The sequence below is a fragment of the Dyella sp. S184 genome (assembly GCF_009766065.1).
In the GTDB taxonomy this organism is placed as follows: domain Bacteria; phylum Pseudomonadota; class Gammaproteobacteria; order Xanthomonadales; family Rhodanobacteraceae; genus Rhodanobacter.
In genome coordinates this window covers 4,812-120,154 of sequence record NZ_LMUE01000009.1, presented here as the reverse complement: position 1 = coordinate 120,154, position 115,343 = coordinate 4,812, and the positions used below count along the sequence as shown (strand labels likewise).

Here is a 115,343-nt window from a genome sequence, read left to right as displayed (position 1 = left end):
ATGCAAGCTCTGAGGGTTTCACTGGTACAGGGCGCTACCCGCTGGCATGACGCACCTGCCAATCGCGACTACTACGGCGCGCTGGTGCGGCAGGCAAAAGGCAGCGACCTGATCCTGCTGCCGGAGACCTTCCTGTCTGGCTTCAGCAACGACACCCGCGCCAGTGCCGAGAGCATGGACGGTGAGGGCGTTGCCTGGTTGCGCGCGCTGGCGATCGAGGTTGGCGCGGTGATCTGCGGCAGCCTGGCGATCCGCGAGAACGACACTGTCTATAACCGCTTGCTGTGGGTCAAGCCCGACGGCAGCTTCGCGCAATACGACAAACGCCACCTGTTCCGCATGGCTGGCGAGCACACCCGCTATGGCGGAGGCAACGAACGCCTGATCGTCGAATTGAACGGCTGGCGGATCCTGCCGCAGGTCTGCTACGACCTGCGCTTCCCGGTCTGGCTGCGCAATCGCCGGCTTGCCTCCGCCAGCGGTGGCATGGAGTACGACCTCGCATTGTTTGTGGCGAACTGGCCGGCACCGCGTCGGCAGCCGTGGCGCACGTTGCTGCGTGCGCGCGCAATCGAGAACCTCAGCTACGTGATCGGCGTAAACCGGGTCGGCGTGGATGGCAATGAGTTGCCATATGCCGGTGACAGCGCGGTGATCGACCCGGTCGGCGAGCCGTTAGTTGAGCTGGGTACGCAAGAGCAGGTGGTAACGGTCACACTTGATCCGGCGCCACTGCTCGCGCATCGCGAACGGTTCCCGGCTTGGATGGATGCCGACACCTTCACCCTCGATCCAGGGTGATCTGCATCGGTCGTCGGATATAGACCAGCCGAAGAATATCGGCAGCCAAATCGCAACTCTATGATTCACCGTGAACAGCAGGCTGGCGGCGGGCGCCCCTGCATCACGGAGAATGCCATGAAGCCGATTCTTAACCTTGGTTGTGCACTCGGTCTATGCCTGCTTTCGGGTGCAGTGGTGGCGCAGTCAGGTCGTCCTACGATCGCGGTATCGGAGTTCACCAATCAGACTAGCACCGCGAATTGGTGGAATGGTGATGTGGGCAACCAGCTGTCGGATGCGCTTAGCAATGAGCTCAGCTCATCCGGTGATTTCAACGTGGTCGAACGGCAGAAGCTGGGCGCCGTGATCGGCGAGCAGGACCTGGCCAGTTCGGGGCGGGTGCGTCAAGGCAGCGGTCCACGCACGGGCAATATAACGGGTGCGCGCTATCTCGTTACTGGCACCGTTACTGCGTATACCGAAGACACCAGCAATACCGGGGGCGGACTGAGCTTTCACGGTTTATCGTTCGGCGGAGGCAAAAGCCAGGCGTATGTCGCGATCGACCTGCGCGTGATCGATTCGGAAACGAGTGAAGTGGTGTACTCGCGTACGGTCGAAGGAAATACCACAAACACGCAGGTGGGCGTGGGTGGTTACCTGCGCGATGGTCTCGGTGGCACCTTCAGCCAGAAGAAGAACACGCCGGCCGGCAAGGCCGTGCGCGGTGCACTGGTGGAAGCCTCCGACTACCTGGACTGCGTGATGGTCAAGCGTGACAGCTGCATGGCCAGTTTCAACCAGAAGGAACAGCGCCGCCGTGACAGCGATCGCCAGGCGCTCGATCTGCAGTGATCACTTCTGTCGCCATGCGCTGAAGCGCGCCTCGCAGCAGATGCGCGTCATGCTGTGGTTCAGAGTATCGCCAGCACCGCTTCCGGCGGCCGTCCGATGACGGCGTTGCCGTTGGCGACCACGATCGGGCGCTCGATCAGTTTGGGGTGCGCCACCATGGCAGCAATCAACGCCGTCTCGCTCAGCGCGTGATCATTCAGTCCGAGTGACTGGTATTCCGCTTCGCCAGTGCGCAGCAACTGGCGCGCCGTCATGCCGAGTTGGCCCAGCAGCACACCCAATTCAATCGCACTTGGCGGCGTATCGAGGTAATTGATCACCTCGCATACGCCGACATGCTCTTCCAGCAACGCCAGCGTGGCGCGCGATTTGGAGCAGCGGGTGTTGTGATAGATGCGCACCATCGCTCAGCTTCCCCGCGTGGTCATGTCTAGCTCTGGCTCAGCGATTGCCCGAACGATTGCCGCCGCGACCTGGCGGGCGACCACCCGCAGGGCCACCGTGGCCTTGCGGCCGGGCACCAGTGTGCGAACGATTGCCACCCTGGCCCTGCGGCCGACCAGCACCTTGCGGACGATTGCCACCCTGGCCTTGCGGCCTAGCGCCGCCCTGACCTTGCGGGCGCGCGTTGCCGTGGGCCTGATTGCCGTAGGACTGATTGCCATGTGCCTGGTTACCGTGAGCCTGGTTGCCTTGGCCTTGCGGGCGCCCACCCTGCGCGGGTCGACCACCAGGCGCGCGGTTGCCACCACCGGTGCCACGCGACTCGCCGCCGAAACCACCGTACGGACTGCCGGCGCCGCGGTTCTCACCGCCACCGCCAGCACGTGCACCAAACGGCTTGCCGCCAGCAGGACGACGATTGCCGGCTGCCGCACCACCCGCGGCATTGCCGCGCGGAGCTCCGGGACGGCCAGCGCTGCCCGCGCGGCTTTCACCGGCAAACCAGCTGCGTACCGACGGCAGCTCCTGGCCTGGCGCCACGCGACGACCCTTGCCGCCACCTGCACCGCGCTCGGGACGGGCGACGTTGCCGTTGACTTCCTTGCCATCGCGACGTGGCGGTTTGCGACCGCGTGACGGTTCTTCGCGGATACGGTCGTAGGCACGCAGTTCGCGTGCCTCATCCTGGCCACCGGTCCAGGCTTTGCTGCTACCGCTCTCGGGGCGATATTCGGTGACGCTGCGATTGGCACGGCGCTGGTGCAGCACCGGGCTCAGCGTCAGCACCGGTTGCGGCGCACCGAGGCCGGTGGCATGGCGCAGCTGCTTGACGGCTTCCGCGTCGAGCGCTTCGCATTCGCCGCGGCGCAGATTGCGTGGCAGTTCGATCTTGCCATAGCGGATGCGCTTGAGACGACTGACCAGGAAACCCTGCGAGTCCCACAGGCGGCGTACTTCGCGGTTGCGGCCTTCGCGGATCACCACGCGGAACCAGCTGTGGCTGCCGCCACGGCTGATCACGGCGATCTCGTCAAAGCGGGCAGGACCATCGTCCAGTTCCACACCGGCTTTGAGTCTTTCGATGATCTCGTCCGGCACTTCGCCGTGCACGCGGCACAGGTATTCGCGCTCGAGGCCGCTCTTCGGGTGCATCAGTGTGTTGGCCAGCTCACCGTCGGTGGTCAGCAGCAGCAGGCCGGTGGTATTGATATCCAGCCGGCCCACGGCGACCCAGCGCGCACCCTTCAGGCGCGGCAGCTGTTCGAACACGGTGGGGCGACCTTCCGGATCGTCGCGGGTGGTCAGCACGCCTTCGGGCTTGTGGTAGATCAGCACCTCGGTCTCGTCGCGGCTATCGGTGGCGACGACGAATTGCTTGCCGTCAATAACCACGCGGTCGCCGGCGTGCACGCTGGCGCCGATGCCGGCCGGGCTGCCATTGAGCTCGACTTCGCCGGATTGGATGCGCACCTCGAGCATGCGACGCGAGCCGAGGCCAGCATTGGCCAGCACCTTGTGCAGGCGCTCCTCGATCTGGGTGGCAGTGGCGTCGTTGCGCGGTTCGCGCTTCAGGGAAAGAACGGATTTCTGCGGCGCAGTCATGCGCGGTACTCCTCGGTATCTTGCTCGGCGGTGTCGGGTTCGACGTCCGCGGCGGGGTTCGCTGCCTCATCGGCAGTGCTAGTCGGGATCTCGGCGGATGGGCTCAGGTCGGAGCCATGTCCGTCGGACTCGGGAGATGTGGACGACGCCGGAGCGTCGGCCGTGATGTGGTGGGTGTCGTCGTCGGCTGGTTCCGCATCGATCGCGGTTTCCTCGTCGGGATCGATCGGCAGGTCGCGCACGATGCGCGCAGGCAGTGGTTCCTGCTCGAAGCGCAGTTGTGGGTCTTCCATATCGCGGATTTCCGACAGCGGTGGCAGCTGATCCAGCGATTTCAGGTTGAAGTAGTCGAGAAACATGCGGGTGGTGCCGAACAGTGCCGGCTTGCCGGGCACGTCGCGATAACCAACCACGCGGATCCACTCGCGCTCTTCCATCGTCTTGATGATGTTGGAGGACACCACCACACCACGAATCTGCTCGATCTCGGGGCGGGTGATCGGTTGGCGGTAAGCGATCAGCGCCAGGGTTTCCAGCAGCGCACGCGAATAGCGGCTGGGCTTTTCGGACCACATCCGCGAAATCCACGGATGCACGTCCTGGCGTACCTGGTAGCGGAAGCCGGAGGCCACTTCCTTGAGCTCGATGCCGCGTCCGTTGCAATCACCGGCCAGCGTTTCCAGTGCCTTGGCGATCTGTGCGTGACTGACGTCGTCAGCCTCGTTGAACAGGTCGCCCAGCTGATGAACCGTCATCGGCTGGCTGGAGGCCAGCAGGGCGGCCTCGATAATCGGTTTGAGTTGCTCGATCTGCATAGCCTTGGGTCGGATGCCGATTCAGTGGTTGTCGTTCATTCGTTGGACGATTCGATCAGTGCCGATTCGCCTGCTTGTGCGTCGTCCGCCTCTATTTCGGCGAATGTCTCGGAGTGGCTTGCCTTTGCCTTTACATAGATCGCTGCCAGCGGGGCTTCCTGGACGATTTCCACCAGCATTTCCTTGGCCAGCTCCAGCATTGCCAGGAAGGTCACCACCACGCCGAGTCGCCCTTCGCTGGCATCGAACAGACTCTCGAAACGGTGAAAGCTGTTGTCGTCCAGCCGGCTCAGCAGTTCGCCCATGCGCTGGCGCACGCTGAGTGCCTCGCGCTTGATCGCGTGATGGCCGAACAACTCGGCCCGGTGCATCACGTCCTTCAGCGCAAGCAGCAGCTCGGTCAGCTCCAGCGGCGGCGGCAACTTGATCACGTTGCGTTCGCCTACCTCGGCATGCACCACCGCGGTATCGCGTTCCAGCCGGGGCAGGGTTTCGATATCCTCGGCCGCCCGCTTGAACCGCTCGTACTCTTGCAACCGACGGACCAGCTCGGCGCGGGGGTCATCCTCCAGCCCTTCCTCGGCTGGCGGCCGCGGCAGCAGCAGCCGCGACTTGATCTCGGCCAGGATCGCGGCCATCAAAAGGTATTCAGCGGCCAGCTCCAGCCGCATCACATCGCGCATCAGCTCGATGTAGGTCATGTACTGCCGGGTGATCTCGGCCACCGGGATATCCAGAATGTCCAGGTTCTGCCGGCGGATCAGGTACAGCAGCAGGTCCAGTGGTCCCTCGAAGGCCTCCAGGATGACCTCGAGCGCGTCCGGTGGGATGTACAGGTCCTGCGGCATCTGCAGCAGCGGTTGGCCGCGCACGATGGCCAGAGGCATTTCCTGCTGCTGCGGTACCGACGCAAACGCATCCTGTGGTGCGGTGACCAGGCTCTCGGGCTCGACTGGCTCAGTGCTCATCAATACATGTCGTTGGGCCGCCTTCAGCGGCTGGCAGTGCGTTCAACACGTTCGGAGCCATTCCATGCATGGGCGTGACCATGGAATGTCCGTGCTCGGAATGCGGCGGTGAAGCGGCGTTCCAGGGTACTGCTGTCTTACATAATCTTCCGCCGAGGCGCGTCGGGCGCCACCGTTGCGACGGGCATGATGAAGCCACGCTTTTGGTGGTTCGGTCAGGCAGGTCGCTAACGATCACCGTGCGTCGGTTCCGGGTTGTCAGCCACGGCAAAGGCGCAAGTCACAAATGGCGAACAACGACGCCACTGACTATTTATCGATCGGTTCGAGAGCATCGGATGGAAACCATGGGCCGCCGGAAGTGACTGGCAAGCGCTATTCATGGGGCCACACGTGGAACAAAGAGTAGCGGCTAGCTGGCGACAAGTCCAGTTAGGTCTCGCGGGCCGAATTTTCCTTGGACAGACAGCCATTTTCTATTCGCGCCGAGAGATATCGGCGCCTGCCGATTTCATGACTGCACCGACCATAGGCACAATGGGCGATTGGAGTGCGCCCATTTCCTGACTGACGTCGCGCTCCACCCGCATGCTTCGTCGGTGCGGGGCGGCATGTGACCTAATGCGTCGGTCCGCAGTTCGGTAGACGGTTTCATCTTGCTGGTTCGGCATGCGGTGCTTACGAATTGAACCGGTCGGGTTTATCGTGACTCGATGATCGTTTGCCGGAAATGCCGGCAATGCGTACGGTGCAACATGAATTTGTGTGATGGCTATCACGGACGGAACGCCAGGATGGTGATTGCCAGGCAGCCAAACAAAGGAAATTATCGGTGTGTAGGTATTGTCCGGTGAGCTGGCATGTTGATTGCTTGGATACACCGTAACCAGCTCGATCGGAGCGCGTTCAGGGCCAATGGAATCGCCGGGTGGTAGAGCAGAACAATTTCAGGATGTGCGGAATGATGTCCCCACCAGTGGGAGGCGCAAGCGCAAATGAACGGTATGACGATGACGACTGACAAAAATAAAAAGGGTGGCAATGGGCCGGAACAGTTGCGTCCGGCACGCATGCAGATCGCGACGACGGTCCTGATGAGCCGTAATGGAGAGTCGCATCCGACTGAGCTGGTCGATATCTCGGCGACCGGTGCCTTGCTGCGACGCCCGCTTGGCTGGGCGGGTGAAGCGGGGCAGAGCTGGGTGCTCGACATGATCTTCGGCCACAATCTGCACATCCACCTCGAGGCGGCGGTCGCGCGCGTTTCCGATCACCACATCGGCTTTTCCTATAGCCGCATTCCCGAGGACAAGCAGGTCCCGCTGTGGAACCTGCTGGGTGGTTACGCCGATATTCTGGAATACTGGAAGGACAGCTGAGCAGAAGCCGTCATTGAATTGAAAACGCCCGCCTGAAGCGGGCGTTTTCAATTCTGGAGGAGCAACCTCAAGCCGGGATCTTTTTCTCGTCGCGCAGCTCGCGGCGGAGGATTTTGCCCACGTTGCTCTTGGGCAGCTCATCACGGAACTCGATGAACTTGGGTCGCTTGTAGCCGGTAAGGTTCTCGCGGCAGAACTGCCTGAGAGCTTCCTCGGTGAGGTTCGGGTCCTTGCGCACCACGAACAGCTTCACCACTTCGCCGGAATGCTCGTCCGGAACACCTACGGCGGCCACTTCGAGCACGCCGGGGTGCTGCATGACTGCATCCTCGACCTCGTTCGGATACACGTTGAAACCAGACACCAGGATCATGTCCTTCTTGCGATCGACGATGTAGAAGTAGCCGTTCTCGTCCATCTTCGCGATGTCGCCAGTGTGCAGCCAGCCATCGGCGCCGAGCACCTTGGCAGTCTCGTCATCACGCTGCCAGTAACCCTTCATGACCTGTGGGCCACGCACCATCAGTTCGCCGACTTCGCCGGTCGGCAACGGCTGGCCTTCCTCCGACCAGATGGCCACGTCAGTGGATGACACCGGTAGCCCGATCGAACCGTTGTATTCCTTGAGATCCAGCGGATTGATGCATACCGCTGGCGAGGTCTCGGTGAGGCCATAGGCCTCGGCGAGGGTGCAGCCGGTGACCTTCTTCCAGCGTTCGGCGACGGCGCGCTGCACGGCCATGCCACCACCCAGGGTCAGGTGCAACTTCGAGAAATCCAGTTCGGCAAAACCCGGGGTATTGAGCAAGCCGTTGAACAGAGTATTGACGCCAGTCAACGAGGTGAAGCCGGACTGCTTCAGCTCCTTGACGAAGCCGGGCATGTCACGTGGATTGGTGATCAGCCAGTTCAGGCCGCCCAGACGGGTGAACACAAGTCCGTTCGCGCACAGCGAAAAGATGTGATAAAGCGGCAGCGCGGTGATGATCACTTCTTCACCGGGCTTGGCGTTTGTGCCGACCCAGGCACCGGCCTGCAGCATGTTCGCGATCATGTTGCCGTGGGTGAGCATCGCGCCCTTGGCCACACCCGTAGTGCCGCCGGTGTATTGCAGGAAGGCGATGTCGTCGTGGCCCAGGCTTACCGGTTGCAGCGGATGCGGTGCGCCACGGGACAGCGCATCGCGGAAGCGCACGGCTTGCGGCAGATCGAATGCCGGCACCATCTTCTTGACATGCTTGAGTGCAAAATTGATCAGTACACCCTTCGGGCCCAGCAGGTCGCCGATACCGGTGGTGATGATGTGCTGCACATGGGTTTCGGCAACGATCTGCTGCAGCGTCGCGGCGAAGTTGTCCAATACCACGATCGCCTTGGCACCCGCGTCTTCCAGCTGATGCTTGAGTTCGCGCGCGGTGTACATCGGATTGGTGTTGACCACGATCAATCCGGCGCGCAGTGCACCGAACAGCGCAATCGGATACTGCAGCACGTTCGGCATCATGATCGCGATGCGATCGCCCTTGCCGAGCTTGAGTTCGCCAGTGAGGTAACCGGCGAACTGACGGCTCATCTCGTCGATCTGCCCGTAGGTCAGCTTATGGCCGAAATTCGCAAAGGCCGGTCTTTCACGAAAATGCCCGAACGCTTCCTCGAAGACAGCTGGTACCGAGGCATAGGTATTGACGTCAATCTGGCTGGGTACGCCTGCCGGGTAGTGATCCAGCCACGGACGTTCGTTGCTCATGCTCGGGTTCCCTGTTCGTGTCGATGACCGCGCGTCGACGATGGCTTTAGGATGACGCCAGCATCCATCATGCGCCACGCGAATGGTTCATTGGAGCATACGCCTGCGTACAGCGGCAAGCCGCACTGCATCGAGATTCCGCCGATGATCCGATTGAGAAAAGCTGCCTGCCTGCTGAGCGTCCTCGTGCTGTGCACGGCGGCGTTGTCGGGTTGCCGACACACGCCGGATGAGGTGCAAGTGCGCGAGGCGATTGCCTCGATCGCCCACGCGGCCGAAACGAATGCGGCGAGCGACGTGACCGCACCACTCAGTGACGATTTCGATGGCAATGCCGGTGAACTGGATCGCCGCGCGCTGGGCAATATGGTCAGATTCTTCGCGCTGCGTGGTGAGCATATCGGTGTGACGATGGGGCCGATTGCCATCGATCACCGAGGCGAGCGGATGGTGGCGACGTTCACGGTCACCCTGACCAGCGGCAGTCATCTTTTCCCTGACCAATTAGGCGTCTACGAGGTCGAGTCGGCGTGGCGCAAGGATGATGGCAAGTGGCGTTGCTATACGGCGAGCTGGAAGCATTCGATCTAGTGCGGCGCTGATCGAAGTGATTGCAAAAGTGCCCCGGAACCCGGGGCACTAATGTTTGCGGCTACCTCGAAATTCAGGCGGCTTTCTTGCCGGCCAGCTGACGCAGCACGTACTGCAGGATGCCGCCGTGACGGAAGAACTCGCGTTCCTTCGGGGTCAGCAGCATCACCTGCACGGTGAACTGCTTCTTGCTACCGTCGGCGGCGGTAGCGGTCACCGTGGCTTCCTTCGACTTGCCATCATCCAGACCGGTGATGTCGAAGGTTTCCTTGCCGGTCAGGCCCAGCGACTGCGCGTTCTCGCCGTTCTTGAACGTGCATGGCAGCACGCCCATGCCGACCAGGTTGGAACGGTGGATGCGCTCGAAGCTCTCGGCGATCACCGCCTTGACGCCCAGCAGCAAGGTGCCCTTGGCCGCCCAGTCACGCGACGAACCGGTGCCGTATTCCTTGCCGGCGAATACCACCAGCGGGGTCTTGTTCGCCTTGTACTTCATCGCGGCGTCATAGATCGCCAGCTGTTCGCCACTCGGCACATACAGTGTGTAACCGCCTTCGACACCGTCGAGCATCAGGTTCTTGATGCGGATGTTGGCGAACGTGCCGCGCACCATCACGTCATCGTTGCCGCGGCGCGAACCGTAGGAGTTGAAGTCCTTCGGCTCGACACCCTTGCTGATCAGGAAGCGGCCCGCGGGGCTGTCCTTCTTGATCGAGCCGGCCGGCGAGATGTGGTCGGTGGTGATCGAGTCGCCGAACAGGCCGAGCACGCTGGCGCCGTGGATGTCCTCGATCGTGCCGGCTTCCTTGCTCATGCCGTCGAAGTACGGCGGGTTCTTGATGTAGGTGGAGTCGTCCCACTTGAACAGCGCGCCATCCGGCGAGGCGATCTGGTTCCAGCGGCTGTCACCCTTGAACACGTCGGCGTAGTTCTTCTCGAACATCGCTGGGTTGATCGCGCCGGCAATCGTGTCGGAGATTTCCTGATTGCTCGGCCAGATGTCCTTCAGATAGACCGGCTTTCCGTCGCTGCCGGTACCGAGCGCGTCCTTGGTCAGGTCGATGTCCAGCGTGCCGGCCAGTGCATAGGCGACCACCAGCGGCGGCGAGGCCAGGTAGTTCATCTTCACTTCCGGATGCACGCGGCCTTCAAAGTTGCGGTTGCCTGACAGCACCGAGGCCACGGCCAGGTCGCCTTCGCCGATGGCATGACTGATCTCGGTCGGCAGCGGGCCCGAATTGCCGATGCAGGTCGTGCAGCCGTAGCCGACGATATAGAAGCCGATCTTCTCCAGCTCCTTCAGCAGGCCGGTCTTTTCGAGGTAGTCGCTGACCACCAGCGAGCCCGGGCCGATCGAGGTCTTCACCCACGGTTGCGCCTTGAGGCCCCTGGCCGCAGCCTTCTTCGCCAGCAGGCCAGCTGCCAGCATCACCGCCGGGTTGGAGGTGTTGGTGCATGAAGTGATCGCGGCGATCACCACCGAGCCGTCGCCGACCCTGAAGCTCTGGCCGTCCTTCTCGACGCGCACACCACCGTTGGTAATCGCGTTGGCCGGGTTGCCGATGGCGGTGGCGCCACCTTCACTGGCGAAGTCCTCGGTGGCTTGGCTTTTCGATTTGCGATTGGCGGTGAGCGAGCCGATCACATCATGGAAACTCTTCTGCACGGCTTCCAGCAGCACGCGATCCTGCGGGCGCTTCGGGCCGGCCATCGACGGGCGCACGTCGGCTAGGTTCAGCTCCAGCGTGGTGGTGAACGTCGGTTCGACCGCGTTCTCGTCATGCCACATGCCTTGTGCCTTGGCATACGCCTCGACCAGCTTGATCTGCGCGGCGCTGCGGCCGGACAGCTGCATGTAGTTCAGCGCTTCCTGATCGATCGGGAAGATGCCGCAGGTCGCGCCGTATTCCGGTGCCATGTTGGCAATCGTCGCGCGGTCGGCCAGCGGCAGGTGCTTCAGGCCATTGCCGAAGAATTCGACGAACTTGCCCACCACGCCCAGCTTGCGCAGCATCTGAGTGACGGTGAGCACCAGGTCGGTGGCGGTGACGCCTTCGGGCAGCTTGCCGGTCAGCCTGAAGCCAACCACCTGCGGGATCAGCATGGAGGAGGGCTGGCCGAGCATCGCGGCCTCGGCCTCGATACCGCCGACGCCCCAGCCGAGCACGCCCAGGCCGTTGATCATGGTGGTGTGCGAATCAGTGCCGAACACGGTATCCGGATAGGCCCAGCTCTCGCCGTCGATGTCGGCGGTGAACACCACGCGGGCCAGGTGCTCCAGGTTCACCTGGTGCACGATGCCGGTACGCGGCGGCACCACCTTGAAGTTATTGAATGCCTTCTGGCCCCAGCGCAGGAACGAGTAGCGCTCCTGGTTGCGCTCGAACTCGATCGCAACGTTCTGTTCCAGCGCGCTATCGGAGCCGTACACGTCGACCTGCACCGAATGGTCGATGACCAGCTCGGCCGGTGCCAGCGGATTGATCTGGGTGGCATCACCGCCGAGTTTCACCACGGCGTCGCGCATCGCGGCCAGGTCGACCACGCAGGGCACGCCGGTGAAGTCCTGCAGCACCACGCGTGCCGGCATGAAGGCGATTTCGGTAGCCGGCTCGGCCTTGGCATCCCACTTGGCGATCGCCTCGATTTCCTTCGAGGTCACATCCACGCCATCCTCGTGACGCAGCAGATTCTCCAGCAGGATCTTCAGCGAGTACGGCAGCCGCTTCAGGTCGAAATGCTCGCCGAGCTTGGTGAGGCTGGCGAACACATGGCGCTGGCCATTGACCTCGAGGGTGTCGCGTACGGAAAAGGTATCTTTCATGGGAGTGCTCCTGGCTGATCCTGCGGCTGGGATGACTGAACGATGGCGATGGGGTGGTCGCCAACCCGGCAAAAACGCAATTATCGCCCAAACGCTGCATGGCGGCGAACCATTCCGCCACTATGGCCGCGGTAAGCGTGAGTCGTGGGGCGCCTGCATGACGGGTATGGCGAGTAAACTGCGCCAACGCACGTGGCTGCTTTCGCCGCACAGGATGAGCCCGATGACCACCGCACACAAACGCCTTTGATGACATGCAGCATTCGATGATTTCGATGGCCCTTGCTGCGGTCTCGCTGCGCGATCTGGCACTGGTGCAAGCCGTGCACCGTCACGGCAGTTTCAACAGCGCCGCGCGGGCCATGCACATCAGTCCGTCAGGGCTGTCGCATCAGGTGCAGAAAGTGGAGCAGGCGCTGGGTGCGCCGTTGTTCGAGCGTGGTGGCCGTCGCATCGTGCCGACGGCTGGTGGCCAGCGACTACTGCTGCAGATCGATGCCGTAATCGCGGCTGGCGAACACCTGCAGCAGGTCGCCCGTGCCGGTGCGGTGGCATTCGGCGGCGAGCTGCGCCTGGGCGTGCCAGCTTCACTGGGGCCGTACTTGCTGCCGCATCTGATCGAGCCGTTCCCGCAGCATTTTCCGGGCGCGCGGCTAGGCATTTCCGAAGGCAAGCCACGTGGCTTGTTGCGCCGGCTACATGAGGGCGAACTCGATGCGGTGCTTGCACCACCGGTGCCGGCGGTCAGCGGCATCGCGATGCGGCCGCTGTTTGCCGAACCATGGGAGCTGATGCTGCGTGCTGATCATCCCTTGGCTGGCCAGAGCAGTATTGCGCTGGACCAGCTCGATCCGGCCGAGGCGACCTTGATGGCCGAGAGTCATGCCGATGGCCTCGACAGTGACGGCAGTGAGCATGGCCACGTGCAGGATGTCAGCCTGGAAAGTCTCGCTGCACTGGTCAGTCTGCGCGGTGGCTACGCGCTGGTACCGGCGCTGGCACACGAACGGCTGGCTTCGATGCCGAACATCGTGCTGGCGAAACTCAAGGGGCAGGCGCCAGGTCGCGAGATCGCGCTGTACTGGCGCGATGCCTCGCCTTGGCATGACGACCTGCAGAGCTTCGCCGAACTGCTACGCAAGTTGGCCCGGCAGCGGCCCGGTTTGCGCGTGATGGGTGCGAAGGCAAAAATGACTTCGCCATGACCACACGACAGAAGGCCGCCTTGCGGCGGCCTTCTGTTCAATCACATGAGGCGATGGCTCAACCGCGCGAAGACTTCTTGCGGTCGCTCTCGGTGAGGTGCTTCTTGCGCAGGCGGATTTCCTTCGGGGTGACCTCGACCAGTTCGTCGTCGTCGATGAAGTCCAGCGCCTGTTCCAGCGTGAACTTGGTCGCCGGGGTCAGCTGGATCGCATCGTCCTTGCCCGAGGCGCGCATGTTGGTCAGCGGCTTGGGTTTGATCACGTTGACGGTGAGGTCGTTGTCCTTGGCGTGGATGCCGACCAGCTGGCCCTCATACACGTTATCGCCTTCGGCTGCGAACAGCTTGCCGCGATCCTGCAGCGGTCCGAGCGAGTAGGCCGGGGTGGTGCCGCCGGCGTTGGCGATCATCACGCCATTGAGGCGCTTGGCGATCTGGCCGTCTTCCTTCGGACCGTAATGGTCGAACACGTGGAACAGCAGGCCCGAGCCCTGGGTCAGGGTCTTGAACTGGTTCTGGAAGCCGATCAGGCCACGCGCCGGGATCTCGTAATCCAGACGCACGCGTCCCTTGCCATCGGACTCCATGTTCTTCAGCTGACCCTTGCGCACGCCGAGCCTTTCCATCACGGCACCCTGGTGCACTTCCTCAACGTCGACCACCAGTTGCTCGATTGGCTCCATCTTCTGGCCGTCGATCTCCTTGATGATCACTTCCGCACGCGATACGGCCAGCTCGTAGCCTTCACGACGCATGTTTTCGATCAGCACCGACAGATGCAGCTCGCCGCGGCCGGAGACCAGGAACTTGTCGGCGTCGGAACCTTCCTCGACCTTCAGCGCCACGTTGTGCACCTGCTCACGATCCAGACGCTCGCGCAGCTGGCGGCTGGTCAGGAACTTGCCGCCGGACAGATCCTTGTTGCCGGCGAACGGCGAGTTGTTGACCTGGAAGGTCATCGAGATGGTCGGTTCGTCCACGGTCAGCGCGGGCAACGCCTCAGGCGTATCCAGCGCGCAGACGGTGTCGGAGATGGTCAGGTCGGCGATACCCGAGATCGCGACGATGTCGCCGGCCTCGGCGCTGTCCTGCTCGATCCGCTCCAGGCCGAGGAAGCCCAGCACCTGCATCACCTTGCCTTGGCGCTTCTTGCCATGGCGATCGATCACGGCGACCGGCATGCCCTTCTTCAAGATGCCGCGTTGAATGCGTCCGATACCGATCACGCCGACGAAGTTGTTGTAGTCGAGCTGGCTGATGCGCATCTGGAACGGGCCATCCGGATCCACGTCCGGCTTGCTGACGTGCTGCATGATCGCTTCGTACAGCGGGGTCATGTCGCCTTCGCGCACGTCGTCGTTGAGACCGGCGTAGCCGTTCAGCGCCGACGCGTAGACGATCGGGAAGTCCATCTGCTCCGGCGTGGCGCCCAGACGATCGAACAGATCCCACACCTGCTCGACCACCCACTCCGGGCGTGCCCCCGGACGGTCGACCTTGTTGATCACCACGATCGGCTTGAAGCCCATCGCGAACGCCTTCTGCGTCACGAAGCGGGTCTGCGGCATCGGGCCGTCCATCGCGTCGACCAGGATCAGCACCGAGTCGACCATCGACAGCACGCGCTCCACTTCGCCACCGAAGTCAGCATGTCCCGGCGTGTCGACGATGTTGATGCGGTTACCCTGCCAGGTGATGGCCGTGTTCTTGGCCAGGATGGTGATGCCGCGTTCCTTTTCCTGGTCGTTCGAGTCCATCACGCGCTCGGCCAGCACGGTGCGCTCATTGAGCGTGCCGGACTGCTTCAGCAGGCAATCGACGAGAGTGGTCTTGCCGTGATCGACGTGGGCGACGATGGCGATATTGCGCAGTTTTTCGATAGACATGGGATCGACTCGGGCGGCGCGGTGGCCGTCACGCAGGATTCTTGAAGGGTGAATCGACCAATTATACGGACTTATGTGACAACTTGCCCGCAATTTCGATTATCTGTTCATCCACCTGCCTGTCCGGCATATCCGCCTGCGCTGCGGCCTGATCACACCACGCCGGTGAGGTAGTAGGTGGCGATCACCACCAGCACCGCCAGCGTCTTGATCACGGTAATCGCGAAGATGTCCCTGTAGGACTGCCGATGGGTCAGTCCGGTCACCGCGAGCAGGGTGATCACGGCACCGTTGTGCGGCAGTGTGTCCATGCCGCCGGAGGCCATCGCAGCCACCCGGTGCATCACTTCCAGCGGGATGCCGGCCGCATGCGCGTTGGCGATGAAGGTGTCGGCCATCGCCGCCAGCGCGATGCCCATGCCGCCGGAGGCCGAGCCCGTGATGCCGGCGAGCGCGGTCACAGTGACCGCCTCGTTCACCAGCGGGTTCGGGATGGTGTGCAGTGCATCGGCGACCACCTTGAAACCGGGCAGGGCGGCGACCACGGCGCCGAAGCCGTATTCCGAGGCGGTATTCATCGAGGCCAGCAGCGCCCCACCGACCGCTGCCTTGCTGCCATCGGCAAACTGCCGGATCACCGGCTGCCAGGCAAACGCCAGCACGCACAGGATGCCGACCAGCAGTGCGCCTTCCACCGCCCAGATCGCGGCGATCTTGGACACTTCCTGCACCACCGGTTTGGCGTCGCCCACCACGCTGGGCAGGAACGACTGCGTTTCGCCGTAGACACGCGGAATGAGATCGGTGAACAGCTTGTTGCAGACGCCGACCAGCATCAGCGGCAGCAACGCGACCAAGGGGTGCGCCAGCCTGGCATACTCGAACGGCGCCGGTTCGTTGACGAGATTGCCGCCATAGCCTTCGCCCGCGGCAGCAGCCTTGCGCCGGCGTGATTCCAGATAGGCCAGGCCCACGATCAGGATGAATACCGCGCCGATCGTGCCCAGCCAGGGTGCCGCCCATGCCGTGGTACCAAAGAACGCGGTGGGGATGATGTTCTGGATCTGCGGCGTGCCCGGCAGCGAATCCATGGTGAAGGTGAACGCGCCCAGCGCGATGGTGCCGGGAATCAGCCGCTTCGGGATATTGCTGGCGCGGAAAAGTTCGGCGGCAAACGGATACACCGCGAACACCACCACGAACAACGACACGCCGCCGTAGGTGAGCAACGCGCACACCAGCACGATCGACAGGATCGCGCGGCTGCGTCCGACCAGGCCGATGGTGGCGGCGACGATGGCCTTGGAGAACCCTGACAATTCGATCAGCTTGCCGAATACCGCGCCAAGCATGAACACCGGAAAGTACAGCTTGAGGAAGCCGACCATCTTGTCCATGAACAGGCCGGTGAACATCGGCGCAACCAGTGCGGGCTCGGTCAGCAACACTGCGCCCAGTGCAGCGATCGGCGCGAACAGGATCACGCTGTAGCCACGGTAGGCCGCAAACATCAGGAAACACAGCGCGGCCAGCACGATCAGGAAAGCCATCCTTGCGGATCCTCGGGCGACAAGGTCGGAGTCGACGAGGGCCGAGTATCGGCGCGTGCCGGCCGCGCAGGCACTGTACGAAGGTACGAGTGTCGTGCCGACGCCGACTGCCTACTCTCCGTCGCATCAGCATCCATCGTCGATGGTTGCGTCAACAGCCTGCATCCATCTGCGATGGATGCGCCTAGTCGAAAGGGGAAGTCATGAAGCGCACGTATCTGAGTCTGGCGATTGGTCTGGCGACGACCGGCCTGCTGTTTGCCGTGCCGCTGTATGCGCAACAGAGCAGCGACAACAGCGCCCCGGTTGATCAGGCCAAGCCGGCCAATGCCAAACAGCTCGGTGAAGTGAAAGTCACCGCGCGCAAGCGCGAGGAAACCCTGCAGGACGTGCCGATCGCTGTCAGCGCGTTCACCGCCCAGGCGCTGTTCAACCAGAACGTGCAGAACCTCGCCGACCTGCAGGGCAAGGTACCGTCGCTGCAGATCTACGCCGCCCGCGGCTCGAACACCACGCTGACCGCTTACATTCGCGGCGTCGGCCAGGCTGACCCCACCTGGGGTTTCGATCCGGCGGTCGGCATCTATCTGGACGATGTCTATCTGGCACGCCCGCAGGGCACCATGCTGGATGTATTCGACGTGGAACGCATCGAGGTGTTGCGCGGCCCCCAGGGCACCCTCTATGGCAAGAACACCATCGGCGGCGCCATCAAGTACGTGTCCAACCCACTGCCCACCAAGACCGAGGGTTCGGTAGAGACGACCGTCGGCACGCATGGCGAGAAGGACGTGAAGGGTAGCCTGGGCGGCGCCAGTGCCGATGGTGTGTGGCGCGCCCGTGTCGCCTACGCCACCGAACACAACAATGGTTTCGGTACCGACCTGGTCAACGGCAGCCGCAACGGCGACAAGAACACCAATGCCGCGCGCGCGACGCTCGGTTTCTTTCCTACGTCCACGTTCAACGCACAATTGTCAGTCGACGGACTGCGCGACAATTCCAATCCGCGCGGCGCGAAAATGCTCACCGCCAATTCGTTTGACCCGACCTACGCGCCGTTGTCGAGCGACTACGACACGCGCAGCGGCATGGCGCAGTTGAACCACACCAAACTGTGGGGAACGGCGCTCACGATGAACTGGATCGCAAGCCCGGCCTGGAGCCTGAAATCGGTCACCGCGTATCGCGGCTCGTCCACCGACACCAATATCGATTTCGACACGTTGCCACAGCAGATCGCCGACGTCGGTGCGGTCTACAAGGATCATCAGTTCACCGAGGAGCTGCAGGCCAATTACGATTCCGGCGGCACCGTGCATGGCGTGCTCGGCGTGTACTACTTCAATGGAACCGCCGACGGCCAGATCCAGAACATCTTCCTGGGCTCGCCCCCCTACAGCACGTTGGGCTACTCGCAGTACGGCAGCACCGGAGGCAGCATCGGTACCAAAAGCTATGCCGGTTATGGCGACTTCACCTGGGACATCAGTCCCGCCTGGAGCCTTGACGTGGGCATGCGGCTGACCGACGAGACCAAGACCGCGCTGATCCAGAACTACGGCTACGCCAATGCAAGCTTCACCAATCCGATTGCCACGCTGGCCGACTTCACCGGTTCGCACGATTCGCACAACGTGTCACCGAAGGCATCGCTGAGCTGGACCGCGAACGACCATGTCATGCTCTATGGCAGCTATAGCGAGGGTTTCCACTCGGGCGGTTACAACATCCGTGCGAACTGTGAGGCGATTCCCGAGTCGTGCCGTCCGATCCAGGACGAGAATGTGAAGTCGTACGAACTGGGTAGCAAGATGACCTTCTTCGACGACAGCCTGCTGCTGAACACGGCGCTTTACCACAACATCTATTCCAACATCCAACTGTCGGTGTTTACCTCGTACACGCTGCCGAACGACAGCCAGGGCTTCTTCGGCGACTTCACCAACGCCGGCAAGGGCCATATCGACGGCCTGGAAGAGGAATTCGCCTGGAAACCGGCGGAGAACTGGACGGTCAGCGGCAACTTCGCCTACCTGCATACCAAGTACACGCAGTTCATCAGCGCCGGCGTGAACATCGCCGACACGCAGACCTTCACCAATGCGCCGAAATGGTCCGGTGCGCTGAACCTCGAGCGCACTTTCCCGCTCTCCGACGGTGGCAGCATTACCGGTCGTATCAACTACACCTACCAGACCAGCGTCTTCCCGGAGACGACTCTGTCGCCGCTGATCGAACAGCCGGCCTACGGACTGTGGAATGCCGGCCTGATCTGGAAGATCAACCAGCCGTGGACGCTTAGCCTGCAAGGCTCGAACCTCGCCAACAAGGCGTATCGCACCACCGGCTACAACATTGCCGCCCTTGGTATCGTCACCGGCTTCTATGGTGCGCCCCGGATGGTGACGTTGACTGCGCGCTACACGTTCTAAGCTTTGTGACGATCGCTCGTGTGCCGCCCCCATGGCTGCGCATGATCGGTCGCGAATTCTGCGTATGCGGTTGTCGAATTACGGAGATCGTCCATGTCATTGAGAGCCTGGATCCGCCTGTGCGGTTTGTCGTTATTGCTCGGCAGTGGCAGTGCCTGCGCGGCCCAGCCGGCAGGTTCCCTGCCAAAACTGAAGCTTGATCCATCGAGGGTGGCTGTGGTCGGACTTTCGTCCGGCGCTTACATGGCGACCCAGGCGCAGCTCGCCTATCCGGAGCTGTTCCCGAACGCGGCGCTGGTCGCTGGTGGTCCTTATGGCTGCGCCGGCGGCAAGCTTGATGTTGCCCTTGGCAGCTGCATGAAAGGCGTGCCGGCACTGGATGTCGGCACACTGGTGGCGAGTGCCACGAAGCGTGCAGCTGCCGGCGAGATCGGTCCCCTGAAGGATCTAGCGCATGCCCACGTCTACCTGCTGCACGGCAGCGCCGATGTGCTTGTGGCACCGGCGGTGGCTGAGGCCGGGGCGCATTTCTACGAGCAACTGCGTGACAACACGCCTGGCCTGAGCGGCATGCAGGTGCATGATGATGGCCAGCGCGCATTCGCCCACAATCTGCCAGTGGCCGCCAGCGGTGGCGATTGCGACAAGTCGGTGTCGCCGTATCTGGGCCATTGCGGTTTCGATGCGGCTGGCGAGATCTTCGCGCAGATGTTCGGCAAGCCTATGCATGCGGCAGCGCAGGCACTCGGCGAGCTACGCACGTTCGACCAGGACACACTGCGCCCGGATGGCGCCGATGCGTTGCTGGCCAAGACTGGCTATGTCTACCTGCCGCCCGATTGCCTCGCTGGCAAACCGTGTGGCCTGGTGGTCGCGTTTCACGGCTGCAAGCAGAACGCCGAGGCGGTGGGCGATGCATTCGTGAAAGATGCCGGCTTCAACCGCTGGGCCGACGTCTATGACGTGGCAGTGCTATATCCTCAGACTCGCGCAAGTTTCGCGCCCTTGAATCCGCAAGCATGCTGGGACTGGTGGGGATATTCCGGAGCCGACTACGACAGCCGCCACGGCGTGCAGCTGCGCTGGCTGGTGAACGCGGTACACGCACTGGGGCTGCAACCCGCACATTGATCGGTTGCGCACGGAGCCGACAATGCTGAGCGCTGGCCTGATCGCCATCGCAGCGCTGTGCTGGCTGGGCCTGCTGTTCGGCGTGGCCTTGCTCGGCGAACGCCGCCCGCATCTGTTCGAGAAGCGCTGGGCGATCATCTACGCCTTGTCGCTGGCGATCCACTGCACCTCGTGGACGTTCTACGGCACCGTCACCCAGGCCAGCCGCTCCGGCTGGTGGCTGCCGCCGACGTTTGTCGGTGCGATCCTGATGTATCTGTTCGCGCTGAAATTCCTGCGCCGAATGGTGCAGCTTGTGCGCGAGTACAACGCCGGCTCGCTGGCCGACCTGATCGCGGTGCGGCTGGGGCGACATTCGGGGCTGGCCGCGCTGGTCACCGCGGTGGTGGTGATTGGCATCGTGCCGTACATCGCGTTGCAGCTGAAAGCGGTGGCGATGAGTTACGGCATCCTAAGCCAGGGGCAGCTGGCCGAATCCGTGCCATGGCAGGACAGCGCGTTGTATGTCGCGCTGCTGATGGCGCTGTTCGCGATGCTGTTCGGTACGCGGCGTGCCTCGACCATGGCACACAACCGCGGGCTGGTGCTGGCGATGGCGTTCGAGTCGCTGTTCAAGCTCGGCGCGATGCTGGCACTGGGTACCTTGTTGTTCACTGCGTTGCCGGCTGGCATGCCAGTCAACGTGCCACCACCGCCGGACAGCAGCGGCTTCCCGGCGCTGATCCTGCTCGGTGCGCTGGCGATGTTCACCATGCCGCATCAATTCTATGCAGGCATCGTGGAGTGCCGGAACGACGGTCATCTGCGCAGTGCGCGCTGGCTGTTTCCGCTGTACCTGCTGCTGATCTCACTGCCGATCCTGCCACTGGCGCGGTTGGGCGATACCTTGCTTGGGCCGAGCGGCGTGTCGTCGGACATGTACGTGCTGGCGCTGCCGATGGCGCGCGGCGAGCACGGGCTGGCCCTGATCGCGTTTCTCGGCGGCCTCAGCGCTGCCACCAGCATGGTGGTGATCGCTACGCTGTCGCTGAGCCTGATGGTGGTCAATCACTTCATCGCACCACTGCGGGTGAAGGCCGGCTGGGGTCGCGACGAGCACGGCGATCTGCGCGGCGAGTTGTTGAATCACCGACGAGTGGCGATCCTGCTGGTGCTGTTGCTGGCCTGGGCATACAGCCGGGTGCTGGCGCGCAACGAGGTCTTGGCCGATATCGGCGCGATCTCGTTTTCCGCACTGGCTGGGCTGACGCCGGCGTTGCTGGCGGCGGTATACCGTCCGCAGCTGGGGTCGCGTGCGGTGATGGCCGGACTGGCAGTCGGCACCCTGGTCTGGCTGTATGCGGTCTCGCCGGCGTTGTTGCCGTCCACCTTGCCGTGGCTGCACGTGGGTCCGTTCGGTCTGCACTGGCTGTCGCCGGATGACCTGTTCGGGCTGGGCGACTGGAACCGGCTGGGCCGCGCGGTAGTGGTGAGCCTGGCGGCGAACGGTGCGGTGATGCTGGCAGTGGCCGGATCGCGTTATGGCCGTAACGCACGTGCGGTCAGCGTAGGCGATGTCGGTGTGACCGAGCTACGCGCGTTGGCAGCGCGCTTCCTGCCGGCCGAGCGTGTCGAACACCTGTTCCATAACGCACCGTTGACCGGATCGTCCGGCAGCACTCGAGTCGCTGAGGTGGAACATGAGTTGGCTGCAGTGATTGGCGCCGCCTCGGCGCGGCTGCTGCTGGAAGTGGTGCATCGGCAGGGACGCGATGATCTGGATACTGTCGTCGCCATCGTCGGCGAGGCGGCACAGGATCTGCGCTTCAACCAGCGCGTGCTGGAGGCGGCGCTGCAGAACATGAGCCAGGGTATCTGCGTGGTCGATGCCGAGTTGCGACTGGTGGCATGGAACAGCCGCTACGCCAGCCTGTTCGGCTATCCCGACGAACTGCTGCAGGTAGGCCGCCCGGTCGCCGACCTGACCCGTCACAACGTCGAGGCCGGCATGCTCGGCCCCGGTGAAGTCGAGCGCCGTGTGCAGCGCCGGCTCACCCACATGCGTGCCGGCACTCGGCATCTGTCCGAGCGGCGTTTTCCCGATGGCATCGTGGTCGAGATCCGCGGCAACCCGATGCCGGGAGGCGGCTTTGTTGCCACCTTCACCGACGTCACCGCATTCCGCCAGGCCGAAGGCTCGCTCAAGCGCGTCAACGAGACGCTCGAACTGCGAGTGGAGGAACGCACCCGCGCGTTGGCCGCGGCATCGGCGGAAGCACAGGGCGCGAACGAGGCGAAGAGCCGCTTCCTCACCGCGGTAACCCACGACCTGATGCAGCCGCTGCATGCCGCGCAGCTGTTTGCTCACTCTTTGACCGAGCGCGGTGCCGATGCCACGACTGCACGTCACCTCAACGGTGCGCTTTCTGCTACGGAAGGTCTGCTCGCTGGCCTGCTCGATATCGCGCGTCTGGAAGGTGGCCGTCTGCATCCCCAGCCGCGCGCATTCCCGCTGGCCGACGTACTCGATCCGTTGGCTGCCGAATTCCGGGCCATTGCGTTGGATCGCGGCGTGCAGTTCGACGTGGTCGGCACGCGTGCATGGGTGCGCTCCGATCCACAGCTGCTACGCCGCGTGTTGCAGAACTTCCTGTCGAATGCGTTGCGTTATGCGGAATACGGCCGCGTGTTGCTTGGTGTGCGCCGACACGGCGAGCAGTTGCGCGTGGAAGTCTGGGATACCGGCCCCGGCATCGCGCCGGGCGAGCAGCAACTGATCTTCCAGGAGTTTCGTCGCGGAAGTGCTGCAGGCGGGCAGGGACTCGGGCTGGGTTTGTCCATCGCGCAACGCATGGCTGGGTTGCTCGACCATCCGCTCGGTCTACGCTCATGGCCCGGCAGGGGCAGCGTGTTTGACCTCAGCATGCCGATGGCACGTGCCGCGATACGATTGCCACCCATCGCTGATGCACAGCACTCACTGCCCGCTGGTCGTGCGCTGGTGCTGGATAACGAGCCCGCTGCACTCGCCGCGCTCAGCAGCCTGCTGACCAGCTGGGGCTGGCATGTGCACGCTGCGCGCAATGCCAAGCAGGCGCTGGCTGCGCCGTGGCGACCGGACCTGCATATCCTTGATTTCCACCTCGATGGCGGCGATACAGGATTCGATGTGTGGCATCGGCTGCGTGAACTGCATGCTGATGTGCCAACTGTGATGCTTACGGCCGACCGTGACGGCGAGCTGCGCCAGCGATTGCTCGATGCAGGGCTGGGCGTGTTGTACAAGCCCTTGAAGCCGTTGGCATTGAGGCAGGTGTTGCAACGGATAACGGCGGGTGCCGGGTGGGCCTAAGGCAGGTTGGCCCGGGATCCGGCGTAACGCCTGGATCGGCTTGGCCGACACGACACCGCGACAGCCGCATAGCCCTATCGTCCAATTCAACTCATTACCACCTTGTGCTCTCTTGGCGAGGCGAATGAGTGCCCTTTTCCAAACTCCGTGGTCACTTCTCGCTTTGCGATCTCCATTGCGGCGACCGCATTAGGGCTTTGGCGACGGTGCTGATGGGGGCATATCGGGCGGCATCGATAACACACTCACGTGACGATGGAGGACTCTTCGATGTTTTCGAAACACTTCAGATTCTTGGTTATGGCGGTGTTGTTCAGCGCTATCACGATCGCTTCTCCGTTTGCGAGGGCACAAGCGGCGCTCGGCTCGTACAACATCACACCTAGCTCCGTAACGGTGGCAGGCATTTCATCAGGCGGTTATATGGCCACACAGCTGCAAGTAGCCTATTCAAAAGCGATCTACGGGACCGCCGTGATGGCCGGCGGTACGTACTACTGCGCGCAGGATAATGACGCGCTCTGGGGCGAGGCCTGCGCTACCGGCGTCAGCGTGCCGGTGTCGTCGCTGGTCAGCTATACCAATAAAGAAGCCTCGGCAGGCGCGATCGATCCGGTCAGCAATATCGTCGGCAAGCCGATTTACATGTTCAGTGGCACGCTGGATACGGTGGATTATCAGGCAACGATGAACGACCTGTATCAGTACTACCAAAGTTTCACATCGGGCAGTGAGATCACCTACAACAACCACACCGCGGCAGAGCATTCCTGGGTGTCGCCGGACGCACTCACCGCCTGCCTGTATCTTGCACTGCCGTACATCAATAACTGCGGCATCGATCCGGAACAGACATTCTTGACGATGTTTTACGGCACGCTCCAGGCGCGCAATTCAGGTGCTTTGGGTGGCAGCTTCATCCAGTTCAATCAGAATCCGTTTTGCGCAAATGGAAACTGCGCGGCCATCTCGATGGATAGCACGGGCTGGGTCTTCGTGCCCAAGAATTGCGCAGCGGGACAGGCCTGTCGCCTGGTCGTGGCGTTGCATGGATGCTCGCAAAATCAGGAAACGGTAGGCACAACCTTCGTGCATGACAGCGGCATCAACGAATGGGCTGACACGAACAATATCATCGTGCTCTATCCACAGACGATCGATGCCTATGCTCCTTACAACCCCTATGGATGCTGGGATTGGTGGGGCTACACCAATAATCACTATGCGCTCAAATCCGCCCCGCAGATGACGGCCATCATGGCGGAAGTCAATAAACTGGCCGGCGGTTCGTTGCAGCTCTGAATGCCGCGTCGCTACATTGCGAAGCCGCACCGTGAGCCGGTGCGGCTTCAATCTCCGTTTTGGTGGCGGCCTTGCGAGCCACCTTCGGTATCCGTCTTCGGGTGAAAGCTTCTGTCACATCACCCGCGCTGGCTCCCCCAGATCCAACGACCGCAGCAACATCCCCGCCTGCGTGCGATTCCTCACTCTGAGCTTCTCGAAGATCGCCGTGACATGCGCCTTCACCGTGCGCTCCTGGATCGCCAGCCGGTCGGCGATCTGCTTGTTGAGCAGGCCTTCGGCGAGCAGGGTGAGGACCCGGGATTGCTGTTCGGTGAGGCGGGCGAGGCGGCTGGCGAGATCAGTGTCGGCCGGATTGGCGGGCAGGGCGGCGATGGCGTCGGCGAGGCCGGGTGGCAACCAGGTGCCACAGTCGAGCACGCTGCGAATCGCCTCACCGATATCGGCGGGGCTGGCGCTTTTGGGGATGAAGCCGGCGGCGCCGTGATCGAGCACGCGGCGCACGATGCGCGGTTCGTCGTGGGCGGAGACCACCAGCACGGCCACGCCGGGATGCTGGCCGCGCAGCATGGCGAGGCCTGACAGCCCTTGGCTGCCGGGCATGTGCAGGTCGAGCAGGACGAGGTCGGTGTCTGGTTCGGTAGCCAGGGCAGCCAATACGCTGGCGAGGTCGGCGGCTTCGCGCATGTGGCAACCGGGCAGGCCTTCGCTGGCTGCCAGGCGCAGCGCGGCGCGGAACAACGGGTGGTCGTCAGCGATCAGCAGGCTCGTCATGTCGTTGACGTTAGCGGGCCGCAGCGCGGCCGTCGAGGTCCAAGGGTCACTGGTGTGATGCTGGACTTTCGTACGATGGCGTGTGCGTGCATGCTTGATATGGTGGCGGGATGAAAAAATCCGCCTGTGTGTCCTCCCTGTTGATCTTGCTCGTGCTGTCGGCCTGCGCCGGCAACCCGGTGCCGAAGGAATCCGCAATGCGTGATGTTGACTACGGCGAAGTGCGGGTTACCGATCATCGCGGCCAGGATGATCTGTTGAGCGCCGGGTTGGGGCTGGCTGGTCTGGCCAGCACACCACGGCCGTTTGCCGACGCGTTGAACCCGACGGCGGAGGAACTGCGCCAGCGGGCCATCCAGACCAGCTGGAAAGGTATCGCCGATCTCGGCCCGCTGGGCGGCTACGGCACGGTGTATGGCGGCGTACCGGACGTGCCGGGACGCGAATACCAGGCGTTCGCGCGCATTCCTGGTGCTCGCGCGCCGCATCGCGTGCTGCTGCAGGTGCCCGATCACTTCGATCGGCAGAAGCGCTGCCTGGTGGTGACCGCCTCGTCCGGCTCGCGCGGCATCTATGGCGCGATCGCGCTGGCTGGTGCGTGGGGCCTGCCGCATGGTTGCGCGGTGGCCTATACCGACAAGGGTACCGGCGCCGGCTATTTCGACTATGCCGACAATAGCGGTGTGGCACTGGACGGTCGACGCGCGAAACGCGGTGAGGCGGAGCTGGAGTTTCAGCCTACGCCAGCGCCCCAGAGCGCGGGCATCGCGGTGAAGCAGATGAACTCCGGTGACAACCCGGAGGCCGATTGGGGCCGGCATGTGATCCAGGCGGCGCAGTTCGGCCTGGCCATGCTCGACCGCGCGTTTCCCGCCGAGGCACCGTTCACGCCGCAGAACACGAAGATCATCGCCACCGGCCTGTCCAACGGCGGCGGCGCGGTGTTGCAGGCAGCCGGTCTCGATCATGAGCATTTCTTCGCCGGCGTGGTGGCGCTGGAGCCGAACGTGTACGTCCCCGTGCATGGTCGCGCGATGTACGACTACGCCACCGAGGCGGCGATCTGGCTGCCATGTGCGCTGAGCGCGGAGCATTTCGCCAAGGTGCCACTGGCACGCGGGCCCAAGGGTGTGCCGATACCGGCATGGCCGCTGCGCTGTTCCAGCCTGCGTGCGCAGGGCAAGTTGAGTGGCAACACCGCGGCCGAACAGGCGGAGCAGGCCCGTCAATATCTGCATGCCCGTGGCTGGACCGACGAAGCGATGAGCACCGCTGCCAGCACCACCGCGTTCGACTTGTGGCGGGTGATTGCCGCGGGTTATGCCTCGTCCTACCTGCGCCGTGGCGCGGGCGACATGCCGTGTGGCTTCCACTACGCGGCAATCGATGCCAAGGGTTTGCCGGCCGTGGCCGATCCCGCCACACGGGCGGCATGGTGGGCGGATGGTTCAGGCATTCCACCCGGCAACGGTGTCGGTCTGCTGGGTGGCACCAGTGTCTCGACTGATCCCACCTTGATCGGCAATGAATGCCTGCGTGGGCTGTGGACCGGCGACGATCACGAGTCACAGGCCTTGCACGCATCCATTGCCGCAACGGCCGCCCGGTTGCCGCGCAGTGACCTGCCGCTGTGGGTGGTGCACGGCGCCAGCGACGGCTTGCTGCCAACCGCGTTCAGCTCCGAGCCGTATGTGGCATGGCTGCGCGACGAGGGCCGTCAGCCGATCTACTGGAAGGTGCCGCACGCGCAACATTTCGATGCGTTCCTGGTGCTGCCCGGTTTCGGTGATCAGCACGTGCCGCTGCTGCCTTACGGTTATGCGGCGCTGGATCGGCTGTGGGCGCACCTGTATGACGGGGCCGCCTGGCCGGCCGAGGTGCCGACACCGGCAGCGCAGCCACGCGGTGCCGGCGCACTCGAACGCAGTACGCTGGGTCTGCCCTGAGCGCAGTCGCGCCTGAATCGACGGATGGCAACCCTGCTGCACCGACCTTGGCTTGGGTTATTCTTGGCGACCCTCGTGCCCGTGCCGTCGCGCGGTGCAGCTTTCGAACTCAAGGATTTTGCGATGACCATCAATGTCACCTTCACCACCAACCGCGGCCCGATCCACCTGCGTCTGCATGAGGACAAGGCCCCGGTCACGGTCGCCAACTTCGTCAACCTGGCCAAGCGCGGCTATTACGACGGGCTGTCGTTCCATCGCGTGATCGCCGACTTCATGGTCCAGGGCGGTTGCCCCGAAGGTAGCGGTCGCGGCGGCCCGGGCTACAAGTTCGAGGACGAGTTCAACGCATCGCTGCGCCACGACAAGCCGGGTGTGTTGTCGATGGCCAATGCTGGCCCGCGTACCAACGGCAGCCAGTTCTTCATCACCCATGGCGCCACGCCCTGGCTGGACGGCAAGCACAGTGTGTTCGGCGAAGTGGTCGATGCGGCTGACATGAATGTGGTCAACGCGATCCAGCAGGGTGACGTGATCGAGAAGGTCACCGTGGACGGCGACGTCGACGCGCTGCTGGCGGCGCAGTCGGATCGTCTGAAGGAATGGAACGCGGTGCTCGACCAGCGCGGTTGAGTTTTTGTTAAAGGATGCAAAAGAAACCGCCGGCCCATGGCCGGCGGTTTCTTTTGTGCGCGAACGTCATGACAAATGCGGTTTTGCGCGCCTATGATCGGCAGGCTACACACCCATTCACTTACTAACTAACTAAGGAGAACGACCATGTCATTCCTCGATAGTTTGCTTGGGGGGCAGGGACAGCAGGCTGGTGCAGGTTCGATGATTGGTGTGGCGGGCCAGCTGCTGCAGCAGGCCGGCGGCGTGCAGGGTCTCACCAGCATGCTGCAACAGCATGGGCTGGGCGATGCCGTGCAGTCGTGGGTCGGTACGGGGGCCAATCAGGCGGTATCGAGCGACCAGCTCGGCCAGGCGCTGCAGAACGGAGGCATGGGTTCGATAGTGCAGGAGGCCGCCAGCAAGATGGGTGTCGATCCTAGCGTGGTGCTCAACGGTCTTTCGCAAGTGCTGCCGCACGCGGTCGATCATCTGACCCCCGACGGTCAGGCTCCGGCGGCTGGGCAGGGCGGCGGTTTCAATTTCGGCATGCTTGAAGGCCTCGCCGGCAAGCTGATGGGCGGCCAGGCCTGATAACGGTTGTGATTTCATGAAAAGAAATCGGCGGGGGTTACCCGCCGATTTCTTTTGTGCTGCCTGCAAATGTAGATGCCGATGCTTCGGCCGGTGGCAGGGATTACTTGAAGACGAACTGCACAACCAGCAGCAGGATGATGGCGCCGAGGATTGACATCAGGAAGCCGGCCGTATGGAACTTGGAGTCGGGTGGCGGTGTGCTGATCATCCTGCCGATCAGACCACCGATCACCGAACCCACGATGCCGACGATGGCTGTCAGCCAGAAGCCGAGGTGTATGTTCGCGTGGAAAACGTGATCGAGGACGAATTTGCCAATCAGACCAACGAAGAAGCCAACGATGATGGACCATATCAGGTGGAACATGGACGCCTACCTCCCTGGATTGCTGTTGAGTTGACCAATTCCACCAGCGACCGTGTGCACATGGTGCGGCGGCGTCCGCATCATGCAACTAGTCGGCTGGATACCACCATAGGAATTTGACCGCGCAAGCTTTTGCGATCCTGCCGAATGCCGCGTCGCCGCATGCTAAAATTCGCGGGTTTGCTGACCTCATCCCCTGACGTCGAGGAACCCATGCCCCAGCTTGCCCAGCGTGTCGGCCGCGCCAAACCCAGCGCAATCATGGTGATAGCCGAGAAGGCGAAGCAGCTCAAGGCTGCCGGCCGCGACATCATCAGTTTCTCCATTGGCGTACCGAACTTCCTGCCCGGCGACCATGTGTATGCTGCGGCGCGCGAGGCGTTGTCGCATGACTCCGGCCAGTACGGCAGCAACCGTGGTGCCGAACCGTTGTTGGATGCGTTCCTGAAACATATCGAGGCGCTCGGCTTCAGTGGCTACGGCCGCATGAACCTCTCCATCGGCATCGGTGCCAAACAGGTGCTGTACAACCTGGCCGAGGCCATGCTCGACGAAGGCGACGAGATCTGCTTCGCGGCCCCGTACTGGACCACCTATCGCGACATCGCAGACATCGTGGGCGCCAAAGTCAATGTGATGCCGTGTGGTACTGAGCAGAACTACAAGCTCACCCCGATGCAGCTTGAGGCGGCGCTGGCGCGCAAGCCGAAAGTGTTTCTGTTCAACAATCCGTCCAATCCCACCGGCATGGTCTACACGGGCGAGGAAATCGCTGCGCTGGCCGACGTGCTGGCGAAGTATCCGGATACCTGGATTGTCACCGACGACATCTACAACTCGATGGTGTTCGACGGCATCGGTTACCACAATTTCGTGTTCGCCAGGCCCGAGCTGCGAGAACGGCTGGTCTTCGTCGACTCGGTCTCCAAGACCTACGGCATGCCGGGCTGGCGCGTTGGCCTGATCGCCGGACCGGAGTCGGTGGCCAAGGCCGTGACCACGCTCAATTCCAACCACATCACCAGCATTCCCGAAGTGATCACGGCGGCTGCGGTGGCAGCGTTTTCTGGTCCGCAGGACATCCCGCAGGCGAAATGCGCCGAGTTCGCCGGCAAGCGCGACACCGTGGTCGCTGCGCTCAGTGCGATCCCCGGCGTGATCTGCCCGCGACCGCAGGGTGCGTTCTATGCGTTCCCGGATATCTCGGTGGCATTCGGCAAGAGCCACAACGGTACGAAGATCAGCAGCGATGTGGATTTCTGTGCCGCCTTGCTGGAAGCCAAGGGCGTCGCCTGTGTGCCGGGTTCGGCATTCGGCGAGCCACGCGCGATGCGAATTTCGTATACCTGCCCAACGGCACAACTCGCGCCGGGCCTCGCCCGCATCGCCGAGTTCTTTGCCGAGTTGAGTTGACCGATCAGTTCCAGCCCGCATCGCTGGATGCGGGTGTTGCCTTATTCTCCCAAGGAGTTGCCACGATGAAAGCCCCCGTTCGAGTTGCCGTTACCGGTGCCGCTGGCCAGATCGGCTATGCGCTGCTGTTCCGCATTGCTGCAGGTGACATGCTGGGTCCTGACCAGCCGGTGATCCTGCACCTTCTGGAAATCACCCCGGCGCTGCCTGCGCTGCAGGGCGTGGTGATGGAACTCAACGACTGCGCGTTCCCGACGCTGGCTGGCGTGGTGGCCACTGATGACCTCAACGTCGCCTTCAAGGACGTCGACTACGCGCTGCTGGTCGGCGCGCGTCCGCGCGGCCCGGGCATGGAGCGCAAGGATCTGCTGGAAGCCAACGGCGCCATCTTCGGCCCGCAGGGCAAGGCACTGAACGATCACGCCAAGCGTGACGTGCGCGTGCTGGTGGTCGGCAACCCGGCCAACACCAACTCGCTGATCGCCCAGCAGAACGCACCGGACCTGGATCCGAAGTGCTTCACCGCGATGGTTCGCCTCGACCACAACCGCGCCTTGAGCCAGCTCGCCGAGAAAACCGGCAAGCACAACACCGACATCAAGAAGATGACGATCTGGGGCAACCACAGCTCCACCCAGTACCCGGATCTGCACCACGCCACGGTGGACGGCAAGGCGGCGTTGTCACTGGTCGACCAGGCCTGGTACGAGAGCGATTTCATCCCGACCGTGCAGCAGCGCGGTGCGGCGATCATCAAGGCGCGCGGCGCTTCCTCAGCTGCTTCGGCCGCTTCGGCCGCGGTCGACCACATGCGCTCCTGGGCGCTGGGTACGGCCGAGGGCGACTGGGTCTCGATGGGCATCCCGTCCGATGGCTCGTATGGCATCGCGCCGGGCGTGATCTACGGCTACCCGGTGACCGTGAAGGACGGCAAGTACACGATCGTGCAAGGCCTGGCGATCAACGACTTCTCGCGTGCCCGCATGGACGCCACCGACAAGGAACTGCGCGAAGAGCGCGCCGGCGTCGAGCATTTGTTCGCGAAGAAGTGAAGTCAGGATGACTTCATCCCGTGCAGGCCATGGATGGCTGGTGACACGGGATCCAGCGACTCGTAACGGGCCGGCTCATGCCGACCCGTTGTCGTTTCCGCAGTGACGAAAGTCGGGTGCATTGCTGCGCTGCGTCTGTTCTGGCCTTGGACGCTCTACGGCGGGGCGCCGATCCAGGTGACCTGTCGACACTGGATGATCCGCAGGTGCTGGAGGAAATCCGTCGTGCGCTCGAACAGGGCCTGGAGCAGTGGAGCTAGATGCAATGCCTCGAAGGTCATGGGGCACGGGCATGGCTCCGGTGCGCTAAAATGGATGTTTTCCGTGGAGCAGCCCATGACGAAGATCGCATCTCCTGGAGCGCGTTTTCGCGCTGCCTTGGTGGAGGAACAGCCGCTGCAGGTGATCGGCGCGATCAACGCGAACCATGCGCTGCTCGCCAAGCGCGCCGGTTATCGTGCGATTTACCTTTCCGGCGGTGGCGTGGCGGCCGGTTCACTGGGTTTGCCGGATCTGGGCATCAATACGCTGGATGACGTGCTCACCGATGTGCGCCGCATCACCGACGTCTGTGACCTGCCGTTGATGGTGGATATCGATACCGGCTTCGGCCCCAGCGCATTCAATATCGCCCGCACGGTGAAGAGCCTGATCAAGTTCGGTGCAGCCGCGTGCCACATCGAGGATCAGGTCGGCGCCAAGCGCTGTGGGCACCGGCCAGGCAAGGAGATCGTATCCGCCGATGAAATGGCTGACCGCGTGAAGGCTGCAGCAGACGCGAGGACCGACCCGGATTTCTTCCTGATTGCACGGACCGACGCGATTGCCGTCGATGGTGTGGATGCCGCGATCGAGCGCGCGGTCGCCTGCGTCGAGGCGGGTGCTGACGGCATCTTCGCCGAGGCCGCCTACGACCTGCCGACCTATCGCCGCTTCGTCGACGCCGTGAGGGTGCCGGTGCTGGCGAACATCACCGAGTTCGGCAGCACGCCACTCTTCAGCGTGGACGAATTGCGCACGGCCGGCGTTGGCATCGTGCTGTATCCGTTGTCGGCTTTCCGCGCGATGAACAAGGCAGCCGAGAACGTCTACACGGCGATTCGCCGCGATGGCCACCAGCGCAATGTGATCGACACCATGCAGACGCGCGAGGAGCTTTACGAGCGCATCGGCTATCACGATTTCGAGAACAGGCTCGACGCGCTGTTCGCCAGCAAGAAGGCCTGAACGCGCCATTCTTTTCGTATGCGCGATGCCCATCGCATCGCCATGTATCAGCAAGTCTCAGGAGAGTTATCGATGAGCGAGCAAACCCTGCCCAAGGCCAAGAAATCTGTCGCGCTGTCCGGTGTGGCGGCGGGCAATACCGCGCTGTGCACGGTCGGTCGTAGCGGCAATGACCTGCATTACCGTGGCTACGACATCCACGATCTGGCGGCCAAGGGCTGCTTCGAGGAGGTGGCGTACCTGCTGGTGCACGGCGTGCTGCCGAACTGGACCGAGCTGAACAACTACCGCGCGCGCCTGAAGCGCCTGCGCGGCTTGCCCGCGCCGGTGAAAGCTGCGCTGGAGCTGCTGCCGGCTGCTACCCATCCAATGGACGTGATGCGCACGGGCTGCTCGGTACTCGGCACCGTGCTGCCGGAAAAGGACGACCACAACGTCACCGGTGCGCGCGAGATCGCCGACCGCCTGATGGCCAGCTTCGGCTCGATGCTGCTGTATTGGTACCACTTCAGCCACAACGGCAAGCGCATCGAGACACAGACCGATGACGACTCGATCGCGGCGCACTTCCTGCACCTTCTGCACGGCAAGAAGCCGAGCGACCTGCATGCTCATGCGCTGGACAAGTCGCTGGTGCTGTATGCCGAGCACGAGTTCAATGCCTCGACGTTCGCCGCGCGCGTGATTGCCGGTACCGGTTCGGACATGTACTCGGCGTTGACCGGTGCGATCGGTGCGTTGCGTGGCCCGAAGCATGGTGGTGCGAACGAAGTGGCGATGGAAATCATCGCGCGCTACCGCAGTGCCAATGATGCGGAGGCCGATATCCGCGCACGCGTCGAGCGCAAGGAAATCATCATCGGCTTCGGCCACCCGGTGTACACGGTGTCCGATCCGCGCAACGAGATCATCAAGGAGATCTCGCGCAAGCTGTGCACCGACGGCGGCAACCCGACCCTGTTCGAGGTATCCGAACGCATCGAGAAGGTGATGGGCGACGTCAAGAAGATGTTTCCCAACCTCGACTGGTTCTCGGCCAGCGCATACCACATGATGGGCGTGCCGACCGCGATGTTCACGCCGTTGTTCGTGATTGCGCGCACCTCCGGTTGGAGCGCGCATGTGATCGAGCAGCGCGAGGACGGCAAGATCATTCGTCCCAGCGCGAACTACACCGGTCCGGAAGACCAGGCCTACGTGCCGATCGACAAGCGCTGATCCGAAGGGAGCGACAATCAAAAAGAAAGGGGCCGCAAGGCCCCTTTCTTTTTGTTGGGTTAATGGCGATGGGCTACGGTCGCTAGTGCGACGCATTGGTGATTGATGTAACACGAGTGATACAACCTCAGAATAATTGTAGATTTTTAATTTAAGCCCATGATCTTTGGAGAAATGTTTTTGAACGACATGTCGTATGAGAGGAGTTTGACGAAAAAAGGATGTAACACGAATGCTTCACCTTGCTCGCCGATGCGCTTGATCCTGTCGAAATTTGCCGGACAAGAATGAAGCTAAGTGCTTGATGTTGCAGAAATCGTGCGTGAAATCATAAGCGCGCCCCTGATGGCACGCAGTTTGCGGGGCGTAGCTGCTGTACATGCAAGGCCAAAGATGTACATGCAAAGCAAAGCAGGGGGTCATCGCGGTAGTCCGGGAGGAATCTCCTTATGCGCAAGACTCTTCTTTTCACGGCACTGATGCTTGGTTTGGGACTTGCTCTCCCGGCCATGGCCGACAACAACCACAACAACAATTCGAATCAGGGCAACACGAATTCGAGTACGCATACCAACTCGAGTACGAATACCAAGACCGTTACCAAGAATGTAAGCCTGAGCGATGTGCAGAGCTCCGGCTTGGGAACCGCCGCGGCCGACAACGGTGCGACCGCCAACGCCACAGTCAGCGATTCATTCAACAAGACCGTCGCAGTAGCCAATAGCGATCTCGAAGGTTCGGTCAGCGATGTCTCGGTGTGGGGCATTGGCAACAGCGCCGTGAATAACGGCAACGCGAATGGAGCACGTGGCGGCAGGGGCGGTAGCGGCAACGGCGGCAATGGCCCTGGTGGCAAGGGCGGCAGCGGCGGTAGCGGCGGTGACGCGTTCGCCAAGAGCGGTCGTGCCGGCGGGTCGGGTGCCAGCAGCGGCGATGCTGGCGCAGCCAGTGTTGCGGCGGGCGCGGGTGCCTACGGTAGCGACGGTGGTGATGCCTGGGCCAATGCCAGCCATCATGCTGGTACGGGTGGAGCTACGGGCGGTGCCGGTGGTAGCAGCACGGGCGGCAGCAATACGGCTGGAAGCGCGAGCGCTACCAGCGGCAATTCCTCTGCGACGGGCGGTACCAGCGGTGAAGTCGCCAGCGAAGGTGGTGCTGGTGGTGCTGGCGGGGCCGGAGGCGCAGGCATGGGCGGTGCGGGAACCGGTGCTTCTGGCGGTAACGGCGGTAACGGCGGAACCGCGGCAGCCGATGCTGGCAGCTTCGACATGTCCAACACCATGGACAGCACGGCGGCCGCGGCCGCAGGCATCACGACGATTGCCCAGAACAGTGGCGCAGCTGCTCTTATCCAGCAGGGCGTGACTGTCCAAGCCAATCTGACTCTGGGTGGCCATTGAGTGAGTGACGGCTGATCAGCAGGGTGGAGCACGCATCGCCCCACTTTGCTGTGCGTATCGACCGGCCACTGTACGCGACCGGTCGATACGCAGTCGTTTTTGATGCGCCAAACGCAATCGGAGAGGTGTCATGTCCTTCATGAGGCCCGTGATGAGGGTGATGGTGCTGTGCTTCGCTGGGGTGCCCGCGTGGGCGGTTGCTTCGAACCCACCCGGGAGCGCCAGCGCCACGCAGCATGTGGTTGGTCAGCAACAGCAGGTGGCTGTTACTGCCCCTGCACATCCGATGTATGTCGATGGCTTGGGGCTGGCAGTGAGCGCCGATACCCTGGGTCAATACAGCGGCGGCACGAACATCCATAACAACCAGAACATCACCGGTGCAGTGACAGGCAACAGTGCGACGCAGGTGGTGACCGGCGCGAATGCGATCAGCGCGGATTCTTTCAGTGGCGCGGCGGGGTTGTCGACGGTCATCCAGAATACCGGCAACAACGTGCTGATCCAGAACGGCGTGATCGTCAACGTGCAGTTCAAGCAATGAAAAAACTGCTGCCATCGCTTGCGATCATGTTTGCGTTGGCATCCCCCGGCGGCCTGCTGGCCGCCACGGTAGTGATCAACAATGGGGTAGGGCAGAACTACAGCTTGCACCTTACTACCCTGAAAGAAGCCAAATTCAGGAACACCATCCGGCAGAAATACGACTTCAGCTGCGGCTCGGCGGCGGTGGCCACCTTGCTGACCTACCAATACGGCTATCCGCTCAGCGAGCAGACGGCGTTCGCGCAGATGTATGCGCACGGCAACCGCGCGAAGATCAACAAGGAAGGATTCTCGCTGCTGGATATCAAGCAGTTTCTGCAGGCCAATGGATTCGAGGCCGACGGATTCCGCGTCCCGCTGGAGAAGCTCGCACAGGAGCACCTGCCAGCGATCGCGCTGATCGAAGACAAGGGCTACCACCATTTCGTGGTGATCAAGGGCTTGCTCTACGGCCGCGTGCTGATCGGCGATCCCGCCCTGGGCACGCGTTCGATCCCGCGTGACCGCTTCGACAAGCTGTGGAAGGATAAATTGCTGTTCGTGATCCACGACCGGCGCGATCTCGCGCGCTTCAACACGGTGAGTGACTGGCGTGCGGCACCGTTCGCGCCAATGAGCGCAGGTGTTGACCGACGCTTGATGGACTACCTCACCATGCCGAAGTTCGGGCCTGGGCAGTATTGAGATGATGAAATGCAAAACAAATTGATAAGTGGTTTCCGTATTGTCCTGCCACTCTGCCTGCTCGGGAGTGCCGGTGTCGTGCATGCCGTGCCTGGAGAGGGAGCGAGTGAGGCGGGGGGACAGGCCTTGTCGCTTCCAGCCGGCGTAGCGGCAGATGGGAGTGTGGCTGTCGCCCATGCGCAGCCGGACATCGCCGGCCTGGGGCAGCCGGTCAGTTATGCCAGGCTTGATGAAGTGCGTGGTGGCTTTGACTTCGGCGATGGCCTGGTGGCATCGCTCGGCATCCAGGAATTGGCGTACATCAACGGCAATCTGGTGACGTCCACCAGCATCAATATCCCGAATATCGGGCAAATCACCGCCCAGCAAGCGACCGCATTGGCATCGGTGCTCAGCACCGTGAACTTCGTGCAGAACGGGCCGGGCAACCCCACCGCTTCATCTTCACCGATCCAGAACGCCGGCTTGGCGACGGTCATCCAGAACTCGTTGAATAACCAGTCCATCAGCACCCTCACCACACTCAACATTTCGGTGAACACGCTGGAAGTACTCCATGAGCTGAACCTGCAGAGCACCTTGCAGGCAGCACAACAACTATCGCTGTCGCTTGGGCATTGAGCATGCCTGTGCCGTTGCCTGCGCGGGCCATGTCAGCGCCAAAGATTTCATTCACCTCGGTTTGGCAAGGGGAACTGTAGTGGAGCGCAAACGCTGGCGGTGGATGTACTCGGCGGGCTGTGCTGGGTTGATCATGTTCGGCGGTTGGGCGGGTGCGCAGGAGGAACCCACGCCAGCGCCGTCGTCGGGGTCCGATGGCACGGCATCTTCTACAACACCTTCTGCGGCGTCTTCTACGCTGATCCGCAAGCAACTGCAGGCGCAGGACGCGCGGATCGATGCGATGCGCAGTCAGATTGATGCGCAGGTGGCACAACTCGACGCGATGCGGAAGCAGCTCGCCCAGCAGGAAGCCGACTACAAGAGCTTGCGCCATGCGGTGGGGATGGATGTACTCGCCCAGGAGCGTGGCGGCAATCTGAATACCGGCAGCGCCAGTGCATCGACACTGCCGATGCCGGATGCCGATGCCACGCAGCAAGTCAGTGCCACGAATTCACCGCCGGTCGGGGTAGCGCCGCCGACGGATACCCGTCCCCCCGAGGTCGCACCGATCACCAATCAGCCGGGCGTACTGACCCCCAAGGGCCACATCGTGATCGAGCCGTCGTATCAGTTCGGCTACTCCTCCGCCGATCAGGTCGACCTGATCGGCTACACCATCATTCCTGCCATCCTGATCGGTCTGATCGATATCCGCACGGTGCGGACCACCACCCAGACCACCACGCTTACCGCGCGCTACGGAATCACCAATCGCCTTGAGGTCGAGGTGCGCGTGCCTTATGTATGGGACGGGAGCAACATCGTCAGCCGCGAGGTCTTCACCGGTGCGGCCACGAACAATGTATTGAGTTCCAGCGGCAGCGGCCTCGGCGACATCGAGGCGACCGCGCGCTACCAGTTCAATGACGGCGGTGCGGACAAGCCGTACTACGTCGGTTGGTTCCGTTTCAAATCACGCACGGGAACCGATCCTTTCCAGGTGACAACCGACTGTCAGCAGCGTTGTGTGGAAGACGTCACCGGCACGGGTCTTCCACTGGAATTGCCTACCGGCTCCGGTTTCTACTCCTTGCAACCAGGTTTGACCTGGCTGCTTCCTTCCGATCCGGTGGTGTTCTTCGGCAACATCAGCTACCTGTACAACGTCGAACGACACGGGGTATGGGAAAACCTGGTGTTGGGCAAGCAGTACCTCGGCAATGTGAGTATCGGCAATGTCGCCGATGTGAGCATTGGCATGGGCTTTGCCCTGAACGACAAGGCCTCGCTGAGCATCGGCTATGACCAGAGTTTTATTGGCGTCACCAAAGAGATGGGCCAAACCGTACCCGGTTCGACCAAGGTCTGGCTGGGCCAACTGCTGATCGGCGGTTCCTATCGTTTGAATCCCAAGCGGACGATCAATTTCACACTCGGTGCCGGCGTCACCCGCGATACGCCCGATGTGCTCGTGACGGTGCGGGTGCCGACGCTGTACTGATGAGCCGGCCAGACGGGGCATGCGACTGGCTTGCCGCGAAGGTTGCCCACCTTGGCCTATAGCCCTTCGGCCTGCATGGCGGCCCTGACGCCGGTATCGGCATGCATGCGATGGACAAAGCGCTCGAGGTGATCGAGACCGTGCAGGTCGACTGCCTTCGCCCTGGCCCAGCGGTGCACCACGAACAGATAGGGATCGGCGATCGAACGTGTACCGACCAGCCAGTCCTGGTTTGCCAGCTGTGCATTCAGTCGTTCGAAATAGTTGCGCAACTTCGACCGTGCCGTGTCTTGCAACTCGGCGTGCTGGGCCGTATCGGCAATGAAGCGCTCCGGTCGGAACAGCGGTTTGAACGCCGGGTGCACGTCGGAGTTGAGGAAGCCGAGCCAGCGATTGACCTCGGCGCGACCACGCGGTGAACCGTCGCCGCCGAGCCCTGCCGCAGGGAAGCGATCGGCAAGGTAATTGAGGATCGCGATATTCTCGGTCAGTACCCAGCCATCGTCATCGACCAGCACGGGCACCACTCCATCGGGATTGAGTTTCAGGTATTCCGGTGAACGCAACTCGGTGCGTGGCACTTCCTTGATCTGGTAAGGCTCGCCGATCCATTCCAGCACGATGTGGTCGGCCAGCGAACAGACGCCGGGCATGTAGTAAAGCTTCATGGAAACTCCGGATGAGGGCATGTACGGCGCCAGTGCCGAGCGCGCTTGTTGTTGGGTTCAGGGCGCTGAGTCTGCCGGATGGTAATGCATTGGCTTGGTTGACTTCAGTTCGTCGATGGCAACGATGCGCGGCGCCGCCGCTGCTTCAGCCAGCCGCCGCCGCAGATGCCCAGTACCAGCATTACATCGACTATGCAGTTCAGCCAGCCGTGTACCTCGAACCAGCCATTCAGCAGGTGATCGTGCGTGATCATCCGGCTGGCCGTGAACGCAATCGCACCAGCACCGAGGTACATGATGATCGGGTAACGGCCAATCAGTTTCAGGATCAGCGTTGAGCCCCAGACCACCAACGGCACGCTGATCAGCAGGCCGAGGATGACCAGTCCGAGCTGCCCACTCGACGCGCCAGCGATCGCCAGCACGTTGTCCAGGCCCATCAAGGCGTCGGCGGCGATGATCGTGCGCAGTGCGCTCCCGAACGTGGTGGTGGCACTTATCGCCGGATTACCGTCGCTGTCGTGGCGCAGCAGTTTCCAGGCGATCGGCAGCAGCAGAAGGCCACCAACCAGCATCAGTCCCGGCAGCTTGAGCAGGTAGACCACCACGGTAGTCAGTGAGAAACGAACGGCGACAGCGCCGAAGGTGCCCCAGAACACCGCTTTTCTCTGCAGCGCCTGGGGCAGGCGACTGGCTGCCATGGCAATAACGATGGCATTGTCGCCGGCCAGCACCAGGTCGAGCAGGATGATGGTCAGCAGGTCGGAGAAAAAATCAGTAGTGAGGAAGTTCATGCGGAGTCCATGCGCGTAAGACAATGCAGCAGACGCGGGCGCGCGTGGCCCGTGACTACCGCAAAAGTCTCGTTCGCAGCATGACTGCCGTGGTGACCGGAGCGAAGCGTCGCTCGTGTTGACGATCACCACACCGATGCAAGCGAGCCTGCGTCGGGAACTACTCCCTTTTGGGAATCAGTATTCGTGCATTCTCGATGCCGTCATGCATACCAGTCAAGCCAAACCCCCTTGAGGAAAGGCCTTCTTCGACTACAACGTGTCGGGAACACGTACCGTCTGTCGCCTTCCACAATTTCCTGTTTTCAACAAAATTATCGGCGGTCGAGTGGCGAGCGCGTACCTCGCTGACACGGTTAAGGCACTCGACTGTGGTGACACCGGGCCAAGCATGAGCGTGCCCCTTTGCCTCGGCTCCGTCGCCGGTTGCCACGCCTCTTGCCTGGCACCATGTTCCTGCCGTACGGCCTGACCAAGCTTTTGATGAGCACGCCCGATGGAACCACGAAGAGGCGCGAATCACGGCCCTGGATTTGGGGCGCGAATGCAGGCCCAGGCTGGGTCACGCCAGGGAGGGTGCGTTACAATGACGAGCTAGCTAGTGCAATTTCTCGATCGTGCCTTTGTCACGGGTGAAACTACGCCTTGGTCGTCGGCACGGGTACTCCAGCTGTTGGACGCGCGCGGGCGCCACTTCCATCCGCCCGGGCGTGCGCGGCCATGGCCCACGAAACTGGCCACACGTGCCGATCGAACAGTGGCGCGCGCGCCGAGTGTCGGCCTGAGGTCAGCCGGGCGTTTATCTCTAAGGTTCTTGATATTTATGAATACTGTCTACCGCCAACCCCTCCTCGGCACGTCGCTGGATTATTTCGATGCGCATGCCGCCGTGGAGGCGATCCAGCCGGGCGCCTATGACGCGCTGCCATATACCTCGCGCGTGCTCGCCGAGAATCTGGTGCGCCGTTGCGATCCAGCAATCCTCACCGAGTCGCTCAAGCAGCTCATTGAGCGCAAGCGCGATCGCGATTTTCCCTGGTTCCCGGCGCGTGTGGTGTGCCATGACATCCTCGGCCAAACGGCGCTGGTGGACCTGGCCGGCCTGCGCGATGCGATTGCCGAACGCGGCGGCGACCCGGCCAAGGTGAACCCGGTGGTGCCGGTGCAGTTGATCGTCGATCACTCGCTGGCGGTGGAGTGCGGCGGTTTCGACCCGAACGCGTTCGCGAAGAACCGTGCGATCGAGGATCGCCGCAACGAGGACCGCTTCCACTTCATCAACTGGACCAAGAAGGCGTTCGAGAACGTCGACGTGATCCCGCCGGGCAACGGCATCATGCACCAGATCAACCTGGAGAAGATGTCGCCAGTGATCCAGGTGCAACACGATGATCAAGGCAGGGGCGTGGCCTTTCCGGACACCTGCGTGGGCACCGACAGCCATACGCCGCACGTGGACGCGCTCGGCGTGATCGCCATCGGCGTCGGTGGTCTGGAGGCGGAGAGCGTGATGCTCGGCCGTGCCTCGTGGATGCGCCTGCCCGACATCGTGGGCGTGGAGCTCACCGGCAAGCGGCAGCCCGGCATCACCGCCACCGACATCGTGCTTGAACTCACCGAGTTCCTGCGCAAGGAAAAGGTGGTCGGCGCGTACCTGGAGTTCCACGGCGAAGGCGCGGGCAGCCTCACGCTCGGCGATCGCGCGACCATCTCCAACATGGCGCCCGAATACGGTGCCACCGCCGCGATGTTCTTCATCGACGGCCAGACCATCGACTACCTGCGCCTCACCGGCCGCAGCGACGAACAGGTCAAGCTGGTGGAAACCTACGCCAAGGTCGCGGGCCTGTGGGCCGACACGCTTACCGCCGTGCACTACGAGCGCACTCTGACATTCGATCTGTCTTCGGTGGTGCGCAACATGGCTGGCCCGTCCAACCCGCACAAGCGCCTGCCCACGTCTGATCTCGCTGCGCGCGGCATCGCCGGTGAGTGGACGGAACAGCCGGGCCAGATGCCCGATGGCGCGGTGATCATCGCCGCCATCACCAGCTGCACCAATACCAGCAATCCGCGCAACGTGATCGCGGCGGCCCTGCTGGCGCGCAACGCGAACGCGCGCGGTCTCACCCGCAAGTCGTGGGTGAAGAGCTCGCTCGCCCCCGGCTCCAAAGCGGTGGAGATGTACCTGAAAGAGGCGAACCTGTTGTCCGAGCTGGAGCAGCTCGGCTTCGGCATCGTCGCGTTCGCGTGTACCACCTGCAACGGCATGTCCGGCGCACTCGATCCGGCGATCCAGCAGGAAATCATCGATCGCGACCTGTACGCCACCGCCGTGCTGTCCGGCAACCGCAACTTCGACGGTCGCATCCATCCGTATGCCAAGCAGGCCTTCCTGGCCTCGCCGCCGCTGGTGGTGGCCTACGCCATCGCCGGCACCATCCGCTTCGACATCGAGAAGGACGTGCTTGGCATCGACGCCAACGGTCGGTCGGTGACGCTCAAGGACATCTGGCCGAGCGACGAAGAGATTGACGCGATCGTATCCTCCAGCGTGAAGCCCGAGCAGTTCCGCAAGGTCTACGACCCGATGTTCGCGCGCACGGGGAGCACCGGCACGAGCGCCGCGCCGCTGTATGACTGGCGCGCGCAGAGCACCTACATCCGCCGTCCGCCGTACTGGGAAGGTGCCCTTGCGGGCGAGCGCACACTCAAGGGCATGCGTCCACTAGCGGTGCTCGGCGACAACATCACCACCGACCACCTGTCGCCGTCCAACGCGATCATGCTCAACAGCGCCGCGGGCGAGTACCTCGCCAAGATGGGCCTCCCGGAAGAGGACTTCAATTCGTACGCGACCCATCGCGGCGACCACCTGACCGCGCAGCGTGCCACCTTCGCCAACCCCACGCTGGTCAACGAAATGGCCGTAGTCGATGGCGAAGTGAAGAAGGGTTCGCTGGCCCGTGTGGAGCCGGAAGGCAAGGTCATGCGCATGTGGGAAGCGATCGAGACCTACATGGAGCGCAAGCAGCCGTTGATCGTGATCGCCGGCGCCGACTATGGCCAGGGCTCCTCGCGCGACTGGGCGGCGAAGGGCGTGCGCCTGGCGGGCGTGGAAGCGATCGCGGCCGAAGGCTTCGAGCGCATCCACCGCACCAACCTGGTCGGCATGGGCGTGCTGCCGCTGGAGTTCAAGCCCGGCACCAGCCGCAAGACGCTGGGCATCGACGGCAGCGAGACCTTCGACGTGGTCGGTGCGCGCACGCCGTGCGCAGATCTCACACTAGTCATCCATCGCAAGAACGGCGAACGCGTCGAGGTGCCGGTGATCTGCCGCCTCGATACCGCCGAGGAAGTGTTGATCTACGAGGCGGGCGGCGTGCTGCAGCGCTTCGCGCAGGACTTCCTCGAGGCCTCGCAGGCGGCCTGACCGCTTGCAGATCCGCGGGCGATGCCACGCGGCTGCGCTTGCATGAATGCGGGTGCTGCCTAGTCACTACAGGACCATATCTACATGGCACAGCTTCCTCAGATCCGCGTTCCCGCTACCTACCTTCGCGGCGGCACCAGCAAGGGCGTGTTCTTCCGCCTTGAGGACCTGCCCGAGCTGGCGCGGATGCCGGGTCCCGCACGTGATGCGTTGCTGCAGCGCGTGATCGGTAGTCCCGATCCCTACGGCAAGCAGATCGACGGCATGGGTGGCGCCACCTCCAGCACCAGCAAGACGGTGATCGTGTCCAGGAGCAGTCGCCCGGACCATGACGTGGATTACCTGTTCGGTCAGGTGGCCATCGACCAGGCCTTCGTCGATTGGAGCGGCAACTGCGGCAACCTGTCGGCGGCGGTCGGCCCGTTCGCCATCGCGGGTGGCCTGATCGATCCGGCGCGCCTGCCGCGCGACGGCATTGCCACCGTGCGCATCTGGCAGGCCAACATCGGCAAGACCATCATTGCCCATGTGCCGATGACCGGCGGCGCGGTGCAGGAAACCGGTGATTTCGAGCTGGACGGTGTGACTTTCCCGGCAGCCGAAGTGCAACTGGAGTTCATGGATCCGGCTGCCGAGGAAGAGGGCGCGGGTGGGGCGATGTTCCCCACCGGAAATCTGGTCGACGACCTGGAGGTGCCGGGTGTCGGCACGCTCAAGGCGACCATGATCAACGCCGGCATTCCCACGATCTTCGTCGAGGCCTCTGCGATCGGCTACACCGGCACCGAGCTGCAGGACGCCATTAACAGCGATGCCAAGGCGCTGGCGATGTTGGAGACCATTCGCGCGCACGGCGCGTTGCGCATGGGCCTGATCGGTTCGCTCGACGAGATCGCCACTCGCCAGCACACGCCCAAGGTGGCCTTCGTCGCCAGGCCGGCCGATTACGTCGCCTCGAGTGGCAAGCCGGTGACGGCGGGCGACGTCGACCTGCTCGTGCGTGCGATGTCGATGGGCAAGCTGCATCACGCCATGATGGGTACTGCGGCGGTGGCTATCGGCACCGCAGCGGCCATTCCAGGCACGCTGGTAAATATGGCGGCAGGCGGTGGTGAGCGCCAGGCGGTGTGCTTTGGCCATCCGTCGGGGACGTTGCGGGTGGGCGCTGAGGCGGCGCTGGTTGACGGTACATGGACCGTTACCAAGGCGATCATGAGCCGAAGCGCGCGCGTGCTGATGGAAGGCTGGGTACGCGTGCCAGCGGGGTGAGCCCGCAAGGGTCGGAGGGACTAACTTCTGTCACGCGACATGGTTGGGCAACTTCGACAAGCTTTGCGTCACGCGATAGGTTGGAACCATCAGACACTATGATGGTTTCCCTGTTGCCAGGAGACGAGCACTCATGAGTGCGCATGATATCCGCTCCGCCAAACGTCCCGATCCCGACCAGCCGATGGTCGACATCGCCAACTATGTGGCCGATTACCGGATCGATTCGAAGGAAGCCTACGCCACCGCGCGCTACATGCTGCTGGACTCGCTGGCCACGGCCATGATGGCCATGAAATTTCCCGAGTGCGTCAAGCACCTCGGCCCGGTCGTTCCGGGCGCGAACCTGCCAGGTGGCGCTCGCGTGCCGGGTACCAGCCATGAGCTGGATCCGGTGCAGGCGGCATTTGCGATCGGCACGCAGGTCCGCTGGCTCGATTTCAACGACACTTGGCTGGCGGCGGAGTGGGGCCATCCGTCGGACAACCTCGGTGCGATCCTCGCCGTGGCCGATTACCTCAGCCGCAAGGCGGAACGCGAAGGTGGCACCCCGCTGACCGTCCGTGACGTGCTGGGCTACGCCATCAAGGCACACGAAATCCAGGGCTGCTACGCCTTGTTGAACAGCTTCAACCGGGTCGGTCAGGACCATGTGATCCTGGTGCGCCTCGCATCCACCGCGGTCGCTACCGCGATGCTCGGTGGCGACAAAGAGCAGATCACTACCGCTGTGTCGCACAGCTGGATCGACAACGGTGCGTTGCGCACCTACCGCCATGCGCCGAACACTGGTCCGCGCAAGAGCTGGGCCGCTGGCGATGCCTGCCGTCGCGCAGTCACCCATGCGATCAATGCGGTTTATCGCGGCGTGGTCGGCTATCCGTCGGCGCTGAGCGCGAAGACCTGGGGTTTCTACGACGTTGCGTTCAAGGGCAAGTCGTTCGAGTTCGAACGCCCGTTCGGCAGCTACGTGATGGAGAACGTCCTCTTCAAGATCAGCTTCCCGGCCGAGTTCCACGCGCAGACTGCAGTGGAATGCGCCATGCAGCTGCATACCCAGGTGGCAGGCAAGCTCGATCAGATCGAGAAAATCGTCATCGAGACCCAGGAGGCCGGTTGCCGCATCATCGACAAAACCGGCCCGCTGGCGAACTACGCCGATCGCGATCATTGCATCCAGTACATGGTTGCCGTGCCACTGATCTTCGGTCGTCTGGTGGCCAGTGACTATAACGATAATGTGGCCGCCGATCCGCGTATCGATGCGCTGCGCGACAAAATGACCGTCGTCGAGAATCCGCAGTTCACCAAGGATTATTTCGACCCGGCCAAGCGTTACATTGGCAATTCATTGCGAGTGTTTTTCAAGGATGGGAGCAGCACGGACAAGGTTTCGATCGATTTTCCGATCGGCCATCGCAAGCGTCGTGCCGAGGGTATCCCGTTGTTGCTGAAGAAGTTCGAGGCTGCCATGCAGGGCCATCTGCCGGCGCACCAGGTCAAGGCAATCCTGGCGGCGACGCAGGACCCGGCGAAGCTCGATGCGATGCCGGTGCAGGAGTTCCTGGGTCTCTTCACGTTGTAAAGACGATGTGAGTGGAACATTAAGGCAGGGCGAGGGCGGCGGTTGGCACCGAACTTGTCACGAAACTCCGCCACTTCCGTAAATTCATGAAAATCGGATATCGTAAGTTGTAGATCGCAACCAGAACCGCACGTTAGAGTTGAGCCGCCAGATTTTGATTGCCAGAGGGCTTTCCTGAACAAACGCTCACTGGGGTCTGGTAGTCAATATGTTAAAGTGTCATTGACTTAACGATTTTGCTACACTCCCCTTCGCTTGTCGCATGAACGCCAAGCAGGGGCTTTAAAAGCTCTGAATGACGTATTCAGTTCTGACGCGCGATTTCCGGTTGGGATTGAACGGACGCGAAAAAATCTAATAAATGAGGAGACACCTGATGAAACGTAAGGGCTTGTATTTTCTGATCGCGCTGGCCCTGGGCGGCGTAGGTGCCGTTCATGCGCAGGACGCCACGGCTCCGGCCAGCACCACCACTACTACCACCACCACAACCGATACGATGACCTCGACCTTTGATGGTCGTTGGTACATTGCGCCGACCATCGGCGGTTACTACAACGACGACAAGCGCGACACCAACAGCCGTCAGTTCTATTACGGCCTGGGCTTTGGTCGTTTCTTCACTCCAAACATCTCGATCGACGCGTTCGTTGACCGCACCAAGCGGAAGATCGACAACGTTGTTGTTGAGGGTGCCGGTCCTGGCGTAAGCGGTCACAGCCAGGATTCGTGGGCCAGCACCAACGTCGGTGCAGCCGCCCGCTTCTATGCTGGCGACTGGAACGCTTGGCGTCCATACCTGCTGGCTGGCGTGATGGGTAGCCATCACCAGAGCATCTATGCGAGCGGCTGGTCACCGGCTGCCGAACTGGGTGTTGGTGTATCGAAGTCGGTCACCGACAGCACGGATATCCGTGTGGAAGCCGGCTACCGCTACGACTGGGACGACAAGACCAACCCGGCCCGCAACGGCTATGGTGATCAGTTCCTCGGCCTGAGCATCGTTTCGCGCTTTGGTGCCCCGGCAGCAGCTCCGGTTGCCCCGGCTCCGGCCCCGGCTGCTCCTGACTGCTCGAAGACCATCGTCAACGGCGTGAACCTCTGCGACAACAAGTGCCCGAACCTGCCGGAAGGCACGGTCGTGGGTCCGGACGGCTGCCCGCAGAAGGTTGTGATCGACCTGCGCGGCGTGAACTTCAAGTTCGACCGCCCGAAGAAGGGTGAGACGAACATCGTGAAGTCGCTGGCTGAGCCGACCAAGGACTCGCTGTCGGTTCTGGATCAGGCCGTCGACACCCTGCAGCGTTACCCGCAGGTGCACGTGACGGTTGCTGGTTACACCGACTCGAAGGGTACCGATGCGTACAACCAGAGCCTGTCGGAGCGCCGTGCACAGATCGTGTATAGCTACCTGACCAGCCATGGTATCGACGCCAGCCGTCTGGAAGGACCGATCGGTCACGGCAAGAACGATCCGATTGGCGACAACGCCACGGATGCCGGTCGCGCCCAGAACCGTCGTACGGAGCTGCAGGTTCAGCAGTAATCGAACCTGAGTAACGCAGTATGAAAAAACCCGGCTTCGGCCGGGTTTTTTTTGGCTGTCATTCCGAATGCGGCATATCCGCTACTCGACACTGATCCATGACGCGCAACATCACGGAATCCTTGTCGCTGCAGGCGTCCGGCTTATACCCTAGCCGGATGTCTCGCCCACCTATCCGTTCTGCACGCACGACAGCATCCACGACTCATGCACCGCGGCATGGCTTGGCAAGAGTTTTATCCAAGCTGGGGGCATGTTCGCGCAGCCAGGCCGAGCAATGGGTACGCGAGGGCAGGGTAAGTCTGGACGGGCGGGTGATACGTGATCCCTACCACCCGACGCAATTGGATCGACAGCGGATTGCCGTCGATGGCAACGTGGTGAAATCAGCCGAACGCGTCTATGTGATGTTCAACAAACCACGCGGACTGGTCGTCAGTGCGGCCGATGAGCATGGCCGCGAGACGGTCTATACCGCGCTGGCCGCCGCCGGGCTGCCCTGGCTGGGACCGGTGGGCCGCCTGGACAAGGCCAGCGAGGGATTATTGCTGCTCAGCAACGACACCCTCTGGGCGGCTGGCATCACCGATCCTGTCACCCATCTGGACAAGACCTATCACGTGCAGGTGGCTGGCCAGCCGGACGCTGCCGTTCTGGCGAAGATGCAAGCCGGGGTCGACGATGCCGGTGATTTTCTGAAAGCCACGCGGGCGACGCTACTGCGCGTAGGCGAGAAAAATGCGTGGCTCGAAGTGGTATTGGACGAAGGCCGCAACCGACATATCCGCCGTTTGCTGGCCGCATTGGGTTTCGACGTGCTGCGTTTGATCCGGGTGGCGATCGGGCCGCAGGTGTTGGGCGAACTGGCGAAAGGGCAGTGGCGTCAGCTCACTGCAGATGAAGTTCGGGCGCTCGATACGCGCAGCAAGAGCGCAGCTTGATCGTCCTGTTCTATGGAAGCGGCTTCAGCCGCTTCCATAGGGTGGCTTGAACGGTTACGCGCCAATCACGCCCAGCTGGCGACCAACCTTGGTGAATGCGGCAATCGCGTGATCCAGATGCTTGCGTGTATGCGCGGCGCTCATCTGGGTGCGGATGCGCGCCTGACCCTGCGGCACCACCGGATAGAAAAAGCCGGTGACGTAGATGCCTTCTTCCAGCAGTCCGGCAGCCATCGCCTGAGCCTTCTTCGCGTCATAGACCATCACCGGCACGATCGGATGCACGCCCGGCTTGATGTCGAAGCCGGCGTTGCTCATCTCTTCGCGGAAATAACGGGTGTTTTCCTTGAGCATGTTGCGCAAGTCGCCCGCACTGGCAAGCATGTCGAAGACCTTGATCGCTGCCGCGACCACGTGCGGTGGCAGCGAATTGGAAAAAAGGTACGGGCGTGAACGCTGACGCAGCATCTCGATCACTTCCTTGCGGCCGGTGGTGAAGCCGCCAAGCGCGCCGCCCAGCGCCTTGCCCAGTGTGCCGGTGAAGATGTCGATCTTGTCCATCACGCCGTGTACTTCGGCAGCGCCACGGCCGGTGTCGCCGAGGAAGCCGGTGCAGTGGCATTCGTCGATGTGCACCAGCGCGTTGTATTTCGCGGCCAGTGCGGTGATCTGATCCAGCGGTGCGATGAAGCCGTCCATCGAGAACGTGCCATCCGAGGTGATCAGCTTGGTGCGCGCACCGGCGGCGTCAGCAGCCTTGAGCTGGGCTTCCAGGTCGGCCATGTCGCTGTTGGCATAGCGAAAACGCTTGGCCTTGCACAGGCGAATGCCATCGATGATCGAGGCGTGGTTCAGCGCGTCGGAGATGACCGCGTCCTCCTCGCCCAGCAACGGTTCGAACAGGCCGCCGTTGGCGTCGAAGCAGGCGGCGTAGAGGATGGTGTCCTCGGTGCCGAAGAAGTCGGCGATCTTCGCCTCCAGCTGCTTGTGCAGATCTTGGGTGCCGCAGATGAAGCGCACGCTGGCCATGCCGAAGCCGTGCGTATCAAGCGCGTCTTTCGCGGCCTGGATCACTTCCGCGTTGTCGGCCAGGCCGAGGTAGTTGTTGGCGCAGAAGTTCAGCACCTTGCGACCGCCTTCCAGCTCAATCTCGGCGGACTGCGGCGAGGTGATGATGCGCTCGGCCTTGAACAGGCCCTGCTCGCGTATGGATTCGAGTTCGCTGGTGTAACGCGTCTGGCCGGGGTAGCTCATGGTGGGTTCCGCATGCGGGGAAAGCGCCCATTGTGAGCCTTTCGCCGGCAGCGGAAAACCATTGACAGCACCGCGAGGGCTGTTGGGCCTCCGATATGGTCAGTGCAAGCCGAAATCGGCGCGCGTGGTCTTGCCCTTGTCGTCGATACCCTTGGCATCCAGCTTGGGTGCCGAGACGAACACGCGCTTGTCGTCGACCTTGCCGCGCAGCCATTGGCGAACTGCGTCGGCACGACGTTCGGCAAGATGACGCAAGGCATCCTGGTCGACCGTCACATTAGCCTGCAACAGTTTTTCCATCACGTCCGGCGGCTGCGACTTGGTCAGGCCGATCAGGTCGCGCGGCTTGGAAAACTTGGCATGCTTGTAAGCCTTGCTGAGGTATTTGTTGTAGTCATCAGGACTGAGCTTGGACAGGACGGAAACATCGCTCTCGTCACCACCCTGGTCCTTGGCCAGCTCGTGCGTGATCAGCTGCTGCATCATGACTTTGCGCAAGCCGTTCTCGTCGAACTGGGGGTCTGCCCGGCCAATGATGTCGAGGCTCAGCGATGGCTTCTCGGTGAGGATCTTGGCGATCTGGGTCAGCCGTTCCTGCGCCTGGGCATCGAGCACGTTCGAGCCCGGCGCGAACTCCACATAACCGAGATCCTGATGGTTGCCGCCCATCGCCGAGGCGATCAGCCGGAATGGCGAGGTGACTGCACGCCCGATCAGGTTCACGAAGGCGTGCCAGATCAGGCTGCCGAAACTGAAGTGCGGATCGCTCAGCGAACCGGTCACCGGAATATCGACATCGATATTGCCTTGCGAGTCCTTGAGCAGGGCCACCGCCAGCTTCACCGGCAGATGGCTGATGCCGTTGCCCTCGACGCGATCGCCGAAGGTCAGCTGGCTCAGGAAAATATGGTTGTCCGCATTCAACTTGCCCTGGTCGAGCGCGTAATGCACGTCCATGGTGAGGCGACCCTTGATGATCGGGTAGCCGGTGTACTTGCTCGAATAGGGCGTCAGGTGCGTCAGCTCGACTCCATCGGCTTTCCCTTTCACATCCAGGAACGTCACTGGCGTCAGCGGGTTGATCGTGCCGTCAATATTAACCGGTGCATTGTCATCGAGCTGGCCCTGCAACGTGAGCGGCGCCGGCGGTCCGCCGCTTGCCGTGCCGAAGGCGCCGATCTTGCCCGCGAGCTGGGTGATGTTGGCGGTGTAATTGGGCTTGATGAAGTTGTCGGTGTAGTTGAGGTTGCCGCGTGCAAGGATGATCTGACCAATATGGATGACTGCTGGCGGGGTGGCGCTGCTGGCAGCTGAGCTGGGTACGGCGGCGGTGCCGGAGGCGGCCGGATTGGTAGCGGCCACCTGCGCTGCATTGGACGCAGCAGGCGCGTTGTTGGCCTGTGTCACCGAAACCGGCGCTGTCTGCGGACTGGCCACCACATCCTGCAGGTTCAAGCGGCCGTTGCTGTTGACGATCACGCGGGCATAGAAATTATCGAGCGCCAACCCTCCAACCGATACTTGCGCTGCACCCTCGCCGGTGCGTACGTTGACGCCGGTGGCTGCCAGTGAATTCCAGCGCAGAAAATCGTCATTGGTGAGATTGTCCAGCACGTTCACGCGGCCCAGCGTGAGCTGACCCTGATAGCTCAGCAGAGCTTCCGGCTTGTGGTCGCGATAGCGCACCCGTCCCTTCAGGCTCAGCAGTGCGCTGTCGACGTGCACGTTGAGCGGTACCTTAACCATGGATTGCAGCGGCGCCACGTTCAAACGGGTTGCGGTGACGCGCAGGTCGGCATTGAGCGGTTCCGGCCGCACGGAGCCGGTGACGCGGTACTTGCCCTGATCGATACCGCCGGCCAGGTCCAGCTTCAGCGGCTTATGCATGTCGTCGGACAGGTCATTGATGCTGAACTTGTCGGCATTCACCGTGATGCGGCCAGCCTTGCCTGCAACCGCCATGTCCTTATAGGCAAAGCTGCTGCCATCGATGCCGAGATGCGCAATGCTCCAGTGCCATGCCGGCGCCACGGCTTTTTTGCCTGCGGCATGATGCGATGGTGGTGACTTGACCAGGTCGGTGAGATCGATGCGCCCATTGCGATAACGCTGGGCATCGATCTTCAAGCCCTGCAGGTTGAGGTTGCCCAGGCTCGCCTGGCTGCTGGCCAGGTCCAGATGGGTGATATCGGCATTCAGGGCTTTCCAGGCCACGGGCGTGCGGTTCTTCTGCTGCAGAGAAAAGTCGTTCACCGCGAGCTTGCTCGCATCCAGTTGCAGGTTGAACGCGTTGCTCCAGTCGGCCACGAGCTGTCCACTCGCATCCAGGCTGCCGTGGCTGACCTGCGCATTCAACATCGATGGCGCCATCGCAACGAGTGGTGGCAGGCCAACGCCATTCAATGCCGCCTGGCCGATGAAACGGCTCTCGCTCAGGTGCAGGGCGCCGCCGAGATGCAGCGTGCCGCCAGCAAGCCCTGAACTCAAATCGATGTTGGCTGGCGCTGCGCCCAGGGTCGCGAGCCCGCGGATCGTGCCATGCAGATTATCCAGCGACAGCCGTGCCGGAGTGGGGCCGCTCAGGTCGGCATAGTCGATCTGGCTATTCTGCAGGGTCAACGTGGCAATCCGCGCATCGGCGGCAGGCGATGCCGGCTTGGTTGGCGTCTTGTCGGCACCAGTCAAAGCATCAAGGCTGCTATGACCGCCAGCCAGGCTGGTGTAATGCAAGGTAGTCTTGTCGAGTGCGATGGCATCGAAGTAGTAGCGCGACACCAGCGGCTCGACATCTGCCAGCGTGGCACTGGCATGACCCAGCTCGACGATCGGCGAGCCGTCATGATTGCTGATGGCGAAATTGTCCAGCTGCAGGTTGCCGCTCAGTTTCAGTTGCTGGGTCGCATTCCGATCGATGAAATCCAGCTTGAGCTGGCCGGACAGCTGGCCGCTGGGAATCGCTACCGGCAACGGTGTCGGCACATAGCTCAGGTAGCGGGGCAGATCCAGGTGATCGATCTTGAAGTCGATCGCTGACTCGCGGCTGTCGGCAAACGGCTTGGTTTGTCCGCCGATGTGCAGCGGGCTGCCGTCCACCTGCATTGCCAGCAAAGGCTGCACGAATACGTCCGTGTCATGCGGCAGGTTGGCGATAAACGGGATGCCGAGTTCAAGCTGGTCGATCCGGTGACTGGTGCTCAACACCTTGTCGTCGAAGCTGATGTCGCCGTTGTGCACGCTGATGTTGGACAGCGAGAAGCGTGCAGGCGGGGCATTCGGTTGCGCCGGTTTGCCGGCGAAGCGTTCGATCAGGTCGGAGAAATTGAACTGCTGTGCCGCCGTGCGCGTGATGTGCAACTGCGGATGCTGCACGGTCAGCTCATCGAGCACTGGCGCCATGCGGAACAGGGACGCCCATGAGGCGTTGACGACGACCTGGTCGATATCGACGAATGGCGTCTTGCCGTCGTGTTCGCCGATATGCAGTCGATCGAGTCCCAGCTTCAGGCTGAACGGGTTGAGGTGCACGTCACCCACCGTGACGGGGCGATCAAGCATGGCACCGAGACGACTCTGCAGCTGGCTCTTGATCAGCGGTGGCGCAGCGAAGAAACCGAGCAGGCCGAAGATCAGCAGCAAGATGCCGAAGATCAGCAGGCTCTTGCGCAGTCGATGGGAGCGGTAGAGGGCGCCAGCGCGCTCACGCCCCGCGGCAAGCAATTCACTGTGCGATGGACTGCGACCTGCCATGCCGTCGGCGCTCCTGTGGCAACAAGAACCGTCGGTGCCCGACTCGATCAGCTGGGCACTCCCAAAGCCAACAATAGCTTAGTCGGCCTGTCGGTACTTCAGTGTAGCGTGTGGACGGCCAGACGCACTGCGACTCAGTTCCAGGAACACACGACCTTGCCGCAGGTGCCGGCATCCATCAGGTCGAAGCCTTTCTGGAAATCGTCGATGTGGATCTGGTGGGTCAACACCTTCTGCAGCGGGAAGCCGGTCAGCACCATCTGGGTCATCTTGTACCAGGTCTCGTACATGCGACGGCCGTAGATGCCCTGCAGGGTGAGGCCCTTGAAGATTACCTTGTCCCAGTCGATGCCGGCGCCGCGCGGCATGATGCCGAGCATCGCGATCTTGCCGCCGTGGTACATGCAGTCGAGCATGTCGGCGAACGCACGCGGGTTGCCACTCATCTCCAGGCCCACGTCGAAGCCTTCGATGTGCAGGTCCTTCACGGTGTCCTTGAGCGACTGCTTGGACACGTTCACCACCCGCGTCGCGCCCATGTCGGCGGCGAGCTTCAGACGGTAGTCGTTGATGTCGGTGACCACCACATTGCGCGCGCCGATGTGCTTGCAGATACCGGCAGCGATGATGCCGATCGGACCGGCGCCGGTGATCAGCACGTCCTCGCCGATCAGGTCGAATTCCAGCGCGCAATGCGCGGCGTTGCCGTACGGGTCGAAGAACGCGGCCAGCTCGGATGGGATCTGATCCGGGATCGGCCACAGGTTCGAGGCCGGCATCGTCATGTATTCGGCGAACGCGCCATTGCGGTTCACGCCGATGCCGATTGTGTTCGGGCACAGGTGCTGGCGACCGGCGCGGCAGTTGCGGCAGTGGCCGCAGACGATATGGCCTTCGGCGGAGACGCGATCGCCGATCTTGTAGCCGGTCACGCCCGGGCCGATCTCGACGATGCGGCCGACGAACTCATGGCCAATGGTGAGGCCCGGCTTGATCGTGCGCTGGCTCCACTCGTCCCACTTGTAGATGTGCAGGTCGGTACCGCAGATAGCGGTCTTCTCCATCTTGATCAGCACCTCGTTCGGGCCGACCACGGGCATCGGTACCTCTTCCATCCAGATACCTTGTTCGGCGTGGCGCTTGACCAGGGCTTTCATCGTCTGCTGCATGGGGAATCCAGGGCGGGGAGGGGAATCAATCCGTAATTATAGATCGCCCGGTGCATAGCATGCTTTGTCGCACTGCGGCATCGCCCAGCCGCCCGTGCTGATATTCAGATATCAAGCCGGTCGTAACTGCGCTTGAACACGATCGGCTGTTGCACCGCTGGCGTGGTCCACGTCTCGGTGACAGTCAGATGATGACCATCCGGTGACTTCACCCAGGTCTGTTGCAGCCGGACATCGCCAGTGAATTGCATGGAGATCTGCATGCCTTCGGCGGTGATATGGGTCTGCACCATCGCGTTGCCGCTGAGTGACTGGCGGGTGTTTCCATCAAGCTGGCTGTCCAGTTGGTCCTTGTCGTCAAGCACCACCCGGATGCCCTTGGCATCCTGCTGCACATTCATCAAAGAATCGTTGTCGAGGAGCGGCGGTGGCTGGTCGGGGGGAGCTGTGCCGCTGTCAGTGGCCGAGGCCTTGTCTTGCCCTCGACCACCACCGTGGCCATGACCGCCGCCGCCCATTCCACCGCCGCCCGCACCGTGGCCACCGCCATGGCTGCCGGACGTCTTGCTTGCTGACGGTGTACCGGTCGAGGAGGCGCCGGCCGGCTGCTGTACGGGCTCCTCGCGCTTTCTTTCCGCGCGCAGACGTGCAGCGATATCGGCAGGACTGTCGCTCTGCTGATCGTTTAGCCGCCATATCCCACTGAAGTCCGCTGCCGACGAACTGGCTGCATGGGCAAGGTTGGCGACTGCCAGCGAAGACATGGCCAACACCAGCGCCAACGGCAGGCAAAGCGATTTCGTGAACGTCATGAGGATGGGCTTCTGTTGATCAATAGAGACCGCGTTTGCGGTTGGATGGATCTGGGGCGCAACGCCGCACCAGCTGGAAACGCACCGCTCGCCGCAGCGGTTGACGCCCGGCATCGAATGACGACGCGCCCGTTACAATGGCCGGATGCCTGCCGACCAGCGCCCCCTCGCCATTTTCCTGATGGGTCCGACTGCCTCGGGCAAGACGGCGCTGGCGTGCGAGCTGAGCGACCGCTTCCCGCTGGATCTGGTCAGCGTGGATTCGGCGCTGGTCTATCGCGGCATGGATATCGGTACGGCCAAGCCCGACGCGGCGATGCTGGCGCGCTATCCGCATGCCTTGATCGATATCCGCGACCCCGGCCAACCGTATTCGGCGGCGGATTTTCGTGCCGACGTGCTGCCGGTGATGCAGCAGATCAGCGCGCAGGACAGGGTGCCACTACTGGTCGGCGGCACTGGCCTGTATTTCCGAGCCCTGCAACAGGGGCTTTCCGATCTGCCCGAAGCCGATCCCGCGATTCGGGAGCAGCTTTCCAAGGAAGCGGAACAGCTTGGCTGGCCCGCGATGCACGCGCGGTTGGCGCAAGTCGATCCCACGGCGGCCAGCCGCATCGGCTGCAACGACGCTCAGCGCGTGCAGCGCGCGCTTGAAGTGATCGAGCTGACCGGTCGCCCGCTGTCCGAACTGCAGCGCGGCGGCAGCGATGCGCTGTTCCCGTGGCGTGTACTCAAGCTGGCCTTGCTGCCGGCGGAGCGCCATCTGCTGCACGAGCGCATCGCCCAGCGCTTCGACGCCATGCTGGCGGTCGGTTTCCTCGACGAAGTGCGTACCCTGCGCGCCCGTGGCGACCTGCATGCCGAGCTGCCGGCGATTCGCGCGGTCGGTTATCGGCAGGCATGGGAGCATCTGGATGGCGATTCGACGCCCGGCGAGTTCCGCGATCGCGGCATCTTTGCCACCCGCCAGCTGGCCAAACGGCAGATCACCTGGCTGCGCAGCGACGTCGGCGCGCGCCTGTTCGATCCGGATCGCCCCGATCTGCTGGCTCGTGCGGCCGATGCCGTACAGCTGTTTCTGGGTGCTTCCGGCGAATCGGCGCACAACATCGCGCCGGCAGCGTGATCCAGTGCGCCCACAACGCGTAAAAATCCCCTTTCATCAAGCGTTTGAAAACAGCTAACATCCCAGCTGAGTTGGGCCGGGGCGCCTTCGGCGTTTTTTCCCGGGCCTGTCCGTTGCAAGGGGAGAACAAGAAATGTCCAAGGGACAATCGTTGCAGGATCCGTTTTTGAATGCGCTTCGGCGCGAACGTGTGCCGGTCGCCATCTATCTGGTCAACGGCATCAAGCTGCAGGGTACGGTCGAGTCGTTCGACCAGTTTGTGGTGCTGCTGCGCAACCAGGTGAGCCAGATGGTCTACAAGCACGCCATCTCCACCGTGGTGCCCAGCCGCAATGTGCGTATCGGCAATGGCCATGACGGTCCCGAGGGCCATGACAGCCATGCCGGTGGTTCGGAAGCCTCGAACGACACGGACGCTTGATTGACGGGCAATCAGCCCGCATGAAGTGGGTCTGGCCCTGAAGGATCACACCCATCCGTGTTTGACAGAGAAAAGAAAGGCGATCGCGCCGTACTCGTCCTGCCGCATTCCCGCGGCGAAGGCGATACGGCGCGTCGTGGCGCGGAATTCGCCGAACTGGTGAAATCCGCCGGTGCCGAAGTGATCGGCACGATTGCTGCCCGTGTCGAGGGTGCCAACCCGCGTTTCTACATCGGCAGCGGCAAGGCCGACGAAGTCGCCGAGGCGGTACGGGCGCTGGAGGCCGACCTGGTCCTGGTCGACCACGTACTGACCCCGGTGCAAGAGCGCAACCTCGAGAAGCACTTGGGCGTGCGGGTGGTCGATCGCGCCGGCCTGATCCTGGACATCTTCGCTCTGCGTGCGCGTTCGCACGAAGGCAAGCTGGAAGTCGAACTGGCCCAGCTCAAGCACATTGCCACCCGGCTGGTGCGGGGCTGGACCCATCTGGACGCCCAGCGCGGCGGCATGATCGGCAACCGTGGCCCGGGTGAAACCCAGCTCGAGTTGGATCGCCGCCTGCTCGCCGAGCGCGTCAAGATGCTCACCAAGCGACTGGAAAAGGTGCAGACTCAGCGCGGTCAGCAGCGTCGCGCGCGGTTGCGCAATACGGTGCCGCGCGTGGCCCTGGTCGGCTACACCAATGCCGGCAAATCGACCCTGTTCAATGCATTGACCACCGGCGACGTCTACGCCGCCGATCTGCTGTTCGCCACACTCGATCCCACCGTGCGCAAGCTGGAGGACCTGAGCTGCGGACCGGCCGTGTTGGCCGATACCGTCGGCTTCATCCGCGAGCTGCCGCACGACCTGGTCGCCGCGTTCCGCGCCACCCTGGCCGAGGCACGCGATGCCGACCTGCTGCTGCATGTCAGCGATGCGGCTGACGAGGAGCGCGAGCACCTGCACCGCGTGGTCGACAACGTGCTGGAAGAGATCGACGCCGGCGACGTGCCGCAGCTGCACATCATGAACAAGATCGACCTGGCCGGCACCGAACCACGCATCGATCGCGATGGCGCCGGCAAGCCCGTGCGGGTCTGGCTGTCTGCCGCCACCGGCGTGGGCGTCGACCTGCTGCGCCAGGCGCTGGGTGAGTTGCTCGGCGGCGAACGGGTGCAATCTGCCCTGCAACTGCCGCTGTCGGCCGGCCGGCTGCATGCGCGGCTGAAGGCAGCCGGTGCGATCACCGGAGAAACGGTGGACGAACATGGCTGGCAGCTGCGCATCGACGCGCCGCGCAGCGTGATCGCGCCGCTGAGTGGCGGCAATGCGGCCGAAACCCTGCTGCTGCGCGAACTGCTGGCTCCGGCGGAGTAGTGCTGTTGCACAGCGGACGACGCCATCCGGCTCTGCTAGAATATCCAGTGTTTGTGCGGCTCATCCGTGGGCTGCGCACCGCCTCGACAGCTTTGGCTGAATCTCATGTGTAACCCGGTTCAACGCGTGTTCCGGCCGTGGTTGCCGGCCTCCCGACGGCCTCAAGGAGACTGACAGTGGCATGGAATGAACCCGGCAAGAACGGGCAGAACGATCCGTGGAACAGGAAGCGCCAGTCCGGCAAGTCGCCGCTGGACGATGCGCTCAACAGGCTGAAATCCCTCCTCGGCAAGCTCGGGCATGGCCCCGGCAGCATCCTCACCGGCGTGCTGGTGTTGCTGGCGGTTGGCCTGGTGCTCAGCTGCTACACCATCATCGGAGCGCGCCAGACCGGCGTGGTGCTGCGTTTCGGCGAGTACTCGCGCACGCTGGCGCCGGGCTTTCACCTGAAGCTGCCGCAGCCGATCGAGTCGGTCACCAAGGTCGAGGCCACGCGGATCCGCTCGGTCAGCGACAAGGTGTCGATGCTGACCAAGGATGAGAACATCATCACGATCGACTTCACCGTGCAGTACCAGGTGGACGATTCGCGCAAATACCTGTTCTCGCTGGACGATCCGGACGGCACCATCGGCGCCGCGGCCGAGGCCGCCGTGCGTTCGGTGATCGGCAGCAGCGACATGGACCAGATCCTGTCCGCCGCCGGCGCCAGCCTGGTCAGCGAGGCCCAGGTGGCCTTGCAGAAGACACTGGACGGCTACGACTCCGGCCTGCGCGTCACCGAGGTCAGCTTCCAGAACGTGTCCCCGCCGAACGAGGTGAAGGACGCCTTCGACGACGTCAACAACGCCCGCGAGGACAAACAGAGCATCGAGAACGGTGCCCTGGCCTATGCCAGCAAGGTGGTGCCGGTGGCCCGTGGCGACGCCGCGCGCATCGCGGCCGAGGCAGCTGGTTACAAGGCGGCGCGGATCGCCCGCGCGCAAGGCGACACGACCGGCTTCGACCTGATCCTGACCCAGTACAAGGCAGCCCCCGACGTGACCCGCAAGCGCCTGTGGCTGGAAACCGTGGAACAGGTGATGGCCGACAATCCCAAGGTGATCGACGGTTCCGACGGTCGCAACATCATCAACCTGCCGGCGCTGCAGGGCGCCGCGGCTGCGCCGGATACCAGCTCGGCCACGGTTGGCGCGATCGTGCCGGTGACGGCACCGGCACCTGCCAGCAGCAATGCGGCTGACAAGGGGACGCAGCCATGATGAAGCTCACCACCGCCATCGTCGCGGCCATCGTCATCCTGCTCGGCCTCAACAGCATGTTCGTGGTCAGCGAAGGGCACAGCGCGTTGCTGCTGCAGTTCGGCCGCATCGTGCATACCGATTACCAGCCGGGACTGCACTTCAAGCTGCCGGTGATCCAGCAGGTGATGGATTTCGACAAACGCATCCTCTCGCTGGATGCGCCGCCCGAGCGCTATTTCACCTCCGAGAAGAAGAGCGTCAACGTCGACTTCTACGTGAAGTGGCGCGTGGTCGACAACGCCGCGTATTACCGTGCCACCGGCGGCGACCAGCTGATGGCGGCGCAGCGGCTGACCCCGATCGTCAAGGACGCGCTGCGCTTCGAATTCAATGCACGCACCCTGCCTGACCTGATCTCCGGTGGCCGCAAGGACATCACCGAACGGGTTCGTGCGCAGACCGATGCCGCCGCACGCAAGAACCTCGGCATCGCCGTGGTCGACGTGCGCATCAAGCGCATCGACCTGCCCAACGAGGTCAGCGAATCGGTCTACAAGCGCATGCGTGCCGAGCGCCTGCAACTGGCCAACGAACTGCGGTACACCGGCCAGGAATCGGCTGAGACGATCCAGGCCGATGCCGATCGCCAGGGCCAGGTGCTGCGCGCCGATGCCCAGCGCGATGCGGCCAAGGTACGTGGTGATGGCGACGCGCAGGCGGCGGCGATCTACGCCCAGGCGTATAACCAGGATCCGGAGTTCTTCGCGTTCTACCGCAGCCTGCAGGCGTACAAGAAATCGTTCGAGGACGGCAAGGGTGTGTTGATCCTGAAACCCGATTCGGAGTTCATGCGCTACTTCAACCAGCCGGCTGCCCCGAAGCGCTAAGGCGCGCGAGGCGCTGAAACATCCGCCGCGTACCTTGCATGTGTACGGTGCCGGCGTGATGGTGGTCGGGCCGCGGCTGTTGCAACTGTTTCATTGATACGCGCAGCGGTCCGGTGCCGCCGTGCTTGATGTTTTCCCCGGCTCCCGCGCGGAGCCAACCCAAACGAGCGAGAAGATCATGGGTAAGTCAGTCGTAATTCTTGGTGCCCAGTGGGGCGACGAAGGCAAGGGCAAGATCGTCGACCTGCTGACCGAGCGGGTCAGCGCGGTGGCGCGTTTCCAGGGCGGCCACAACGCCGGCCACACGCTGGTGATCAAGGGCAAGAAGACCGTGCTGCACCTGATCCCCTCGGGCATCCTGCGCGACGACGCGCTGTGCCTGATCGGCAACGGCGTGGTGCTTTCGCCCGCCGCGCTGATGGAAGAGATCGCCGAGCTCGAGGCCAACGGCGTCGAAGTGCGTTCGCGCCTCAAGATCAGCCCGGCCACGCCGCTGATCATGCCGTACCACATCGCTGTCGATAAGGCGCGCGAGATCGCCGCCGGCGGCAAGGCCATCGGCACCACCGGCCGCGGCATCGGCCCGGCGTACGAGGACAAGGTCGCCCGCCGCAGCGTGCGCGTGGCCGACCTGATGTACCCGCATGAGCTGCCGGCGCTGATCAAGACCGCCGTCGACTACCACAACTTCATCCTCACCCAGTGGCTGAAGGTCGAGCCGGTCGATTACCAGAAAGTGCTGGACGACGCGCTGGCCTGGGGCGAGTACATCCGCCCGATGGTCGACGACGTCGCCACCATCCTGCACGACGTACGCAAGGAAGGCGGCAACATCCTGTTCGAGGGTGCGCAGGGCGCGCTGCTCGACATCGACCACGGCACCTATCCCTATGTCACATCCAGCAACACCACCATCGGTGGCGCGCTGGCCGGCACCGGCGTGGGCGCGCGCGACATCGACTACGTGCTGGGCATCTGCAAGGCCTACGCCACCCGCGTCGGCAGTGGCCCGTTCCCGACCGAGCTCAAGGACGAGATGGGCGAACGCCTGCGCAAGGTCGGCAACGAGTTCGGCGCCAGCACTGGCCGTCCGCGCCGTTGCGGCTGGATCGACCTGGTCGCGCTCAAGCGCGCCACCCAGATCAACGGCATCAACGGCCTGGCCATCACCAAGCTCGACGTGCTCGATGGCCTGGAAACCATCAAGGTCTGCATCGCCTACGAATACCGCGGCAAGCGCCGCGAACTGGCTCCGCTCGACGCCGACGGCTGGGACGAGTGCAAGCCGGTCTACCTGGAATTCCCCGGCTGGGAAGAATCCACCGCCGGCATCCGCGACTGGAACAAGCTGCCGCCTGCGGCCCGTGCCTACTTGCGCGCCGTGGAAGAACTCTCCGGCTGCCGTTTAGCGCTGGTCGCCACCGGTGCGGATCGTGACGACACGATTGTGCTGGATGATCCGTTTGCCTGATTGGCATGGCTAATAGATAGTGGCATGGCTGATAGCGATAGGTAGTAGAAGGAAGACGGCACATCCCCACAAGCCATCATCCCCATGAGCCGTCATTCCCGCGAAGGCGGGAATCGCACTTCTAACCACGAAGTCGGTCATCCAACGTCATCTTGCCGCTGCCACACAGAAGCCCCGCACCGCGGGGCTTTTTCACTTGAGTGAGCACAATCTTGCATTTACCCATATTGGGTATTACGATGCCCAATATGGGTATCAAGACAAATCCCCGCGAAGCAAAGCAAACCAAGGGCGTCAGCGATCAGGCGGCAACCTATGCCGTGGCCAAACCCTCAACCAGTCTGGCGGATGCCTTATTCACTCAGACGCAGCAGCGTGTGCTGGGCTTGCTGTTCGGGCAACCCGATGCAAGTTTCACAGTGAGCGAAATCATCGCCGCATCAGGCGGTGGATCAGGCGCGGTCCAGCGTGAGCTAGCCAGCCTCGCCAGCAGCGGTCTGGCAAACGTGCAGCAAGTCGGCAACCAAAAGCTTTACCAGGCCAACCCCGCTGCACCGATTCACGCCGAACTGGTCAGCATCATGCAAAAAACCACGGGTTTGGCCGAACCGCTGCGTGTGGCATTGGCACCCCTGGCAGACAGCATTACCGCTGCCTTCGTCTACGGCTCAGTCGCCAAGCGCAGTGACACTGCCAGCAGCGATATTGATCTGATGATCGTCTCCGACACGCTTGGCTACGCCGACATATTCGGTGCCGTCGAGACGGCGGCGCAGCAGTTGGGTCGTGCGGTGAATCCCACCGTCTATACCCGCGCAGAATTGGCCAAGCGCATCAAGAGCGGTAATGCCTTCGTCACGCGCGTACTCGAACAACCCCAACTCTGGCTGCTAGGAGACAAGGATGATCTCAGCACTTGAAAACCTGACCGGCTCCAACAAACCACTGGCTGTTGAGCCGTTCGATGCCAAGGAGTTCGAAGGACTCAAGCGTTCCGCGCTGGCGCGATTGAAGGATGCGAAGAACACCTCACTCTCGCTCGAAGGCCGCTTCGATCTCGCCTATAACGCGTCCCATGCATTGTGTCTGGCGGCTTTGCGTCGGCAGGGCTATCGCGCACATCACCGCTACATCGTGTTCCAGGTACTACCGCACACGCTGGGTCTCGGGCCGGAAGTATGGCGCGTACTGGCCAAGGGCCACGAGCTGCGCAATCTCGGCGAGTACGAAGGCGTGGTCGATGTGGACGAGCGCATCGTGGCTGATTTGATCACGGCTTGTGATGCAGTGGCGTCCAAGCTGGAGTACTTGATCGGGTCGAATAAATGATGGTCTGAAGTTGAACGGCCGGCATCGATCATGGTGTCAAGTCGCGCTCAAGCGCGCCACCCAGATCAACGGCATCAACGGCCTGGCCATCACCAAGCTCGACGTGTTCGACGGCCTGGAGACCATCAAGGTCTGCATCGTCTACGAATACCGCGGCAAGCGCCGCGAACTGGCCCCGCTCGACGCCGACGGCTGGGACGAGTGCAAGCCGGTCTACCTGGAATTCCCCGGCTGGGAAGAATCCACCGCCGGCATCCGCGACTGGAACAAACTGCCGCCCGCGGCGCGTGCGTATCTGCGTGCGGTGGAAGAACTGTCGGGCTGCCGTCTGGCGCTGGTGGCTACGGGTGCGGATCGGGATGACACGATCGTGCTGGATGATCCGTTTGCCTGAAAGCCGGAGGAGGGAGGTCTGTCCAGTCTCCCGGGCCGTCATTCCCGCGAAGGCGGGAGAAGTTTTTCAACAGCGAAGCTGGTCATCGCACTTCAACGGTGAAGTCGGTTATTCATCTTGACCTTGCTGCTCTAGCCGCAGCCACAAAAGCCCCGCATCGCGGGGCTTTTTCATGTAGCAATTTATGCTTCATTTGCAGCTAGTTTGCGAACAACGTGGCCGAACCATGCGATGACTGAGGCTGTGCTAACGGGTGCGCCTGAATTCACACATGTTGTGTAAATCGCATCGTTTTCTATACGCATTCCGCGTAACATGTATACATAAATGCATATTTCTATACATGTTACAGGCCACGTGAGCAGATTATGTCCGTGATCCAGCCACTTGATCGGCTTGCGCCCGAGCGCTTCGAGACGCCGTCGATCCTGAAGAAACTCGCCTTGGCCAGCCGCCAGTTGGCGGAGCTAAAGGGTGTGGCGGCATCCATTCCACGGCAGGGCATTCTCATCAATACCCTCGGTATGCAGGAAGCCAAGGACAGCTCGGCGATCGAGAACATCGTCACCACGCACGACGATCTTTTCCGGAACGCGGCATTCCCGGAAAGCCCAAGTTCACCGGCGACCAAGGAAGTACTGCGTTACCGGCAGGCACTCTGGACCGGCTTCGATGCTGTGCGCCGCAACGAGCTGCTTACCAACAACATGATCTTGGATATTCAGGCCGAGCTTGAGTGCAACGATGCCGGCTTCCGCAAGCTGCCGGGCACCGCGCTCAAGGATGGTACAGGCCAGACTATCTACATGCCGCCGCAGGAGCCTGACGCGATCGTTGCCCTGATGACCGAGTTGGAGAATTTCATCAACAACGACGAAGCGTTCGACGTTGATCCGCTTATCAAGATGGCGCTTATCCATCATCAGTTCGAGAGCATCCATCCGTTCTATGACGGTAATGGCCGCACCGGCCGCATCATCAACGTGTTGTATCTGGTCAAACAACGGCTACTCGATATTCCGGTGCTGTACCTGAGTCGCTACATCGTGCGCACCAAGCCGGATTACTATCGACTGCTCCAGGACGTGCGAGATAAAGATGCCTGGGAAGACTGGGTGCTGTACATGCTCACGGCGGTCGAGCAGACTGCCGGTGAAACCATCACCACCATCCACGCCATCAAGGCTGCCATGCTCGACGTCAAACATCGTTTGCGCGCGGGCTATAAGTTCTACAGCCAGGATCTGCTCAACAACCTTTTCAGTCACCCGTACACCAAGATCGAATTCATCCAGAACGATCTGAAAGTGTCTCGCCTCACTGCCACAAAATATCTCGATGCACTGACTGAGGGCGGCTTTCTGCACAAGCATAAGGTTGGTCGTTCCAACTACTACATCAATGTGGCGCTCGACCCTATTCTCACGGGTGATGCCATGCAGGGAGGGGAACCGTAACTGACCATCTCGCCTGCTGCGCCGCGAACTGGCCCCGCTCGACGCGGACGGCTGGGACGAATGCAAGCCGGTCTACCTGGAATTCCCCGGCTGGGAAGAATCCACCGCCGGCATCCGCGACTGGAACAAGTTGCCGCCTGTGGCTCGCGCCTATCTGCGTGCGGTGGAAGAGCTCTCTGGCTGCCGCCTGGCGCTGGTCGCCACCGGTGCGGATCGTGACGACACGATCGTGCTGGATGATCCGTTTGCTTGATCGTAGCTAGAGATAGCGATGCAAAGAAGGCCCCAAATTATGGGGCCTTTTCTTTTTGTCGATATCGAGGCGCATACCCAGTTCAGCTGTATTTGAGGGCTGGGAAAGCTAATCGCCTCGATAATCCATTTGCGTACGGCGATGTAATCCTGCACCCTCATATTTCATCAGCCAACGGAATCGCATGCGTAGGAAACGCGGCGCTGTTGCGGCAGATAGAACGGGACGGACGAAAGGGGTTGAAGTAATGCTCGGTTTGAAGTTACGCGAAGAGTTCCAGGGGCGGCGTCTTAAAGGAACAGCCATTGAGCTGTCGAACGACGCGAAAACGGGTGCAACCCAGCTTCCTGCCCAGGAATTTCTGGATATCACCTATCCCACTCACGACGTGCTCAAAGGCATCGAGGCAGTGGGCCCGGGGCAAGGGCGGCCCGTAGTGGTCATTGGTGAACGCGGCCTCGGTAAATCGCACTTGATGGCGGCGCTGTATCACGCTGTGCATGATCCTCTGTCTACGCGCGCTTGGCTCGAGTCTTGGGCAATCACGCTGGGGGACCCCGCTATCGGAAAGATTCCGCTGCGCGACGGGATGCTAGTGATTGGCGAAAGCCTGCATCGCCACCGATACAAGTTTCTATGGGATGTGCTTTTTGAGCGCCATCCCTATGGGGAGTACATCAAAGGCAAGTGGGAGGGCATGGGTGCCGCGAAGACTGATATTCCATCTGACCAGTTGATCCTCGAACTACTGCGCCATACCCCGACGATGCTGCTGATGGACGAATTCCAGACGTGGTACGACGGACTGACCAATACGAAGCAATATCCGTGGAAGAATTGGGCATTCAATTTCATCCAGATTCTGTCCGAGATCGCCAAAGAGCACCCGGACCTGCTGGTGTTAGTCATCTCCGTGCGCAATGGTGGCAGCGATGCCTATCAGCAAGTACACCGTGTCAATCCAATACCTATTGATTTCAAGGCTGGCGGTAGCCCAGAACGCATTCAACAGGATCGCCGTCGGATGCTGTTGCATCGCCTGTTCGAGAATCGGCTGCAGATTCCATCGGCGAGCATTGAAGCTCTGATCACCACGCATATCGCTGAAGATTTCCGTCTACTCGATGTTCCGTCATCCGAGCATGAGCGGAAACGCAAAGACTTCATCGAATCATGGCCCTATGGCTCGCACCTCCTCCAATTGTTGGAGGATCAGGTGCTAGTTGCCACAGATGCACAAGAAACCCGCGACATGATTCGCATCCTGGCCAGCGTATTCAAGAGTCATGGTGAGAAGTCGCCATTGCTCACGGCTGCGGATTTCCGTCTGGACGACGAAGCTGCGGGTATTGGTGCATTGCTGGACTCCGTATCCAACCAACATCATCGCACCTTGCGCGAAAAAGCGCAGCGCAATATCACCTCGGTGATTGAAGCGGTACCCGACCACGCTAAGTTGGCGCCCCACCTTCAGGAAATTGTCGCTGCGCTCTGGTTGCGATCTATTGCCGTTGGAAATCTTGCCGGCGCCGAGCCGAATACTTTGCAAGTGGATATCACGCGTGAACAGCCAGTTGACGACAATGCTTTTCAGGTTGAACTAGCAACCATCGAAGAAAATAGCTTCAACATCCACAAGGAGGGAGCGCGACTGGTTTTCCGTGAAGACGAAAACCCACAGGCCAAACTGATGGCGTGTGCACGCAACGACCGCCTGTTCACCGATGGATCGGACTTAGCCCAGCTCGCCAAAGAGGTTCGCTACGTTATTGGTGGAGGTGAAGAAGTAGCTAAAAATTTCCGAGTCATCGCACTGCCCAAATCTTGGATGTCCGATCCGTGGTCGTCACTGGATGAGAATGAACACCCTGATCGCTGGGATGACCGCCTGCCGATCCTGGTACTTCCCGAAGCTCTGGATAAACTCGGTGAACAGCTTGGTCGCTGGATCAAGGATCATCTGCAAAAACGCCGCAATACCGTGCGCTTCCTGCTACCTCGACATGACTCCAACAATGCCTTTCTCGATCGCGATTTGCTGATCCTTGCACGTGCCGAATTGAAGGCGCATGAGTGGAGCGGGCAGGGCCCCGAATATCGCAAACTGCACAGTAAGTATCAGGCGGAGCTTCGCGACATCCTTAAGAAGCGCTTCGACCGTTTTGCGATTTTGCATCGCTGGAATTTCAACGATCCCAGCCAATGTCAATTTCAGGTTGAGCGCTTGCAGCAACAGGGCAGCAAGATTCCTGAGGCTATCGAACGAGCGTTGGTCGAAGATCTGTTTGTTCCTGAAGACTTCGAAGCTCTGGTGTTGCAGGCTGCTGCTGATAACAGCTCATTAGGTAAATTGTTGCGTGAACTACAAGAGCCGCGACCCGCCGGTTCGGATTGCATTCCATGGTTAGGCGAGCCTGCCATGAAAGAGCGCGTACTGCGACTCTGCGCACGCGGCCTGATCGCTGTGGATCTGCGTGGCATGGAATACCTGCAAACGCAGCCTGGGGAAGACGAAGATACGGCGTGGCGTCGCTTGCGACCTAAGCTCTCACTTACCGGGCGGCATCTCGATGATGTGCGCTTGTTGCAGCCATCGGCCATTCCGACTTCGGGTGGCCATACGCCTTTAGCGACCATAGACACCCCAGGCAACGACGGTAGCAACGCAAATAATGCGCCTACATTCAATCCTGAAGGTGTCGAAGATGATGGCAGCCGGCCATCGGGTACTTCTGGGTCGGCCGATATCTTTGGCGCAAATGGTGGCTCGGCCATGCGTCCGCGTGTACGTCTGAGCAACCCGGCCACCTCATCATTGAATCTCATCGGCAAGTTGGAAGGTTGGAACATCGGTCCAGCCACGGCGGTACAAGAAGTCACCATCAAGCTCGCCAGCGCCACTGGTGCTCAAATCAAGGATCTGCTGAAGAAGTTACCGGACGGTATGACCTACGAGCTGAGTCTGGAGAAGGAGGACAGCCTGTGACTCTGGATGTCGAGGTCCTCCGGTATCTGACCACGGCGACGCCAGCTGACGCTTGGCAGACAATCATAGCCAAGACGTTGGACATCACCGCGCAGCCTCTGACCCCGGAAAATGCGCCGCGTGATGTTACCCGCCGTGATCGTGATGTCGGTGCGCTCGACCTGTTTCTGGCTGCCAGTGGCTGGGATCTATGGGGAGCTTTTGGCGACAGCGTCGAGCGAACCTCACAACGTCTGATGCGCTGGTGGGCCGAGCCGTACAGTGCCAAGGCAGTGTTGATCTTGGATGGCCTGTCACTGCGCGAATTGCCATGGTTACTGCAGGGTGCCAGCAAGCATGGCTTTAACGTGGAATCGGTTGCTGTCAGCGCATCGGAGCTGCCCGGGGAGACCAATGAGTTTGCGCGCGCTCTTGGCTTTGCCAGCCGTAGTCAGTTGCAAAGCAATCGTGCTGGTCTCGCCCACAATTTGCAGTCTGCTACCACTGAGTGCGTGGCATTGCCGTGGCACGACTGCGCGGGCCTGGTCGACGCGGTGCCAGGTACCAAAAACTGGGTGTTCTGGCACGAATGGCCAGATAACAAATTGCATGATGGCTCGGGGGCTGGGCAAGGATTGGAAGCACTGACGCGCGACGTAGTCGATCAGCTCGTTAGCGAAGATTTCTGGAACTTCGTCGCACGTCTCGCTGCGGGGCGCCATGTAGTCATCACGTCTGATCACGGTTATGCCGCGACAGGTCTGTTTCACGACGCAAACGATGAGGAGACGAAATTTCTCCGAGATGCTTTTCGCAGCGGTCGCAGCCATGTGGGTGAAGATAGTCCCAGTTACTTTGTGCCGCCGGTCGCGATGCAGATCAAAAACACCCATGGCGCACATTTGTTGGCCGTGGGTCGACGCAAGTGGCGCAGCCCAGGCGGTTATCCAACCTTGGCGCACGGCGGACTTTCATTGCTCGAAGTGCTTTCGCCCTTCGTCGAACTCACGAAATCAGGAATTGCTTGATGGCAAGCAAGAAAGAAATCCTTGCGCTAGAAGTGGCCAAGGCTGTCGGTGCAGGCAAAGCGGTAGCGCTCGAAACGGTGGATTTCGGCGATCCCAAACGCCCCAAAACTTGCTTGGAGGTGGACTTCCCGATTCTGCCAGTCAACCAGGTAGCAATTATCGAAGGCAATGCCGGCAAGCCGATCTACCAGATGTCGAAATGGTGGGCACGGCGACGCTCCAGCGTATTCCGTTCCATGTTGATTGCGGCAGCGACCAAGGCGCCGGACGACACCTCGCACGCGGCCAAGCTGGTTTGGGACAACTACTACGCCAACCATCAGAAGAAAGGTGCGTTCAAGCATCTCAAGGTCGCGGATATCTTCATGGGGGGTGGAACCACGCTTGTCGAGGGCTCACGCCTGGGCATGCAGATGTCCGGTAACGATCTGAACCCGGTGGCATGGTTCGTCGTTAAGCAGGAACTGGCGAATGTCGATCTCGATGAGGTGAAACGTTTGCTTGCGGACATTGAGTCCGAGGTTAAGCCACAAATCATGCCGTACTACTACTGCGACGGTCCGGTGGGTGAGAAGGGCATCTGGACAGATTTGCGCAGTGGCAAGGTAATGGGAAATGCGTTTGATCCGCTGGCTATTCCACAGGATGAGCGGAAGCATTATCGCTACGAAGGTCCGGAAATCATTTACACCTTCTGGGGCAAACACGGCCCGTGTCAGGTCACCGGCTGCGGTCATCGCACGCCAATTCTGACTAGTCCGGTAATGGCGGTGAAAGCACTTACCGTGAAGCGTTGGAAGCATACTTGTAGCAAGTGTGGCGAAGCTTTCGGTGTGGAAAACAAAGCCGCACGTATGGCACCAGATGTGCCGCTGTATGTGGCACCAGACGAACCGGTATATTCAGTGCTCGATCTTAAACGTGGCGTCGTCTGTCCGCACTGCGCACACGCAGAAATGGTGAAGCTAGGCAAGGGTAAGAACGAGAAAGTCGAGTTGTCACTCCTAGTGCACCCGCAGTGGCTGGCAGGTAGCGCGAAGGCTGATGCAGAGGGGCGTCCGTTCGGCGGTTCTGCCCAAGACTCGCCCGACGCGACGGCTCGTTGGGATGAGGAACGTGCGGGAAAAATTCGTTTGCTCGAAGTACGTGGCACCTTGCCCGATACCGTCACATGCCCGGAGACCAAAGTCACATTCCACACTGGAAAAGAAGGTGGCACCGTACCGAGAAAATCGCACTACGCTTGCGCAGCTTGCGGGACGGTGCAGGGAGTCTTAGCTACCGTGAAAGCTAGCGGTAAGACTGGACCGATGGCGGGCTACGTCATTCAGGGCTATGCACCGAAAGCATCAGATAGCAGTGAGAGTTACAACGGACGTTTTTTTGCTGCATTCGACAAAAAAAACGCTGGCCAGTACGACGCGGCGCAACGTGAATGGGACATGCGTAAGGAGGCTGATCTTGCACCTTACTGGCCTAGGAGTGAAGTGCCATATGGCTTTATGACCCATCTCAATAATGGAGGGATCCCGAATCATGGGTTCACCCATTGGTGGACCATGTTTAATCCACGCCAATTGTTGGTGCATACGCAGCTACTCAAGGCAATCGTAACGTGCGGCGCTTATTCGTGGAAAGCACGCGAATATGTGCTCGGAGGTTTCCAACAATACTTGCGGAATCAGAGCCTGTTCACGCTCTGGAATGTCGGTGCAGACAAACTCGAACCCATGTTCGCCAATAACAATTTCCATCCAAAGTCCACGGTGATCGAGAACTGTGTCTTTCCATCATTGGGTCGTGGAAATTGGGCTTCGTGCATTGAGGGCATCATAGAAGGGCGCGAGTGGGCTATCGCACCGTGGGACACGGTTAGCGTAGAAGCACTTCGTCGGACGAATCCGCAGCTTGGCGCGGAGTGCACAGGTAAGAGTGAAAAGGTATTGCCGGGTGATCCCTTGCTGACAGCTACTGCATGCAACGGATCGTCAACCGAACTGACCCAGTTCACCGATGCTAGTCTCGATCTGGTCATCACCGATCCGCCATTCGGGGGCTTGCTGCACTACTCAGAACTCTCCGATTTCTTTTACGTCTGGTTACGTTTAGTTCTCGCGGACAAATATCCGGAAGCTTTTGGCTCAGCCTTCACGCCTAAGGCGATGGAAGCAGTCGCGAATCGAGCGCGAGAACCGGAAGACCCTGATGGTTTCTACCAGCGGTTGCTGACCCAGTGCTGGGGCGAAGCCCATCGCATCTTGAAGCCGGGTGGCATCCTGGCATTTACCTTCCATCACAGCGAAGATAAGCCGTGGGTGGCTGTGCTTGAATCTTTGTTCGATGCTGGCTTCTACTTGGAAGCTACCTATCCGATTCGGTCGGACGAGACCAAGGGCGAGGGATCCAAACCAGGCACCTTCGGTTCACAAACTATCGAATACGACATCATCCACGTCTGTCGAAAACGTACTGAAGAGCCCACTTCCGTGAGCTGGAGTCGCATGCGCCGTGAAGTGCGCGCCGATGTGGAGCAGTTGAAGGCTACGCTAGAAAACCATGCCAAGCAGGGTTTGCCTGCCGCCGATCTGCAGGTGATTCGTCGAGGCAAGGCACTGGAGTACTTCTCTCGCCACTACGGCAAAGTCTATGTGGACGCGGATCGCAGCATCTCGGTGAAAGAGGCGCTGGTTGGTATCAACCAGCTTATTGATGAAGACAGCAGCCGTGGTCATGAGCCACCGCCGGTTAGCGCTGAGCCGATCAGCCGTCAGTTCCTGCGTATCTTCGAGGGTAAGACCGAGGTGGCGCGCGACCAGATGCAGAAGCATCTGCGCGGCTCTGGTATCGCGCCGGATGAGTTTGAATCGCGTGGATGGTGCAGCGAACAGCGCAAGGTGTTCCACTTAACCGAACCACTGGATTTTGCACAAGGCTGGTATGGGAGACATCGGCGAAGGCTGACCGCCGATCTCGATCAGGCGCTGGTACTGATTGGTGCCTGTTACGACGGCAGCGGCATCAATGCCGCCGATACTTTGCGCAACGACAACTTCAGGCCACATCCCGCGCTGAAGGGTTTGCTCGACTGGCTAAGCCGACATGCCGCCACCCAAACAGCGCGGCACGCCGCTTCACGCGCGCTGACCATCTATAACCAGTGGGCTGATAACAACAAGGAAGCGGTGCAGCAGATGTCGCTTTTCCTGGAGGATTGAGCGATGAGGCAATTGCAGGATTCAGTTTGGCAGCGCCGCGGCGTTAGTTGGCTATGGGATGGGGAGGCGCTGGGCAAGGTAGCCATGGCCAGCGAAGCATGGAGTTTGCGCGAGTTCCTGATCGCTGCCGAGGATTGGCCGGATGAGTTGCCTAGCAATAGCGGCAATACGCTGGTGGTCGGTGGTTTAGAGGGATGCCTTGACCTTCTTTCACCAGCGCAGGCTGAGGAATGGCTGGGTTCGACCATGAAGGATGCACTGCTATCTTTCCAATCTGCCTATGAGGGGGCTGCGGCATTGGTGTTCTGGCTGCCATCGGGCGCCGGTCGCATCACAATCAATTCCGCCACTGATGCAGTCGGTTGGCGTTGCGCTGCGCCGCATAGCCACGAACAAATCGATTTTGGGCGTGTGTTGTGGGGCGAAGCCCGTGAATACCCGCAGGAGATCGTGCTGCGAGAAGGTTCTAAAGCGGCCGGTCTTTTTCATCTGCGCATTACCTGAGGAAATTTGATGTCGGCACAGTTTGAGCTGACTCCCGGTGAGCGCATCACTCATCCGGAGCTCGGGCAGGGCGTGGTGCTGGATGCGCCACACGATGGCTATCTGCGTGCATTTTTTGGCGTGGGCGAGCGGCGTGTGCCGCTTTCATCCATTCGCCGCGAACATTCGCGCACCGAGCGTATCCTGCGCTCAGCGGTCGGCGGCGCTGAGCGTTCTCGCAAGGCTTGGCTGGCTTATGAAGCTCATGCCTTACCCTTGCTGGAGAGCGCTTCGGCGCTTACGTCGGCGCGCATCGACCTGCTGCCGCACCAAGTGGTGCTGACGCATCGCATTGCTACGGCATCGCCGCGCCGCTACCTAATTGCTGATGAGGTGGGGTTGGGAAAGACTATCGAGACTGCGCTGATCCTGCGCGAACTGGCCAGCCGCGGTGAGCTGCAGCGTGCCTTGATGGTGGTGCCAGCTGGACTCGTGAATAACTGGCATCGTGAGTTGAACGATGTGTTTAACCTCGGCTTTGAGATATTCGGTTCTGAGGGTGACATCACCGATCGCAAGACAAATGCTTTTGCGAAGCACGACCGTTTGATCGCCAGCATCGACACACTCAAGCGGCCAGCTCGCATCAAGCGTCTTCTAGAAGCACCGTCGTGGGACCTGGTGGTATTCGATGAGGCCCATCACCTCACTGCGCATCGCAACGGCGGAAAGATTCGCAAGACTGAAAATTACAAGCTGGCCGAAGCGCTGAAGGATCACTCCCGCGACCTGTTATTGCTATCAGCCACACCACATCAGGGTAGCCACTTCCAGTTTTGGATGTTGGCCCAGCTGCTCAATCCGACGTTATTTGGAAGTCCGGAAGATATGGTGGCCAACCGCCATCGTTTGAATACGGTGATGTTTCGTCGTACCAAGGCAGACGCCTGCCAACCGGATGGTTCGCCGTTGTTCGCACGACGTGGAGTGCATACCGAGTCGTTCGTAATGAACGCGCAGGAACGATTGTTCTACGAAAAGCTGCGTGAATATCTGGAAGATGGCTTCGACCTGGCACGTCGTTCTGGTGGACAGGGACGAGCTTTGGGTTTCTTGATGGTGGTCTTCCAGAAGATTGCCGCATCTAGCTTCGCTGCGGTTCGACGCACTTTGAAGCGCCGTCTTCTGATGCTGACCCTGCATGAGGCGCATCTGCGCGACAAAGAGTTAGACATTGAAGGTCGTGAACGTCTAACTGATGAAGCGCGCGAGCTGATCCATCTTGAATACGGATTTTCGCGCGATGCCATCGGTCGCAGCGAAGTGGATCGCGTCTTGGCCGATCTCAAGTATCGGCTGGTCAAGAAGCTGGATCAGGAGGCGTTGGAAATGATCGCCGATCCGTATGCCAGCGAGTTTTCTGCTGCTCATGCAGAAGAGGCCGCATCTGCGGTAGTAGAGCTGCATCTTCCGGAGGAGCGCCTTCGCATCGGAGACTTGCTCAAGGTCTTTCCGCAACAGCGCGAGACCAAGATGCAGAAACTACTCGATGGTCTGGGGGCATTGTGGCGGCAAAATCCGGACGAGAAGGTTGTGATATTCGCCACTTATTTGGGTACGGTGGAGTTGATTGCCCGCGAGATCGAGCAAACCTATCCGGGGCAAGGCGTGGCGGTGCTGCGGGGTGGCGATCACGGAGCTAAGGTCGCCGCCGAGCGTCGTTTTCGTCAGAAGGCGCGTGTCTTGGTGTGCACGGCAGCAGGTCGCGAAGGCATCAACCTGCAGTTCGCGCGTGTCCTGTTCAATTTCGACTTGCCGTGGAATCCCATGGACGTGGAGCAGCGCATTGGCCGCATTCATCGCTATGGGCAACACCATACAGCGCAGGTTTACAACCTCATCCTGTCCGACACCATAGAAGGTAGGATTTTTTTACTACTGGATGAGAAGCTGACCGAAATTGCACGCGCTGTGGGCAAGGTAGACGAGCATGGCAATGTCGCTGAAGATTTGCGCGCGCAGATTCTCGGTCAACTGTCAGAGCGCCTTAATTACGATCGCCTATATCAGGAGGCCTTGTCGGACCCGGAATTGAAACGCACGCAGGTGGAGCTGGAAGCTGCTCTCTCGAACTCACGTGAAGCCCGTCATGTGGTATTTGACCTCTTTCAAGACCTCGACGGTTTCACTCTCGACGATTATCAGCCGTTCTCTGATGTTTCATCGAGCATGGCGCGTCTAGTGACGTTCCTAACGACTGCCGTTGCAGATCGCGGGCAACGGCTGGTAAAGATTGATGACCAAACCTACGACCTGCTGTTTGCTGATAGCAGTCTGCAAGCACGGTTCACCTTGAATCGGGACACAGCTACCAGCGATGACAAGGTCGATCTGCTCGGCCTCGATCATCCACTCGTGCAAGAAGAGCTCGGGCGCTGGCGTAGCTTGCCACCCGAAGATATCGGTCTTGTCGTAACAGGTGACCTGCAAGAGTCAGTGCTGCTCTCGCTGTGGATCGTTGAAATGTCGACCGGGAAAGGAGATCGTCGCGTAGTCGTACAGCCCATTGCCGTGAAACCGGATGGCACACGGGTGCCAAATATCGAACGACACTGTGATCACTATATGCAGATGGGCCCATCGAACGCGGTGTTCTCGCTGGAAGAGCGCATTGAGCTATTTGCTCGCGTGGTCGAGCCGACTCTGCAGCGTGAGCTAAAACATAAAGGTGCTGCGAATGGCGACGGTAGCTACTCTTCTGAATTGATCGGTTACGTAGAAATTTCGCACGAGTAAAAGGGTAATCCGGCTTTGAAATTCCTCCTTTCAGAGGATATGCCGGTCAGAGGATGTGCCGGAGCACCATGAACAACGGCTCTGCCAGCAGTATGAAAACAGGCAGGGTCACCACCCACGCCATCATCACATTGACCTCGACTTCGCATCCTTGACGTTAGGATTCGAACGACGGCGACATTTCGCCAAGAGGAACCGCATATGTCCGACGAACATGCCAAGACCCCCGCCGACCATATCGGCGATACGGTGGCGCAGCTCAAGGAGATGCGGCACTACTCGAAGAACAACGTGGAAACGCTGACGGCGGAGTGGCTGCTGTTCGACGGTGAGTTGTCCAAGCTGAAGCTGGCCGACAAGATTGCCGACCTGATGGATCGCCAGGGGCAGCTGCATGAGGCGCTGGAAACGGCGATCACCGATCTGGAAGACGTGCTGGAAAAGATGAAGCCGGCGCCTGAGCCGGAGGCGTAGTTCTCTGCATCGTGGTTGCTGTCGAGGATACGGATTCGGCCAGAGTTTGATGTCCAGGCCACCATGACAAAGATGCCCGCATTGCGGGCCTCTTTGTCTCGATCATCCTGCCGCGATTACGCCAGCGTGCGCAGCTTCGCCTCGCGATCCCATTGCCGCGTCTTGGCCGCTTTGATGAAGGCCTTGGTGTCGGCAGCACCGACTACGCCCGCATCTTTGGCAACGCCACCGGCTTTCAGCACAGCTTGTGCGCCGGCATCGGCGGCGATGGCCTTGAGGTGGGCGTAGGCCTGGCCGGCGAAGTCGACGGCGGCGGCTTCCTTGGCCAGCTGCTTGCCGGCTTCGTCGGACAGCACGATGGCGATGGCATCGAATACCAGCGACGGCGTGCCCAGCAACTGACCGTCGGCGTCGATGGATTTGCCATCGCTGAGCTTGATGTTGCCCAGGCGGATGGCCACCAGCTTGGCGCTGGCACCGGCCGTTTCTACCGCCTTGCACAGCGACTTGATGGTGCCGGCGTCGGAGCCGTCGTGGATCAGGATGCCGACGCTGCGACCCTCCAGCGTGTCTTTCATCTTGCCGATGATCTGCAGTGCAGGGGAGTTGGGCATGTCCTTGGCCTTGACCGCGGTGGGTGCGGCAGGCGGCAGCTTGGCCATGCCCAGGCCGTTGGCCACACGCTGGGCCAGATCTTCGTCGATGTTGCGCAGGTGGCCGACGATGGCTTCACGCACGTGCGGGATTCCCACCTTGGAATTCTCGAACACGATGGACGAGGCGATATGCGCCTGCTCGTGTTTGGTCTGACTGCGATAAAACTGCCGCGCCTGGCTGTAGTGATCGGCGAAGCTTTCGGCGCGGATGCGGCCTTTGGCGCCATCCTCGTTGGGTACGGCGGCGCTATGGAATCCGGCGGCGGTTTCGCGCGCCGAGGTCGGGTCGAGCGAGCTCGGTTCGTAATTCACGCGGCCCTTGGGCACCTGCATCTGCATGTGGCCATCGCGCTGCTGGTTGGCGTACGGGCACTTGGGCGCGTTGATCGGTAGCTGGTGGAAGTTGGGCGAACCCAGCCGCGAGAGCTGCGTGTCGAGATAGGAGAACAGCCGGCCCTGCAGCAGCGGGTCGTTGGAGAAGTCGATGCCGGGCACGATATGCGACGGGCAGAACGCGACCTGCTCGGTTTCGGCGAAGAAATTATCGGGCCAGCGGTCCAGCACCATGCGGCCGATCACGGTGAGGGGCACCAGTTCCTCAGGAATGAGCTTGGTGGGATCGAGGTGGTCGAACGGGAATGTGTCGGCCTCTTTCTGCGTGAACAGCTGCACGGCCAGATCCCATTTCGGGTAGTCGCCCGCCTGGATCGCCTCGAACAGGTCGCGGCGATGAAAGTCCGGATCGGCGCCGCTGAGTTTCACCGCTTCATCCCATACGGTGGATTGCAGGCCGAGCTTCGGGCGCCAGTGGAACTTCACGAAGGTGGACGCGCCATCGGCATTGACCAGCCGGAAGCTGTGAATGCCGAAACCTTCCATCATGCGCAGCGAGCGCGGAATGGCCCGATCGGACATCGCCCACATGATCATGTGCATCGCTTCGGGCGTCAGCGAGATGAAATCCCAGAACGTGTCGTGCGCCGAACCGGCCTGCGGGAAGCCGCGATCCGGTTCCATCTTCACCGCGTGGACGAGGTCCGGGAATTTCATCGCATCCTGGATGAAGAACACCGGGATGTTGTTGCCAACCAGATCCCAGTTGCCTTCCTTGGTATAGAACTTCACCGCGAAGCCGCGTACGTCGCGCGGTGTGTCGATCGACCCGGCGCCGCCGGCCACGGTGGAGAAGCGTGTGAACAGCGGCGTCTGCACGCCGGTCTCGGTGAGGATCTTCGCGGTGGTGTACTTGTTCAGCGATTTGGTCAGCTCGAAGTAACCGTGTGCTGCCGAACCACGCGCATGCACGATGCGCTCGGGGATGCGCTCGTGGTCGAAGTGGGTGATCTTCTCGCGGAGGATGAAGTCCTCCAGCAACGTCGGCCCGCGCGGCGTGGCGCGCAACGAGTTCTGGTTGTCCGACAGCGGCAGGCCCTGGTTGGTGGTCAGCGGCGGGTGCTCGCCGCCGGCGCGCTGGTGCAGCTCGTCGCCTGTGCCGCGGCTGTCGCCGGCCTTGGCATGGGTGGATTTCGGGGACGACGGGCTGGGCTTGTTTTTCGCCATGGTCTTGCTCCGGGGAGGGGATGACGCGCTTTGTGCTCGCCCGAAGGTGCGCCCGACGAAGTGAATGCCCCGTCGACTGTTCCGTAAGAAAACCGAATGCCGGCCTGCCTCGTCACACCATCTTTCAGAAGATGTGCCGGAACACCACGAACAACGAGCCCGCCAGCAGGATCGAGGCGGGCAAGGTCAGTACCCATGCCATCAACAGGCTGCGCACGGTGTTCCATTGCAGGCCGGAGCCATTCGCGGCCATGGTGCCGGCGACGCCGGAGGTGAGTACGTGGGTGGTGCTGACGGGCAGGTGATACATGTCGGCGGCCTGGATCAGCACCATCGCCACCAGTTCGGCCGAGGCGCCCTGCGCGTAGGTCAGATGTTCCTTGCCGATGCGCTCGCCGACGGTGACCACGATGCGCTTCCAGCCGACCATCGTGCCCAGGCCGAGGGCCAGCGCCACCGCGACCTTCACCCACGGCGGAATGAACTGCGTCGCCTGCGTGCCGAGGCCGCGCCACGAGGTGAGCGTGGCGGTCTGCTGCGAGGTGAGGCCGGGCTGCTTCAGTACCAGCGGGATCGCGGCATCGGCGAGGTAGATATCGTTGCGCACGTTGCCCATCTGATCCTGCGGCACGGCCTTGAGCGAGGTGCGATCACCGAGCTGCTTGTCGATCGACGCCATCAGCGCGGCCAGCGCGGGCGCCGTGCCGGGCAGGAATGTCTGCTGCTGCACGGCGGCGGTGACGGTCTTGCGCGGATCGACGGTGACGCTCACGCCGTTGCCGAGGCTGACCAGCACCTGCTGCGCATCGGCCGATACCTGGTGGAAGGTTTTCACCTGGCTACCGGTCACGGCGCCGTTCAATGCATAAGCGGTCGGCACGGTGCCGATCAGGATCAGCATGATCAGGCCCATGCCTTTCTGGCCGTCGTTGGAGCCATGGCTGAAGCTCACGCCAGTGCAGGTCAGCACCAGCAGCGCGCGGATCGGCCACGGTGGCGGCTTGTTGCCTTCCGGTGCGCGGTACAGGGCAGGGATCTTCACTACCGCCTTCAGTATCACCATCAGCAAACCGGCCAGCAGGAAGCCGGCGATCGGCGAAAAGACCAGGCCCTTGAACACGCCCATCGCGGCATCCCAGTTCACGCCGCTGGTGCCGCTGGCGGTGGACATCAGCTGGTTCGCCAGGCCCACGCCAATGATCGAGCCGATCAGGGTATGCGAGGACGAATTCGGCAGCCCGAAATACCAGGTGCCCAGGTTCCACAGGATCGCCGCGATCAACAGCGCGAACACCATCGCGAAACCCGCTTGGCTGCCCACCTGCAGGATCAGCTCCACCGGCAGCAATGCGACGATGGTGAAGGCGACCGCGCCCGACGAAGTCAGCACGCCGAGGAAGTTGAATGCGCCCGACCAGATCACCGCCAGGTTGGGCTGCATCGAATGCGTATAGATCACCGTGGCCACCGCATTGGCGGTGTCGTGGAAGCCGTTGACGAATTCGAAGCCGAGCGCGATCAGCAAGGCCACGCCGAGCAGGATATACGGCGCTGCCGTACCGGATTTGACGACGGCCAGATCCTGCATGAGGTGAACGGCGGCGTAGCTGCCACCGATCAGCAGGATCAGCCCGAAAATGATCGCGAACAGGCGGCCGGAGCTTTTGCCCGGGCTCGCAATGGCTGTGGCAACGGCATCGGATGACATCGGCAACTCCCGTCGGTTGATCTGGCCGAAGCTAGACGAGAGGCGCGACAAATTCGTGACAGAAGCGGATGCGTTACAGCGTGCGATTAGTGCGGCGCATCAATTTTTTTCGCCAGATCGAGGCTGCGCGGTGCTGCCAGGCCGCCGTAGCGTGCGTCGATCTTGTTCAGCAAGGTGTGTGCGGCATCGGGCTTGCCGCTGGCCAGTAGGCTTTCCGCCTGTTGCAGCTGGGCGGTGAGTGCCTGGTCGATGTGTGCGCGGCAATCAGCCGGCATGGCCGGATCGGGCTGAACAGGCTTGTCCAGCACGTCCAGTGCGTGATTCAGCGGCGCTGGTGTGACCACCTCATGGCCTGACCAGGGCGCCCCCACGGTAGCTACATGGAAAACGCACCAGTCGCGCATCGACTGCTGGCTTTGCCTGTCCATGTCGAGATGGGCATCGTCCTGCTGGCCGGTGAGGTAAACCAGCCGCGTGGTGTCCTGAAACTGCTGGAACAACGCCGATGGTGGGAGCGTGAGTTGTGCTTTGCCGATCGGGTCGCTGCCGGCCATAAGCAGCGCGCCGTGAAACAGATCCGGATAGCCCAGCGCGATGCGCTCGGCCACGCGCGAACCGCCGGAAAAGCCACCGATATAGATGCGCTGCGGGTCGATGGGATAACGCTTGATGATGTTCTGCGCCGCGAGCAAAGCCAGCGGCACACGGCGGTCGAGTACGTCGGCATCGTTGCCGGAATTCGCGGCGCTGACATAGATCATGCCGTGACGATCCAGCGTCGATAGCCATGTCGGCGGCACGGTAGCCTCTTCCCATGGCGGTACGAATACCAGCAGGGCATAACCATGCGGCGGCGCAGCGGCGGGCACATAGACGACAAACTTTTCATGCGCGAGGTCGAGCGGTTGCTCGCGTATGGCGTGTCCTGGCTGTGTCGACATCTGGTTTACGCGTAGCGCATTCAGCGGACTCAGTAGTCGTCGTATCAGTTCGGCGCTGCGTGATAGCGGCGAGTAATCAGTAAACACCACGTCGCGTTGCAAGCCGGTGGCGACAGGCGCGTCGCCTGCCGCTGCCGCCAGCGGTATCAACAAGATAACGAGCAGCACGTAGCGCGAGATCATGCGCAAAAGCTAACACTTGTGATTGCCAGGCGACGTTTCCAGCATGTACGGATTCTGAACGCAGGAACATGCACTGATTAACGGAAAGAGCAGCGTCACATCGCCAAGCTCCAATCGCACACGGCTGTGGCGTTACGCGCCTGCTGCAGGGGAGCACTGGATCGGTTGGACAGCCGGCATCCGCCTAGGGAGGGCGGTGACTACGAACCGCATGGACACGCGTCTCAACTCTTATCCAATCAAAAGGACTTAAACATGAAAGATCGTTGCGGATTATCCGTTGCAGTCAAGGCTGCACTTTTCGCCGCCGTATTCAGCGTCGGCAGCTTTGGCGTCGCTGCACAGGCTTTCGCCGATGAAACCAGCCAAGCCAGCACCACCGTCACCCAGACCCTGGTCGTCGAACCGGACCAGGGCATGACTTCCATCTACAACTTGATCCAGTCGGCCAAGTCCACTATCGACATGACCATGTATGAGCTGGTCGATACGCAGGCTTCGGGCCTGCTTTGCACGGCCGCTGAAAACGGCATCGCCGTGCGCGTGATCCTTGATCAGAACCTCGAAATGAGCAACAACCAGGCGGCCTACACCCAACTGAAAGGCTGTGGCGTGAGTGTGGTCTGGGCATGGACCAAATACGCGGCCACGCATCAGAAGACCATCACCATCGACGACACCACCAGTGCGGTGATGACGCTCAACCTGACCAGCCGCTACTACAGCACCACCCGGGACTTCGCGGTGATCGAGAACGATCCCAGCGATGTCGCTGCGATCGAAAGCACGTTCAACGCCGATTTCAAGTCACAGACCATCACACCGCCGGTCGGTGACGACTTGGTGTGGAGTCCGACAGTGTCCAAGACCGATCTGGTCAACCTGATCAACGGGGCGAAGGACAGCCTGCTGATCGAGAACGAGGAGATGAGCTACAGCACCATCGTCGATGCACTGGAAAGTGCGGCCAAGCGTGGCGTCAAGGTGACGGTCTGCATGACCAACGACGACAATGACTACGAGAGTGAATTCGATGCCCTCACGAAAGCCGGTGTGAAAATCAGCACCTATCCGGATACCGCCACCGGGCTGTATATCCACGCCAAGGTGATTGTGGCCGACTATGGCACCTCGACCGCGAAGGCCTTTGTGGGCTCGGAGAATTTCTCCTCGGCCTCGCTGACGGAGAACCGGGAGCTCGGGCTGATCACCACCACGGCAGCCATCCTGACCCAGCTCAATACCACGCTCAGCAGTGACTATGCAGGTGGTACACCCTGGACCAAGTCGTAAACCTTCGCCGGAGCGCATGGTGCTTGGCATCATGCACTCCGGCGATTCCTTGGCGAGTGTCGATACGCCGGATTCGGCTCACAAGACCTCATCAAGCTGTCATCCCGGTACGGGGTGTCGGCGTTAATATGGGGGCTGGATGATCTGGCCCATCGAATCGACCAAGGGAGACATGCCATGAACGGGTTTTACTTGAAGTCCGGGCGGCGTCTGTTGCTTTCGGCGCTGCTGGTGGGTGCGATCGCGACACCCATGATGGTGAGAGCGGCTACCGATGGTACATCGGTGCCTAAAACCACGGATTCGGCGCCTAGCGATGCCGACCTTGCCGCCACCAAGTGTGCGATCGGCGAGGAACGTTTCCTGCCGGGCGACTACTTTTATTGTCTCGCCACGCAGACTTATGGCCAGCAGCACTACGCCTATGCGCAGAAATTCTTCACGGAAGCAGCCGGCTGGGCCAGCAAGCCGGCGCAGTATGTGCTCGGCATCATGGCGCTCGATGGCGATCATCAACCTGTGAATCGCCCCCTGGCGGTCGCGTGGCTGGCACTGGCCTCGGAGCGACCGCAATCGGTTTACGCCGTGGCCTATAAATCAGCGTATGCCAGTGCTACCGCGGCCGAACGGCAGGCTGCCGAAAAACTACTGGCCACGATGCGCCGGACCTATGCCGATGCGACCGCAGCGGTACGCGCCGAGAAGCGCTATACGGATAGCATGGCCACACTCGTCCGCTTGAACGCCGGTGGGAGGAGCTACTGCATGGAAGGTCTGGTGAATGCCAGTGATCCGCAGATCGACCCAATGCAGTGCCCATCGATGCAGACGGTGGTCAACGCGATCGACAAACAGGCGGCGGGCGTGTTCGATGGCTGGAGCGGCCATGTGAGCGTGGGTGCGCTGCAGCCAGTCAATGCGCCGGCTCCTATAAAGTCTGGTGGTTAGTAACAGGCCGAAACTCGGAAAGTTGTGTTTCACAAGGCCAGAAAGAGCCCCGTTCACCGGTGCTTTTTCTTTGGACCCTGGCGCGGATTGGGCGCACGCGTGATCTGGAATCCGCGCGCAGCAAGGCGGAAGCGGTATCGTTGCAGGCAGCGAGTGACGGCCTCGCGGACTTTGTGAAGCGGTGGCAGTGCGGCCACTTGTACGACGGTGTTTCCTGGGGTGAACGGCAGCGGCGGATGAACCTAAACCCAGGCTGAAAACGGTGCTGCGAAAGAAAGATTGACGAACGATTTCGGGCTTAGCCTGCCGGCGTTCGCCCATACCCCCCGTTCCGGCCATGCACGTCTTTTACGATTTCTGGACCGCGGCGGTGAGCTGGCTGGCTGGCCATGTGATCGTGCCGACCCTCGCTGCGCTGCACCTCGCCGCCTATGTCCTCCAGCCGCGCGAGATCGCGCAGTATTTCCTGCTCACGGCGGTGCAGGTGGCGATCATTGCCTTCGTGTTCCGCCCGCTGGAAAGCCTGTGGCCGGCGGAGCACTGGCCCGATCGCCAGATCACCGTGATCGACCGCAGCTATACGCTGATCAAGTTGTTTGGAGTGCTGCCGCTGTTCACCTATCTGGTGCTGACGCCGCTGTTCGGCGGCGGTAGTGACGACGATGCGGCCGGCTTGGTCAGCGTGCAGGGCATGGTGCCCTGGCTAGGCCATCATCAGGTGCTGCTGTTCCTGGTTTATTACGCGATCTACGACCTGGTCTACTACCTGATCCACCGCCTGCAGCACGGCATTCCGTGGTGGTGGGCACTGCACAGCCTGCATCACAGCCAGCGCCAGCTCAGCTGCTGGTCGAACGATCGCGACCATTACCTGGATGACCTGCTGGAAGCACTGATCGTGGCCGGGGTGTCCTTGCTGATCGGCGTCTCGCCGACCGACTTCGCGTTGCTGGTGCTGTCCGGCGAGCTGCTGCAGAACCTCGGGCACACCAATGTGCGGCTGCGCTTCGGATCGGTGCTGGAGAAGGTGCTGGTCGATCCGCGCTATCACCGACTGCACCACATGCGGGTGGATCCGGATCGGCCGCAGCTGCACGCCTGCAACTACGCCTTCATCTTCCCGCTGTGGGACATCTTGTTCGGCACCGCGCTGTTTGGCGAACCGGCGCATCCCACTGGCGTTGGTGATCCGATGGTGGATGCCGACAACCAGCGCGGCATCGTCGCCCAGCAACTGGTCACGCTGCGCCGTTTCTGGGGTGCATTCCGCCGCCGTGCCGGCTGGCGCTATGGCGAGGTGGCGTTCAACGTGAACTACGAACCGGTTTCGGTAAAGGATTTCGACCTGCACGAGCTGGAGTCGAGCCATATCCCGTTGGAAGCATCGTCACCATCCACTCGCGAGGTCGAACTCTGTCGTTGATGCCGGATGGATAATCTGGTGACCCACGCAAAGCGGAGGCTCCTGGTTTCCGGTCGTTGTAGGTGCGCGCGACTGCGATTGGCTCGCCATCTGGTAGCGTGGGCAGGATTCGAATCTGCGTAATGCGACTTGTATTGCGTATCATCATGTACATACAATGTGCGCACATTGGAGTTAAGCCATGACCGCGCCCACCGCCATCCGCGAAAAGACCATCAACCTGCGCGCCACGCCGGCGCAGAAGGTATTGATCGAGCGCGCGGCGGAGGCCACCGGCACCACACGCACGGCATTCGTGCTGGATGCGATCCTGCAGCGCGCCGAGGCCGTGTTGGCCGATCGCACTCGCTTCGCCCTGTCAGACACGCAGTTGAAACGTTTCGAGCAGGCGCTCGACGCTCCGCTGCCCACTCCGGATGCATTACGCCGACTGATGGCGCGGCAGCCGCGCTGGTCGCGCTGAGGCGTGGCGATTTTTGCACCTGCCCCGTTGAAGCCGGGACATGAAGTCGACGATTTCGCTTCGACCCATCCAGAGCTTGCCGACTGGTTGCGTCGTCGCGCACGCGACAATGAGGAAGATCGTGGATCGCGGTGTTTCGTCGTCTGCGAGGGCCAGCGCGTCATCGGTTACTACGTACTGGCGGCTGGCAGCATCGAGCGTGCGCAGGCACCGGGCCGATTGCGGCGAAACATGCCGGCCCCGATTCCCGCCATCGTGCTGGGTCGACTGGCGGTCGACAGCGCATGGCGCGGGCAGGGATTTGGCGCTGACCTGCTGCAGGATGCGGTGTTGCGTGCGCTGCGGGCTTCGAGCGAGATAGGTGCATGCTTGATGCTGTGCCACGCCATCGACACATCCGCCAAGGCTTTTTATCTACACCACGGTTTCATCGAGTCCACGTTCGACCCGATGATCGTGATGCTGGACCTGAAAAAGGTTGAGGCGGCTCTGGTGAACGATTTCAAGTAACAAGAGGTTGTCACGTTCTGAAGCAAGAGGCCCCGCAATGCGGGGCCTCTTGCTGTCTGCATTAGTGGAAAGGCTGCCTTACGCCTCCACTTCTTCCTTATACGCATCCACCGGGATGCATGCACACATGATGTTCTTGTCGCCGTAGACGTTGTCGACGCGCGCAACTGGCGACCAGTACTTCTGCAGCTTCAGGCTGGGCAGCGGGAAGGCGGCCAGTTCACGCGGGTAGGCGTGGGTCCACTCGGTGCCGCTGACCATGGTGGCGGTGTGCGGGGCGTTCTTCAGCGGGTTATCCTCGCGGTCGAGCTTGCCTTCCTCGATCGCGCGGATCTCGTCGCGGATCTGGATCATCGCGTCGATGAAGCGATCCAGTTCGTGCTGCGACTCGCTCTCGGTCGGCTCGACCATCAGCGTGCCGGCGACCGGGAAGCTCAAGGTCGGCGCGTGGAAGCCGAAGTCGATCAGGCGCTTCGCGACGTCCTCGGCACCGATGCCGGTGGCATCCTTGAGCGGGCGCAGGTCGAGGATGCACTCGTGTGCGACCAGACCGTTACGACCGGTGTACAGGGTGGGGTAGTGCGGTGCCAGCCGCTTGGCAATGTAGTTGGCGTTGAGCAGGGCGACCTGGGTGGCCTTGCGCAGGCCTTGCTGGCCCATCAGGGTGACGTACATCCAGCTGATCGGCAGGATCGAGGCCGAACCATAACTGGCTGCACTGACCATGCCGACCGTGCCTTCGCCGCCGAGCGTGCGTGGCAGGAACGGCGCGAGATGCGACTTCACCGCACACGGACCGACGCCCGGGCCACCGCCGCCGTGCGGAATGCAGAAGGTCTTGTGCAGGTTCAGATGCGACACGTCCGAGCCCCACTTGCCGGGCTTGGCCACGCCGACCAGCGCGTTCATGTTGGCGCCGTCTGTGTAGACCTGACCACCATGCGCATGCACGATCTCGCAGATAGCGACGATGTCTTCCTCGAACACGCCGTGCGTGGACGGGTAGGTGATCATCAGCGCGGCGAGACGATCGCTGTACTTCTCGGCGGCGCGACGGATGTCTTCTACGTCGACGTTGCCGTTGGCGTCGCACTTGGTCACCACCACCGTCATGCCGCACATCTGCGCGGAGGCCGGATTGGTGCCGTGGGCGGATTCGGGGATCAGGCAGATGTCGCGGTGATCTTCATTGCGCGAGCGGTGATACGCGCGGATCGCCAGCAGGCCGGCGTATTCGCCCTGCGCGCCGGAGTTCGGCTGCAGGCTGACCGCGTCGTAACCAGTGCACTCGACCAGCATCGCTTCCAGGCCGTCGATCAGTTCCTTATAACCCTGCGTCTGCGACACCGGCGCCAGCGGATGAATGTTGCCGAACTCGGGCCAGGTCACCGGGATCATCTCGGCGGTGGCGTTGAGCTTCATGGTGCAGCTGCCCAGCGGGATCATGGTGCGATCCATCGCCAGATCCTTGTCGGCCAGCGCGCGCATATAGCGCAGCAGTTCGTGCTCGCTGTGATGCGTGTTGAACACCGGATGCTGCAGGAAAGCGCTCTTGCGCACGAGAGCGGCCGGCAGTGCGTCCGGCGTCGCGGCATCCAGTTCGTCGATGTCGTCAATGCACGCGCCGAACAAGGCGGCGAGGGCACTCACTTCGGCACGCGTGGTGGTTTCGTCAAGGCTGATGCCGACACTCTCGCCATGGATCTGGCGCAGGTTGATGCCGGCGGCCTCGGCCTTGGCGAGCAGGGCATCGGCGTCGACGTTCAACACATGCAGCGTATCGAAGAAATCCGGACCAACGACGTGGCCAGCCTGACGCAACGACGCGGCCAGGATCGAGGCGAGGCGATGCGTGCGACGCGCAATGCGGGTTAGGCCTTCCGGGCCGTGGTAGACGGCATACATGCTGGCCATCACCGCCAGCAATACCTGTGCGGTACAGATGTTGGAGGTGGCCTTCTCACGGCGGATGTGCTGCTCGCGGGTCTGCAACGTGAGGCGGTAGGCGTGCTTGCCCTCCGCATCCACCGAGACGCCGATCAGGCGACCTGGCATCGAACGCTTGTACGCATCGCGGCAGGCCATGAAGGCGGCGTGCGGGCCACCGTTGCCGAACGGCACGCCGAAACGCTGCGAGTTGCCGACCACAATGTCAGCACCCCATTCGCCCGGTGCCACAATCAGGGTCAGCGCGAGCAGATCGGTGGCGACCGCGACCAGGCCGCCACGCGCATGTACAGCAGCGGCGATTGCCTCGTAGTCGTTGATGGTGCCAAAGGTATTCGGGTACTGCAGCATCACGCCGAAGGCATCGGTGTTCAGTGCATCGACGTCGTTGCCGATCACCAGTTCGATGCCCAGCGGTTCGGCGCGGGTGCGGATCACCTCCAGCGTCTGCGGATGCACACCGTTCGACACGAAGAACGTGTTGCTCTTGGACTTGCACGAGCGCTTGGCCAGCGTCATCGCCTCGGCGGCGGCGGTGGCTTCGTCCAGCAGCGAGGCGTTGGCGATCTCCATGCCGGTGAGGTCGGCGCACATCGTCTGGAAATTGATCAGCGCCTCCATGCGACCCTGCGAGATCTCCGCCTGATACGGCGTGTACGCCGTGTACCAGGCCGGGTTTTCCAGGATGTTGCGCAGGATGACGTTCGGCGTATGGGTGCCGTAATAGCCCTGGCCGATGAAACTCTTCAGTACCTGGTTCTTGTCCGCGATGGTGCGGATCTTGGCCAGTGCCTCGACCTCGGTGATCGCTTTCGGCAGTGCCAGCGGAGCGGGCGACTTGATCTTGCCTGGCACGATCGCGTCGGTCATCGATTCCAGAGAATCGTGGCCGATGACATGCAGCATCTGAGCGATCTCCGCATCGTTGGGGCCGATGTGGCGCTCGATGAAGGCGTGATGGTGCTCGAGGTCGCGCAGGGAAGGCGTGTTGGTCTGGCTCATGACGGGCGTCCGGAAATGGCCGATAAAGGCCGGACGTGCGTGCCGCACGTGGGGCGCCCCTCTGTCCTTTTGCCTGAGAGTTTGGAAACGCGGATGCGCTTCGTGCACCTTCGGCGGCGGATTCAACCGCTCTCTCCAGAGTGTTTACGCGTGATGGTGTGGGGCCTGAGCGATTACGGGCGTTGCGTCTTCGGCAGCGGTTGTGCCCGATGAAGGGCCATCCGCTTCTCCCACCAAGCGTTTACCCCACTGATTATACAGGCGTCACAGGCAAGTGACGATCAGCCGAAGCCATACGGTTTATGCTTATTAACCCATCCTGCAGCCCCGGGAGCGCACGATGATCCGTATCGCAGAGATTGACCACGTGGTGTTGCGCGCCATCGATACGGATGTCATGCAGCGCTTCTATTGCGACGTGCTGGGTTGCCGCGAGGAGCGCAGGCAGGACGAGATTGGCCTGGTACAGCTGCTTGCCGGTAGTTCGTTGATCGATCTGGTCAGCGTCGGCGGCAAGCTAGGTCGCCACGGCGGTGCTGCGCCAGGCGGCGAGGGCCACAACATGGACCATTTATGCCTGCGCGTGGAGGATTACGACGAGGCAGCCATCCTTGCACATCTGAAGGCACATGACGTGCGCATCGGCGAGCTCGGTTCGCGCTACGGCGCACAGGGCGAAGGCCCATCGATCTACCTGTACGACCCGCAGGGCAACATGATCGAGCTCAAGGGGCCGCCGGCGGCGTGATGTATTCACAAGGTCGCGAGTACGATATGGACGCCTTTGCTGAACCCAGAAAAGGCGAAAGCCGCCCTTTGGGGCGGCCTTTGTTTACGATCGGCGCCAAGGAAAGGAGCCGTAGCATCCTCGTAATTATTTAAACTAACTGAAGAATTTTAGTTCGGTGTGTCAACGCTACTCGTACTTATCGTGTGATGCCTTGCAGGCGGACATCGAGCTACACAGGCTGATCTTGCTGAAGTTCGGCGCGAGTCAGGTCAGCGGAGGCGGCTGGCAGTGCAAATGACGGCGCCCTTGCTTCCAGTTCGCACCGGAGCTTTTAGTAGTTGGCTATCTCCTGAAAGGCTAGCTCGCCACGCAGAATGGCATCGCAAATGCGCTGGTAGCGATGCCACTAGCGAAAACCAAAAATGAAGCAACGCCGCGCAGACCCGCGCGATTGCATGCGCCGCCAATGGCCAGATCCTGGTCAAGGACAGCCTGGATACATCCGCCCACCAATACGCTTATGCCGAAGAGCAGCGCCTGGTAGGTTTGAACAACCTCGGCAACATCAATCCGGCGAATACCTCCAGCGGTTTCAGCGACAGCGTGCTGTGTAGTCAGGACTATACGGTGCAGGCGGTCGACACCCTGGCGTCGCTGGTGCAGGCGATCTAAGGCGACGCCAACCACGCATACAACCTGACGCTGGCCAACAGCCTGTAGCCGGGGCCATGTCGTTTGCGGGAACGCTACCCAGCGAGCATTGGTTCTTGTCACTGACCGATGCACGAAGCAAAATCAAGGCGTGGTGGCATTTTTATATAACGAGGAGCGACCTCATACTTCGCTGGCATAGAAAACACCTGACGAATTCGTCTGAGAATAAGGGTCCCAAACGAATTCACGGGCGCCAAAGAAAGTCGGAATCTGTACCCATTGATGGCCCAGGAATCGGGGAGGGGGGGGAGGGGCAGGTGACCCCCGACTCTAAGCCATTCAGCTACTCAAAGCGGGGGACGTCGGAAATCGGCAATGAGTGAACCTGACGACGCTCAGGCAGCCAGCGCGATATTTGAAATATCGACCACGGTGAATGCCGCGTGCCCCACGCTGTGGCAGCAAGCGCGAGAGGCCTGCGCAAAGGCGCTGGACCAAGGTCATGCATTCGCCGTGGTACTGCGTGAGGCCGATGCGCTGGCGGATGAAGGTCTGCTTGCTGATGAAGACTGCCAGCGCGCCGCGCGCTACAGGCGCAGCCGTGATCGTAACAATTTCATACTGGGGCGCACACTGGTGCATCACCTCGTTCGCCCGCCCAATGCTTCGGCGCCCTGTGTGTTCTCGTTCGGTCGCAATGGCAAGCCATTCCTGCCTGGCTGCGCGGCCTTCAACTTGTCCCATTCGGATGACTGGATTGCCTGCGTCGTCAGTCACAGGATACTGGTCGGCATCGATGTGGAAACCTTCCAGCACCTGCGGAACTATCTTGACCTGCTAGCTATGACTACGCATCCGGCCGAACGTTGCATCATCGACCAGGCGACTGCCGCCCGGCGCCTAGCCTTGTTTAAGCGCTGCTGGACGCGGAAGGAAGCCGTGCTGAAGGCAACCGGCATGGGCTTGAGCGATGACCTGTGTTCCATCGATGTCCAATTGGATGAGAGTGAACCCGTGCTCGGCTCGCCGGCTTATTTGCGTATATTGGACTTGCCGGTGGACGACGACCGGATATCGATCTCGCTGGCACTAGACGCACGGGTGCTGGGTATCGCGGTCATGTTTGTCCATTAAGCGGCTGCGCATCCTGAGCTATCCCACGTCGCAGCGTGCTCAGACGTGTTGTGCGAAATCCAATCGATCGGCCATGGCCTCGCGGCGGTTCGGAGCGGGCCGCCTTGAGTGTCGCTGGCGTCCCGGGCGACGGTGAATCGGCTCATCAATATCCTCTTGATAGAGTTTCATGGCGAATTTTCATTTGGCCATGCATCGTATTTTTATGCGGCGCGTGGATCTTCGCGTTCGCTAATTTCATCGATTTAAACTGTGCGGCTACAGCGTGTAGCTATGAATTTGCCATGGATGAGATTCGATGCATTCCGTGCTTCATTTCGAAAATTCCATTCTGAAATCGCTGATGCTTGCGATTGATGCAGTGTTTTCTTTCGCTTCCGGATAAGGCTGATCGTTAGTGTGTTGTCACAGTTCCCACAGATTGCACCGCACTATGATAAGTTGAGTAGCCGGTTACATAGGATCATCTTGACTGGTCACGCTTGGAAGTAAACAGCAATGCATCTGGGTGATGCAGGCTTCGGTCGAAGCAGCGTTGTGAATAGGGACAAGCAATGGATACGCTCATTAATCACGAGGTGACGTCTATCGCTCGTGCAGCCGCCCGCTTTCGGCGGAGGCTGCCACGTTGTCCCGCAGTGCAGGCGTGGATGGTCGAGGCGTTTCCGGGCGCACACGCAATGATGAATGGTGCCTCGGGCGCACCCGTACCGACGTCCCGTGGCCGGATAGATCGCTGCTCAGGCGATCAGAGGGGACTCTTCTCGCATCCAGACCGCGCGGGTGGCATCGAGTGCGAGTCAAGCCTTTCACACGCAACCACACGCATCATGTCGTCCCGTCGCCGGTCGTCATCGTTCTTTTCAGCAGCGGCTTCGCGGTCTGGCTGCGGGTCTGTGGGTGATTTACCGAGTGCGGACCAACGTTGAATCAATAAAGTGCCAGGTCCTTTGAACGGTCCGCGCCCACTGTCCGTTCCAGTGACCTTGTCCATGTAGTTATACATCAATCGTTTAGCCAGGCGATTGCATCTGCAGAGGAGACATGTATGTCCACCAGTTCGAGTCAGTCAGAAGTGATGTACGAAGTGGTTGTCAGCGAAGAGGGGCAGTTTTCGATCTGGCCGATGAACAAGGCGTTGCCATCTGGATGGACCAAGGCGGCCAGCCAAGCTGGTACGAAGGAAACCTGCCTTGAGTTCATTCGCGGGACTTGGACCGATATGCGTCCGCTTTCGCTGTATGCACAGCCAAGGTCCCTGCCGACAAGCTAGCTGCACGGCTAGCAAAGATTGAAACAAGCGATGGCGTACCGATCGAATTGGAACATCGGCTGTTTCCTTGCGTGCCTGCTTCGCATACGCCTTCTTGCATGGCTTATTAGCTCGACCCTTGTGTAAATGACTTGTAGATGCTCCTACCTACGCGTGGATGGTGGCGCAATTTCATGGTGACACTATGGTTCGGATTGTGATGGTGCACGCGCACGACGGGATAACTCCGAGTGGGCGAAGATGAAAACCGTATTTCTCTTTTCAGGACAGGGTTCGCATCATTTTCAGATGGGCAGGGAGCTCTTCGAGCGGAATGCGACTTTCCGTTCCACGATGGAGTCCGCAGACAAGGTGGTGCGCGAACGTTGCGGGGGCGACTCGGTACTAGCTGTGCTTCATGCCGAGCACAACACGAGAAAGCTTCCCTTCGACCGCACCTTGCACAGCCATCCGGCCATCTTCATGGTGGAATATGCGCTGGCGAGGACCTTGATCGATGCCGGCGTGCAGCCCGATATGGTTCTGGGCGCGAGCCTGGGTGTCTTTGCAGCGGCGGCCATCGCAGGTTGCATCGATCCGGATCAAGCGCTGCTGGCGGTGATCGAGCAGGCGATCGCACTGGAGTCACATGCCGCGCGTGGCTGCATGATTGCGGTTGTGGGTGAGCGCGAGCGGTATCTCACATCCGAATTGCTTGCGTTGTGCGAATTCGGCGCGAGCAATTTCGCCACCCATTCGGTGATTTCGTTGCCTGCATCGAATGTGACGGCGGTCGAAGAACATCTTCGTCGGCGCGACGTGGCATTCCAGCGGCTGCCGGTCAGCTTTGCCTTCCATTCACGCTGGATCGACGCGGCGGAACAGCCTTACCAGACATTCCTGCGCACGCTTCAACTCCGGCGGGGCAGCGTCCCAGTCATTTGCTGTTCTTCTGGGCGGCCGCAGGAGTCCCTGCCTGCCGGGCATTTCTGGTCCGCCGTGCGCGACCCGATCCTTTTCTCACAGACAGTGAGTCTCGCCGAATCGCAGGGCAGCTATCGCTATATCGATATCGGCCCGGGCGGGACGATGGCGACTTTTCTTAAACATGGATTGCCGGTCGATTCGACATCGAGCATCCATCGAATCATGTCACCGTTCGGCGATGACACACGCCGATTGGCTGAACTGGTTGAGACCTCGCGGTCGCCGGCATGGCTAACAGGCTGGGAAACCGATGCAGCGACACCGGTCGATCAGTTGGCGGGCAATCGGATAGCAGGCAATCAGATACGGAACGTGCGCACCATGGAGTCACCCAAAATGAAGGCAGTCATCTTTCCTGGTCAGGGTTCCCAATTCAGGGGAATGGGCAAAGACCTCTTTCCACGCTTCCCGGAACTGGTCGAGACCGCGTCAAGCATCCTCGGTTATTCGCTGGAAGATTTGTGCATTAACGACGCACAAGGGCGTTTGGCGCAAACGCAGTACACCCAGCCGGCATTGTTTGTCGTCAATGCAATGTACTACTACCGGCATCGGGAATTGAATCCTGCCTCGGATACCAGTGAATGGCCGGATTATTTTGCCGGGCATAGCTTAGGTGAATACAACGCCTTGCTCGCGGCCGGCGCCTTTTCCTTCGAAACGGGATTGCGCTTGGTCAAGAAGCGGGGAGAGGTGATGGGAGCGGCCAGCGGTGGTGGCGTGGCTGCCGTGCTGGGCATATCGGCCGCAGAAATCAGGGCGATGCTCGACGAGCATGGGCTTGGTCAGATCGATATCGCCAACCTCAATACACCGACCCAAACGGTTATTGCTGGCGAGAAGGCCGCCCTTGTCACGGCCGCTGAATTGTTTGCGAAGAACAATCTGCGCTGCGTGACCCTGAATGTCAGTGCCGCATTTCATTCCCGTCACATGCAGCCAGCACAGGCTGAATTTGCTGAGTTCGTGCAGCAATTTTCTTTCGAGGCACCCCGGGCCACGGTCATCGCCAATGCGACGGCCCGTCCTTACGATGCGACACGCATCGCGGAGACACTGGCCGCGCAGATTGCGGCGCCGGTGCAGTGGGTGGACACGATCCGCTACATGATGGGCAAGGGCGTTGTCGAGTTCCAGGAGATGGGAGCCAACGTACTTTCGAAAATGGTGCTTGAGATAAGGGCCAAGGAAACGCCGATTATCGACGAGGCGCTAGTCGTGCACAGCTTGGACGTGCCGCATGAAGGCAAGCTCGTCCGCGACGAGGTTGCCACGGTGCTTGCGGCTGTCGGGCATGACGCGGACACCAGCAAGGCGACTTTCGAAACGAACCGCACGATAGCTCGCGATCGACCATTTCGCATCGAAGCGACCTCACTGGGCAACGAGGTATTCCGGCGCCGTTTCGGCCTGAAGTACGCCTACATGGCGGGCGCGATGTATCGCGGGATTGCTTCGGCCGAACTGGTGATCAAGATGGGCAAGGCAGGCTTGCTGAGCTTCTTCGGTGCAGGCGGACTTTCGCTGGAAAAGATCGAGACGAATATCATCCGCATAAAGGGTGAGTTGAATGGCGGCCAGCCGTACGGCATGAATCTGCTGGCGAACTATGAATACCCTGCCCAGGAGCAAGCCGTCGTCGATCTTTATCTCAGGCATGGGATCAGGATCATCGAGGCGGCGGCCTTCATGCAAATGACACCCGCCCTGGTCAGGTTCCGCCTGCAAGGTCTGCGTACCAATGAACGCGGCGAGGTGGTTTGTGACCATCGCATCGTGGCGAAGGTGTCGCGTCCCGAAGTGGCCCGGGTGTTCATGAGTCCACCACCCGCTGCCATCGTGGAAAAGCTGCTCGAGCGACGGCTGGTGACGCCACAACAGTCAGCGTTGTCGCAGAAAATACCGGTCAGCCACGATATCTGCGTCGAAGCCGACTCCGGTGGCCATACTGACGGTGGTATTGCGGCCGTGATGCTGCCGCCCCTGCTGCGCCTTCGCGACGAAATGCAGCGGACGCATGGTTATGTGGAACCCATGTGCATGGGACTGGCTGGCGGTATTGGCGGGCCAGAGGCCGCAGCAGCAGCTTTCTTGCTGGGTGCGGATTTCATCCTGACCGGCTCGATCAACCAATGCTCGGTGGAAGCAGGCATGAGCCCGGATGGCAAGTCGATGCTGCAGCAGATCGACATCCAGGATACGGAACACGCGCCGGCGGGCGACATGTTCGAAATCGGTGCACAGGTTCAGGTGATGAAGAAGTCAGTGTTCTTTCCGGCGCGGGCGAATAAATTGCTTTCGCTTTATCGCCACTACGACAGCCTGGATGACATTCCGGCGCGCACGCGGCAACAGCTGGAGAGCACCTTCTTCAAGAAGACTTTCGACGAAATTTGGTGCGAGACGGCCAACTATTTCAAGTCGACAGGCATGGAGCATGAGATTGCCAAGGCCGAGGCAAACGCAAAGCACAAGATGGCGCTGGTGTTCCGCTGGTACTTTGCCTACTGCACGCGCATTGCTGTGGAAGGCAAGGGCGATGATCGCGTGAATTACCAGATCCAGACGGGTCCCGCCCTAGGGTCGTTCAACCAGTGGGTAAAGGGGACCGAACTCGAGCATTGGGCCAACCGGCATGTGGATCACATCGCCATAAAGATCATGGATGCCACCGCCGAGCATCTGACGAAATCACTCGCCGGCTTCCTTGCTGGAACGGGAAACGATGACGAGTCTGCCATGCCGGTAAGTGATGTTCCGCGCTCGCAGGCCGCGTGACCCGACAGATCGAGAGGTTGCCGGTTTATATGGCGCGCTCATGCTGGTCAGATGGGGCGGCTTTCCCTGGCGAGATGGTCCGCCGCTTTCGTCGACACGCCGGCCTCGGAGTATGCGACGTCGGTTCCATCAGCAAATGTCAGCTTGTCCCACCCGGCAATGTTGCGGCTTTGGATCAGCGGCTTTTCCATCGGGGCGTGGCGCCAGTCAGATTGACCGAAGCCGTAGCCTGAAGAATGCAACATAAGGATATGCACGACTATGAAAGTCCGTCAGAACCCGTCCCAGGAAGCCCCGTCGCCAACCACCGGCGAAAACGGGGATGGTCATACCACCGATCATCGTGATGGCGGCGACATCGCCATCATCGGAATGGCCTGCCGGTTTCCCGGCGCTAACGACTACGGGCAATTCTGGGAGAACCTGTGTAACGGTTTGTCCAGCGTGGGCGAGATACCGGAAAACAGGTGGGACAAGGAGGCTTTCTACTCGACGGATGTGCGCGACAAGAACAAGTCCATCAGCAAGTGGGGGGGGTTTGTCGATGGCGTCGAGTTTTTCGACGCGGATTTCTTCGGCATATCGGCGCGCGAAGCGGAAGTCATGGATCCGCAGCAGCGGATCATGCTCGAACAGGCATGGGCATGCATGGAGGACGCAGGCTATGACCCCAAAGTATTCAGCGGCAGCAACACCGGGGTCTATGTCGGGGTTTTCAACTTCGACTACGAAGACCATTTGAGGAACGCCCTGGATGCCATCGAAGGGCACGTTTCCACCGGCACGCATACCGCGCTCATCCCGAACCGTATTTCCTATTTCCTGAATCTGCACGGCCCCAGCATGCCCATCGATACCGCATGCTCGAGTTCGCTGGTCGCATTGCACAAGGCGGCACATGCCATCCGCCGCGGCGAGTGCGACCACGCCCTGGTCGGTGGTGTGAGCGTGTTGTGCAGCCCTACTCATTTCATTTCATTCTCCAAGACCGGCATGCTGTCGCCGGACGGCAGCTGCAAGAGTTTCGACGAGCGCGCCAATGGCTATGTCCGCGGCGAGGGCGCAGCCATGGTCCTGATCAAGCCGCTGCACAAGGCTGTCCGCGACAAGGACCGGATCGTCGCCGTATTGCGCGGCTCCGCCGTGAATCACGGTGGTCACGCGCGTACGGTCACTTATCCGGGATCGACTGCCCAATCCAATGTGATCGCCGAGGCCTTGCGCGAGGCACGCGTGCCGGTTGCCACCGTCGGCTATGTCGAAGCACATGGAACAGGCACGCCCAAGGGTGATCCGATCGAGGTGGAAGGCCTGAAAATGGCGTTCTCCCGGGTTGCAGCCGATCGCGGGGAAGCACTGGGCGAGCATTCCTGCGGCATCGGCAGCGTCAAGACCAACATCGGCCACCTGGAGTCGGTCGCCGGCCTGGCTGGCCTGATCAAGACGGTGCTGTGCATGAAGCACAAGACCTTTCCGCCACTGGTGCATTACCGGAAGCTCAATCCGCGCATCACGTTCGCCGACAGTCCGTTCTATCTGGTCGACACGGCACAACCGTGGAATGCCCTGGTCGACGACAGCGGACAAGCCCTTCCGCGTCGCGCCGGCATCAGTTCCTTTGGTTTCGGCGGCGTGAACTCGCACGTGGTCATCGAGGAATACCTCACGTCCGGCCACTCTGCATCCGGCGACGACAGCAGGACGGTTGCTGCATCTTCATCGGCACCGTCGCCGGTGCTGATCGTGCTCTCGGCCAAGACCGCGCCGGCGCTGCGCGAACGCGTGAAGCAACTGCTTTCTGCCATCGATACGCCCGAGGTTCGTCATGCCGGCCTCGCTGACATGGCCTATACGCTGCAGGTCGGAAGGCAGGCCATGGCGTCGCGTCTGGCACTCGTGGTCGACTCGTTCGAGACCCTGCAGGTCCGGCTCGAGAACTGGCTGGCGCAGTCATTCGCGCCAGGCGAACTCCTCACCGGAGAAATTGGCGCCGACATGCCGGCACAGGACAAAGACGCGGCGCAGCGCGACGATTCGTTGGCCGCGTTGCTTGCCGGTGGAGAGCTGCAGCAGCTTGCGCAGAAATGGGTCGAAGGGCATGTGCTCGACTGGCTGCTCCTGCACGAGCCCGGCGCACGCCGCCGAGTGGCGCTTCCGACCTATCCCTTCGTCAAAGACAAATACTGGGTGGAGGCAAAGCCATCGTCGTCGGTCGACCCGGCGGCATCACAGCCACCCATCCATCCACTGCTCCAGCGCAATACGTCGAACGCCGCCGGCCTGCGTTTCAGCAGCCGCTTCAGCGGCAGGGAGTTCTTCCTGGCCGATCATGTCGTGCAGGGCGAGCGCACCTTGCCAGCCGCGGCACAGCTGGAGATGGCACGTTGCGCAACGGCTCAGGCAATGGTTGCCGGCGAGCGCTACCGCTTGCGTGACGTGGTGTGGCTGCGGCCGGTCCTGGTCGGCGACGAGCCCAAGGACCTGAATGTTGCGCTGTTCCCGGAAGGAAACTGCGAGTTCAGTTTCGAGCTTTACGCCGACGCCGATGGCGACGAGGGCGTTGTGTATAGCCAGGGCTCGGTGATCGCCGTGGCGGATGCGCCGCCACCCGCAGCGACGCACGATCTCGCTGCGATGCGTCAGCAATACGCGTCGTCGCGGATCGATGCGGAGGCATGCTATACCGCGTTCGATCGCATCGGCTTGAGCTATGGGCCAGGCCATCGTGGCCTGAGCGAGCTCCTGACAGGCGCTGGACAGGCGCTGGCGCGGATCACGCTGCCGGAACCGCTGAAGCAGCTGCAGGAAGGTTATGTCCTTCATCCCAGCGTACTCGATGCCGCGTTGCAGGCAGCGATCGCCTTCCAGGCCCATGCGACCGGCGGCCTGGACGAGGCGGTGCTGATGCTGCCCTTCGCACTGAAGTCGCTGGACTTGCTGGCCCCCTGTACCGACAACATGTGGGCTGTCATACGCCACAGCGCCGGCAATGACGCAGGCGATGCACTGCAGAAATTCGATATCGACCTGTGCGATGAAAGCGGCAGGGTCTGTGTCCGCCTCGGCGAATTTTGCGCCCGGGCGCCAAGCCACGCCGGAGCCGTCGAGCAGGTGCGTACGGCCTTGCTGCATCTTGATTGGGTGCCGCAGGCGGCTGGCGCAAACGATGCGTTGCAAGCGGCCACGCATCTCGTGCTGCTGTGCGGCGGTGCGGAAAACCCCGATGCGCTTGCGCGCGACATCGGCGTGGCCTTGCCAGGCGTCACATGCATCGACATCGATCGCGATGTCGACCATGCGGCAGCGCAACGCTACGAAACCGCTGCGGGAAACCTGCTGGCGCAAATCCAGGCGCTGGGCAGCCAGGCGGGTCAACATCTGATCCAGCTGGTGGTACCGAGTGTAGGGCTCGGCCAGACCATGGCTGGATTGGGCGGCATGTTGCGCACGGCGCAACGGGAGAACCCGCGACTCGTCGGCCAGGTCATCAGTGTCGAGCCCGGGCAGGATGTGCTGCAGGCACTGCTCGAGAATCGCGACGATCTTTCGGCGCAGATCCGTTATGCCGGCGGCAGGCGCGAGGTGGGTGGATGGGCCGAACGGCGAGCATTGCCCGCTGCCGCGGCACCCTGGAAAGCGCAGGGCGTGTATCTGATCACGGGTGGCGCAGGCGGACTGGGCCTGATCTTCGCTCGTGACATGGCGCGTCAAGCCCGTGGCATCACCTTGATCCTGAGCGGGCGTTCGCCGCAAACGGGCGCGATAAAGGCAAGTCTGGCCGAACTCAAGGCGCTGGGTGCCCGAGTGCAGTACCGCCAACTCGACGTGGGTGATCGCGATGCCGTCGAGCAATGCGTGCATGAATCCGTCGAGACCTTTGGCAGCCTGCACGGCATCATCCACTGCGCGGGCGTGCTGCGCGACAGCCTCATCGTCAACAAGACCCGCGAGCAATTGCACGATGTGCTGCACGCCAAGGTGGCCGGTACCCTCCATCTCGACGAGGCAAGCCGCGGGCTGGCGCTCGACTGCTTCATCTGTTTCTCGTCCACTTCGGGCGCGCTCGGCAATGTCGGGCAGGCCGACTATGCAGCGGCCAACGCTTTCATGGATGCCTTTGCGCAATATCGCACCGAGCAGGTGGCGCTGGGACTGCGTCACGGCCGCACGCTGTCGGTGGACTGGCCGCTGTGGGACGAAGGCGGCATGCAGGTGGATGCGTCGACACGCCAGCGCCTGACGCACGAGACTGGCGCGATTCCGTTGCGCAGTGCCAGTGGGTGCATGGCCCTGTCGCAGGCCTGGTTGAGCGGGTCGCCGCAGATGCTGGTGATCGAAGGCGACATACGCCGCTTCAAGGCAAGCCTGTCTGTTGCGGCGAAGGCTGCCGTCGTGGCGGTCGCGCCTGGATCGGCGGCAATCGATGCGCCATCCGACGAACTGCAGGAAAAAGCCATACGCTATTTCGTACGGCTGCTGTCGAGCACGCTCAAGCGTCCGGTTGACAGCATCGATGCGCGGGTACAGATGGAAGCCTACGGCATCGACTCCATCCTCGTGATGGATCTTACCCGGGCGCTCGAACAGGTCTTCGGCACGCTCTCCAAGACACTGCTTTTCGAATACCAGACCCTTGCTGCGCTGGCCGACTATTTCCTGCAACAGCATCGCGGCCGTCTGAATGAAGTACTGGGCGAGACATCGCGCGATGCCATGGAAAGCTCATCACCGCGCGAGGACGCGGTGCCGGTTGCCATCGCCACCACGACGAGCCGACGTCCGCGCTTTGGCAGGCAACAAGAAGCCCTCAGCGGATTCACACGTGTCGACGCGGCGACTGGGGATGCTGGCGAGATCGCGATCATCGGGTTGTCCGGCCGTTATCCGCAGGCAGGCAATCTGGAGGAGTTCTGGAGCAACCTGAGCCAGGGCCGGGACAGCATCACCGAGATCCCGCTGGAGCGCTGGGACCATACGGCCTACTACGACCCGGACCGCAGCAAGCCGGGCAAGACCTACAGCAAATGGGGCGGCTTCATCGACGGCGTCGACCTGTTCGACCCGCTGTTCTTCAATATCTCGCCACGCGAAGCGGAGCTGATGGATCCGCAGGAACGGCTGTTCCTGGAGTGCGTGCACGCCACGCTGGAAGACGCCGGCTACACCCGCGACAACGTGGCGCCGGAGCGCAGTGTCGGCGTCTTCGTCGGGGTGATGTACGAGGAGTACCAGCTGTACGGCGCGCAGGAACAGGCCCGCGGAAACAACCTGGCGATGCTCAACAGCGCCGCCTCGGTGGCGAACCGGATCTCGTACTTCTGCAATTTCAACGGTCCGAGCCTGGCGCTGGACACGATGTGCTCGTCGTCGCTGACGGCGATCCACCTGGCGTGCCAGAGTCTGCAGCGCGGCGGCTGCGCGGTGGCGGTGGCCGGCGGGGTGAACGTGTCGGTGCACCCGAACAAGTACCTGATGCTGGCGCAAGGCAAGTTCATTTCGGGCAAGGGGCGCTGCGAGAGTTTCGGCGAAGGCGGCGAAGGCTATGTGCCGGGCGAGGGCGTGGGTGCGGTGCTGCTCAAGCCGCTGGCCCAGGCGCAGGCCGATGGCGATCACATCTACGGCGTGATCAAGGCGAGCGCGATCAACCACGGCGGCAAGACGAACGGCTATACGGTGCCCAATCCCAACGCGCAGGCGAAGGTGATCGAGCAGGCGCTGCGCGAGGGCGGCATCGACGCGCGCGCGGTGAGCTATGTGGAAGCGCACGGTACCGGCACCAGCCTGGGTGATCCGATCGAGATTGCCGGGCTGTCGAAGGCGTTCCGGCAGTGGACGGCGGACACGCAGTTCTGCGCGATCGGTTCGGCCAAGTCGAATATCGGCCACTGCGAGAGTGCGGCGGGCATTGCGGGGGTGACCAAGGTCTTGCTGCAGCTGAAGCACCGGCAGCTGGTGCCGAGCCTGCATTCGGGGGTGCTCAATCCGAACATCGACTTCGACGACACGCCGTTCGTGGTGCAGCAGGCGCTGGCGCCGTGGCCGCGGCCGCTGCTGGAGCGGGGCGGGGTGAAGCGGGAAGGTCGGCGGATCGCGGGGATCTCCTCGTTCGGCGCGGGCGGTGCGAATGCGCATGTGGTGATCGAGGAGTACGAGGCGCCCGTCGTCCCGACGGTGGCGGGCGGCCCGGCCCTGGTCGTGCTGTCGGCGCGCGATGACGAGCGGCTGCACGCGCAGGTGCAAGCGCTGCTGGCGTTCCTCGACGCGCCGCGGACCGAGCCGGAGGTCGCCCTGGCCGACTTGGCCTATACCCTGCAGGTCGGGCGCGAGGCGATGGAGGAGCGGCTCGCCCTGGTGGTCGATTCGCTTGCCGAATTGCGCGCGAAGCTCGTTGCTTATGCCGCCGGCGAGACCGTAATGGACGAGGTGTATCGCGGCCAGGCCAAACGCAACAGGGAAGCATTCGCTGCGCTGACCGATGACGACGACATGGCGGCCATCGCCGAGGCATGGGTCGCCAAGGGCAAGTTCGGCAAGCTGCTGGACCTGTGGGTGAAGGGCCTGGCCTTCGACTGGCAACGCATGTACGGCGAAAACCGGCCACGCCGGATCAGCCTGCCCACCTATCCGTTTGCGCGCCAGCGTCATTGGATAAAAACGACCGCGGTGTCGACAAGTGCCCCGGGCACCGCAGCGGTCCTGCATCCGCTACTGCATCGCAACACCTCGGATGTCGCAGGCCTGCGCTTCAGCACGCGCCTGAGCGGTGAGGAATTCTTCCTGGCCGATCGTGTATTGCCAGCCATGGCGCAGCTGGAAATGGCGCATGGCGCGATCGGCGAGGTACTGGGTGGACCGGTGCGCATGGCATTGAACGACGTGGCATGGCTGAGGCCCGTCATCGTGGCTGCTGATGGGCTCACGCTGCATGTCAGGTTGTATCTCGGCGAAGCCGATGACATCGGTTTTGAAATCTATAGCGAAGATGGCGTCGGCGAAAATCTGCTGCATAGCCAGGGCATCGCGTTCGTTGATGGCACGGAAACCGCGGATGCTTCCTCGACGCAGGATCTGGCGATGCTGCGCGAGCAATGCATGCTGGCGCATTGGGATGCCCAGGCCTGTCGCGCGCAGATCGAACAGGCGGGTGGCCCGCATGAGCAGGCAGGTCAGGCGCTGAACGAACTGTTCGTCGGCCCGCAGCAGGTGCTGGCGCGGATCGCGTTGCCCGCCGGGCTGCCAAATGACGGCTATGTGCTGCATCCGAGTCTGCTCAACGCCGCCTTGCAGGCAACGCTTGGCCTGCCGGGCGGCGACACGCCGGATGCGCGCATGAAGATGCCTGTCGCGCCGGTTGCGCTGGGCGCCCTGAAAGTGTTTGCCCCGTGCACGACAGCCATGTGGGCCCTCGTTCGTTACAACATCGGCTGCAAAGCGGGCGACGCGGTAGAGCGGCTAGACATGGATCTGTGCGATGAGCACGGCACCGTCCGCATGCGCTTCGAGCAGCTCAGCTGGGCGACATCGACGACGGGCGGCACGCCGGACAACGCCGGTGAATTCGTGCCGGCGCCACCGCAATCCGAGCCCCTGCCATCAACTGAAACCACGTGGCAGAACGAACCCATGCTGCCCGCTGAAACCATGCAAGAGGCGAAACCCATGTCACAGGCAGCCATGCCGGATGCATCGATTCAGACCCTGCTGCTGCATCCGACATGGAGCGTGCGGCCCGTCGCCGCGGACCGTGCCGCCGGGCGCGAATTTGCGCAACATCGCGTGATCGCATGCGGCTTCGACACGGCAGATGCCGATCGCTTGCAGGCACGCATCCCGGACGCAATCTGCATGGTGCTGGCCGATGCCGAGGATCTGGCGTCATGCTACGAATCGATCGCCGGAACCTTGCTCGAACAGCTGCAGGCGCTGAGCATCAAGCGTGGCAAGCATCTGATCCAGCTGGTGGTACCTAACCAGGGTATCGGCCACACCTTCGTGGGCTTGGGCGGCATGTTGCGCACGGCGCAACAGGAGAATCCGCGTCTCGTTGCCCAGGTGATCAGTATTGAACCTGGCCAGGATATCGTGCAGGTGTTGCATGAAAATCGCGACTGCGAGGCGCAGCGCGTGCGTTACGTCGGTGGCGAACGCCAGATCGGCGGCTGGGGCGAATGGCGGCCCGCGCCCGACGTGGTGCCGCCATGGAAGGCACGGGGCGTGTATTTGATCACTGGTGGGGCGGGCGGGCTTGGCCTGATCTTCGCCCGCGAAATCGCGAACCATGCCAGCAACCCGGTGTTGATCCTGACCGGCCGCTCGCCGTTGAATGAAGGCATCCAGGCGAATATCCGCCAGCTCGAAACACTCGGTGCGATCGTGCGATATCACGCGGTCGATGTCACCGATGCCGCCGCAGTGACGCAATTGGTGCATGGCATTCCGGAAGAGTTCGAAAGCCTGGACGGCATCATCCATAGCGCTGGCGTTCTGCGCGACGCCTTCATCGTCAAAAAGACGCGCCAGCAACTGCATGAGGTACTGAGTTCCAAGGTGAGCGGCACGCTGCACCTCGATCAGGCGAGCCGCGATATCCCGCTCGACTTCTTCGTCTGCTTCTCGTCCGTGGCCGGTGCGATGGGAAATGCAGGCCAGGCGGACTATGCGGCGGCCAATGCCTTCATGGATGCGTTTGCGCACCATCGCGCGGAACTGGCGACGCGTGGATCGCGCCACGGGCGCACCTTGTCGATCAATTGGCCGCTGTGGGATGAAGGCGGCATGCAGCTGGATGCCGCGATGCGCGCCATGCTCATCCGGCAATTCGGCATTCATGCCCTGGCCAGCGCCAGCGGCGTGCTGGCCTTGCGGCATGCGCTGGCCAGCGGGCTGAGCCAGTTGCTGGTGGTGGCCGGCGAGGCCGTGCGCATCCGTCACATGCTGCTCGGCGGGTCGCAAGAAGCACCAGCCGCCGCACCGGCGCAGGCCCCCTCCCGCGTTGCTGCCGACGCCAGCCGTCCGAATCCGGGCCCGGCTGACCGCGCCTTGCCGCAGCATGCCCCGGAAGAACGCGGCCTGAAAGAGCAGGCTTTGAAAGAACAGGCCTTGAAGGAGCAGGCGCCGCCCGAAACGGTAAGGCAAACGCTCGCAGACCTGGCGTCCTCCTTGATCATGGTGAAGCCGGAGGACATCGATGGCGAGACCGTGCTGAGCGAATACGGTTTCGATTCGGTCACGCTCACCGAACTCTGCAACGCCATAAACCTGCGCTATCGGCTCGAATTGAAGCCGACGGTATTCTTCGAATTTCCGACAATCGACGGCCTGGCCGACTATCTAGTGCGCGAACACCGCGCAGCGACGGCACCGCCTCTCGCGCAGACGATCAGCGCACCGGCGGCACCCGCGGCGCCGGTCGTTCCCTCAGCGCCGTCATTCGAACGTGTCAGCTCGCGCAGCCATCGTCGCTTCGGCACGTCGCTGAAGGCCTCTGCAGCGAGTCGAAGCCAGGCGATCAACGAGCCCATCGCGATCATCGGCATGAGCGGTCAGTTTCCGCAGGCGCGAGATCTCGACGCGTTCTGGCACAACCTGCGTGAGGGCAGGGACTGCATCAGCGAGATTCCATCCGACCGCTGGGATTGGCGCGCATGGCATGGCGATCCGGTACGCGAGGAAAACAAGACGAACATCAAGTGGGGCGGCTTCATCGATGGCGTCGATGAATTCGATCCGATGTTCTTCAGCATCTCGCCCAAAGAGGCCGAGATGATGGATCCGCAACAACGCCTGGCCATGATCCATGTCTGGAAGGCGCTGGAGGACGCTGGCTATGCCGGTTCGGCGCTGGCGGGCAGTGATACGGCCATCTACATCGGCACCGGCGCACCCGGTTATGGCGCGCTGCTCAATCGCGCCAATCTGTGGTGGAAGGCCTATTCATCGACGGGCGCGGTACCTTCGGTCGGCCCGAACCGGATCAGTTACCTGCTTGATTTCCATGGTCCGAGCGAACCCATCGAGACCGCTTGCTCCAGCTCGCTGGTGGCGTTGCGGCGTGGCGTGGCGGCCATTCACAACGGCGAGTCGTCGATCGCGATCGTCGGCGCCGTGAATACCATCCTGACGCCCGAAGCCCATATCAGTCTCAACAAGTCGGGCATGCTGAGCGAGGACGGTCGCTGCAAGACTTTCTCCAGCGAGGCCAATGGCTATGTGCGCGGCGAAGGCGTCGCGATGCTGGTGCTGAAAAAGCTGTCGGAAGCCGAACGCGATGGCGATCATGTTCACGGCTTGGTGCTCGGGAGTGCCGAGAACCATGGTGGTCATGCCAATTCGCTGACCGCGCCCAACCCGAAGGCGCAGACGGCGGTGGTCAGGATGGCCCACCTGCAGGCGGGCATCGATCCGCGCAGCGTGACCTATATCGAGACCCACGGTACCGGCACGCCTCTCGGCGATCCGGTGGAAATCGATGGCCTGAAGGCGGCGTTCAAAGACCTGTACACGGCTACCGGTGGGGGCGACGTGGACGTGCCCCACTGTGGCCTGGGTTCGGTCAAGACCAATATCGGCCATCTGGAGCTGGCCGCCGGCATAGCGGGCGTGGTCAAGGTCTTGCTGCAGATGAAGCACAAGACCCTGGTGAAGAGCCTGCATAGCGAAAGCCTCAATCCGTATATCGACTTGAGCGGCAGTCCCTTCTACATCATGCAGGAAGCGCGTGAATGGACGGCCTTGCGCGATGCCAGTGGCCGGCAGCTGCCGCGCCGTGCTGGCGTAAGCTCGTTCGGCTTCGGCGGCGTGAATGCGCATGTGGTGCTGGAAGAATATATTCCCTCGACAGCGAAGCCGCGGATCGCTACGACGCCCGTCGCCGTGCCCGTGTCGGCGCGTAACGAAGAGCAGCTGCGGACGCAGGTGCAGGCACTGTTGTCATACATTTCTTCGCAGCCAGATGCTGCGGCGATTGATTTGACCGATCTGGCTTATACATTGCAGGTCGGGCGCGAGGGGATGGAGGAACGACTGGGCTTTCGGGTCGGATCGATCGCCGAACTGCGCGAGAAACTGAGCGCCCACATCGCGGGCCATGTAGACCTCGGGGGCGTGTACCGGGGGCAAGTCAGGCGCAACAAGGATGCGATGGCCGCCCTGTCGGCCGATGGAAGCATGGGACACACTGTGCGCAGCTGGTTGGAGCAGGGCAACCTGGACAAGCTGCTCGAGGTCTGGGTCAAGGGATACGCTCTCGACTGGAGCAGCCTCTACGGCACGCAGAAACCACGTCGCATCAGCTTGCCGACGTATGCGTTTGCGCGCGAGCGGTATGGCATGTCCGCTGCCACGGTGCGCTCGGGCGCGTCATCGAACGGCGAGCTGCAGCAGGCCCTGCATCCCCTGCTGCACCGAAATACATCGGACCTGTCGATCCAGCGATACAGCAGCCATTTCCATGGCGGGGAATTCTTCCTGGCCGATCACCGCGTGGCCGGTGTACCCACCTTGCCCGGTGTGGCACAGCTTGAAATGGTGCTTGCCGCTGCACGCGAAGCGACGCATCGGGACAAGGGCCTGTCGCTGGGCAAGGTGATGTGGGCACGTTCCGTGGCGGTGGGGACAGAAGGACTCACCCTGCATCTGGCCCTGCATCCGGAAAAGAACGGCACGATCCGTTACGACATCTACAGCGGCGCCGGGGGCGAGGTCACGTTGTATGGCCGAGGCACCGTCTCGGTGGCATCGGCCGGCGAGGAACCCAGCCCCGCGGCCATCCGGCACGATCTTGCCGGATTGCGTGCGCAATGCAGCGTGGCACATTTCAGCGCCGCGCAATGTTATGCCGTCTTCGACCGGATGGGCATGCATTACGGGCCCGGCTTCCGCGCCCTGAACGACGTATTCGTGGGCCGGGGGCAAGTCCTGGCGCAGATAGCGCTACCTGCCCCGGTAGCGTCGTCGCTGTATCACTATGCGTTGCATCCGAGCCTGCTCGACGCCGCCCTACAGGCGCCTCTGGGGCTGCGCATGGCGGTCGCCGGAACGGGTGAGGTTGCGCTGGCGCTGCCGTTTGCGCTCGAAGCACTGGAGGTGCTGGCGCCTTGCACTAGCCCGATGTGGGCATTCGTGCGTCATGGCGCGGGGAGTGCCGCCGGCGATGCGGTCGAGAAATTCGATATCGACTTGTGCGATCCGACAGGCCTCGTTTGCGTGCGCATCAAACAATTCAGTTATCGCGTATTCGATGCCGAACCCGTGCGCGGAATGAACATGGATCGGAGCATCCCGGACAGGGCCGATTCGACAGGCATGCGCGTGTCCGGCACGCGGGAGACCGAAGCCGTCATGGCACGAGCCGAACTGCCGCCAAGCGAACTGTTGCGCGAAAAGAGCACCGCACAGTTCAAGAAGCTGATAGGCAAGGCCATCAACCTGTCCGCCGACGCCATCGAGGCGAATGTCGGTTTCGACCAGTACGGCATCGATTCGTTTCTCGTCATGGAGCTGACCAACGCGCTGGGCGAGGTGTTCGGTGCCGGCAGCATCAGCACGACCCTGCTCTTCGAATACCAGAGCATCGAAAGGCTGGTCGAGTATTTCATGCGGAACGAGGCCGATGCCCTGATGCGCTGGACGGGCCTCGATGCCGTTTCCGTCGCAGCGCGTGCCTCGCACGCCACGCCGCCGCAAGCCATGACGGCGTACCGGCCGGACCTCGTGCCGATGGCCCCTCGTGGCGCTGGTTCAAACCGCTTTGCCGCGGGCGAGGGCGAGCCGTTCGCGGTGAAGCCCGCCCCGGTGAGCGTACCCGTCACGGAGTCATTCGACGTGGCGATCATCGGTCTTTCGGGGCGTTATCCGGGGGCCGCGGATGTCAACCAGTTCTGGGACAACCTTGCCGCCGGACGCAACTGCATTACCGAAGTGCCGCCAGAGCGCTGGGATCACAGCCAGTTCTTTGACGAGCGCAAGCAGCAGCCCGGCAAGACCTACAGCAAATGGGCGGGCCTGCTCGATGACATGGAGTGCTTCGACCGCCTGTTTTTCAATATCACGCCGCGCGAAGCGTTGTTGATGGGCCCGCAGGAACGGCTGTTTGTGCAAGAGGCCTATGCGAGCATCGAAGACGCCGGTTACACGCCGGAGAGCTTGTGCCCGAGCAGGAAGGTCGGTTCGTTCGTGGGTGTCTCGAACGAGCATTACGCGACGGGCGTGCGTTACTGGTCGATCGCCAATCGTGTGTCCTATCTGTTCGACTTCCAGGGCCCGAGCATGGCGGTCGATACTGCCTGCTCGTCGTCGCTTACGGCTCTGCATCTTGCAATCGAAAGCCTGCGCAGCGGCGACAGTGAAGTCGCCATTGCCGGCGGGGTGAACCTGATCCTCGCGCCTGCCCATCTGATCGATCTGTCGACCTTGATGATGTTGTCCAGCGGCGACCAGTGCAAAGCCTTCGGCGCCGGCAGCGACGGGTTCGTCGATGGCGAGGCCGTGGGTGCCATCGTACTCAAACCATTGCATCGCGCGGTTGCCGACGGCGACCATATCTATGGTGTGGTCAAGGGCAGCGCGGTGAATTCGGCGGGCAAGACGCGCGGCTACATGGTGCCCAACCCGAATCTGCAGGCGCAGGTGGTGACCGATGCGCTGCAGCGCGCCGGTGTCGACGCGCGCAGTATCAGTTACCTGGAGGCACATGGCACCGGTACCAGCCTGGGTGATCCGATCGAGATCGCCGGATTATCGAAGGCGTTCGGCCGCTGGACGCAGGACACGCAGTTCTGCGCCATCGGCTCGGCCAAGTCGAACGTCGGCCACAGCGAGAGTGCGGCGGGCATTGCCGGCTTGACCAAGGTGCTCATGCAGCTGAAGCACGGGCAGCTGGCGCCAAGCCTGCATTCGAGCGTGCTGAATCCGAATATCGACTTCGACGCCACACCCTTCGTGGTGCAGCAGAAACTCGCGCCCTGGCCAAGGCCGGTGCAGATCGCGGATGGCGTGAAACGGGAAGGCCCGCGAATCGCGGGAGTTTCTTCGTTCGGTGCCGGCGGCGCCAATGCGCATGTCGTGGTGGAGGAGTACATCGCCCCGGTCGAGTCGCCCGCGCTGCCGGGTCCGGCCATGGTCGTGCTGTCGGCTCGCAATTCGGAGCGCCTGCAAGAGCAGGTTCATCGGTTGCTGGCAGCGATCACGTCCCCCCCTGCCGCCACCGACCTGACTCTGGCCAACCTGGCGTATACCCTGCAGGTTGGCCGCGAGGCGATGGAAGAAAGACTGGCCATGCGGGTGGAGTCGCTAGACGACTTGCGGGCCAAGTTGGCGGCACTGGCCGCCGGTCACGCCGACGTCGATGGCGTGTACCGCGGCCAGGCCAAGCGCGGCGCCTTGTCACTGCTTTCCGGTGACGAGGACTTGAACGTGATGGTTCGGGCATGGGTCGCGAAAGACAAGTTCGGCAAGCTGCTCGACCTTTGGGTCAAGGGTCTCACCTTCGACTGGATGACCTTGTACGGGAAAACGGGCGGCATGGGAGCGGGGCAGCCCAGGCGCATCAGTCTTCCTACCTATCCATTTGCGCGAGAGCGCTACTGGACCGATGTCGCTTATCCGGACCTTCAAGGCGCCTTCCTGGCCGAACAATCGCAGCATCCCGACGCTCACCGCGCCTCCATGGCAACGTCCACGCCACCGGCAAAGGCGGCAACGGGTACGTTGGCAGGAATGCCGGGCATCAGCCATGCGCAGGTGAAAACAGCCCGCGTCGCGGATATTCCGGATGCCTTCGCAGCCACGGATTCATTGCAACGGCCTTCCGTCGACGATGCCGTCGTGGCCGTGCCCGCGGCATCCTCGCCCGAGTCATTTTCCTCGGCCGCATCGAACGAAGCCGTAGTGGAGCCTGCGATCAGCCATGCGCATGTAAGCGAGCCCGGTTCGCCACATCATCGCGACGCGTTCGCAAGCGTCGATCTGTCGCGTCCGCTTGCCGAAGAGGCCGACGCAATCCCCTCCCTACAGCCTGCCGCGGTATCGACCAGCGTCGGCCCGGAGGCGGCGATCGACCATCAGGCGGTGATGATCGCGATCTGGCAGGAATTGTTCGGACGCCCGTCGGTGGAAATCGACGACAACTTCTATGAACTGGGTGGCGACTCCTTGCTGGGGATGCAGCTCGTGTCGCGGATTCGTGCCGAGTTCGGCGTCGAATTGGAGGTGAGCACCATTTTCGAAGCGACGACGATCAGAGCGCTCGTCGAACGCATCAAGTTGCTCGATCGCGAGGTCGGCCTGGAGCCGGCAAGCAGCCATGAGCAGGCGGACGCCATTGTCCCCGCAGATCATTCCACGATTTTCGTCGCCGAAGCTCCGTCGCAGGCCCTGGCTCAAGAGGCGGTCGCATCCGCGCAGCCGACCGCCGCCGTGTCGAACAAGAGGGATGGGACGCCGGCGATCGACCATCAAGCCGTGATGATCGCGATCTGGCAGGAATTGTTCGGGCGGCCGTCGGTGGAAATCGACGACGACTTCTACGAACTGGGTGGCGACTCTCTGCTGGGGATGCAACTGGTGTCGCGGATTCGCGCCGAGTTCGGCGTCGAGTTGGAAATGAGCGTCATTTTCGAAGCACCGACCGTGAGAGCGCTCGTCGCCAGCGTCCAGATGCTCGATCGTGCCGACGATGCGCCGCCGCCGATTCTCGACGAGCCGGCGAACGATGATCTCGCCGCCAGCCATGCCGAGATGCCGGTGGCCGCGACTCCGGCGCAGTCACTTGCACGCGATGCGGTCGAAGTTGTTGCCGCTGCATCAACCGCCATCGTATCGGACGCCGATTGGCAGCCAGGGCTCGGCGAAAGGTCGCTGGCGCCGCAGCTGAGCTACTGGAAACAGCGTTTGGCGGGTTGTCCGAGCCTGTTGACGCTGCCGACCGATCGGCCACGACCTGCACGGCTGAGCCATCGTGGTGCGATGCTGTCGTTCATGCTGCCGGCCACGCTGGTGTCGTCGCTGCAGGCGCTGGGCAACGAGACGCAAAGCACGCTGTTCATGACGCTGTGTGCGGCCTTCGACGTGCTGCTGGCGCGCTACTCGGGCCAGAGCGACATCTGCATCGGCACGCCGATCGCCAACCGCAATCGCAGCGAAGTCGAAGAGCTGGTGGGTTTCTTCGTCAACACGCTGGTGCTGCGCACACAGGTGGACCTGACACAGGACTTCAGGACCCTGCAGCAGCAGGTGCGCCAGCACACGCTGGATGCGTATGCGCATCAGGATGTGCCGTTCGAGCAACTGGTGGAAGCGGTGCAGCCGGAACGCCATGCCAGTTACACGCCGCTGTTCCAGGTGATGCTGGTGCTGCAGAACACGCCAATGGACCAGCTGGCGCTGCCCGGGCTGGCGATAAAGGCGCTGGACAGCGAAAGCGTCACCGCCAAGTTCGACCTCACGCTGAGCCTGACCGAGAGCCGGGACGGTCTGCACGGCTGTTTCGAATACAGCACGGACCTGTTCGATGCCATCAGCGTGGCGCGGCTGGTGGATCATTTCACGCACCTGCTGCAGGCGATCGTGACCGATCCGAGCGGTCCGGTCGGCAAGTTGCCGATGCTGGGCAACGCCGAACGTCACCAGTTGCTCCACACCTTCAACCGCACCACGGGCGGCCACCCTTGCCAGGTGCCTCGCCCGGTCACACTGTGCATCCATCAACGCTTTGAACAACGGGTGCAACAAGCGCCCGCTGCCCTGGCCATCATCGACGGCGAGACCTCCCTCAGCTACGAACAGCTCAACCGGCGCGCCAATCGGTTGGCGCATCTGCTGGGTGCACGTGGTGTCCGGGCGGGCGATACCGTGGCGATCGCGTTGCCGCGAAGCGCAGACCTCGTCGTGGCCGAGCTTGCCATTGTCAAGGCAGGTGCAGCCTACGTACCGCTCGATGCAGTTCTGCCCATCGACCGCCAGGCGCACATGCTCGAAGACTGCGGCGCACGATGCATGGTCACGCACGCCGGCATTGCCTCGCCCGATAATATTCGCAGAGTCGAGCTTGATCTGGCCGGCACCCAGGCTGAGCTGAATCAGCAGCCCGACCACAACCTGGCGACCCAGGTCGATGGCGCGACGTGTGCGTACATCATGTACACCTCGGGTTCGACCGGGCAATCCAAGGGCGTGCAGGTGCCGCATCGCGCGATCGAACGCCTCGCGATCGACAACGGCTACCTCGATGTGCAGGCCGGAGATCGATTTGCATGTGCGGCCAACCCGGCGTTCGATGCCAGCACGCTGGAAATCTGGGTTCCCTTGCAAACCGGTGCGGCCATCGTCATCGTCAGCCAGGACGAGCTGATGGCGCCGGCCGAACTGGCGACGCTCATTCATGAGAAGCACGTCACGTGCATGTGGATGACGGTGGGGTTGTTCAACCAGTACGCCCAGCCTTTGGGCAGCGCGATTGCGCGATTGCGCGCCTTGATCGTCGGTGGCGATGTGCTTGATCCGCACATCATCGGGCAAGTCCTGCAGAACAATCCGCCGAAGCGGCTGATCAATGGCTATGGGCCGACCGAAACCACGACGTTCGCGGCCACGCACGATATTGCAGAGGTCGTTCCGGGTCGCAGCATTCCCATTGGCCGACCGATCGGCGACACCTGTATCTACCTGCTGGATCGTTACCTGCAGCCGGTGCCGATCGGCGTCACCGGCGAGCTCTACATCGGCGGTGCCGGTGTCGCTCTGGGCTATATCAATCTTCCCGAATTGACGCGGGAACGATTTATCGTCGACCCGTTCGTACCGACAGATCATCTCGATGCCCGCCTGTACAAGACCGGCGACCTTGGCCGTTATTTGCCGGACGGCACGATCGAGTATCTGGGCCGCAACGATTTCCAGGTAAAGGTTCGCGGCTTCCGCATCGAGCTGGGCGAGATTGAAGCGAACTTGAAAGCGATGGCGCAGATTCGCGAAACCGTGGTGCTGGCGCGGGAAGACAGCGTGGGCGACAAACGGCTGGTGGCGTACCTGGTGGCGCATGCCGGGCAGGGCGTGCCGGAGGGTCGCAGCTGCGCACGATCCTGTTGCAGACCTTGCCGGAGTACATGGTGCCGAGTTACTTCGTCGTGCTCGATCAGCTGCCGCTGACGGCGAACGGCAAGGTCGACCGCAAGGCGCTCCCGGCCCCGGACATGACACGCAGCGACACGGGTTATGTCGCGCCACGCACACCTACCGAAGAAATCATGGCCAGTCTGTGGGCGGAAG

The 115,343-nt window shown here is 61.8% G+C and carries 74 protein-coding genes, 2 pseudogenes and 1 riboswitch (1 of these 77 only partly in view); of the genes and pseudogenes, 55 read left to right on the top strand and 21 right to left on the bottom strand.

All coding sequences use genetic code 11. The features are described 5' to 3' along the window. On the top strand, positions 1-13 hold the 3' portion of the coding sequence (locus GSQ75_RS12655; protein ID WP_158755240.1) for a pyridoxal phosphate-dependent aminotransferase. Its footprint begins 1,130 nt before the window's first position; 13 of the gene's 1,143 nt are visible here — the last part of the coding sequence; its start codon lies off the left edge, out of view; the stop codon is at positions 11-13. Then, on the top strand, positions 1-801 hold the full coding sequence (locus GSQ75_RS12650) for an amidohydrolase (RefSeq protein ID WP_158755239.1): 801 nt from the start codon (positions 1-3) through the stop codon (positions 799-801). Before GSQ75_RS12655 ends, GSQ75_RS12650 begins: the two co-directional genes overlap by 13 nt. A gap of 117 nt (positions 802-918) precedes the next feature. After that, a complete protein-coding gene (locus tag GSQ75_RS12645; RefSeq protein ID WP_158755238.1) occupies positions 919-1,638 on the top strand; it encodes a CsgG/HfaB family protein in 720 nt (239 codons plus the stop codon). A gap of 59 nt (positions 1,639-1,697) precedes the next feature. Here GSQ75_RS12645 and arsC read toward each other — a convergent pair whose 3' ends face one another. Genes arsC through GSQ75_RS12625 form a run of 4 tightly spaced genes read right to left on the bottom strand, consistent with a single transcriptional unit; the run spans position 1,698 to position 5,467 of the window. After that, positions 1,698-2,042, bottom strand: coding sequence for an arsenate reductase (glutaredoxin) (gene arsC, locus GSQ75_RS12640; protein ID WP_158755237.1), 345 nt, complete (start codon positions 2,040-2,042; stop codon positions 1,698-1,700). A gap of 37 nt (positions 2,043-2,079) precedes the next feature. Next, complete coding sequence (locus GSQ75_RS12635) at positions 2,080-3,684, bottom strand: pseudouridine synthase (protein ID WP_158755236.1); 1,605 nt, start codon at positions 3,682-3,684, stop codon at positions 2,080-2,082. Then, the gene (scpB, locus tag GSQ75_RS12630; protein ID WP_158755235.1) at positions 3,681-4,499 is read right to left on the bottom strand and encodes an SMC-Scp complex subunit ScpB; all 819 of its coding nucleotides are present in this window, start codon (positions 4,497-4,499) and stop codon (positions 3,681-3,683) included. Before scpB ends, GSQ75_RS12635 begins: the two co-directional genes overlap by 4 nt. Before the next feature lie 35 nt (positions 4,500-4,534). After that, complete coding sequence (locus tag GSQ75_RS12625; protein ID WP_158755234.1) at positions 4,535-5,467, bottom strand: ScpA family protein; 933 nt, start codon at positions 5,465-5,467, stop codon at positions 4,535-4,537. Between the two features lie 1,010 nt (positions 5,468-6,477). On the opposite strand from GSQ75_RS12625, the gene GSQ75_RS12620 reads away from it, so the two are divergent. Further along, a complete protein-coding gene (locus tag GSQ75_RS12620; RefSeq protein ID WP_158755233.1) occupies positions 6,478-6,846 on the top strand; it encodes a PilZ domain-containing protein in 369 nt (122 codons plus the stop codon). Positions 6,847-6,913: 67 nt separating this feature from the next. On the opposite strand, the gene GSQ75_RS12615 is transcribed toward GSQ75_RS12620, so the two are convergent. Beyond that, positions 6,914-8,593 (bottom strand): AMP-binding protein, encoded by a 1,680-nt coding sequence (locus tag GSQ75_RS12615; RefSeq protein WP_158755232.1) that lies wholly within the window; start codon positions 8,591-8,593, stop codon positions 6,914-6,916. A gap of 69 nt (positions 8,594-8,662) precedes the next feature. Here GSQ75_RS12615 and GSQ75_RS12610 point away from each other — a divergent pair, with 69 nt between their 5' ends. Continuing rightward, a complete protein-coding gene (locus GSQ75_RS12610) occupies positions 8,663-9,184 on the top strand; it encodes a hypothetical protein (protein ID WP_254058569.1) in 522 nt (173 codons plus the stop codon). 73 nt (positions 9,185-9,257) lie between these two features. On the opposite strand, the gene acnA is transcribed toward GSQ75_RS12610, so the two are convergent. After that, positions 9,258-12,008, bottom strand: a complete 2,751-nt coding sequence (gene acnA, locus GSQ75_RS12605; protein ID WP_158755231.1) for an aconitate hydratase AcnA — start codon at positions 12,006-12,008, stop codon at positions 9,258-9,260. A gap of 254 nt (positions 12,009-12,262) precedes the next feature. On the opposite strand from acnA, the gene GSQ75_RS12600 reads away from it, so the two are divergent. Further along, positions 12,263-13,213 carry a LysR family transcriptional regulator gene (locus tag GSQ75_RS12600; protein ID WP_158755230.1) on the top strand — a complete coding sequence of 317 codons (951 nt, stop codon included), beginning with the start codon at positions 12,263-12,265 and terminating at the stop codon, positions 13,211-13,213. A gap of 58 nt (positions 13,214-13,271) precedes the next feature. Here GSQ75_RS12600 and typA read toward each other — a convergent pair whose 3' ends face one another. Both typA and GSQ75_RS12590 read right to left on the bottom strand, forming a co-directional pair. After that, the gene (typA, locus tag GSQ75_RS12595) at positions 13,272-15,098 is read right to left on the bottom strand and encodes a translational GTPase TypA (RefSeq protein WP_158755229.1); all 1,827 of its coding nucleotides are present in this window, start codon (positions 15,096-15,098) and stop codon (positions 13,272-13,274) included. 152 nt (positions 15,099-15,250) lie between these two features. Further along, complete coding sequence (locus GSQ75_RS12590; RefSeq protein ID WP_158755228.1) at positions 15,251-16,648, bottom strand: GntP family permease; 1,398 nt, start codon at positions 16,646-16,648, stop codon at positions 15,251-15,253. A 203-nt stretch (positions 16,649-16,851) separates the two neighbouring features. On the opposite strand from GSQ75_RS12590, the gene GSQ75_RS12585 reads away from it, so the two are divergent. The 4 genes from GSQ75_RS12585 to GSQ75_RS12570 all read left to right on the top strand — a co-directional run bounded on the left by GSQ75_RS12585 (position 16,852) and on the right by GSQ75_RS12570 (position 24,847). Then, a complete protein-coding gene (locus GSQ75_RS12585; protein WP_158755227.1) occupies positions 16,852-19,083 on the top strand; it encodes a TonB-dependent receptor in 2,232 nt (743 codons plus the stop codon). 93 nt (positions 19,084-19,176) lie between these two features. Then, a complete protein-coding gene (locus tag GSQ75_RS12580) occupies positions 19,177-20,214 on the top strand; it encodes a PHB depolymerase family esterase (RefSeq protein ID WP_158755226.1) in 1,038 nt (345 codons plus the stop codon). 22 nt (positions 20,215-20,236) lie between these two features. Beyond that, positions 20,237-23,545 carry a PAS domain-containing hybrid sensor histidine kinase/response regulator gene (locus GSQ75_RS12575; RefSeq protein ID WP_158755225.1) on the top strand — a complete coding sequence of 1,103 codons (3,309 nt, stop codon included), beginning with the start codon at positions 20,237-20,239 and terminating at the stop codon, positions 23,543-23,545. A gap of 270 nt (positions 23,546-23,815) precedes the next feature. Continuing rightward, entirely contained in the window at positions 23,816-24,847 is a 1,032-nt protein-coding gene (locus GSQ75_RS12570; RefSeq protein ID WP_158755224.1) for a PHB depolymerase family esterase, read from the top strand. A 114-nt stretch (positions 24,848-24,961) separates the two neighbouring features. On the opposite strand, the gene GSQ75_RS12565 is transcribed toward GSQ75_RS12570, so the two are convergent. After that, a complete protein-coding gene (locus GSQ75_RS12565; protein ID WP_158755223.1) occupies positions 24,962-25,621 on the bottom strand; it encodes a response regulator transcription factor in 660 nt (219 codons plus the stop codon). 197 nt (positions 25,622-25,818) lie between these two features. Here GSQ75_RS12565 and GSQ75_RS12560 point away from each other — a divergent pair, with 197 nt between their 5' ends. The 3 genes from GSQ75_RS12560 to GSQ75_RS12550 all read left to right on the top strand — a co-directional run bounded on the left by GSQ75_RS12560 (position 25,819) and on the right by GSQ75_RS12550 (position 28,773). Next, the gene (locus tag GSQ75_RS12560; protein ID WP_254058568.1) at positions 25,819-27,567 is read left to right on the top strand and encodes a D-(-)-3-hydroxybutyrate oligomer hydrolase; all 1,749 of its coding nucleotides are present in this window, start codon (positions 25,819-25,821) and stop codon (positions 27,565-27,567) included. A 123-nt stretch (positions 27,568-27,690) separates the two neighbouring features. Further along, on the top strand, positions 27,691-28,200 hold the full coding sequence (locus tag GSQ75_RS12555) for a peptidylprolyl isomerase (protein WP_158755221.1): 510 nt from the start codon (positions 27,691-27,693) through the stop codon (positions 28,198-28,200). A 147-nt stretch (positions 28,201-28,347) separates the two neighbouring features. Further along, positions 28,348-28,773, top strand: a complete 426-nt coding sequence (locus tag GSQ75_RS12550; protein WP_158755220.1) for a YidB family protein — start codon at positions 28,348-28,350, stop codon at positions 28,771-28,773. A gap of 103 nt (positions 28,774-28,876) precedes the next feature. Here the strand turns inward: GSQ75_RS12550 and GSQ75_RS12545 are convergent, their stop codons facing one another. Then, positions 28,877-29,143, bottom strand: a complete 267-nt coding sequence (locus GSQ75_RS12545) for a GlsB/YeaQ/YmgE family stress response membrane protein (protein ID WP_158755219.1) — start codon at positions 29,141-29,143, stop codon at positions 28,877-28,879. Positions 29,144-29,356: 213 nt separating this feature from the next. On the opposite strand from GSQ75_RS12545, the gene GSQ75_RS12540 reads away from it, so the two are divergent. The 9 genes from GSQ75_RS12540 to GSQ75_RS12500 all read left to right on the top strand — a co-directional run bounded on the left by GSQ75_RS12540 (position 29,357) and on the right by GSQ75_RS12500 (position 38,790). Then, positions 29,357-30,556, top strand: a complete 1,200-nt coding sequence (locus GSQ75_RS12540) for an aminotransferase class I/II-fold pyridoxal phosphate-dependent enzyme (RefSeq protein ID WP_158755218.1) — start codon at positions 29,357-29,359, stop codon at positions 30,554-30,556. 65 nt (positions 30,557-30,621) lie between these two features. After that, positions 30,622-31,608: a malate dehydrogenase gene (locus GSQ75_RS12535; protein ID WP_158755217.1), complete on the top strand. Its 987-nt coding sequence runs from the start codon at positions 30,622-30,624 to the stop codon at positions 31,606-31,608. A gap of 336 nt (positions 31,609-31,944) precedes the next feature. After that, a complete protein-coding gene (prpB, locus tag GSQ75_RS12530) occupies positions 31,945-32,835 on the top strand; it encodes a methylisocitrate lyase (protein ID WP_158755216.1) in 891 nt (296 codons plus the stop codon). 72 nt (positions 32,836-32,907) lie between these two features. Continuing rightward, positions 32,908-34,053 (top strand): 2-methylcitrate synthase, encoded by a 1,146-nt coding sequence (gene prpC, locus GSQ75_RS12525; RefSeq protein ID WP_158755215.1) that lies wholly within the window; start codon positions 32,908-32,910, stop codon positions 34,051-34,053. Between the two features lie 449 nt (positions 34,054-34,502). Beyond that, positions 34,503-35,453 carry a hypothetical protein gene (locus GSQ75_RS12520; RefSeq protein ID WP_158755214.1) on the top strand — a complete coding sequence of 317 codons (951 nt, stop codon included), beginning with the start codon at positions 34,503-34,505 and terminating at the stop codon, positions 35,451-35,453. Positions 35,454-35,583: 130 nt separating this feature from the next. Further along, on the top strand, positions 35,584-35,997 hold the full coding sequence (locus tag GSQ75_RS19200) for a hypothetical protein (protein ID WP_254058567.1): 414 nt from the start codon (positions 35,584-35,586) through the stop codon (positions 35,995-35,997). Further along, a complete protein-coding gene (locus GSQ75_RS12510; protein ID WP_158755213.1) occupies positions 35,994-36,683 on the top strand; it encodes a C39 family peptidase in 690 nt (229 codons plus the stop codon). Before GSQ75_RS19200 ends, GSQ75_RS12510 begins: the two co-directional genes overlap by 4 nt. A 9-nt stretch (positions 36,684-36,692) precedes the next feature. Continuing rightward, positions 36,693-37,304, top strand: coding sequence for a hypothetical protein (locus GSQ75_RS12505; protein ID WP_158755212.1), 612 nt, complete (start codon positions 36,693-36,695; stop codon positions 37,302-37,304). Between the two features lie 283 nt (positions 37,305-37,587). Next, positions 37,588-38,790, top strand: a complete 1,203-nt coding sequence (locus GSQ75_RS12500) for an acetate kinase (RefSeq protein ID WP_254058566.1) — start codon at positions 37,588-37,590, stop codon at positions 38,788-38,790. A 56-nt stretch (positions 38,791-38,846) separates the two neighbouring features. Here the strand turns inward: GSQ75_RS12500 and GSQ75_RS12495 are convergent, their stop codons facing one another. Together GSQ75_RS12495 and GSQ75_RS12490 are read right to left on the bottom strand one after the other, a co-directional pair. Then, on the bottom strand, positions 38,847-39,458 hold the full coding sequence (locus tag GSQ75_RS12495) for a glutathione S-transferase N-terminal domain-containing protein (RefSeq protein WP_158755211.1): 612 nt from the start codon (positions 39,456-39,458) through the stop codon (positions 38,847-38,849). Between the two features lie 104 nt (positions 39,459-39,562). Next, on the bottom strand, positions 39,563-40,252 hold the full coding sequence (locus tag GSQ75_RS12490; RefSeq protein ID WP_158755210.1) for a YjbE family putative metal transport protein: 690 nt from the start codon (positions 40,250-40,252) through the stop codon (positions 39,563-39,565). Positions 40,253-41,075: 823 nt separating this feature from the next. Between GSQ75_RS12490 and acnD the strand changes: the two genes are divergently transcribed. From acnD to GSQ75_RS12465, 5 genes are all read left to right on the top strand, one after another. After that, a complete protein-coding gene (gene acnD / locus GSQ75_RS12485) occupies positions 41,076-43,685 on the top strand; it encodes a Fe/S-dependent 2-methylisocitrate dehydratase AcnD (protein ID WP_158755209.1) in 2,610 nt (869 codons plus the stop codon). Between the two features lie 84 nt (positions 43,686-43,769). Further along, entirely contained in the window at positions 43,770-44,954 is a 1,185-nt protein-coding gene (prpF, locus tag GSQ75_RS12480; protein WP_158755208.1) for a 2-methylaconitate cis-trans isomerase PrpF, read from the top strand. A 133-nt stretch (positions 44,955-45,087) separates the two neighbouring features. Continuing rightward, positions 45,088-46,539 carry a bifunctional 2-methylcitrate dehydratase/aconitate hydratase gene (locus GSQ75_RS12475; protein ID WP_158755207.1) on the top strand — a complete coding sequence of 484 codons (1,452 nt, stop codon included), beginning with the start codon at positions 45,088-45,090 and terminating at the stop codon, positions 46,537-46,539. Positions 46,540-46,915: 376 nt separating this feature from the next. After that, complete coding sequence (locus tag GSQ75_RS12470; protein WP_158755206.1) at positions 46,916-48,085, top strand: OmpA family protein; 1,170 nt, start codon at positions 46,916-46,918, stop codon at positions 48,083-48,085. 158 nt (positions 48,086-48,243) lie between these two features. Beyond that, complete coding sequence (locus GSQ75_RS12465) at positions 48,244-49,026, top strand: pseudouridine synthase (protein WP_158755205.1); 783 nt, start codon at positions 48,244-48,246, stop codon at positions 49,024-49,026. A gap of 54 nt (positions 49,027-49,080) precedes the next feature. On the opposite strand, the gene kbl is transcribed toward GSQ75_RS12465, so the two are convergent. The 4 genes from kbl to GSQ75_RS12445 form a co-directional block, all read right to left on the bottom strand. Then, complete coding sequence (gene kbl / locus GSQ75_RS12460; protein ID WP_158755204.1) at positions 49,081-50,280, bottom strand: glycine C-acetyltransferase; 1,200 nt, start codon at positions 50,278-50,280, stop codon at positions 49,081-49,083. Between the two features lie 99 nt (positions 50,281-50,379). Beyond that, positions 50,380-54,027, bottom strand: coding sequence for a DUF748 domain-containing protein (locus GSQ75_RS12455; protein WP_158755203.1), 3,648 nt, complete (start codon positions 54,025-54,027; stop codon positions 50,380-50,382). A 134-nt stretch (positions 54,028-54,161) separates the two neighbouring features. Continuing rightward, on the bottom strand, positions 54,162-55,184 hold the full coding sequence (gene tdh / locus GSQ75_RS12450; protein ID WP_158755759.1) for an L-threonine 3-dehydrogenase: 1,023 nt from the start codon (positions 55,182-55,184) through the stop codon (positions 54,162-54,164). A gap of 116 nt (positions 55,185-55,300) precedes the next feature. Beyond that, positions 55,301-56,008 (bottom strand): hypothetical protein, encoded by a 708-nt coding sequence (locus GSQ75_RS12445; protein WP_158755202.1) that lies wholly within the window; start codon positions 56,006-56,008, stop codon positions 55,301-55,303. 145 nt (positions 56,009-56,153) lie between these two features. Here GSQ75_RS12445 and miaA point away from each other — a divergent pair, with 145 nt between their 5' ends. From miaA to GSQ75_RS12360, 17 genes and pseudogenes are all read left to right on the top strand, one after another. Continuing rightward, complete coding sequence (gene miaA / locus GSQ75_RS12440; protein ID WP_158755201.1) at positions 56,154-57,134, top strand: tRNA (adenosine(37)-N6)-dimethylallyltransferase MiaA; 981 nt, start codon at positions 56,154-56,156, stop codon at positions 57,132-57,134. A gap of 133 nt (positions 57,135-57,267) precedes the next feature. Further along, positions 57,268-57,555 (top strand): RNA chaperone Hfq, encoded by a 288-nt coding sequence (hfq, locus tag GSQ75_RS12435; RefSeq protein ID WP_158755200.1) that lies wholly within the window; start codon positions 57,268-57,270, stop codon positions 57,553-57,555. Positions 57,556-57,612: 57 nt separating this feature from the next. After that, complete coding sequence (hflX, locus tag GSQ75_RS12430; RefSeq protein WP_158755199.1) at positions 57,613-58,914, top strand: ribosome rescue GTPase HflX; 1,302 nt, start codon at positions 57,613-57,615, stop codon at positions 58,912-58,914. 176 nt (positions 58,915-59,090) lie between these two features. Continuing rightward, positions 59,091-60,176 carry an FtsH protease activity modulator HflK gene (gene hflK / locus GSQ75_RS12425; RefSeq protein WP_158755198.1) on the top strand — a complete coding sequence of 362 codons (1,086 nt, stop codon included), beginning with the start codon at positions 59,091-59,093 and terminating at the stop codon, positions 60,174-60,176. Then, entirely contained in the window at positions 60,176-61,045 is an 870-nt protein-coding gene (hflC, locus tag GSQ75_RS12420; RefSeq protein ID WP_158755758.1) for a protease modulator HflC, read from the top strand. Before hflK ends, hflC begins: the two co-directional genes overlap by 1 nt. 178 nt (positions 61,046-61,223) lie before the next feature. Then, on the top strand, positions 61,224-62,516 hold the full coding sequence (locus tag GSQ75_RS12415) for an adenylosuccinate synthase (protein WP_158755197.1): 1,293 nt from the start codon (positions 61,224-61,226) through the stop codon (positions 62,514-62,516). Between the two features lie 200 nt (positions 62,517-62,716). Then, a complete protein-coding gene (locus GSQ75_RS12410; RefSeq protein WP_254058565.1) occupies positions 62,717-63,436 on the top strand; it encodes a transcriptional regulator in 720 nt (239 codons plus the stop codon). Next, a complete protein-coding gene (locus GSQ75_RS12405; protein ID WP_158755196.1) occupies positions 63,420-63,845 on the top strand; it encodes a hypothetical protein in 426 nt (141 codons plus the stop codon). The genes GSQ75_RS12410 and GSQ75_RS12405 overlap by 17 nt, the downstream gene beginning before the upstream one ends. 40 nt (positions 63,846-63,885) lie before the next feature. Then, positions 63,886-64,239: pseudogene (locus GSQ75_RS12400) on the top strand (adenylosuccinate synthetase); the annotation flags it as partial. Between the two features lie 368 nt (positions 64,240-64,607). Then, on the top strand, positions 64,608-65,696 hold the full coding sequence (locus tag GSQ75_RS12395) for a Fic family protein (RefSeq protein WP_158755195.1): 1,089 nt from the start codon (positions 64,608-64,610) through the stop codon (positions 65,694-65,696). Between the two features lie 19 nt (positions 65,697-65,715). Beyond that, a pseudogene (locus GSQ75_RS12390) lies at positions 65,716-65,949 on the top strand (adenylosuccinate synthetase); the annotation flags it as partial. A gap of 184 nt (positions 65,950-66,133) precedes the next feature. Next, positions 66,134-68,935: a DUF499 domain-containing protein gene (locus tag GSQ75_RS12385; RefSeq protein WP_254058564.1), complete on the top strand. Its 2,802-nt coding sequence runs from the start codon at positions 66,134-66,136 to the stop codon at positions 68,933-68,935. Next, positions 68,932-69,942: a hypothetical protein gene (locus GSQ75_RS12380; RefSeq protein ID WP_158755194.1), complete on the top strand. Its 1,011-nt coding sequence runs from the start codon at positions 68,932-68,934 to the stop codon at positions 69,940-69,942. The genes GSQ75_RS12385 and GSQ75_RS12380 overlap by 4 nt, the downstream gene beginning before the upstream one ends. Further along, complete coding sequence (locus tag GSQ75_RS12375; RefSeq protein WP_158755193.1) at positions 69,942-73,157, top strand: DUF1156 domain-containing protein; 3,216 nt, start codon at positions 69,942-69,944, stop codon at positions 73,155-73,157. Before GSQ75_RS12380 ends, GSQ75_RS12375 begins: the two co-directional genes overlap by 1 nt. 3 nt (positions 73,158-73,160) lie before the next feature. Continuing rightward, positions 73,161-73,661 (top strand): hypothetical protein, encoded by a 501-nt coding sequence (locus tag GSQ75_RS12370; protein ID WP_158755192.1) that lies wholly within the window; start codon positions 73,161-73,163, stop codon positions 73,659-73,661. A gap of 9 nt (positions 73,662-73,670) precedes the next feature. Further along, positions 73,671-76,436 carry an SNF2-related protein gene (locus GSQ75_RS12365; protein WP_158755191.1) on the top strand — a complete coding sequence of 922 codons (2,766 nt, stop codon included), beginning with the start codon at positions 73,671-73,673 and terminating at the stop codon, positions 76,434-76,436. Positions 76,437-76,637: 201 nt separating this feature from the next. Next, positions 76,638-76,910, top strand: coding sequence for a hypothetical protein (locus GSQ75_RS12360; protein ID WP_158755190.1), 273 nt, complete (start codon positions 76,638-76,640; stop codon positions 76,908-76,910). A gap of 116 nt (positions 76,911-77,026) precedes the next feature. Here the strand turns inward: GSQ75_RS12360 and GSQ75_RS12355 are convergent, their stop codons facing one another. From GSQ75_RS12355 to GSQ75_RS12345, 3 genes are all read right to left on the bottom strand, one after another. Continuing rightward, on the bottom strand, positions 77,027-79,126 hold the full coding sequence (locus GSQ75_RS12355) for a catalase (protein WP_158755189.1): 2,100 nt from the start codon (positions 79,124-79,126) through the stop codon (positions 77,027-77,029). A 124-nt stretch (positions 79,127-79,250) separates the two neighbouring features. Then, positions 79,251-80,834: an inorganic phosphate transporter gene (locus tag GSQ75_RS12350; RefSeq protein ID WP_158755188.1), complete on the bottom strand. Its 1,584-nt coding sequence runs from the start codon at positions 80,832-80,834 to the stop codon at positions 79,251-79,253. Positions 80,835-80,920: 86 nt separating this feature from the next. Beyond that, the gene (locus GSQ75_RS12345) at positions 80,921-81,958 is read right to left on the bottom strand and encodes a hypothetical protein (RefSeq protein ID WP_158755187.1); all 1,038 of its coding nucleotides are present in this window, start codon (positions 81,956-81,958) and stop codon (positions 80,921-80,923) included. Between the two features lie 255 nt (positions 81,959-82,213). On the opposite strand from GSQ75_RS12345, the gene GSQ75_RS12340 reads away from it, so the two are divergent. The 5 genes from GSQ75_RS12340 to GSQ75_RS12320 all read left to right on the top strand — a co-directional run bounded on the left by GSQ75_RS12340 (position 82,214) and on the right by GSQ75_RS12320 (position 86,595). After that, complete coding sequence (locus tag GSQ75_RS12340) at positions 82,214-83,251, top strand: phospholipase D-like domain-containing protein (protein ID WP_158755186.1); 1,038 nt, start codon at positions 82,214-82,216, stop codon at positions 83,249-83,251. 177 nt (positions 83,252-83,428) lie between these two features. After that, the gene (locus tag GSQ75_RS12335) at positions 83,429-84,199 is read left to right on the top strand and encodes a hypothetical protein (RefSeq protein ID WP_158755185.1); all 771 of its coding nucleotides are present in this window, start codon (positions 83,429-83,431) and stop codon (positions 84,197-84,199) included. Positions 84,200-84,536: 337 nt separating this feature from the next. Continuing rightward, positions 84,537-85,622, top strand: a complete 1,086-nt coding sequence (locus tag GSQ75_RS12330) for a sterol desaturase family protein (RefSeq protein ID WP_158755184.1) — start codon at positions 84,537-84,539, stop codon at positions 85,620-85,622. A gap of 181 nt (positions 85,623-85,803) precedes the next feature. Further along, positions 85,804-86,085 (top strand): DUF1778 domain-containing protein, encoded by a 282-nt coding sequence (locus GSQ75_RS12325; protein WP_158755183.1) that lies wholly within the window; start codon positions 85,804-85,806, stop codon positions 86,083-86,085. A gap of 3 nt (positions 86,086-86,088) precedes the next feature. After that, positions 86,089-86,595 (top strand): GNAT family N-acetyltransferase, encoded by a 507-nt coding sequence (locus tag GSQ75_RS12320; protein WP_158755182.1) that lies wholly within the window; start codon positions 86,089-86,091, stop codon positions 86,593-86,595. Positions 86,596-86,673: 78 nt separating this feature from the next. Here GSQ75_RS12320 and gcvP read toward each other — a convergent pair whose 3' ends face one another. After that, positions 86,674-89,544, bottom strand: a complete 2,871-nt coding sequence (gene gcvP, locus GSQ75_RS12315; protein WP_158755181.1) for an aminomethyl-transferring glycine dehydrogenase — start codon at positions 89,542-89,544, stop codon at positions 86,674-86,676. Between the two features lie 51 nt (positions 89,545-89,595). Further along, a riboswitch (glycine riboswitch) is annotated at positions 89,596-89,693 on the bottom strand. A 191-nt stretch (positions 89,694-89,884) separates the two neighbouring features. On the opposite strand from gcvP, the gene GSQ75_RS12310 reads away from it, so the two are divergent. From GSQ75_RS12310 to fabD, 5 genes are all read left to right on the top strand, one after another. Next, positions 89,885-90,292, top strand: a complete 408-nt coding sequence (locus GSQ75_RS12310) for a VOC family protein (protein ID WP_158755180.1) — start codon at positions 89,885-89,887, stop codon at positions 90,290-90,292. Positions 90,293-90,820: 528 nt separating this feature from the next. Then, positions 90,821-90,946 carry a hypothetical protein gene (locus GSQ75_RS19295; protein ID WP_256369804.1) on the top strand — a complete coding sequence of 42 codons (126 nt, stop codon included), beginning with the start codon at positions 90,821-90,823 and terminating at the stop codon, positions 90,944-90,946. A gap of 357 nt (positions 90,947-91,303) precedes the next feature. Continuing rightward, positions 91,304-92,062 (top strand): 4'-phosphopantetheinyl transferase superfamily protein, encoded by a 759-nt coding sequence (locus GSQ75_RS12305; RefSeq protein WP_158755179.1) that lies wholly within the window; start codon positions 91,304-91,306, stop codon positions 92,060-92,062. A 1,048-nt stretch (positions 92,063-93,110) separates the two neighbouring features. Continuing rightward, complete coding sequence (locus GSQ75_RS12300) at positions 93,111-93,335, top strand: MbtH family NRPS accessory protein (RefSeq protein WP_158755178.1); 225 nt, start codon at positions 93,111-93,113, stop codon at positions 93,333-93,335. Positions 93,336-93,575: 240 nt separating this feature from the next. Beyond that, complete coding sequence (fabD, locus tag GSQ75_RS12295; protein WP_158755177.1) at positions 93,576-97,079, top strand: ACP S-malonyltransferase; 3,504 nt, start codon at positions 93,576-93,578, stop codon at positions 97,077-97,079. Positions 97,080-97,126: 47 nt separating this feature from the next. On the opposite strand, the gene GSQ75_RS12290 is transcribed toward fabD, so the two are convergent. Further along, positions 97,127-97,324 carry a hypothetical protein gene (locus tag GSQ75_RS12290; RefSeq protein WP_158755176.1) on the bottom strand — a complete coding sequence of 66 codons (198 nt, stop codon included), beginning with the start codon at positions 97,322-97,324 and terminating at the stop codon, positions 97,127-97,129. 16 nt (positions 97,325-97,340) lie between these two features. On the opposite strand from GSQ75_RS12290, the gene GSQ75_RS12285 reads away from it, so the two are divergent. Next, positions 97,341-115,223, top strand: a complete 17,883-nt coding sequence (locus GSQ75_RS12285) for a non-ribosomal peptide synthetase (protein WP_158755175.1) — start codon at positions 97,341-97,343, stop codon at positions 115,221-115,223. The last annotated feature ends 120 nt before the right edge of the window (positions 115,224-115,343 follow it).

Excerpts from the sequence above, each read along its gene's own strand:
- GSQ75_RS12650 (WP_158755239.1), top strand. The coding sequence starts at position 1 with ATGCAAGCTCTGAGGGTTTCACTGGTACAGGGCGCTACCCGCTGGCAT.
- GSQ75_RS12645 (WP_158755238.1), top strand. The coding sequence starts at position 919 with ATGAAGCCGATTCTTAACCTTGGTTGTGCACTCGGTCTATGCCTGCTT.
- arsC (WP_158755237.1), bottom strand. The coding sequence starts at position 2,042 with ATGGTGCGCATCTATCACAACACCCGCTGCTCCAAATCGCGCGCCACG.
- GSQ75_RS12635 (WP_158755236.1), bottom strand. The coding sequence starts at position 3,684 with ATGACTGCGCCGCAGAAATCCGTTCTTTCCCTGAAGCGCGAACCGCGC.
- scpB (WP_158755235.1), bottom strand. The coding sequence starts at position 4,499 with ATGCAGATCGAGCAACTCAAACCGATTATCGAGGCCGCCCTGCTGGCC.
- GSQ75_RS12625 (WP_158755234.1), bottom strand. The coding sequence starts at position 5,467 with ATGAGCACTGAGCCAGTCGAGCCCGAGAGCCTGGTCACCGCACCACAG.
- GSQ75_RS12620 (WP_158755233.1), top strand. The coding sequence starts at position 6,478 with ATGACGACTGACAAAAATAAAAAGGGTGGCAATGGGCCGGAACAGTTG.
- GSQ75_RS12615 (WP_158755232.1), bottom strand. The coding sequence starts at position 8,593 with ATGAGCAACGAACGTCCGTGGCTGGATCACTACCCGGCAGGCGTACCC.
- GSQ75_RS12610 (WP_254058569.1), top strand. The coding sequence starts at position 8,663 with ATGCGCCACGCGAATGGTTCATTGGAGCATACGCCTGCGTACAGCGGC.
- acnA (WP_158755231.1), bottom strand. The coding sequence starts at position 12,008 with ATGAAAGATACCTTTTCCGTACGCGACACCCTCGAGGTCAATGGCCAG.
- GSQ75_RS12600 (WP_158755230.1), top strand. The coding sequence starts at position 12,263 with ATGCAGCATTCGATGATTTCGATGGCCCTTGCTGCGGTCTCGCTGCGC.
- typA (WP_158755229.1), bottom strand. The coding sequence starts at position 15,098 with ATGTCTATCGAAAAACTGCGCAATATCGCCATCGTCGCCCACGTCGAT.
- GSQ75_RS12590 (WP_158755228.1), bottom strand. The coding sequence starts at position 16,648 with ATGGCTTTCCTGATCGTGCTGGCCGCGCTGTGTTTCCTGATGTTTGCG.
- GSQ75_RS12585 (WP_158755227.1), top strand. The coding sequence starts at position 16,852 with ATGAAGCGCACGTATCTGAGTCTGGCGATTGGTCTGGCGACGACCGGC.
- GSQ75_RS12580 (WP_158755226.1), top strand. The coding sequence starts at position 19,177 with ATGTCATTGAGAGCCTGGATCCGCCTGTGCGGTTTGTCGTTATTGCTC.
- GSQ75_RS12575 (WP_158755225.1), top strand. The coding sequence starts at position 20,237 with ATGCTGAGCGCTGGCCTGATCGCCATCGCAGCGCTGTGCTGGCTGGGC.
- GSQ75_RS12570 (WP_158755224.1), top strand. The coding sequence starts at position 23,816 with ATGTTTTCGAAACACTTCAGATTCTTGGTTATGGCGGTGTTGTTCAGC.
- GSQ75_RS12565 (WP_158755223.1), bottom strand. The coding sequence starts at position 25,621 with ATGACGAGCCTGCTGATCGCTGACGACCACCCGTTGTTCCGCGCCGCG.
- GSQ75_RS12560 (WP_254058568.1), top strand. The coding sequence starts at position 25,819 with ATGCGTGATGTTGACTACGGCGAAGTGCGGGTTACCGATCATCGCGGC.
- GSQ75_RS12555 (WP_158755221.1), top strand. The coding sequence starts at position 27,691 with ATGACCATCAATGTCACCTTCACCACCAACCGCGGCCCGATCCACCTG.
- GSQ75_RS12550 (WP_158755220.1), top strand. The coding sequence starts at position 28,348 with ATGTCATTCCTCGATAGTTTGCTTGGGGGGCAGGGACAGCAGGCTGGT.
- GSQ75_RS12545 (WP_158755219.1), bottom strand. The coding sequence starts at position 29,143 with ATGTTCCACCTGATATGGTCCATCATCGTTGGCTTCTTCGTTGGTCTG.
- GSQ75_RS12540 (WP_158755218.1), top strand. The coding sequence starts at position 29,357 with ATGCCCCAGCTTGCCCAGCGTGTCGGCCGCGCCAAACCCAGCGCAATC.
- GSQ75_RS12535 (WP_158755217.1), top strand. The coding sequence starts at position 30,622 with ATGAAAGCCCCCGTTCGAGTTGCCGTTACCGGTGCCGCTGGCCAGATC.
- prpB (WP_158755216.1), top strand. The coding sequence starts at position 31,945 with ATGACGAAGATCGCATCTCCTGGAGCGCGTTTTCGCGCTGCCTTGGTG.
- prpC (WP_158755215.1), top strand. The coding sequence starts at position 32,908 with ATGAGCGAGCAAACCCTGCCCAAGGCCAAGAAATCTGTCGCGCTGTCC.
- GSQ75_RS12520 (WP_158755214.1), top strand. The coding sequence starts at position 34,503 with ATGCGCAAGACTCTTCTTTTCACGGCACTGATGCTTGGTTTGGGACTT.
- GSQ75_RS19200 (WP_254058567.1), top strand. The coding sequence starts at position 35,584 with ATGTCCTTCATGAGGCCCGTGATGAGGGTGATGGTGCTGTGCTTCGCT.
- GSQ75_RS12510 (WP_158755213.1), top strand. The coding sequence starts at position 35,994 with ATGAAAAAACTGCTGCCATCGCTTGCGATCATGTTTGCGTTGGCATCC.
- GSQ75_RS12505 (WP_158755212.1), top strand. The coding sequence starts at position 36,693 with ATGCAAAACAAATTGATAAGTGGTTTCCGTATTGTCCTGCCACTCTGC.
- GSQ75_RS12500 (WP_254058566.1), top strand. The coding sequence starts at position 37,588 with ATGCGCAGTCAGATTGATGCGCAGGTGGCACAACTCGACGCGATGCGG.
- GSQ75_RS12495 (WP_158755211.1), bottom strand. The coding sequence starts at position 39,458 with ATGAAGCTTTACTACATGCCCGGCGTCTGTTCGCTGGCCGACCACATC.
- GSQ75_RS12490 (WP_158755210.1), bottom strand. The coding sequence starts at position 40,252 with ATGAACTTCCTCACTACTGATTTTTTCTCCGACCTGCTGACCATCATC.
- acnD (WP_158755209.1), top strand. The coding sequence starts at position 41,076 with ATGAATACTGTCTACCGCCAACCCCTCCTCGGCACGTCGCTGGATTAT.
- prpF (WP_158755208.1), top strand. The coding sequence starts at position 43,770 with ATGGCACAGCTTCCTCAGATCCGCGTTCCCGCTACCTACCTTCGCGGC.
- GSQ75_RS12475 (WP_158755207.1), top strand. The coding sequence starts at position 45,088 with ATGAGTGCGCATGATATCCGCTCCGCCAAACGTCCCGATCCCGACCAG.
- GSQ75_RS12470 (WP_158755206.1), top strand. The coding sequence starts at position 46,916 with ATGAAACGTAAGGGCTTGTATTTTCTGATCGCGCTGGCCCTGGGCGGC.
- GSQ75_RS12465 (WP_158755205.1), top strand. The coding sequence starts at position 48,244 with ATGTCTCGCCCACCTATCCGTTCTGCACGCACGACAGCATCCACGACT.
- kbl (WP_158755204.1), bottom strand. The coding sequence starts at position 50,280 with ATGAGCTACCCCGGCCAGACGCGTTACACCAGCGAACTCGAATCCATA.
- GSQ75_RS12455 (WP_158755203.1), bottom strand. The coding sequence starts at position 54,027 with ATGGCAGGTCGCAGTCCATCGCACAGTGAATTGCTTGCCGCGGGGCGT.
- tdh (WP_158755759.1), bottom strand. The coding sequence starts at position 55,184 with ATGAAAGCCCTGGTCAAGCGCCACGCCGAACAAGGTATCTGGATGGAA.
- GSQ75_RS12445 (WP_158755202.1), bottom strand. The coding sequence starts at position 56,008 with ATGACGTTCACGAAATCGCTTTGCCTGCCGTTGGCGCTGGTGTTGGCC.
- miaA (WP_158755201.1), top strand. The coding sequence starts at position 56,154 with ATGCCTGCCGACCAGCGCCCCCTCGCCATTTTCCTGATGGGTCCGACT.
- hfq (WP_158755200.1), top strand. The coding sequence starts at position 57,268 with ATGTCCAAGGGACAATCGTTGCAGGATCCGTTTTTGAATGCGCTTCGG.
- hflC (WP_158755758.1), top strand. The coding sequence starts at position 60,176 with ATGAAGCTCACCACCGCCATCGTCGCGGCCATCGTCATCCTGCTCGGC.
- GSQ75_RS12415 (WP_158755197.1), top strand. The coding sequence starts at position 61,224 with ATGGGTAAGTCAGTCGTAATTCTTGGTGCCCAGTGGGGCGACGAAGGC.
- GSQ75_RS12405 (WP_158755196.1), top strand. The coding sequence starts at position 63,420 with ATGATCTCAGCACTTGAAAACCTGACCGGCTCCAACAAACCACTGGCT.
- GSQ75_RS12395 (WP_158755195.1), top strand. The coding sequence starts at position 64,608 with ATGTCCGTGATCCAGCCACTTGATCGGCTTGCGCCCGAGCGCTTCGAG.
- GSQ75_RS12385 (WP_254058564.1), top strand. The coding sequence starts at position 66,134 with ATGCGTAGGAAACGCGGCGCTGTTGCGGCAGATAGAACGGGACGGACG.
- GSQ75_RS12375 (WP_158755193.1), top strand. The coding sequence starts at position 69,942 with ATGGCAAGCAAGAAAGAAATCCTTGCGCTAGAAGTGGCCAAGGCTGTC.
- GSQ75_RS12370 (WP_158755192.1), top strand. The coding sequence starts at position 73,161 with ATGAGGCAATTGCAGGATTCAGTTTGGCAGCGCCGCGGCGTTAGTTGG.
- GSQ75_RS12365 (WP_158755191.1), top strand. The coding sequence starts at position 73,671 with ATGTCGGCACAGTTTGAGCTGACTCCCGGTGAGCGCATCACTCATCCG.
- GSQ75_RS12360 (WP_158755190.1), top strand. The coding sequence starts at position 76,638 with ATGTCCGACGAACATGCCAAGACCCCCGCCGACCATATCGGCGATACG.
- GSQ75_RS12355 (WP_158755189.1), bottom strand. The coding sequence starts at position 79,126 with ATGGCGAAAAACAAGCCCAGCCCGTCGTCCCCGAAATCCACCCATGCC.
- GSQ75_RS12350 (WP_158755188.1), bottom strand. The coding sequence starts at position 80,834 with ATGTCATCCGATGCCGTTGCCACAGCCATTGCGAGCCCGGGCAAAAGC.
- GSQ75_RS12345 (WP_158755187.1), bottom strand. The coding sequence starts at position 81,958 with ATGATCTCGCGCTACGTGCTGCTCGTTATCTTGTTGATACCGCTGGCG.
- GSQ75_RS12340 (WP_158755186.1), top strand. The coding sequence starts at position 82,214 with ATGAAAGATCGTTGCGGATTATCCGTTGCAGTCAAGGCTGCACTTTTC.
- GSQ75_RS12335 (WP_158755185.1), top strand. The coding sequence starts at position 83,429 with ATGAACGGGTTTTACTTGAAGTCCGGGCGGCGTCTGTTGCTTTCGGCG.
- GSQ75_RS12330 (WP_158755184.1), top strand. The coding sequence starts at position 84,537 with ATGCACGTCTTTTACGATTTCTGGACCGCGGCGGTGAGCTGGCTGGCT.
- GSQ75_RS12325 (WP_158755183.1), top strand. The coding sequence starts at position 85,804 with ATGACCGCGCCCACCGCCATCCGCGAAAAGACCATCAACCTGCGCGCC.
- gcvP (WP_158755181.1), bottom strand. The coding sequence starts at position 89,544 with ATGAGCCAGACCAACACGCCTTCCCTGCGCGACCTCGAGCACCATCAC.
- GSQ75_RS12310 (WP_158755180.1), top strand. The coding sequence starts at position 89,885 with ATGATCCGTATCGCAGAGATTGACCACGTGGTGTTGCGCGCCATCGAT.
- GSQ75_RS12305 (WP_158755179.1), top strand. The coding sequence starts at position 91,304 with ATGAGTGAACCTGACGACGCTCAGGCAGCCAGCGCGATATTTGAAATA.
- GSQ75_RS12300 (WP_158755178.1), top strand. The coding sequence starts at position 93,111 with ATGTCCACCAGTTCGAGTCAGTCAGAAGTGATGTACGAAGTGGTTGTC.
- fabD (WP_158755177.1), top strand. The coding sequence starts at position 93,576 with ATGAAAACCGTATTTCTCTTTTCAGGACAGGGTTCGCATCATTTTCAG.
- GSQ75_RS12290 (WP_158755176.1), bottom strand. The coding sequence starts at position 97,324 with ATGTTGCATTCTTCAGGCTACGGCTTCGGTCAATCTGACTGGCGCCAC.
- GSQ75_RS12285 (WP_158755175.1), top strand. The coding sequence starts at position 97,341 with ATGAAAGTCCGTCAGAACCCGTCCCAGGAAGCCCCGTCGCCAACCACC.